Origin of the sequence: Epilithonimonas sp. JDS (assembly GCF_021261315.1) — a bacterium.
GTDB lineage: Bacteria > Bacteroidota > Bacteroidia > Flavobacteriales > Weeksellaceae > Epilithonimonas.
This window is the reverse complement of sequence record NZ_JAJSAX010000002.1, coordinates 346,028-461,370: the sequence shown is the minus strand read 5'-3', so window position 1 is coordinate 461,370 and position 115,343 is coordinate 346,028. Positions and strand designations below refer to the sequence as shown.

At 38.0% G+C, this 115,343-nt stretch carries 92 protein-coding genes and 3 tRNA genes (2 of these 95 running past the window's edge); 61 read left to right on the top strand and 34 right to left on the bottom strand.

Features of this window, described 5'->3' with window-relative positions:
- The 17 genes from LUD75_RS08790 to LUD75_RS08710 form a co-directional block, all read left to right on the top strand.
- Positions 1-571 carry the end of a glycoside hydrolase family 97 protein gene (locus tag LUD75_RS08790; RefSeq protein WP_232705301.1) on the top strand. It extends 1,586 nt beyond the left edge of the window, so only the last 571 of its 2,157 coding nucleotides appear in the window; its start codon lies beyond the left edge, outside the window; the stop codon is at positions 569-571.
- Between the two features lie 288 nt (positions 572-859).
- Positions 860-1,855, top strand: a complete 996-nt coding sequence (locus LUD75_RS08785) for a bile acid:sodium symporter (RefSeq protein WP_232705300.1) — start codon at positions 860-862, stop codon at positions 1,853-1,855.
- Positions 1,856-2,082: 227 nt separating this feature from the next.
- Positions 2,083-3,930, top strand: coding sequence for a glycoside hydrolase family 13 protein (locus LUD75_RS08780; RefSeq protein ID WP_232705299.1), 1,848 nt, complete (start codon positions 2,083-2,085; stop codon positions 3,928-3,930).
- A gap of 60 nt (positions 3,931-3,990) precedes the next feature.
- Positions 3,991-4,509: a nuclear transport factor 2 family protein gene (locus tag LUD75_RS08775; protein WP_232705298.1), complete on the top strand. Its 519-nt coding sequence runs from the start codon at positions 3,991-3,993 to the stop codon at positions 4,507-4,509.
- Between the two features lie 23 nt (positions 4,510-4,532).
- Positions 4,533-5,915, top strand: a complete 1,383-nt coding sequence (locus LUD75_RS08770; RefSeq protein WP_232705297.1) for an MFS transporter — start codon at positions 4,533-4,535, stop codon at positions 5,913-5,915.
- 497 nt (positions 5,916-6,412) lie between these two features.
- Positions 6,413-7,315, top strand: coding sequence for a branched-chain amino acid transaminase (locus LUD75_RS08765; RefSeq protein WP_232705296.1), 903 nt, complete (start codon positions 6,413-6,415; stop codon positions 7,313-7,315).
- Positions 7,308-8,993, top strand: a complete 1,686-nt coding sequence (gene ilvD, locus LUD75_RS08760; RefSeq protein WP_232705295.1) for a dihydroxy-acid dehydratase — start codon at positions 7,308-7,310, stop codon at positions 8,991-8,993. Before LUD75_RS08765 ends, ilvD begins: the two co-directional genes overlap by 8 nt.
- Positions 8,994-9,209: 216 nt before the next feature.
- Entirely contained in the window at positions 9,210-10,952 is a 1,743-nt protein-coding gene (gene ilvB, locus LUD75_RS08755; protein ID WP_232705294.1) for a biosynthetic-type acetolactate synthase large subunit, read from the top strand.
- Positions 10,953-11,042: 90 nt separating this feature from the next.
- The gene (gene ilvN / locus LUD75_RS08750; RefSeq protein WP_232705293.1) at positions 11,043-11,633 is read left to right on the top strand and encodes an acetolactate synthase small subunit; all 591 of its coding nucleotides are present in this window, start codon (positions 11,043-11,045) and stop codon (positions 11,631-11,633) included.
- Positions 11,634-11,733: 100 nt separating this feature from the next.
- Positions 11,734-13,215: a ketol-acid reductoisomerase gene (gene ilvC, locus LUD75_RS08745; RefSeq protein ID WP_232705292.1), complete on the top strand. Its 1,482-nt coding sequence runs from the start codon at positions 11,734-11,736 to the stop codon at positions 13,213-13,215.
- A 361-nt stretch (positions 13,216-13,576) separates the two neighbouring features.
- The gene (locus LUD75_RS08740) at positions 13,577-15,040 is read left to right on the top strand and encodes an ATP-binding cassette domain-containing protein (protein ID WP_232705291.1); all 1,464 of its coding nucleotides are present in this window, start codon (positions 13,577-13,579) and stop codon (positions 15,038-15,040) included.
- Positions 15,041-15,051: 11 nt separating this feature from the next.
- Positions 15,052-16,314 carry a threonine ammonia-lyase IlvA gene (ilvA, locus tag LUD75_RS08735; protein ID WP_232705290.1) on the top strand — a complete coding sequence of 421 codons (1,263 nt, stop codon included), beginning with the start codon at positions 15,052-15,054 and terminating at the stop codon, positions 16,312-16,314.
- 128 nt (positions 16,315-16,442) lie between these two features.
- Positions 16,443-17,159 carry a pirin family protein gene (locus LUD75_RS08730; protein ID WP_232705289.1) on the top strand — a complete coding sequence of 239 codons (717 nt, stop codon included), beginning with the start codon at positions 16,443-16,445 and terminating at the stop codon, positions 17,157-17,159.
- Between the two features lie 185 nt (positions 17,160-17,344).
- Positions 17,345-18,583 carry a phosphoribosylamine--glycine ligase gene (gene purD / locus LUD75_RS08725; protein ID WP_232705288.1) on the top strand — a complete coding sequence of 413 codons (1,239 nt, stop codon included), beginning with the start codon at positions 17,345-17,347 and terminating at the stop codon, positions 18,581-18,583.
- Between the two features lie 398 nt (positions 18,584-18,981).
- Positions 18,982-19,746, top strand: coding sequence for a methyltransferase domain-containing protein (locus LUD75_RS08720; protein ID WP_232705287.1), 765 nt, complete (start codon positions 18,982-18,984; stop codon positions 19,744-19,746).
- Between the two features lie 18 nt (positions 19,747-19,764).
- Complete coding sequence (gene guaA / locus LUD75_RS08715) at positions 19,765-21,294, top strand: glutamine-hydrolyzing GMP synthase (RefSeq protein ID WP_034975181.1); 1,530 nt, start codon at positions 19,765-19,767, stop codon at positions 21,292-21,294.
- Positions 21,295-21,392: 98 nt separating this feature from the next.
- On the top strand, positions 21,393-22,208 hold the full coding sequence (locus LUD75_RS08710) for a DUF2059 domain-containing protein (protein WP_232705286.1): 816 nt from the start codon (positions 21,393-21,395) through the stop codon (positions 22,206-22,208).
- A gap of 50 nt (positions 22,209-22,258) precedes the next feature.
- Here LUD75_RS08710 and LUD75_RS08705 read toward each other — a convergent pair whose 3' ends face one another.
- The 4 genes from LUD75_RS08705 to dusB all read right to left on the bottom strand — a co-directional run bounded on the left by LUD75_RS08705 (position 22,259) and on the right by dusB (position 27,305).
- Positions 22,259-23,767, bottom strand: a complete 1,509-nt coding sequence (locus LUD75_RS08705; protein WP_232705285.1) for an FMN-binding glutamate synthase family protein — start codon at positions 23,765-23,767, stop codon at positions 22,259-22,261.
- Between the two features lie 88 nt (positions 23,768-23,855).
- Positions 23,856-25,487 carry a M1 family metallopeptidase gene (locus tag LUD75_RS08700; protein ID WP_232705284.1) on the bottom strand — a complete coding sequence of 544 codons (1,632 nt, stop codon included), beginning with the start codon at positions 25,485-25,487 and terminating at the stop codon, positions 23,856-23,858.
- A 76-nt stretch (positions 25,488-25,563) separates the two neighbouring features.
- On the bottom strand, positions 25,564-26,058 hold the full coding sequence (locus LUD75_RS08695) for a hypothetical protein (RefSeq protein WP_232705283.1): 495 nt from the start codon (positions 26,056-26,058) through the stop codon (positions 25,564-25,566).
- A gap of 257 nt (positions 26,059-26,315) precedes the next feature.
- Complete coding sequence (dusB, locus tag LUD75_RS08690; protein WP_232705637.1) at positions 26,316-27,305, bottom strand: tRNA dihydrouridine synthase DusB; 990 nt, start codon at positions 27,303-27,305, stop codon at positions 26,316-26,318.
- Positions 27,306-27,392: 87 nt separating this feature from the next.
- Here dusB and LUD75_RS08685 point away from each other — a divergent pair, with 87 nt between their 5' ends.
- From LUD75_RS08685 to LUD75_RS08665, 5 genes are all read left to right on the top strand, one after another.
- On the top strand, positions 27,393-27,770 hold the full coding sequence (locus LUD75_RS08685; protein WP_232705282.1) for a c-type cytochrome: 378 nt from the start codon (positions 27,393-27,395) through the stop codon (positions 27,768-27,770).
- Positions 27,770-28,693, top strand: a complete 924-nt coding sequence (gene rlmF / locus LUD75_RS08680) for a 23S rRNA (adenine(1618)-N(6))-methyltransferase RlmF (RefSeq protein ID WP_232705281.1) — start codon at positions 27,770-27,772, stop codon at positions 28,691-28,693. The genes LUD75_RS08685 and rlmF overlap by 1 nt, the downstream gene beginning before the upstream one ends.
- Positions 28,694-29,055: 362 nt before the next feature.
- A complete protein-coding gene (gene lysS, locus LUD75_RS08675) occupies positions 29,056-30,756 on the top strand; it encodes a lysine--tRNA ligase (RefSeq protein WP_232705280.1) in 1,701 nt (566 codons plus the stop codon).
- Between the two features lie 529 nt (positions 30,757-31,285).
- The gene (gene gltB, locus LUD75_RS08670; protein WP_232705279.1) at positions 31,286-35,818 is read left to right on the top strand and encodes a glutamate synthase large subunit; all 4,533 of its coding nucleotides are present in this window, start codon (positions 31,286-31,288) and stop codon (positions 35,816-35,818) included.
- Positions 35,818-37,245 (top strand): glutamate synthase subunit beta, encoded by a 1,428-nt coding sequence (locus tag LUD75_RS08665; protein ID WP_232705278.1) that lies wholly within the window; start codon positions 35,818-35,820, stop codon positions 37,243-37,245. Before gltB ends, LUD75_RS08665 begins: the two co-directional genes overlap by 1 nt.
- Positions 37,246-37,281: 36 nt before the next feature.
- Here LUD75_RS08665 and LUD75_RS08660 read toward each other — a convergent pair whose 3' ends face one another.
- Together LUD75_RS08660 and LUD75_RS08655 are read right to left on the bottom strand one after the other, a co-directional pair.
- Positions 37,282-37,563: a Txe/YoeB family addiction module toxin gene (locus tag LUD75_RS08660; protein WP_232705277.1), complete on the bottom strand. Its 282-nt coding sequence runs from the start codon at positions 37,561-37,563 to the stop codon at positions 37,282-37,284.
- The gene (locus tag LUD75_RS08655) at positions 37,539-37,760 is read right to left on the bottom strand and encodes a DUF2683 family protein (RefSeq protein WP_232705276.1); all 222 of its coding nucleotides are present in this window, start codon (positions 37,758-37,760) and stop codon (positions 37,539-37,541) included. The genes LUD75_RS08660 and LUD75_RS08655 overlap by 25 nt, the downstream gene beginning before the upstream one ends.
- Before the next feature lie 365 nt (positions 37,761-38,125).
- Between LUD75_RS08655 and gyrB the strand changes: the two genes are divergently transcribed.
- The 4 genes from gyrB to LUD75_RS08635 all read left to right on the top strand — a co-directional run bounded on the left by gyrB (position 38,126) and on the right by LUD75_RS08635 (position 42,455).
- Positions 38,126-40,060 carry a DNA topoisomerase (ATP-hydrolyzing) subunit B gene (gene gyrB / locus LUD75_RS08650; RefSeq protein WP_232705275.1) on the top strand — a complete coding sequence of 645 codons (1,935 nt, stop codon included), beginning with the start codon at positions 38,126-38,128 and terminating at the stop codon, positions 40,058-40,060.
- 62 nt (positions 40,061-40,122) lie between these two features.
- Positions 40,123-40,908 (top strand): RsiV family protein, encoded by a 786-nt coding sequence (locus LUD75_RS08645; RefSeq protein ID WP_232705274.1) that lies wholly within the window; start codon positions 40,123-40,125, stop codon positions 40,906-40,908.
- Between the two features lies 1 nt (position 40,909).
- Positions 40,910-41,359 carry a DUF6526 family protein gene (locus LUD75_RS08640; protein ID WP_232705273.1) on the top strand — a complete coding sequence of 150 codons (450 nt, stop codon included), beginning with the start codon at positions 40,910-40,912 and terminating at the stop codon, positions 41,357-41,359.
- A 247-nt stretch (positions 41,360-41,606) separates the two neighbouring features.
- Positions 41,607-42,455 (top strand): diacylglycerol kinase family protein, encoded by an 849-nt coding sequence (locus LUD75_RS08635; protein WP_232705272.1) that lies wholly within the window; start codon positions 41,607-41,609, stop codon positions 42,453-42,455.
- On the opposite strand, the gene LUD75_RS08630 is transcribed toward LUD75_RS08635, so the two are convergent.
- The gene (locus LUD75_RS08630; RefSeq protein WP_232705271.1) at positions 42,456-43,034 is read right to left on the bottom strand and encodes a hypothetical protein; all 579 of its coding nucleotides are present in this window, start codon (positions 43,032-43,034) and stop codon (positions 42,456-42,458) included.
- 111 nt (positions 43,035-43,145) lie between these two features.
- Here LUD75_RS08630 and LUD75_RS08625 point away from each other — a divergent pair, with 111 nt between their 5' ends.
- The 8 genes from LUD75_RS08625 (at position 43,146) to LUD75_RS08590 (ending at position 51,134) form a co-directional block, all read left to right on the top strand.
- The gene (locus LUD75_RS08625) at positions 43,146-44,360 is read left to right on the top strand and encodes an HD domain-containing protein (RefSeq protein WP_232705270.1); all 1,215 of its coding nucleotides are present in this window, start codon (positions 43,146-43,148) and stop codon (positions 44,358-44,360) included.
- A 73-nt stretch (positions 44,361-44,433) separates the two neighbouring features.
- The gene (gene lpxD / locus LUD75_RS08620) at positions 44,434-45,456 is read left to right on the top strand and encodes a UDP-3-O-(3-hydroxymyristoyl)glucosamine N-acyltransferase (protein WP_232705269.1); all 1,023 of its coding nucleotides are present in this window, start codon (positions 44,434-44,436) and stop codon (positions 45,454-45,456) included.
- Between the two features lie 48 nt (positions 45,457-45,504).
- The gene (locus LUD75_RS08615; RefSeq protein ID WP_232705268.1) at positions 45,505-46,899 is read left to right on the top strand and encodes a bifunctional UDP-3-O-[3-hydroxymyristoyl] N-acetylglucosamine deacetylase/3-hydroxyacyl-ACP dehydratase; all 1,395 of its coding nucleotides are present in this window, start codon (positions 45,505-45,507) and stop codon (positions 46,897-46,899) included.
- 3 nt (positions 46,900-46,902) lie between these two features.
- Positions 46,903-47,691 carry an acyl-ACP--UDP-N-acetylglucosamine O-acyltransferase gene (gene lpxA, locus LUD75_RS08610; RefSeq protein WP_232705267.1) on the top strand — a complete coding sequence of 263 codons (789 nt, stop codon included), beginning with the start codon at positions 46,903-46,905 and terminating at the stop codon, positions 47,689-47,691.
- Positions 47,692-47,718: 27 nt separating this feature from the next.
- A complete protein-coding gene (gene efp, locus LUD75_RS08605) occupies positions 47,719-48,282 on the top strand; it encodes an elongation factor P (RefSeq protein WP_232705266.1) in 564 nt (187 codons plus the stop codon).
- 201 nt (positions 48,283-48,483) lie between these two features.
- The gene (locus LUD75_RS08600; protein WP_232705265.1) at positions 48,484-49,386 is read left to right on the top strand and encodes an LpxD N-terminal domain-containing protein; all 903 of its coding nucleotides are present in this window, start codon (positions 48,484-48,486) and stop codon (positions 49,384-49,386) included.
- A gap of 110 nt (positions 49,387-49,496) precedes the next feature.
- Positions 49,497-50,369 (top strand): succinate--CoA ligase subunit alpha, encoded by an 873-nt coding sequence (sucD, locus tag LUD75_RS08595; protein ID WP_034964951.1) that lies wholly within the window; start codon positions 49,497-49,499, stop codon positions 50,367-50,369.
- 105 nt (positions 50,370-50,474) lie between these two features.
- Complete coding sequence (locus LUD75_RS08590; RefSeq protein ID WP_232705264.1) at positions 50,475-51,134, top strand: porin family protein; 660 nt, start codon at positions 50,475-50,477, stop codon at positions 51,132-51,134.
- A gap of 52 nt (positions 51,135-51,186) precedes the next feature.
- On the opposite strand, the gene recA is transcribed toward LUD75_RS08590, so the two are convergent.
- The 4 genes from recA to pfkA form a co-directional block, all read right to left on the bottom strand.
- Positions 51,187-52,188 (bottom strand): recombinase RecA, encoded by a 1,002-nt coding sequence (gene recA, locus LUD75_RS08585; RefSeq protein ID WP_034964953.1) that lies wholly within the window; start codon positions 52,186-52,188, stop codon positions 51,187-51,189.
- 90 nt (positions 52,189-52,278) lie between these two features.
- Positions 52,279-53,475, bottom strand: coding sequence for an oxygenase MpaB family protein (locus LUD75_RS08580; protein ID WP_232705263.1), 1,197 nt, complete (start codon positions 53,473-53,475; stop codon positions 52,279-52,281).
- 116 nt (positions 53,476-53,591) lie between these two features.
- Positions 53,592-54,596 carry a type I glyceraldehyde-3-phosphate dehydrogenase gene (gene gap, locus LUD75_RS08575; RefSeq protein WP_232705262.1) on the bottom strand — a complete coding sequence of 335 codons (1,005 nt, stop codon included), beginning with the start codon at positions 54,594-54,596 and terminating at the stop codon, positions 53,592-53,594.
- A 57-nt stretch (positions 54,597-54,653) separates the two neighbouring features.
- Positions 54,654-55,640, bottom strand: coding sequence for a 6-phosphofructokinase (gene pfkA, locus LUD75_RS08570; protein WP_232705261.1), 987 nt, complete (start codon positions 55,638-55,640; stop codon positions 54,654-54,656).
- A gap of 257 nt (positions 55,641-55,897) precedes the next feature.
- On the opposite strand from pfkA, the gene LUD75_RS08565 reads away from it, so the two are divergent.
- Positions 55,898-56,824 carry a malate dehydrogenase gene (locus tag LUD75_RS08565; protein WP_232705260.1) on the top strand — a complete coding sequence of 309 codons (927 nt, stop codon included), beginning with the start codon at positions 55,898-55,900 and terminating at the stop codon, positions 56,822-56,824.
- An 83-nt stretch (positions 56,825-56,907) separates the two neighbouring features.
- Here the strand turns inward: LUD75_RS08565 and LUD75_RS08560 are convergent, their stop codons facing one another.
- Positions 56,908-57,918, bottom strand: coding sequence for a prolyl oligopeptidase family serine peptidase (locus LUD75_RS08560; RefSeq protein ID WP_232705259.1), 1,011 nt, complete (start codon positions 57,916-57,918; stop codon positions 56,908-56,910).
- 247 nt (positions 57,919-58,165) lie between these two features.
- Positions 58,166-59,068, bottom strand: coding sequence for an NAD(P)/FAD-dependent oxidoreductase (locus LUD75_RS08555; protein ID WP_232705258.1), 903 nt, complete (start codon positions 59,066-59,068; stop codon positions 58,166-58,168).
- A 125-nt stretch (positions 59,069-59,193) separates the two neighbouring features.
- Here LUD75_RS08555 and LUD75_RS08550 point away from each other — a divergent pair, with 125 nt between their 5' ends.
- Positions 59,194-59,568, top strand: a complete 375-nt coding sequence (locus LUD75_RS08550) for a transcriptional repressor (protein ID WP_232705257.1) — start codon at positions 59,194-59,196, stop codon at positions 59,566-59,568.
- Between the two features lie 4 nt (positions 59,569-59,572).
- On the opposite strand, the gene LUD75_RS08545 is transcribed toward LUD75_RS08550, so the two are convergent.
- Positions 59,573-59,950, bottom strand: coding sequence for a hypothetical protein (locus LUD75_RS08545; protein WP_232705256.1), 378 nt, complete (start codon positions 59,948-59,950; stop codon positions 59,573-59,575).
- A 9-nt stretch (positions 59,951-59,959) separates the two neighbouring features.
- A complete protein-coding gene (locus LUD75_RS08540; RefSeq protein WP_232705255.1) occupies positions 59,960-60,517 on the bottom strand; it encodes a DUF4256 domain-containing protein in 558 nt (185 codons plus the stop codon).
- A gap of 108 nt (positions 60,518-60,625) precedes the next feature.
- Here LUD75_RS08540 and LUD75_RS08535 point away from each other — a divergent pair, with 108 nt between their 5' ends.
- The 3 genes from LUD75_RS08535 to LUD75_RS08525 all read left to right on the top strand — a co-directional run bounded on the left by LUD75_RS08535 (position 60,626) and on the right by LUD75_RS08525 (position 65,621).
- Positions 60,626-62,773 carry an outer membrane beta-barrel protein gene (locus LUD75_RS08535; RefSeq protein ID WP_232705254.1) on the top strand — a complete coding sequence of 716 codons (2,148 nt, stop codon included), beginning with the start codon at positions 60,626-60,628 and terminating at the stop codon, positions 62,771-62,773.
- 283 nt (positions 62,774-63,056) lie between these two features.
- On the top strand, positions 63,057-64,703 hold the full coding sequence (gene pafA, locus LUD75_RS08530; RefSeq protein ID WP_232705253.1) for an alkaline phosphatase PafA: 1,647 nt from the start codon (positions 63,057-63,059) through the stop codon (positions 64,701-64,703).
- Between the two features lie 147 nt (positions 64,704-64,850).
- Positions 64,851-65,621: a TIGR02757 family protein gene (locus LUD75_RS08525; protein WP_232705252.1), complete on the top strand. Its 771-nt coding sequence runs from the start codon at positions 64,851-64,853 to the stop codon at positions 65,619-65,621.
- Between the two features lie 142 nt (positions 65,622-65,763).
- Here the strand turns inward: LUD75_RS08525 and LUD75_RS08520 are convergent, their stop codons facing one another.
- On the bottom strand, positions 65,764-66,645 hold the full coding sequence (locus LUD75_RS08520; protein WP_232705251.1) for a polysaccharide deacetylase family protein: 882 nt from the start codon (positions 66,643-66,645) through the stop codon (positions 65,764-65,766).
- Positions 66,646-67,016: 371 nt separating this feature from the next.
- Between LUD75_RS08520 and LUD75_RS08515 the strand changes: the two genes are divergently transcribed.
- Positions 67,017-67,685: a YceI family protein gene (locus tag LUD75_RS08515; RefSeq protein WP_034975123.1), complete on the top strand. Its 669-nt coding sequence runs from the start codon at positions 67,017-67,019 to the stop codon at positions 67,683-67,685.
- 333 nt (positions 67,686-68,018) lie between these two features.
- Here the strand turns inward: LUD75_RS08515 and uvrA are convergent, their stop codons facing one another.
- On the bottom strand, positions 68,019-70,805 hold the full coding sequence (gene uvrA / locus LUD75_RS08510) for an excinuclease ABC subunit UvrA (protein WP_232705250.1): 2,787 nt from the start codon (positions 70,803-70,805) through the stop codon (positions 68,019-68,021).
- Between the two features lie 858 nt (positions 70,806-71,663).
- On the opposite strand from uvrA, the gene LUD75_RS08505 reads away from it, so the two are divergent.
- Both LUD75_RS08505 and prmA read left to right on the top strand, forming a co-directional pair.
- Positions 71,664-73,463: a TonB-dependent receptor gene (locus LUD75_RS08505; protein WP_232705249.1), complete on the top strand. Its 1,800-nt coding sequence runs from the start codon at positions 71,664-71,666 to the stop codon at positions 73,461-73,463.
- A 130-nt stretch (positions 73,464-73,593) separates the two neighbouring features.
- On the top strand, positions 73,594-74,421 hold the full coding sequence (gene prmA / locus LUD75_RS08500; protein ID WP_232705248.1) for a 50S ribosomal protein L11 methyltransferase: 828 nt from the start codon (positions 73,594-73,596) through the stop codon (positions 74,419-74,421).
- Between the two features lie 66 nt (positions 74,422-74,487).
- Here the strand turns inward: prmA and LUD75_RS08495 are convergent, their stop codons facing one another.
- From LUD75_RS08495 to LUD75_RS08480, 4 genes are all read right to left on the bottom strand, one after another.
- The gene (locus tag LUD75_RS08495; RefSeq protein WP_232705247.1) at positions 74,488-74,853 is read right to left on the bottom strand and encodes a hypothetical protein; all 366 of its coding nucleotides are present in this window, start codon (positions 74,851-74,853) and stop codon (positions 74,488-74,490) included.
- Positions 74,854-74,961: 108 nt separating this feature from the next.
- Positions 74,962-75,507 carry a GNAT family N-acetyltransferase gene (locus tag LUD75_RS08490; RefSeq protein ID WP_232705246.1) on the bottom strand — a complete coding sequence of 182 codons (546 nt, stop codon included), beginning with the start codon at positions 75,505-75,507 and terminating at the stop codon, positions 74,962-74,964.
- Positions 75,508-75,548: 41 nt separating this feature from the next.
- The gene (locus LUD75_RS08485) at positions 75,549-76,214 is read right to left on the bottom strand and encodes a hypothetical protein (protein WP_232705245.1); all 666 of its coding nucleotides are present in this window, start codon (positions 76,212-76,214) and stop codon (positions 75,549-75,551) included.
- Positions 76,215-76,225: 11 nt separating this feature from the next.
- Positions 76,226-77,233, bottom strand: a complete 1,008-nt coding sequence (locus LUD75_RS08480) for an N-acetylmuramoyl-L-alanine amidase (protein WP_232705244.1) — start codon at positions 77,231-77,233, stop codon at positions 76,226-76,228.
- 132 nt (positions 77,234-77,365) lie between these two features.
- Between LUD75_RS08480 and LUD75_RS08475 the strand changes: the two genes are divergently transcribed.
- The 5 genes from LUD75_RS08475 to LUD75_RS08455 all read left to right on the top strand — a co-directional run bounded on the left by LUD75_RS08475 (position 77,366) and on the right by LUD75_RS08455 (position 80,978).
- A tRNA-Ser gene (locus tag LUD75_RS08475) sits at positions 77,366-77,452 on the top strand.
- Positions 77,453-77,471: 19 nt separating this feature from the next.
- Positions 77,472-77,546: transfer RNA gene (locus LUD75_RS08470), tRNA-Pro, on the top strand.
- A 114-nt stretch (positions 77,547-77,660) separates the two neighbouring features.
- Positions 77,661-77,734: transfer RNA gene (locus LUD75_RS08465), tRNA-Arg, on the top strand.
- Between the two features lie 552 nt (positions 77,735-78,286).
- Entirely contained in the window at positions 78,287-78,934 is a 648-nt protein-coding gene (mtgA, locus tag LUD75_RS08460; protein WP_232705243.1) for a monofunctional biosynthetic peptidoglycan transglycosylase, read from the top strand.
- 16 nt (positions 78,935-78,950) lie between these two features.
- Positions 78,951-80,978, top strand: coding sequence for a site-specific recombinase (locus LUD75_RS08455; protein ID WP_232705242.1), 2,028 nt, complete (start codon positions 78,951-78,953; stop codon positions 80,976-80,978).
- On the opposite strand, the gene LUD75_RS08450 is transcribed toward LUD75_RS08455, so the two are convergent.
- Positions 80,956-81,252 (bottom strand): hypothetical protein, encoded by a 297-nt coding sequence (locus LUD75_RS08450; RefSeq protein WP_034964988.1) that lies wholly within the window; start codon positions 81,250-81,252, stop codon positions 80,956-80,958. The genes LUD75_RS08455 and LUD75_RS08450 overlap by 23 nt on opposite strands.
- Before the next feature lie 203 nt (positions 81,253-81,455).
- Between LUD75_RS08450 and ychF the strand changes: the two genes are divergently transcribed.
- From ychF to LUD75_RS08410, 8 genes are all read left to right on the top strand, one after another.
- Positions 81,456-82,547: a redox-regulated ATPase YchF gene (gene ychF, locus LUD75_RS08445; protein ID WP_232705241.1), complete on the top strand. Its 1,092-nt coding sequence runs from the start codon at positions 81,456-81,458 to the stop codon at positions 82,545-82,547.
- A 148-nt stretch (positions 82,548-82,695) separates the two neighbouring features.
- Positions 82,696-83,589, top strand: a complete 894-nt coding sequence (locus tag LUD75_RS08440) for a hypothetical protein (RefSeq protein ID WP_232705240.1) — start codon at positions 82,696-82,698, stop codon at positions 83,587-83,589.
- Positions 83,590-83,673: 84 nt separating this feature from the next.
- Entirely contained in the window at positions 83,674-84,474 is an 801-nt protein-coding gene (locus tag LUD75_RS08435) for a choice-of-anchor J domain-containing protein (RefSeq protein WP_232705239.1), read from the top strand.
- A 59-nt stretch (positions 84,475-84,533) separates the two neighbouring features.
- Positions 84,534-85,625: a hypothetical protein gene (locus LUD75_RS08430; RefSeq protein ID WP_232705238.1), complete on the top strand. Its 1,092-nt coding sequence runs from the start codon at positions 84,534-84,536 to the stop codon at positions 85,623-85,625.
- Between the two features lie 187 nt (positions 85,626-85,812).
- Positions 85,813-87,690: a DNA topoisomerase IV subunit B gene (locus LUD75_RS08425; protein ID WP_232705237.1), complete on the top strand. Its 1,878-nt coding sequence runs from the start codon at positions 85,813-85,815 to the stop codon at positions 87,688-87,690.
- Positions 87,691-88,191 carry a hypothetical protein gene (locus LUD75_RS08420; protein ID WP_232705236.1) on the top strand — a complete coding sequence of 167 codons (501 nt, stop codon included), beginning with the start codon at positions 87,691-87,693 and terminating at the stop codon, positions 88,189-88,191.
- A complete protein-coding gene (locus tag LUD75_RS08415) occupies positions 88,191-90,770 on the top strand; it encodes a DNA gyrase/topoisomerase IV subunit A (protein WP_232705235.1) in 2,580 nt (859 codons plus the stop codon). The genes LUD75_RS08420 and LUD75_RS08415 overlap by 1 nt, the downstream gene beginning before the upstream one ends.
- A gap of 40 nt (positions 90,771-90,810) precedes the next feature.
- Positions 90,811-91,452, top strand: a complete 642-nt coding sequence (locus tag LUD75_RS08410; RefSeq protein ID WP_232705234.1) for a rhomboid family intramembrane serine protease — start codon at positions 90,811-90,813, stop codon at positions 91,450-91,452.
- A gap of 422 nt (positions 91,453-91,874) precedes the next feature.
- Here the strand turns inward: LUD75_RS08410 and LUD75_RS08405 are convergent, their stop codons facing one another.
- The 4 genes from LUD75_RS08405 to LUD75_RS08390 all read right to left on the bottom strand — a co-directional run bounded on the left by LUD75_RS08405 (position 91,875) and on the right by LUD75_RS08390 (position 99,953).
- Positions 91,875-94,775 (bottom strand): reprolysin-like metallopeptidase, encoded by a 2,901-nt coding sequence (locus LUD75_RS08405; protein WP_232705233.1) that lies wholly within the window; start codon positions 94,773-94,775, stop codon positions 91,875-91,877.
- Between the two features lie 98 nt (positions 94,776-94,873).
- Positions 94,874-96,868 (bottom strand): T9SS type A sorting domain-containing protein, encoded by a 1,995-nt coding sequence (locus LUD75_RS08400; RefSeq protein ID WP_232705232.1) that lies wholly within the window; start codon positions 96,866-96,868, stop codon positions 94,874-94,876.
- 101 nt (positions 96,869-96,969) lie between these two features.
- Positions 96,970-98,400, bottom strand: coding sequence for a GEVED domain-containing protein (locus tag LUD75_RS08395; protein WP_232705231.1), 1,431 nt, complete (start codon positions 98,398-98,400; stop codon positions 96,970-96,972).
- Positions 98,401-98,891: 491 nt separating this feature from the next.
- Positions 98,892-99,953 (bottom strand): NADH:flavin oxidoreductase, encoded by a 1,062-nt coding sequence (locus LUD75_RS08390; RefSeq protein ID WP_232705230.1) that lies wholly within the window; start codon positions 99,951-99,953, stop codon positions 98,892-98,894.
- A gap of 124 nt (positions 99,954-100,077) precedes the next feature.
- Between LUD75_RS08390 and LUD75_RS08385 the strand changes: the two genes are divergently transcribed.
- Entirely contained in the window at positions 100,078-100,413 is a 336-nt protein-coding gene (locus tag LUD75_RS08385) for a helix-turn-helix domain-containing protein (RefSeq protein WP_232705229.1), read from the top strand.
- Between the two features lie 12 nt (positions 100,414-100,425).
- On the opposite strand, the gene LUD75_RS08380 is transcribed toward LUD75_RS08385, so the two are convergent.
- Positions 100,426-101,178, bottom strand: coding sequence for an NUDIX domain-containing protein (locus LUD75_RS08380; protein WP_232705228.1), 753 nt, complete (start codon positions 101,176-101,178; stop codon positions 100,426-100,428).
- 302 nt (positions 101,179-101,480) lie between these two features.
- Between LUD75_RS08380 and LUD75_RS08375 the strand changes: the two genes are divergently transcribed.
- Positions 101,481-102,902 (top strand): sugar MFS transporter, encoded by a 1,422-nt coding sequence (locus LUD75_RS08375; RefSeq protein ID WP_232705227.1) that lies wholly within the window; start codon positions 101,481-101,483, stop codon positions 102,900-102,902.
- An 85-nt stretch (positions 102,903-102,987) separates the two neighbouring features.
- On the opposite strand, the gene LUD75_RS08370 is transcribed toward LUD75_RS08375, so the two are convergent.
- From LUD75_RS08370 to LUD75_RS08360, 3 genes are read right to left on the bottom strand one after another with little or no spacing between them, the layout of a single operon-like run.
- Positions 102,988-103,353 carry a hypothetical protein gene (locus LUD75_RS08370; protein WP_232705226.1) on the bottom strand — a complete coding sequence of 122 codons (366 nt, stop codon included), beginning with the start codon at positions 103,351-103,353 and terminating at the stop codon, positions 102,988-102,990.
- Positions 103,340-105,121 carry an AAA family ATPase gene (locus LUD75_RS08365; protein ID WP_232705225.1) on the bottom strand — a complete coding sequence of 594 codons (1,782 nt, stop codon included), beginning with the start codon at positions 105,119-105,121 and terminating at the stop codon, positions 103,340-103,342. Before LUD75_RS08365 ends, LUD75_RS08370 begins: the two co-directional genes overlap by 14 nt.
- Positions 105,122-105,123: 2 nt before the next feature.
- The gene (locus LUD75_RS08360; RefSeq protein WP_232705224.1) at positions 105,124-105,318 is read right to left on the bottom strand and encodes a hypothetical protein; all 195 of its coding nucleotides are present in this window, start codon (positions 105,316-105,318) and stop codon (positions 105,124-105,126) included.
- 402 nt (positions 105,319-105,720) lie between these two features.
- On the opposite strand from LUD75_RS08360, the gene LUD75_RS08355 reads away from it, so the two are divergent.
- Positions 105,721-106,431 (top strand): DUF6261 family protein, encoded by a 711-nt coding sequence (locus tag LUD75_RS08355; protein WP_232705223.1) that lies wholly within the window; start codon positions 105,721-105,723, stop codon positions 106,429-106,431.
- Positions 106,432-106,586: 155 nt separating this feature from the next.
- Positions 106,587-107,903 carry a sorbosone dehydrogenase family protein gene (locus LUD75_RS08350; protein ID WP_232705222.1) on the top strand — a complete coding sequence of 439 codons (1,317 nt, stop codon included), beginning with the start codon at positions 106,587-106,589 and terminating at the stop codon, positions 107,901-107,903.
- A gap of 109 nt (positions 107,904-108,012) precedes the next feature.
- Here LUD75_RS08350 and LUD75_RS08345 read toward each other — a convergent pair whose 3' ends face one another.
- Positions 108,013-108,783, bottom strand: a complete 771-nt coding sequence (locus LUD75_RS08345) for a dihydrodipicolinate reductase C-terminal domain-containing protein (RefSeq protein WP_232705221.1) — start codon at positions 108,781-108,783, stop codon at positions 108,013-108,015.
- 218 nt (positions 108,784-109,001) lie between these two features.
- Between LUD75_RS08345 and LUD75_RS08340 the strand changes: the two genes are divergently transcribed.
- On the top strand, positions 109,002-110,849 hold the full coding sequence (locus tag LUD75_RS08340) for a chloride channel protein (protein WP_232705220.1): 1,848 nt from the start codon (positions 109,002-109,004) through the stop codon (positions 110,847-110,849).
- A 52-nt stretch (positions 110,850-110,901) separates the two neighbouring features.
- On the opposite strand, the gene LUD75_RS08335 is transcribed toward LUD75_RS08340, so the two are convergent.
- The 3 genes from LUD75_RS08335 to LUD75_RS08325 all read right to left on the bottom strand — a co-directional run bounded on the left by LUD75_RS08335 (position 110,902) and on the right by LUD75_RS08325 (position 114,770).
- Positions 110,902-112,356 carry an LptF/LptG family permease gene (locus LUD75_RS08335; RefSeq protein WP_232705219.1) on the bottom strand — a complete coding sequence of 485 codons (1,455 nt, stop codon included), beginning with the start codon at positions 112,354-112,356 and terminating at the stop codon, positions 110,902-110,904.
- Positions 112,357-112,530: 174 nt separating this feature from the next.
- Positions 112,531-114,156 (bottom strand): NADP-dependent glyceraldehyde-3-phosphate dehydrogenase, encoded by a 1,626-nt coding sequence (locus LUD75_RS08330; RefSeq protein ID WP_232705218.1) that lies wholly within the window; start codon positions 114,154-114,156, stop codon positions 112,531-112,533.
- Positions 114,157-114,380: 224 nt separating this feature from the next.
- Complete coding sequence (locus tag LUD75_RS08325; protein WP_232705217.1) at positions 114,381-114,770, bottom strand: hypothetical protein; 390 nt, start codon at positions 114,768-114,770, stop codon at positions 114,381-114,383.
- A 314-nt stretch (positions 114,771-115,084) separates the two neighbouring features.
- On the opposite strand from LUD75_RS08325, the gene LUD75_RS08320 reads away from it, so the two are divergent.
- Positions 115,085-115,343, top strand: the 5' portion of a protein-coding gene (locus tag LUD75_RS08320; protein WP_232705216.1) for an ATP-binding protein. The gene runs 1,667 nt beyond the window's last position; the window shows 259 of its 1,926 coding nt (coding positions 1-259); it begins with the start codon at positions 115,085-115,087; its stop codon lies off the right edge, out of view.

The following is a 115,343-nucleotide window of genomic DNA, read 5'->3' as shown; positions in this document are numbered from 1 at the left end:
AAACAAGCCGGACCACCAGACGATTCTGCCTTTCACCCGTTGGATGGGCGGTTCTATGGACTACACGCCAGGGATTTTCCAGACCAAATTGGACTACTATTTCCCAGGCGACAAGCGTTTCGTTCAGACGACTTTAGCTAAACAATTGGCGCTTTACGTCGTGATGTATATGCCTCTTCAGATGGCGGCAGATTTACCGGAAAACTACGCCAAACATATGGACGCATTCCAGTTCATCAAGGACGTTGCGGCAGATTGGGACGACACCAAAATCCTTTCTGCGGAACCTGGCGACTACATCCACACAGCGCGTAAAGCCAAAGGAACTGAAAACTGGTTCGTAGGCGGTGTGACCGACGAAAATCCAAGAGACTACACCGTAGATTTCTCATTCCTGGACAAAGGTAAAAAGTACGAAGCAACAGTTTATGAGGATGGAAAAGATGCCGATTACATCAACAATCCGCAGAGTTACAAAATCTACAAAAAGAAAGTGGACAGCAAAACCAAACTTCCAATCCACTTGGTAAGAAGCGGTGGTTACGCCATTTCCCTGAAAGCGATAAAATAATAAGAAATTCCCCTTCCCTGAAGGGGAGATTTTCGAACTTGTTCGAAAATCGGGGGTAGTTTTTTTAGGAGCTATTTCCCGCTTTCCGCTACTACTCCTCGCGCCACAGCTTTTCCCAAGGCTTGCTGTGGGGTAACCGCTGCAATCGGGGCTATGGGTTTCCACTTCAATCAAAACTTTGTCAAGGTTCAACGCTTTGACAAAGTTTTTTCCATCATTCAGCAATAAATTGTTCACAGAATACTGATTAAAAACCATCAACTGTCAACCATCAGCCATCAACTAAAAATGAATTGGATTTCCAAACTTTTCAACAAACAAAACATCTTCCTTTTCCTATTGATTGGAATGGTCATCTTGGCCAAGGTCATTCCCTTCCACGAATCCTACAACCAGTATTTCAATCTGGCCGGATTCATAGATTGGGGAATTGCAGGAATTTTTCTTTTGTATGGACTCAAACTTAATCTAAAAGAAGTCGTAAAAGATGTCTCCAACTGGAAACTTCATTTGCTGATTCAATCGGGAACTTTCATTATTTTTCCATTGTTGGCATTGCTGTTTTATCCGTTTTTAAAAGACACGGCTTATTATAATATATGGCTCTCAGTTTTCTTTTTGGCAAGTTTACCTTCCACGGTTTCATCATCGGTTGTAATGGTTTCCATCGCAAAAGGAAATGTCACATCAGCGATTTTCAATGCTTCGATTTCAGGAATCATCGGCATCGTAATGACGCCGCTTTTGATGAGTTTTTTCCTGACATCAAATGGAGAAGGAGGCAATCAATCCGAAATCATCCAGCAATTATTACTCAAAGTTTTGCTCCCAATCATCTTAGGAATTTTGCTTAATCCTATCTTCAAAAAATGGGTAACCAAATATGCGAATGTCATTTCAGAATTCGACAGACTGATTATTTTACTAATTGTTTACGAAAGTTTTTCAACAGCATTTGTAGAAAATATCTTCGTTTCTGTACCTTCATTGGTGTTCGTTGCTTTGGCTTTAAGCGTTGTCTTTTTGTTTTTCGCCACTTACTACATTTTGAAATTCATTGCCGAAAAACTGAACTTCAAACCAAAAGATGTCATCACAACTACATTCTGTGGTTCGAAGAAATCCTTAGTTCACGGAAGTTTATTCCTGTTGGTTTTAGGAATTCCGGACGAGCAGAAAGTTTTGTTTTTGCTGCCAGTAATGATTTACCACAGCTTCCAATTATTCTACGTTAGTTGGCTCGCCAACAAAATCGCAAAAAGAACAGAAATTGTTGAGATTTAAATCAATATTTAAACATAATTATTCACTTTAATAATTTTTGAACAAACAATAATCTTTGATGAGTTTTACGTCCTTGCGAACCTTAAAAACAGTTAGTTAATTAAAAAAATCCTTGCGGACTTTGCGTTAAAATTTCTCATTACTATCAAAACAGAATTTCAAACAATTTAATTTTCAATAGTATCTGAATTTTTATTAAATTTAATATAGACCTTAAAAAATATTTTATGAAAAAAATAATCACATTTTCTTCAATCATCCTTTCATCCATTTTCTATTCTCAGGTTCAGAAAGTAGAACCTGCATTCTGGTGGAGCGGAATGAAGAATCCGGAACTACAACTCTTGGTGTACGGAAAAGACATCAACAACCTTCAACCCGAATTCTCCAACGGAATCAAAATCAAGGAGGTCAAAAAAGTAGAAAATCCAAACTATCTTTTTGTAACGATTGATACCAACGGCGTTCAACCAGGAAAAATAAAATTAAACTTCAAAAATGGAAATAAAACCGTAAAAACCATTGATTACGAATTCAAACAAAGACAACAGAATTCTGCCAACAGAGATTCTTACACTTCGTCAGACGTAATGTATCTGGTAATGCCGGACCGTTTCGCCAACGGAAATCCGAAAAATGACAACACACCAGACACAGCCGAGAAATCTGACAGAACAAAAACGGGCGGCCGTCACGGTGGCGATATTGCCGGAATTGTAAAAAACCTGGATTATCTAAGCGAATTGGGTGTCACCACACTTTGGAACACACCATTGTTGGAAGACAACGAGCCAAGCTATTCTTACCACGGCTACGCACAAAGCGATTATTACAAAATCGACCCGCGCTACGGAACAAATGATGACTACAAAAATCTGGCTGACGAACTTCACAAACGCAAAATGAAGCTCGTGATGGACTATGTCACCAACCATTGGGGTTCAAAAAGTTGGATTATCCAGGATTTGCCTGCGAAAGATTGGATTCATTATTGGGAAGAAGGAAAAAACGGTTTCCAGAGAAGCAATTACAGAATGACCACACAGTTTGACACCAACGCAGCAAAAGTGGACGAAGCCGCTTGTATGGACGGCTGGTTTGATACCACAATGCCGGATATGAATCAAGGTAATCCAATGGTTGTCAATTATATGGCTCAGAACGCGATTTGGTGGATAGAATTTGCTGGACTTGACGGACTTCGAGTTGACACTTATTCTTACAACGACAAAAAAGGAATAGCAGAATGGACAAAACGTATCACAGACGAGTATCCGAAATTCAATATCGTTGGTGAGGTTTGGATGCAAGACCAGGCTCAAATGGCGTATTGGCAGAAGGATTCCAAAATCGCAGCGATTGAAGGTTATAATTCCCATTTGCCTTCTGTAATGGATTTTACATTGTTTGATGCTGTTGGTCAGGCTTTCAAAGAAGAACCCGGATGGGACGCAGGAATGCAAAGAGTTTATGGCAATTTTACGAATGATTTCCTTTATCCCGACATCAATAATATCTTGGTCTTCGCAGAAAATCACGATACGAACAGATTGAATCAAACCTATCCAAATGTTGCAGATTACAAACTCGCAATGAGCTTAATCCTGACCGTTCGTGGGATTCCACAATTGTACTACGGTTCCGAAATCGGAATGGCTGGCGACAAAGGAAAAGGTGGGGACGGAGAGATTCGTCAGGATTTTCCAGGCGGTTGGGCTGGCGACAAAAACAACGCTTTCACAAAATCTGGTAGAACGGCTTCTCAAAGTGAATACTTCGATTACACCAAAAAAATCCTGAACTGGAGAAAGGGAAATGAAGCCATTCACAAAGGAAAAACCTTGCATTACATTCCGAACAACAATGTTTATGTTTACTTCCGCTACACCGATAGCAAAAGGGTAATGGTAGTTATCAATAACAACAAAGAAACTCAAAACCTGGATTTGAAGCGTTTTTCCGAAGGTCTTAATAATTTGACAAAAGGAAAAGACATCCTTTCCGACAAAGATTTCGATTTGAAAACAAATTTATCTGTCGCTGGAAAATCTTCATTAATTTTAGAACTTAAATAAAATTAAATATGGCGAATTTGCCATAATTAAAATTAAGCTTGATTCAAAAATATAATCAAAATGAAAAAAACAATTTCACTCTTTTTCCTGTCGGCGTTCTTAATGTTCTCAAATACATTATTAGCCCAGAAAAAAGGCTTTTACGAAAATGTTCAGAAGAAGAATATCAACAAATTATTAGACGATTTCAACACACTTGCAGCGAATGCAGATTTCGATAAATACTTCGATTGTTTCGCAGAAGAATCTACTTTCATCGGCACAGACGCGACTGAAGTATGGAACAAAAAGGAATTCAAAGAATGGGCAAAACCATTTTTCGATAAAAAAACAACCTGGAATTTCAAATCTTTGAAACGAAATATCTACTTCAGCAAAGACGGAAATTACGCGTGGTTCGACGAAATACTTGATACCCAAATGAAAATCTGCAGAGGCTCCGGCGTTGTCGAAAAAATCGGCGGGAAATGGAAAGTGAGACAATATGTTCTGTCGGTAACAGTTCCGAATGAAGTGGTGGACGAAGTGACAAAAATCAAAGCACCAATTGAAGATGCGTTGATTCAGAAATTAAAATAATAAAAAAACCTTAAAAATAAACAATGATAAAAAAAGTCAAACCAAATCTTTCCATCGCTCAGATTATCAATATGAGTATGGGATTTTTGGGAATCCAGATGGCATTTGGATTGCAAAACGGAAACGCGAGCCGTATTCTCGCAAACCTTGGTGCTGACGTTCACGAGCTTTCGTGGTTCTGGTTGGTGGCACCAGTGACAGGATTGATTGTGCAACCAATTATTGGTCATATGGGCGATAATACGTGGAGTCCGCTTGGTCGTAGAAAACCCTACTTTTTGATTGGAGCGGTTCTCTGTGCGATTGGATTGGTTCTCCTTCCAAATGCCGCTTCCGTAACACATATGATTGCTGCAAATGTTTTGTTGTTAGCCGTAATTTTCCTTGCAATGATGGACTTTTCTGTCAATATTGCAATGGAGCCTTTCCGTGCTTTGGTGGGTGATATGTTGCCGAAACATCAGGGAACTTTAGGTTTTTCAATCCAAACCATTTTGATTGGAGTTGGAGCCGTGATTGGTTCGGAAATGCCAAATTGGTTAACGAAATTAGGTGTTTCAAACGTAGCAGCAGAAGGTTATGTGGCAGACAACGTTATTTATGCATTTTATGTTGGCGCAACTGTTTTGATTGTTTCAATTTTGTACACGATTTTCACGACAAAAGAATATTCTCCAGCAGAGTTTGCAGAATTCGAAGGCGGAAAAGACGTGGTAGAGGAACCTTCGAAGTTTTCTGATATGTTCAGAGATTTTGCAAATATTCCGAACTTGATGAAGAAATTGGGAATCGTACAATTCTTCTCTTGGTTCGCGCTTTTCACGATGTGGGTTTTCACAACCAGTGCTTTGGCAACGCATCATTTTGGACTTTCACCAGAAGATACAAAATCGGTTGAGTTTAATAAAGCTGGAGATTTGACTGGACATTTATTCGGTCTTTATAATTTATTTGCGATTCCATTTGCATTCTTGTTGACTCCAATTGCTAAAGCGATTGGGAAAAAACAAACGCACGCATTGGCTTTGGCAAGTGGAGGTTTAGGATTGATTTCGATGTATTTCATCAAAGATACTTCGATGCTGTGGATTTCGATGGTAGGATTAGGTTTTGCTTGGGCAAGTATTTTGGCGATGCCTTACGCAATGTTGATTGACGCTATTCCACAAAGAAAAATGGGTGTTTATATGGGGATTTTCAATTTCTTCATTGTCGTTCCTCAAATTATCAATGGTGTTTTTGGAGGACCAATAGTTTCGAAGCTTTTCGGAAATATGGCCATTGATTACGTTGTCGTAGGCGGTGCTTGTATGTTGTTGGGTGCTTTGATTACTTTGATTTTCATTAAATCTCAGGAAGAATCACCGAAAGAAATTGAAGAAGAAATTCAACAGGTTCATTTTTAATGATAAAGTAAGTTGACAAACTTAGCTTGTCAAAGTGTCTGCAAATATAAAATCCACCAATCGGTGGATTTTTCGCTTTTACTGATTAAAATTTCATCAAAAATTAAAATTCAAAACCAAAATTTTGGATTCAAAGTAAAATTTTAGGCATCGTAATTTTTTCAGCTTTCAAAACTTGAAAATCAATACTTTATCTCTGATTTTGGTTTTGATGAATATCGTATAAAATCAAGTATTTTATATGTTTTCAATACTTTTAAAAAGAAATTTTTGTGAAAACATCAATGTTTATTGGAATTAGTTTATACATTTGTACCGTTGAAAACAAACAGATGAATAGCACAATCATTATTCTTGTCATTCTTGTCATTATCGGATTCCGGTGGTGAGTGATGGCTTGTACTAATTATTGAATTGAAATAATACAGACCATTCTCACTGCGAGGATGGTTTTTTATTTTCCTGAATCTAACAAACAAATATAAAATCGATACAAAATGTATTACAATGACGACAGTGTTCTCTTTTTTGATGGGGAATATGTAAAAGCAAAAGAAGCCAAGACCGACTTGTATGGTCAATCGTTACACTACGGATATGCTGTTTTCGAAGGGATTAAATCTTATAAAACCGCGAACGGAACCAAAATTTTCAAAGCGGAAGAACATTACGACAGGCTCAGAAGGTCTGCCCAAACGATGATGATGCCTTTCGATTATTCTACCGAAGAAATGGTGGAAGCAACTTACAAATTATTGGAAATTAATAATTTATCAAACGCATACATTCGTCCACTCGTCATTTGTTCTCCAAATATGGCCTTGTCAAAAGGACAAAAAAGTTATCTCGTCATCGAGGTTTGGAATTGGGACAATGGTTATATGGCCAATCAAATGAGAATTATGACATCATCATTTGAACGTCCAAATCCAAAAGCTTTCAAAGTGGAAGCAAAAGTGAGCGGTCATTATGTAAACTCGATTTTGGCTTGTCAGGAAGCAAAAGACAAAGGTTTCGATGAAGCTTTGGTTCTGGATGCTGATGGAAATGTAGCCGAAAGTTCCGGCGCTAATATCTTCTTCGAAAGAGACGGCAAACTTTTCACACCTGCAAAAGGAAGCATCCTTCCAGGAATTACAAGAGCAACAGTTTTCGAAATCTGCGACCAACTGGGAATTCCTTACGAGGAAAAATTCTTCAAACCAGAAGAAATGAAAGGTGCAGACGCCGGTTTTTTCTGTGGAACGGCAGCCGAAATAGTGGCATTGGGTTCTCTTGATGATGTTCCTTTCAAATTGAACTGGGAAGAGAGTTTAGCATCGAAAGTTCAGAAAGCTTATCGTCATTTGGTGTTAGAAGAAGATTATTCTTATTTAAAATCAGACTTGCAATATGTGTAATGTAGAACTGAACAAATATTCCAAAACGCTTACGAAAGACCCGACGCAACCTGCAACTCAGGCAATGTTTTACGGAATTGGTTTTGAAGAAGAGGATTTCGACAAAGCGCAAATTGGAATCGCAAGTATGGGCTACGACGGCAACACTTGCAATATGCACCTGAATGGTTTGGCTGAAATCGTTAAAAAAGGCGTTAAGGAACAAAACTTAGTTGGCTTAATGTTCCACACCATCGGAATCAGCGACGGAATGACCAATGGAACCGACGGAATGCGTTATTCGCTCGTAAGTCGTGATATCATTGCAGATTCCATCGAAGCGGTTTGTGCCGGTCAATATTATGACGGATTAATCACAGTTCCGGGTTGCGACAAAAATATGCCGGGTTCTTTGATGGCAATGGCTCGTCTCGACCGTCCTTCGATAATGGTTTATGGCGGAAGTATTGCGCCGGGACATTACAAAGGTCAGGATTTGAACATCGTTTCGGCTTTCGAAGCTTTGGGAAACAAAATCGCAGGTAAAATTTCTGACGAAGATTTCAAAGGTGTGATAAAAAACTCCTGCCCAAGCGCCGGTGCGTGTGGCGGAATGTACACAGCAAACACAATGGCTTCAGCAATCGAAGCACTGGGAATGAGTTTGCCGTATTCGTCATCTTATCCAGCTTTAAGCAAAGAGAAAAAAGAAGAATGCCAGTTCGCCGGACATTACGTCAAAATCCTTTTGGAAAAAGACATCAAACCATCCGATATAATGACGCCAAAAGCTTTTGAAAATGCTTTAAGGCTAATTATGATTTTGGGTGGAAGTACGAATGCGGTTCTCCATTTTATCGCCATCGCAAAGTCCATCGGCTATAATTTGACTTTAGATGATTTTCAAAAAATCAGCGATGAAACACCATTTTTGGCTGACCTCAAACCAAGCGGAAAATACCTGATGGAAGACCTTCATAACGTTGGTGGCGTTCCAGCGGTGATGAAATATCTCTTGGATTTAGGCTTGCTTCACGGCGATTGTTTGACAGTAACAGGAAAAACAATTGCTGAAAATCTGGAACACGTCACTTCGATTATCGATAGACAACAAAATATCATTCACGATATCAAAGACCCAATCAAAGCGACAGGACATATCAGAATTTTGTACGGAAATCTTGCTGAGAAAGGCTCTGTAGCAAAAATTACAGGCAAAGAAGGCGATTATTTCAAAGGTACAGCCATCGTTTTCGACGGCGAAAAAGAGTTCATCAAAGGCATCGAAGATAAAAAAATCAAAGAAGGAAATGTAGTCGTTATCAAAAACGAAGGTCCTAAAGGCGCACCCGGAATGCCGGAAATGCTCAAACCAACTTCCGCTTTAATGGGTTCCGGTCTCGGCAAAAATGTAGCCTTGATTACAGATGGCAGATTTTCCGGAGGGACGCACGGTTTCGTAGTCGGTCATATCACACCGGAAGCTTTTGCCGGAGGATTGATTGGCTTGATAAAAGATGGTGATGTGATAGAATTGGATGCCGAAAAAAACACCATCAACGCACTTCTCTCAGACGAAGAAATTAATAAAAGAAAAGCCGAATTCCAGCAACCAGATTACAAAGTGAAGCGTGGAGTGTTGTACAAATATGCCAAATCTGTAGCAGACGCATCACAAGGTTGCGTCACCGATTTGTAAAATTATAATAGATGAAATATCATTTTGGGCAGCTATTTCCGCCCTCTGTTCCCAATCTTTTTTGCCTTGGCTTTTTCCATCGCAAAAAAAGAATTTCCACTCAGGTCGGGCTGCAATCGTATGGCGTTCTAAAAATAATTTAATCTCAAAGAATTCAAAAGATTCAAGATAAGTAATTGTAGAGAAAATCTACAGTAAAAATAAAAAGACTTTAAAATGAATGATACTATTTCAAAAATAAAAAACACAGAATCAGAGTCTCAGAAAACGATAGAAATCAGTGGCTCAAAAGCTGTTTTAGAAGCGTTGTTACAGGAAAATGTACATACTATTTTCGGTTATCCTGGTGGTGCCATTATGCCAATCTATGATGCTCTGTACGACTATTCCGACAAACTGAAACACATTTTGGTTCGCCACGAGCAAGGCGCGATCCACGCAGCTCAGGGATTTGCGAGAACTTCTGGGAAAACAGGCGTTGTGTTTGCAACGAGTGGTCCGGGCGCTACGAATTTGGTGACGGGCTTGGCCGATGCAATGATAGACAGCAATCCGATTGTGTGCATCACGGGTCAGGTTTTTGCCTCACTTTTGGGAACGGATGCTTTTCAGGAAACAGATGTCATCAACATCACAACGCCAGTCACAAAATGGAATTACCAAGTCACGGATGCCACAGAAATTCCTGAAGCGATTGCCAAGGCTTTTCACATCGCAAGCACAGGTCGTCCAGGTCCGGTTTTGATTGACATTACCAAAAATGCTCAGATACAATTATTCGAATATCTGGGATATAAAAAATGCAATCATATTAGAAGTTATCGCCCCGAACCGGAAATTAGAAACGAATATATCGAGCAAGCTGCAGAACTCATTAACCAAGCCAAAAAACCATTTGTCATTTTCGGACAAGGCGTGATTTTAGGAAAAGCAGAAGAGGAATTCAAAACGTTTGTTGAGAAAACAAATCTTCCCGCAGCAGCGACTGTAATGGGATTGAGTGCGTTGGAAACCACTCATCCGTTACACGTCGGAATGTTGGGAATGCACGGCAATTATGCACCAAACCTAATGACAAACGAATGCGATGTTCTGATTGCGGTCGGAATGCGTTTCGATGACCGAGTGACTGGACGTTTGGACAAATATGCGAAACAGGCTAAAATCATTCACCTTGATATTGACCCTGCCGAAATCGATAAAAATGTGAAAACCACAGTTCCGGTTTGGGGAAATTGCAAAAAGACTTTACCGATGTTGACGGCGCTTCTCACAGAAAATGACCATTCAGCTTGGCTAAATGAATTCCGTGAATTGGAAAAAGACGAAATCAAAGAAGTTATCCAGGAAGAACTCAATCCAACATCTGAAGTTTTGACGATGGGAGAGGTCGTCAAAGTTCTGAATGATTTAACGAACGGCGACGCAATCATCGCAACAGACGTTGGTCAACATCAGATGGTCACGTGCCGATATGCAAAATTCAATCATTCAAAATCTAGCGTAACATCAGGTGGTTTGGGAACGATGGGATTTGGTTTGCCAGCTGCGATTGGCGCTTGGTATGGCGCACCGGAAAAAACAGTTGTTGCCATTATCGGAGATGGCGGATTCCAAATGACCTTGCAGGAGTTGGGAACGATTATGCAGTTCGGAGCGAAAGTCAAAATTATGATTCTCAACAACGAGTTTCTGGGAATGGTAAGGCAGTGGCAACAATTGTTCAATGATAGACGCTATTCTTTCGTGAATATCACAAGTCCGGATTTTGTCGCAGTCGCAAAAGCTTATTACATCGATGGACAAAGGATTTCTGACAGAGAGAAACTAAAACCTGCTTTAGAAACAATGCTGAATCACGACGGCGCGTATCTTCTGGAAGTAATGGTTGGAAAAGAAAATAATGTATTCCCAATGGTAACTCAGGGTTCATCGGTTTCCGAAATTCGTTTAAAATAAATTTTCAATTAGTAAGAACCCAAAGGGTTCAATATCAGTAGCCGTAGGTGAAACCTATGGAATCAAATACGGAATCAATACAAACGTAAAATGGAAAAACAAGAATTTACCATCACATTATACACCGAAAATTCTGTAGGGTTAATCGGCAGAATATCAGGGATTTTCTCTCGAAGAAAAATCAATATCGAAAGTCTGAACACGTCGCCTTCCGAGGTGGATGGCATTCACAGATTCACGATTGTCATTAATGAAAATGATGAGGTCGTAAGAAAACTTTGCCGACAACTCGAGAAGCAGATTGACATTATGAAAGCCTATTTCAACACAGATGATGAGATTGTCTGGCAGGAACAGGCACTTTACAAAGTTCCGGCAAGTGTGGTGACAGAAAAGGTTTATGTCGAAAGATTGCTTCGTCAATACGGCGCATCAACGGTTGTAATTCGACAAGATTATATCGTCTTCGAAACGGCAGGACACCGCGAAGAAATCGACCGCTTGACCGAAGAACTCAACAAATATGGACTCATCGAATTTGTACGAGGGGCAAGAATCGCAATCATCAAAAACAGCCGAGGAATCCACGACAAAGTTCTCGAGTTCGAACGAAGAGAACCTTCTGCCGAAATCGTAGAAAACGAATTCCTGGACAAACGAGGCGACGTTTTCACAATGTAATTCAAAGAAAAATTTAAAATTTTAAAAAAATATTAATCCGAAAAAGTAGTACAATTCTCATTACTTAGTACAACATACTTTTTACTTTTTACAAAAAAATATGACAAATTATTTCAATACCTTATCACTCAGAGACCAGTTGCATCAGTTAGGACAGGCAGATTTTATGGAAAGTTCAGAATTTTCTGACGGTGTTTTCGCGTTGAAAGGAAAGAAAATCGTGGTCGTAGGATGTGGCGCTCAGGGTCTGAATCAAGGCCTGAATCTTCGCGACAGCGGACTGGATGTTTCCTACACACTACGTCAGGAAGCCATCGACCAGAAGAGAGATTCCTGGAAAAATGCGACCGAAAATAACTTCAAAGTCGGCACTTATGAAGAACTGATTCCAACTGCGGATTTGGTCATCAATCTGACGCCCGACAAACAGCACACTTCAGTAATCAATGCCGTTCAGCCTTTGATGAAACAAGGCGCAACCTTGTCCTATTCCCACGGTTTCAATATCGTAGAAGAAGGGATGCAAATCCGTAAAGATATCACCGTAATTATGGTTGCTCCAAAATGCCCAGGCTCCGAAGTTCGTGCCGAATATCTGCGTGGTTTCGGCGTTCCAACCTTGATTGCCGTTCATCCCGAAAATGACCCGCAAGGCAAAGGCTGGGCAGAAGCAAAAGCTTATTGCGTAGGAACTGGCGGTCACAAAGCCGGCGTTTTGAAATCCTCTTTTGTAGCTGAGGTGAAGTCCGATTTGATGGGCGAACAAACCATTTTGTGCGGACTTTTACAAACGGGTTCTATCCTTTCGTTCGATAAAATGGTGGAGAAAGGAATCGACGCAGGTTACGCTTCCAAATTGGTTCAATACGGCGTCGAGGTCATCACAGAAGCCCTTAAACACGGCGGTGTCAGCGGAATGTTGGACAGACTTTCCAATCCTGCAAAACTGAAAGTTTTCGAATTGTCTGAGGAACTGAAAGACATTATGCGTCCGCTTTTCCAAAAACATCAGGACGATATCATCTCCGGCGAGTTCTCCAAAACAATGATGGAAGACTGGGCAAACGGCGACAAAAACCTCCTGAAATGGCGCGCAGAAACCGGCGAAACCGCTTTCGAAAAAACACCTGCAGGCGATGTAAAAATCGATGAACAGAACTATTTCGATAACTATCTTTTGATGTCAGCATTCATCAGAGCCGGCGTTGAACTGGCTTTCGAAACGATGGTTGAAGCCGGCATCAAACCGGAATCTGCTTACTACGAATCGCTTCACGAAACGCCTTTGATTGCCAACACTATCGCCAGAAAAAAACTCTTCGAGATGAACCGTGTGATTTCCGACACCGCAGAGTACGGCTGTTACCTTTTCGACCAGGCCTGCAAACCTTTGCTGGCGGATTTTATGAAATCGGTGGACACAGATTTGGTCGGAAAAGACTTCAACAAAGGGAAAAATGCGTCGGTTGACAACGCCCAATTGGTTCACGTGAACGACATCTTGAGAAATCATCCCGTTGAGGTTGTCGGTAAAAAATTACGTCAGGCAATGACGGCGATGAAGTCAATCAAAACAGTTTAAAATTAGGAGCTAATCCCGCTTTCCACTATATCTTTTGCTCTTCGTTCCTCATCACAAAAGGATGCCGTTGCAAAACGAGGAAGGAGTTTCGACGATTCAAATAAAAAAATATAAACTGTGAGTCAATCGGGGCTATGGGATTTGTCATAAAAATAAAGTGTGTTCCTAAATTCGAATTTTGTCATTCCAACGGAAACTTAGCGCAGTCGTTCGACAAAGTCAATCTAAAACTGCCGAGATTCCTACGGAATGACAAATGAATGTTTATTCTTTGATGAGCGAAGCGTCCTTGCGAATCTTAAAATATTTTCAATAAAAATAAAAAAAAAATTTGCGCCCTTTGCGTTAAAAATTAAAAATAATGTCAACCCCAGTCATCCAAATTTCAAATCTAAACTTCCAGTACGGCAACCAAGTCGTACTGAAAGATTTCGACTGGGAAATATCTTCCGGCGAATGTTGGATTCTTGGCGGTTTGAGTGGAAGCGGAAAAACAACTTTAGCCAAAATCATTTCCGGCGAAATCAAAAATTTCGAAGGAAGAGTTAAAGTCAGTTTTGATGAAACATCGAAGTTGACAAAAAAAGTTCTGTACGTTTCCAACTGGTTTCAGTTCAGCAATCTGGAAGGCGACCGAAATTTTTACTACCAACAGCGGTATAATCAACAAGTAAAAAATGATACTATAAATGTTTCCGCAGAACTCAATCATTTCGCAAAAGAAGAAAACTTGGATTTCGGAATATTAGAATCATATTTAGAATCATTTGGATTTGAGAATTTTAGAAATCAACAACTGATAGAACTTTCAAGTGGCGAACATAAAAAGTTGCAATTGCTAAAAGCACTTTGGCTCAAACCTCAAGTTCTGATTATCGACCAGCCTTACACAGGTTTGGATGTCAAATCAAGAAAGTTTTTGAATCAGGCGTTTGATGATTTAATCAAAGAAAATGTCACACTGATTTTAATTAATAATGACGACGAATATCCCGAAAACGTTCAATATTTTGTTGAGATAGAAAATGGAAAATTAGTTCACAGAAATTCTCCAAAAGACTTTTCAAAAGGTGAAGAAAGGATTCCAAAATCACTTCCATTTTTCCTTCAGAATAATCAGGAAAATAAACAGGAAAGTCTCATCAAACTTGAAAATGTCAATATTTTTTACGACGAAAAACAAGTCCTGAAAAATATCGATTGGGAAGTGAATTCCGGCGAACAATGGCTGTTACAAGGTCATAATGGTTCTGGAAAATCAACCTTGTTGAGTTTACTGAATGGCGACCATCCACAAGCTTACGCCAATGAAATTTATCTTTTCGGACAGAAGCGGGGAAGTGGCGAAAGTATTTGGGACATCAAAGAAAAAATTGGAATGATTTCGCCCGAGTTACATTGGTATTTTGATATGAATGCGAACGTTGGGCAAACGATTGCGTCTGGTTTTTTCGATTCGATGAGTTTGTATCAGAAACTGAGTTTTGACCAACAGCAACAGTTGGAACAGATTCTTTATTTTTTCGATTTGAAGGACGATAAAAATAAAAAGTTAAACACTTTACCACTCGGAAAGCAACGCTTGGCTTTACTTGCTAGAACATTGATTAAAAAACCAAAACTTCTGATTCTGGATGAGCCTTGTCAGGGAATGGACAATGAACAGACACAATATTTCAATCAGGTGATTGATGATTTGGCAAGTCAGGGACAATCGTTGATTTATGTCGGACATTTTGAATCACAGTTGCCAAAAAAACTAAGTCACAAACTCGTTCTGGAAAACGGAACCACGAAAATTAAAACTAAATCAAAGAATCTGTAATATAAATGAAGATGAACGAAACGCTCATATTTCCAACTCTGGAAGCGGTAAAAGAAGCCCGGAAAAGTATTGAAAATGTCGTGAACTACACGCCTTTGCAATACAATGCACGATTGTCAGAAAAATTTGGAGCCAATATTTTCCTTAAGAGAGAGGATTTGCAACCTGTGAGGTCGTACAAATTGCGAGGTGCTTACAACAAAATCAAAACGCTTTTCAATGAAGGCAAAGTCTCTCAAGGCATAGTCTGCGCCAGTGCGGGAAATCACGCGCAAGGTGTGGCTTTTTCCTGCAAGCAACTTCAAATCAAAGGAACGATTTTTATGCCGGTGACAACACCAAAACAAAAGTTGGAACAAGTTGAAATGTTTGGCGGCAATTACGCCGAAATCAGATTGGTCGGCGATACTTTTGATGCTTCAAAAACGGCTGCTTTTCAATTTGCAGAAACCTCAGGAGCCGCTTTCATTCATCCTTTTGATGATGTTCAGATTATCGAAGGTCAGGCGACTTTGGCCTTGGAAATTTTGGAACAACAGAAAGACAACATCGATTTCATCTTCATTCCAATTGGTGGTGGCGGTTTGGCTTCAGGAATATCAACGGTCTTCAAGGAACTTTCAAAAGAAACAAAATTGATTGGCGTAGAACCAAAAGGTGCACCTTCGATGAGATTGTCCATTGAAAATAACATTAATACAGAATTGTCAGAAGTTGATAGTTTTGTCGATGGTGCAGCTGTGAAAAGAGTAGGCGATTTGACTTTTGAGATTTGTAAAACTGCACTGGAAGATTGTATTTCTGTGGATGAAGGAAAGATTTGTGAAACGATTTTGCAATTGTATAATAAAGATGCCATTGTTTTGGAACCAGCCGGAGCACTTTCTATTTCTGCATTAGAACAATATAGAAATCAAATCAAAGGGAAAAATGTGGTTTGCATCGTCAGCGGAAGCAACAACGATATTACGAGAATGGAGGAAATCAAAGAGCGCGCTTTGCTTTACAATGGTCTGAAACATTATTTTATGGTCAAATTTCCGCAACGGCCTGGTTCTCTTAAAGATTTCGTTCTGAATGTCCTCGGCTCAAACGACGACATCACGCATTTCGAGTATACCAAGAAAAACTCGCGAGAAACTGCATTGGCAATCGTCGGAATCGAACTTTCAAATCCTCTGGACTTTGACGGCTTGAAGCAAAGGATGCAAGAACTCGGTTATTTTGAATCTTACCTCAATGATAATCCAGATGTCCTTAATATGTTGATTTAAATTAAATAAATTGAAAACTCCGGCAATGATCGGAGTTTTCCGTTCTTATCGTACATCAATGCTTAGGGATTTTGAAAACTGGAAATTTGTGTCATTAAAAAAGTCTAACAAATTAAATCATTAAAAAAATGAAAACAGTTTATCATAAATCAGACAGCAGAGGACACGCAGACCACGGGTGGTTGAAAAGCAAACACACCTTCAGCTTTGCAAGTTATCACAATCCGGAAAGAACTCATTTTGGCGTCCTTCGTGTTTTGAACGACGATTTTGTTCAGGGCGGAATGGGATTCGGAAGACATCCGCACCGCGATATGGAGATCATCTCCATTCCTTTGGAAGGCGAGTTGCGTCACGGCGACAATATGGGCAATTCCGGGATCATCAAAAATGGCGATATTCAGGTAATGTCTGCCGGAACGGGAATTATGCACAGCGAGGAAAATGCTACCGAACAACCTGTGAAGTTTCTTCAGATCTGGATTATTCCAAACAAAACCGACGTCACACCAAGATATAACCAAGTGAGCATCGAAGAAAATTCTATTAAGAATGACTTTCAGCAAATATTGTCACCCAATGCAGATGACGCTGGCGTCTGGATTCATCAGGATGCTTGGTTCAATCTGGCGAAGTTTGACAAAGGTTTTTCTAAAGAATATAAAATTAACAAACCTGGAAACGGCGTTTACGCTTTTGTCATTAAAGGTTCAGCAAAAATTGGAGATCAGATTCTTGATGAAAGAGATGGTTTCGGAATCTGGGATACAGAAAGTTTTGTCTTGGAAGCTACAAAAGATTCAGAAATATTATTAATGGAAGTTCCGATGGAATTGCCGAAATAATTTCAAACTTTATATTTTTTTTAAGAAATTAGCGCAAAAAGGGTACAGCATTTGTCCTCAAAAAATCTTAAATTTGGCACTTTAAAAAGTGAAACTGAAAACTGAATAAAATGTAAAATTTCAGGATTTCTTTATCCAAGATTCTGAACATTACATTTAATAAAAAAAGATTTAAATATTAACAAATGAGATTACTTATTGTAGGAAACGGTGGCCGTGCTTCAGCCTTAGCCTTGAAACTGAGCGAAGACAGCAGAATTACAAAGATGTATTTTGCGCCAGGAAACGCCACTACCGAAAAATTAGGAGAAAATATCAACGAAACCGATATTTTGGCACTTAGAGATTTTGCAATTCAACACAAAGTGGACCTTACAATCGTAGGTCCGGAAGCACCGCTTGTAGAAGGCATCGTGGACGAATTCAAAAAAGTAGATCTCAAAGTTTTCGGTCCTTCAAAAAAGGCAGCTTCTTTGGAAGGAAGCAAATCTTTTTCTAAGAAGTTTATGCAGAACTACGGAATCAAAACAGCCAAAGCGGTAATTTTCGATTCTTATGTAGAAGCTAAAGAATATTTGCAGACTCAGGAATTTCCTTTGGTGATCAAGGCTAGCGGACTTGCTGGCGGAAAAGGTGTTGTGATTGCAGACGATCTGGAAGAGGCAGAAGGAACAATTCACGATTTTATGATCAAAAGAATCTTCGGAGATGCCGGAATCCAGGTGGTGATAGAGGAGTTTCTTCAAGGTTTTGAAGCTTCAATTATCGGGGTTTCAAACGGCGAAAAATTATTCCCTTTCGTTGCTGCAAAAGATTACAAGAAAGCTGGAAACGGCGACAAAGGTCCGAACACCGGCGGAATGGGTTCTGTGGCACCAAGTCCGGAATTTACAGAAGCACACAATCAGGATTTCATCCAGAATATTATGAATCCAACTGTGGAAGGTCTTAAAAAAGAAGGTCTTAACTTCAAAGGATTTATCTTCTTCGGATTGATGATTACCAAAAACGGAACTTACCTTTTGGAATATAATATGAGATTGGGAGATCCGGAAACGCAGGTACTTTTACCGCTTTTGGAAAACAATTTGGTAGATGTGATCGAGGATTGTCTTCACGGCAGAGAATTGAATCTTAAATTCAAAAATCAAAAAGCAGTTTGCCTGGTAGTTTGCTCCGGCGGTTATCCAAAAAACCACGAGACAGGTTACGAGATTATTGGAGTAGAAAAAGTGAAAAACAGTAAGGTTCTTTACGCAGGTGCAGATTTCCGAGGCAGCAGAGTGGTTTCCACAGGCGGGCGAGTGTTGAACATCGTGGCTTTGGGAGACACGTACGACGAGGCGCGCAAAAAAGTTTACGAGGACGCCATCCCGGTACACTTCGACTACGCCTTTTACCGAGACGATATTGCGAAATTTTAAAATATAAAGAGATGTTGGGCAACTAGCGTCTCTTTTTTTTAGGAGCTTGATCCCGCTTTCCACTATATCTTTTTTTGTTACGGCGTTTGGTCATCAAAAAGAAATTGATCAAAAAACAAAAAAAGGATGCCGTTGCAATCGGGGCTATGGGTTTCGACATAAATTAAAGATTTGTCAATCAAAGAAATTTAAAAAAAATAAAGTTAAAAGAGAAGATAGATATTCTTATTAAAAAACGAAGTTGTAATAAATCTTTGATGAGTTTTACGTCTTTGCGAACCTTATAAAATATATTCAGTAAATCCAAGAAAATCTTTGCGGACTTTGCGTTAAAAAAATAAGAATTAAATTCACTATCAACTATCAACTATCAACTATCAACCATCAACTATAAAAAGATGCCTTGGAATCCGGAAACATACGATCAATTCAAAACAGAACGCTCAGTGCCCTTTTTTGACCTCTTGAATCTCGTAGATTCAAAACCGAATTTGTCTGTCATCGATCTAGGTTGCGGAACAGGCGAACTGACTTCGGGGATTTTTGGTTATCTGGAAAATTCCAACATTATTGGAATCGATTCTTCAGCCGAGATGTTGGAGAAGGCAGAAAAACATTCCACAGAAAATCTGCATTTCTTCCAAAGAAGCGTCGAAGAACAATTGGAGTTGGACGAGAAATTTGATCTCATCATCGCCAATGCCAGTTTGCAGTGGTGCACAGAGCATCAGGAACTTTTCCCAGACCTCATTTCAAAACTTAATGAAGATGGACAATTGGCAGTTCAGGTGCCTTCCAATCATAATTTTATCGTTCATCAATTGCTGTCGAAAGTAGCAGAGATGGAACCTTACAAAAAAGAATTCAAATCTTGGGTCAGAGAATATCCAGTTTTGAAAATCGATGAGTACGCAAAGATCTTATATTACAACAACGGAAAAGACATCAATGTGTTTGAGAAAGTCTATCCACACGTGATGGAAAACTCAGATGCCGTTTTCGAATGGGCTTCCGGAACAGCCATCATTCCTTTTTTAGAAAAATTACCGGGAGAATTGAGAGAGAACTACAAAGCGGATTACAAGGCAGAACTTAAAAAAGTGTTTCCAGGTTCGCCGGTTTTCTATCCATTCAAAAGAACATTTATTTACGCAAAATTTTAAAAATATTACAACAACTATATGCACAACGGAATTATCATTTTAGACTTCGGTTCCCAATACAATCAATTGATCGGAAGAAGGATCCGTGAGATGGAAGTCTATTCAGAAATATTACCTTTCAACACACCATTGTCAGAGATTTTGGAGAAGAAACCTAGAGGGATCATCCTTTCTGGCGGACCAAGCTCTGTGAATGCAGAGAACGCCCATTTGGTAGAAAAAGAAATCTACGAACAAGGAATTCCAGTTCTTGGAATCTGCTACGGAATGCAATTGACCGCACATCTTTTGGGTGGAAAAGTAGCGAAAGGCGAAAAAGGCGAGTATGGAAAAGCACATTTGGAAATCGTAAAAGAAAATGATCTACTGAAAGGTGTTTACCAAAATTCCATCGTTTGGATGAGCCACTTCGATGAGGTTTCCCAATTGCCAGCAGGTTTCGAACTGAATGCAAAATCTGGCGTCATCGCTTCCATTTCAAATCCAGAAAAGAAAATCTACGGTGTTCAATTCCACCCGGAAGTTTCTCATTCTGAAGAAGGTGGCAAGATGATCGAGAATTTTGTTTTCGAGATCTGTAAAGCGGACAAAAACTGGAAATTGACCAATTATATCGAAAAGACAGTTGCCGAGATCAAAGAAAAAGTGGGCGACAACAAAGTAATTCTAGGCCTTTCCGGAGGCGTTGATTCTTCCGTTGCCGCGGTTTTGATTCACAAAGCCATCGGTGACCAACTGAATTGCATCTTCGTGGACACTGGACTTTTGAGAAAAGACGAAGACAAAAAAGTAATGGAAAATTATGGAAAGCATTTTCATATGAACATCAAGTTGGTCGAAGCTTCCGAAAGATTCTTATCCAAATTGGCTGGCGTTGGCGATCCAGAACAAAAACGTAAAATCATCGGTAACGAGTTCGTTCACGTTTTCGACGAAGAATCCAAAAAAATTGAAGGTGCCAAATTCCTAGCACAAGGAACAATCTATCCCGATGTTATCGAATCTCAGTCTGTAAAAGGACCTTCAGCAGTCATCAAATCGCATCACAATGTTGGCGGATTGCCAGAAGAAATGGAATTCGAATTGTTGGAACCTTTGAGAGAATTGTTCAAAGATGAAGTGCGAAAAGTAGGAGAGGAATTAGGAATTCCACACGAGTTGGTTTACAGACATCCGTTCCCAGGACCAGGTTTGGGAATCCGAGTTTTGGGTGAAGTGGATGCAGAGAAGGTAAGAATTCTACAAGAAGCAGATGATATTTTCATCGAGGAATTATACAAAAATGACCTTTACGAAAAAGTGTCTCAAGCATTCGTGGTTTTGCTACCAGTAAAATCTGTCGGCGTAATGGGCGACGAGAGGACTTACGAATATACAGCGGTTGTTCGTTCGGCAAACACAATCGACTTTATGACTGCAACGTGGAGCAGATTGCCTTACGAGTTTTTGGATACGGTTTCCAGCAGAATCATCAACGAAGTTCGTGGAATCAATAGAGTAGCTTACGACATCAGTTCAAAACCGCCTGCGACTATTGAGTGGGAATAGAATATTAATAAAATTATAAAGATAGATCCAGCATTTAAAATTTGCTGGATTTTTTTTTAAAGCAATTAATAATTTATATTTGGTTCAAATTCTTAGTTATGAAAAATAAAATATTCCCGATTTTATTGGTTTTAATTTATGCTTTTTGTTTCAGTCAGAATACTGAGCAGAAAACAGAATATATTTTAAAATCGAATGGTACGATAGAAGCCTATAAGTTGTTATTAACTGAAATGGGAACTAACCCTTTGAAGTATCATCAAGATAAAATGGACAGTTTGAAATTGGTAAAAATCGAGAATCAACTGACTGATAGTGAAATTACAAAAAGACTTTCAAAAGCATTTTCTGAGGTCTTTACGAATGGTGAAATAAGTGAAATTTATCAATTTTATAAATCTTCGGCAGGGCAAAAGTTTTTTAATTCTTATGGTGTGTTAGAGCAAAAATTTAACGAAAGTTTTCAGGATGTCTTTAATGAGTTCAAACCAATAACTGAAGAGATGAATATGAAAAGTACCTTGGAACCTGAAAAAGTAAAAGAAGATCCAGTCCCGACGGACAGAGTCGATGGATTCTACAGTGTTGTTAATTATGAAGGTCCTAGTCAAAAGCTGAAAGATTTCCGGCTTTCCTCAAATCCGTCAATAACAACGAACGAAATTCTGGAAGTTAAAAAGCTGAAGGATGAATATGGCAGACCTGTCATTGATATTATTTTGAACAAAGAAGGCGCAAAGAAATTCAGAGTTTTGACAGAGAATAATATTGGAAAACCAATTGCTATTGTATTTAGTAAAAAGATTTTATCTGCACCGTTTATAAATGATGTCATTAATGATGGAAGAGTTCAGATAGCAGGTATTTTTACAGAGGCAGAAACGGATAAGCTAATCCAAGATATGAAAAAGTAGATGTTTTAAAAAAAATAAAGACCTATTCTTGTTTGAATAGGTCTTTTACTTTATCTCTTCCTCACATTCTCCAAAATATCCGGAAAATAAGTGTCAGAAAGATGCTCAAATTCATCACCACGCATAAACATCGAGGCATCGACTTGGTCATAAGTTTCCCGTCCTGCCGCAGCAATTAGTTCGTTGCAAGTGTGCAAAGTATTTTTATGGAATTGGTACACACGTTCTGTTTTGTCATTGGTATCAAGACCTTTGATCAGCATTTTGTCCTGTGTGGCAACGCCTGTCGGACAAGTATTGGTATTACATCTCAAAGCCTGGATGCAACCAAGTGAGAACATAAAACCTCTCGCATTATTGCAAAGATCAGCGCCCATTGCAACTGCTCTCAGAATATCAAGCGAAGTCAAAACTTTTCCACTCGCGATTATCCTTAATTTATCTCTAACTTCATAATTAATCAAAGTTCTGTTGACGAAAATCAGTGCAGGTTCCAATGGCATTCCAACGCCGTCAGAGAATTCCGGTGGAGCAGCTCCGGTTCCGCCTTCTGCGCCATCCACTGTGATGAAATCAGGATAGATGTTCAGGATGTTCATCTGTTCACAAATATCTTCGAATTCCTTGGTGTCTCCGATGCAAAGTTTGAAACCAGTTGGTTTTCCAACAGACAAATCACGCAGTTGCTGTACGAATCTCAGCAAACCTTCGGCATTCGAAAATGCGCTGTGCGATGGCGGCGAAAGAATCGTGACTCCAGGTTTTACGTGTCGGATTTTCGCAATCTCCGGAGTATTTTTCACGCCTGGCAAAACACCGCCGTGACCAGGTTTTGCTCCTTGAGATAGTTTGATTTCGATCATCTTGACGTTCTCAAGATTCGCATACTTTTGAAACAATTCCGGATCGAAATTTCCATTTTCATCTCGGCAGCCAAAATAGCCTGTTCCAATCTGCCAGCAAAGATCGCCGCCTTCCAAATGATGTGGTGAGATCCCGCCTTCGCCTGTGTTGTGATAGAAATTTCCCTTCTTCGCACCTCGGTTCAAAGCCATTTGAGCACGGTCACTCAAAGCTCCGAAACTCATTGCGGAAATATTGAACAGGGAAGCATTGTAAGGTTGTTTGCAATCTTGCCCGCCAACAGTTACTCTTGGCAATTCTTCTTTCGGATGTTTAGCGTAGATGGAATGCTTAATTCCCTCATATTTTCTATGATTAATTCCCAGCTGAGTTCCGAAAGGTACAGTATCGCCTATGTTTTTTGAACGGCGGTAAGCTGCAGATCTCTGATGTCTTGGAAAAGGTTTTCCGTCCGTTTCCCTTTCGATAAAATACTGCTGAATCTCTGGCGAAATCTCCTCAAAAATATAACGGAAATATCCTAAAACAGGAAAGTTTCTGAGGATGGCGTGTTTGGTCTGATATGTATTATAAATTCCCAAAAAGTATAAGAAAGTCAACAGAATTGGGATCCAGTAATGTGCTTTTATAAGCAAGGCGGTTGTCCACGTGACGATCAAAACGACGATTCCCCATAAGATGAATTTATTTCTCATAATATTTTTTCAATATTTTATTCGTTTTAAATACAAAACCATTCCAAAGCTTTGAAATGGTTTTAATTGACATAAATGTAGTCAAATCTTAGTAAAGTTGTTTGACTTCGATGTAATAATTTTTGTTGAATTCCACTGGTTTGTCAGATTTCAAATTGATGGTCTGCATTTCTTCCGTTGGTTTCAATTCCTGTCCGTCTGCAAGCCTGATTGGGAATTTCAGATTCGGAATCACGTTGGTCCATTTGTAAGTCAGCTGGTTTCCGGTTTGTTTGTATTGCAAAGTCGGAATTTTGATTGTTCTGAGATATTGATCAAATATTGAGGACAGATCGATTCCGGATTTATCAGAAAAATATTTTTCGATTTGCTGAGTGGTCACCGTTTGATGGTAGAAATCTTTATTCAAACCTCTCAAAATTTGTCTGAATTTCTCGTCATTATTAATAACGGTTCGGATCGTGTGAAGCATATTGGCACCTTTGAAATACATATCGCCGCTGCCTTCATTTCTCACACCATATTGCCCAATGATTGGTTTGTCGTTGGCAATTTTATCTCTTAATCCCTGCAGATACTTGTCAGCATCAGCTTTTCCCCAAAGACTTTCCACGTAAAGCGTTTCGGAATAATCTGTAAAAGCCTCGTGAACCCACATATCAGCTTGGTCTTTTGCCGTGATATTATTGGCAAACCATTCGTGGCCGGACTCGTGGATGATGATGTAGTCGAATCTCAAACCAATTCCCGTTCCCGAAATATCATTTCCAAGATAGCCATTTCCGTAATGATTTCCGTAAGCCACATTGCTCTGATGCTCCATTCCAAGATGCGGCGACTCTACCAATTTGTAAGAATCTTCATAAAATGGATATGGTCCAAACCAATGTTCAAAGGATTTCAACATCGGTTTCACTTGCTCGAATTGTTTTTTCGCTTTGTCAAGATTGTAATCCAAAACCCAATAATCGAGGTCTAATTTTCCTTTTTCACCGTCGAAAGTATCTTTGAAATTCACATATTTTCCGATGGAAGGGATGATAGAATAATCGTTGATCGGGTTTTTTACTTCCCAATTCCACGCTTTTTTGTCGCCGATATTTTCCTGTTTGATTAATCTTCCGCCAGCAACGCCTACAAGATCTTTTGGCGTAATGATTTTAAACGTGATGCCATTATCAGGCTCATCGCTCCAGATATCTTTTGTCGGAAGCCAGATGCTCGCACCGATTCCTTCGTCTGCAACCGTCATCCACGGATTTCCATTTTTGTCTTTGTTAAAAAGCCAGCCGCCGTCCCAAGGAGCGTGCTTAGCAATTACAGGATTTCCGGAAAAGTCAATATCAATCGTGAATTTTTCGCCTTTTTTGAAATTCTTTTTGGTGGCTAAGAAAATAAAATCGCCGTCCACTTTTTGATTGGTTATCGGAAAACTTGCTTTGATTTTATCAGCTTTCATCGGACTTTGAAGATCGATCTGGAAAGTCGGATTTTTCACGTCTTTTTCGATTTGCAAAGTAATCCTATTGCTTCCCTTGATGCTTTTTGCTTCGAAATTGGGTTCTAAAACAATGTCATATTTTTTAACATCCCAAAAGTTCCTGAAATTGGTATTAGAGCCTTTAAGAGAATCAGTTTTGGTAAATTTTTCAGGCGATTCGAAAAACTGAGCATTGGAAAATCCCATTGCCAATATGGAAAGAAGAAGTAGTTTTTTCATTTTTATTTTTTTTGAGATTTAATAAGTTGATGGCGAACTGTTAAAAGTTACAAACACGTAAGTAATAATTTTGCAACTATTCTAGATACTTATTAATTTCTTGTATTGTTTCTTTAGCTAATTTCAAATCTTCATCGTAACCATCTACTAAACTTTTTGTTAAACCCAAATAGATGTCCAATTTTGTCCTTAAATAAGGATCAGTAAGAGTAGTCGCTTTAAAGGAATTTCTGCCAAGTATCTCAATAACTTCTTTCTTTGCGATATTCAGATCTTTTTCTATTTCCGCAGTGGTTGACATATATTCTTGGTAATATGAGAGGATATTTGTTTTTAGTTTCCGCGATTCAATATTTCCAATTTTTCCACTTGATTTGAAACCTTCGTAATTAGCTTCAATATTTTTTCTGGTTGTGAATCTCACTTTCATTTGAATTTGATCCAAGGTTTTTTGTTGCTCTGGTGTAAGAGCCAATAAAGTAGTAATGCCTTGTTGGGACTCTATAAGCTTTGATTTTTCTTCATTGATGTTTTTGATATCAGTTTTCAAATCAATTTGTAAATCTTGCAAAAACTCTTTGGTCTCCTTTTGCTGTTTTTTATAATCATTCAGATTAGAAAGCCAAATAGAGACATAAACAGAGAATACAATAACGATGATTTCAATTAATATTTTTTTTTGACTTTAAAAGAAAATTAGATTTTTCATTTGGAGATTCAGTGTCTTTTTGCATTCTATTATCTGAATTTGTTTATGATCTTAATACTGCGGATATTTTTTTTCAATCACCATTAAGGGATGTATGTTTATTTAATAACAGAATAAAACTAAATTACATTTTCTTGATAAAAATGTTTCGTCTCTTCAATAATTTCATCAATTTGTTCAAGCGTTAATGCCTGAAGAAATTTAGTTTTGAATTCTTTGAAATGTGGAATGCCACGGAAGTAATTGCTGTAATGCTGTCTCATTTCCACAATTCCGGGACGTTCACCTTTCCATTCCACAGACCAAAGCGCGTGGTTTTTCACGGCTTCCAATCTTTCAGAAATCGTAGGTTCCGGTAAGATCTCGCCTGTCTCGAAGAAATGTTTCACCTCGTTGAAAATCCAAGGATAACCAATCGCACCACGACCGATCATAATGCCGTCGCAATTGTATTTGTTTTTATATTCCAAAGCTTTTTCCGGAGAATCGATGTCACCGTTTCCAAAGATTGGAATTTCGATATTTGGATTGTTTTTGATTCTGGAGATATGTTCCCAATCTGCTTCACCTTTGTACATCTGAGAGCGTGTTCTGGCGTGGATGGTCAATGCTTTGATGCCAACATCCTGTAATCTTTCTGCAACTTCATCAATGTTGATAGAATCTGTATCCCAACCCAATCTGGTTTTCACGGTCACAGGCAAATGGGTGGAATTCACGACGGCTTTTGTCAATCGAACCATCAGATCAATGTCTTTCAAAACGCCTGCGCCAGCACCTTTGCAGACTACTTTTTTTACAGGACAGCCATAATTGATATCAACAATATCCGGTTCCACAGTCTCCACAATTCTTGCCGACATCGCCATTGCTTCCTCATCACCACCAAAGATCTGAATCCCGACAGGTCTTTCGTAATCGAAAATATCAAGTTTCTTACGGCTTTTGATTGCGTCACGAATCAGACCTTCAGAAGAAATAAATTCTGAATACATCAAATCTGCGCCGTGCATTTTGCACAGTTTTCTGAAAGGTGGATCACTTACATCTTCCATCGGCGCCAGTAAAAGCGGAAAATCAGGAAGTTCTATGTTGCCAATTTTTACCATTCTGCAAAGATAATGATTCATTTTGGGACTAATTTAAAATCAATCTTAATTCCTTAATTAATAACTTTGTCATTATAATAGAAAACTATGAGAAAGGTAATGTTAATGATGATTTTTGCAATCTCATTGTCTTGTTCCAAAAACGAAAACTCAGGCAACAAAGACGTTCTTGTTGAGGAAGAAGTGCCAGCGCCAAAAATGGTTGCAGACCCGATCGCAGAAGGGAAATCTTTGATAGAAGGTTCAGACTGTCTTGGTTGTCACAAACTGGACGAAAAAATGATCGGTCCGTCTTACAAAGAAGTCGCCGAAAAATATGAGAACACGCCCGAAAATGTAGAGATGCTGTCGGAGAAAATCATAAAAGGAAGTTCAGGAGTTTGGGGCGACGTACCAATGCCGGCGCACGGATTTAGTAAGGAAAATGCGAAGTTTATGGCGCAATATATTTTATCCTGGAAATAATGACCGAAAAATCCAGCCTCCATCCAAGAAATATCCACCGCAATTCCTACGATTTCGAAGAATTGATTGTCTCAGTTCCAGAACTCAAGCATTACGTTTTCAAAAATGATTATGATACTTTGACGATTAATTTCAGTCTTCCACAAGCCGTGAAATTACTCAACAAAGCTTTGCTTTTGAAATATTACAATGTTAAAGATTGGGATATTCCGGAAGGCAATCTTTGTCCGCCGATTCCTGGCCGTGCGGATTACGTTCATTATTTGGCAGATTTATTAGCAGAAGAAACTGGCGAAATTCCAACTGGAAATTCAGTGAAAGGTTTGGATATTGGAACTGGCGCAAATTTAGTTTATCCGCTAATTGCCAATAGTTCCTATGGCTGGAATATTTTGGGAACCGATATTAATAATGATTCTCTCAAAAACGCTCAGAAGATTTTAGACAGCAATCCGGATTTGTCAGAAAATGTCAATTTAAAATTCCAGCAAGATTCTGATTTTATCTTCAAAAATATAATATTGCCAGAAGACAGATTTACATTCTCGATGTGTAATCCGCCTTTCCACGAATCCGCAGAAGATGCAATGCAAGGCAATCGCAGAAAAACCAAAAATCTACGAAACAACAAAGTTCAAAAACCGATTCTCAATTTCGGCGGAAATCAATCCGAACTTTGGTGCGAAGGTGGCGAGGAAGCTTTCATCAAGAAAATGATAAACGAAAGTGTTCAGTTCAAGTCTCAGGTCTTGTGGTTCACGACTTTGGTTTCCAAAAAAGACAATCTCCACCAACTCACAACTTTGCTGAAAAACCTGAATGTCCCAGAATTCAAAACCATCGATATGGCGCAAGGTCAGAAGATCAGCCGGATTTTGGCTTGGACATTTGTTCCGAAAGAAAATCGGAAAGATTGGTTTTAGAATTATTTGGGCAGCTTTTCCGCCTTCCGTTCCCGCTTTTTTTGTCATCGCGAACGGCGTTTAGTGATTTGTAGAACTATTCTATAATCGCAATGACAAAAAAGAGCTCCACTCAAGTCGGGCTGCGGTTTTCTGTACAAATCACCAGTTTGCAAAAAAAATCATTATTAAAATCTTTGCTGAGTTTTACGCCTTTGTGAACCTTAAAAATATTTTCAATAATTTCAAAAAAAACTTAGCGGACTTTGCGTTCAAAAAAATCCCAAAAGTTTTCTTTTATGCCTTTTGTGGTTCATCCAAAATTTAACTTCCATAAACATTTTAAAATCACTATTTTTGCAATTCCAAAAAATTGAATTAAAATGTCATTATCAGAACAGGAAATTATCCGTCGCGAAAAATTGCAAAAACTGACCGACCTGGGAATCGATGCATTCCCGGCCGCTGAATACAAAATCACCGATTCCACGAAGTCTATAAAACAAGATTTCCAAGAAGGGAAAAAGGTGGTGATTGCTGGAAGATTGATGTCCAGAAGAATTCAGGGAAAGGCAAGTTTTGCAGAATTGCAGGATTCCGAAGGCAAGATCCAGGTTTATTTTAACCGAGATGAGATCTGCACTGGTGAAGACAAAACTTTATACAACGAGGTTTACAAGCATCTTCTAGACATCGGCGATATTATCGGCGTGGAAGGTGAATTGTTCAACACGCAAGTTGGCGAGATGACCGTGAAGGTGACCAATTTTCAAATCTTGACCAAAACACTTCGCCCACTTCCTCAGCCAAGAACTGACGAAAATGGAGTAGTGCACGATGCGTTCAACGATGCAGAATTGCGTTACAGACAGCGTTATGTAGATCTAATCGTAAATCCTCAAGTGAAAGAGATCTTCGTAAAAAGAACAAAATTGTTCAATGCGATGAGAACTTTCTTTAACGATGCAGGCTACTTCGAGGTTGAAACGCCAATTCTTCAATCGATTCCGGGTGGTGCTGCGGCAAGACCTTTTATCACGCATCACAACGCTTTGGATATTCCATTATATCTTAGAATTGCAAACGAATTATATTTGAAAAGATTGATCGTTGGTGGATTTGACGGTGTTTATGAGTTCTCAAAAAACTTCAGAAATGAAGGAATGGACAGAACCCACAATCCTGAATTTACCGCAATGGAAATCTATGTGGCGTACAAAGATTACAACTGGATGATGGATTTCACCGAGAAATTGTTGGAATTCTGTGCAACTTCTGTGAATGGTGCTTCGGAATCCACTTTCGGAGAGCATACCATCAGCTGGAAAGCCCCTTATCCAAGGGTTTCTATGACTGAGGCTATCTTGAAATACACAGGTTTTGACATCACTGGAAAATCGGAACAGGAATTATTTGATTTCGCCAGATCTATCGGAATCGATGTGAATGAAACAATGGGTAAAGGAAAATTGATCGACGAGATCTTCGGAGAGAAATGCGAAGGCAACTTCATCCAACCGACTTTCATCACAGATTATCCTGTGGAAATGTCGCCTTTGACCAAAAAACACAGAACACAAGAAGGCTTGACCGAGCGTTTCGAATTGATGGTTTGCGGTAAAGAGATTGCGAATGCTTATTCTGAGCTTAATGACCCAATCGATCAGAGAGAACGTTTCGAAGAACAATTGAAATTAGCCGAAAAAGGTGATGACGAAGCAACAGGTTTCATCGACGAAGATTTCCTAAGAGCTTTGGAGTACGGAATGCCACCAACGTCTGGATTAGGAATCGGAATGGACAGATTGATCATGTTCCTGACCAATAATCCATCCATCCAGGAAGTTTTGTTCTTCCCCCAAATGAGACCAGAGAAAGTGGTTCCAAAAGTGGAGTTGGGAGAGGATGAAAAAGTGATCCTCGAGGTTCTTGGTTCTCAAGAAGTTCCATTTGAGCTTAACGAAGTGAAAACCCGTTCTCAATTGTCCGGAAAGAAATGGGATAAGGCTTCAAAAACTTTAACTAAAAATAATTTGGTAAAAGTTGATAAAATTGATGATGTTTTGTGGATGAAATTAGTTTAATGATTTCTTGAAAATATTAGTGACCCTGCTTTTAAAAGTGGGGTTTTTTATTGATTTAATATAAATTTTTCAATATGTGTATTGAATTATTAATTTGTGTATTTTCACGACATATTTGTATTTTATATTAATTTTTAGTTTTTTAAATTTCTACCACTTTAAAATTATAGTAATTTTATAAATAAATTAAATTTTAAAATTTATACTTCATATTTTAATAGGGTATGTTTGAATAAGAATCATTTTCAAAAATTATGGCCATTCTAAAGCGTTTCTTTCTAAAATATTCAAATTAAAATGAATGCAGTCTATTTAATATGTTAATTGTCAATTATTTAAGTATTTTCAATATTAATTTAATTTTAACAAATAATCGCCTAATGTTAATTTAATGTAAATTATTGATAAAAATTATATTATTTTATTGATTTTAATTCTGATTATGTTTTATATAATTGCTGAATTGGTAATTTAAAATCATTTTTCTTTCTTTTTTCATTAAATTTGGTAATATCCAAAAAGAATGAAGATGAAAAGAGCCAAGGAAATTTCTCAAAATTCAAATCCACAAAATCAAGGACTTTATTTAGCAAAAACAGAATTCGATTCCTGTGGCGTCGGTTTTGTCGCTAATATTAAAGGTGTCAAAAGTTTCAAGATCGTCAGCGACGCAATTACAATGCTCGAAAATATGGAGCATCGGGGCGCAACAGGTTATGAAAGCAATACTGGTGACGGCGCTGGAATTCAAATTCAAATTCCGCACGAGTTACTCTACGATGAAGCACTCAATTACGGAATCGACCTTCCAGAGCCGGGTCATTACGGACTAGGAATGCTTTTCTTTCCGCAGAACAATTTCATCAGACAGGAATGCAAAGAGATCATCGAGCAATCTGCTGAGAAATTAGGTCTTAAGATTTTAGGTTATCGTCCGGTTCCTGTAAACAATTTGGATCTAGGTGATTTGGCGAAAAGCGTCGAACCTGTGATGGAAATGCTTTTTGTAGAACGTCCTTATGATACGGAAACGGAAAAAGATTTGGAAAGAAAACTCTTTGTTTTCAAAAATTATATTTCGCATCAGATTATGAGCGTGACCAGCAATGATCCGATTGGTTTCTATGTCGCTTCATTCTCGTGCAAAAAACTAATATACAAAGGACAATTGCGTTCTGTCCAGATCCGAAATTATTTCAAAGATCTCACGGATCCGACACTTCGTTCCGCTTTTGGAATGGTACATTCCCGTTTTGCCACAAACACAAATCCAACTTGGAGTTTGGCGCAACCTTTCCGTTTTTTATCGCATAATGGCGAGATCAATACGATTGGAGGAAACCTCAATTGGCTTAGGTCATCCGAAAAAACATTCGAAAGTCCCAATTTCACGGCGCAGGAAATGGATATGATCTTGCCAATCACAAAACCTGGCCAATCCGATTCTTCTTATCTGGATAATATGGTTGAGTTGCTTTATCATTCAGGGCGATCACTTCCACATACGATGATGATGTTGATTCCGGAAGCTTGGGATGGTCACGACCAAATGGATTCTTACAAAAAAGATTTCTACGAGTTCCACGCTTGTATGATGGAGCCTTGGGATGGTCCGGCTTCCATTTCATTTACCGATGGCGAAATTATCGGTGCGACGCTTGATAGAAATGGACTTCGCCCTTCAAGGTATTGCGTGACTTCGGATGACCGCGTGATTATGGCTTCCGAATCTGGAGCTTTGCCTGTTGATCCTCAGAAGGTTATTAAAAGAGGTCGTCTACAACCTGGAAAAATGTTCTTGGTTGATATGAAAAAAGGCGAAATCATCAGTGATGAAGAACTGAAGAAAGAGATTTGTACTTCACAACCATACCGAGATTGGTTGGATAAAATGAATATCAATATCAACGAATTACCAAGTCCGAAAATCCGTTTCAACAAATTGCAGTCAGAAGATATTTTCAAATATCAAAAAGCGTTCGGATATTCCAGAGAAGATTTGGATGTCATTATCAAAGAAATGGCTGAATACGGAAAAGAACCAATTGGCTCTATGGGCTTCGATGCGCCTTTAGCTGTATTAAGTGATAAACCACAACATCTCAGTTCTTATTTCAAACAATTATTCGCTCAGGTTACAAATCCACCAATCGACCCAATCCGTGAAAAATTGGTAATGTCTCTCACGACGATTATCGGCGGAAGTGGGAATCTTTTGCAAGAGGATAAGAATTTTGCACACTCCATAAAACTCGATAATCCTATTCTTAATAATGAACAGTTAGAAAAGCTTCGAAGTGTCGATACGGGAAAATTCCAGTCGAAAACGATTTATACTTATTTCAAGTCTGACGGAAAAGATGGAAATCTTAGAAAAGCGATTGACAGGATTTGCCGTTACGCGACAGATGCGGTAGACGACGGTTTTGAAGTGATTGTACTTTCCGACCGTTCGATGGATTCTGGTCACGCGACGATTCCTTCACTTTTGGCTTGTTCGGCTGTTCATCACCATTTGATTCGCAAAGGTGTTCGCAGGAAAGTAGGTTTGGTGATGGAAGTTGGCGATGTTTGGGAGGTTCATCATTTTGCGTCTTTGCTGGGATTCGGCGCTACGGCTATCAATCCTTATCTCGCTCTGGCAAGTATCAGAGAGATGTTTCATAAGAATGAATTTGGTGAAGAAGCCGACCTTGACCAACTGAAATACAATTACAAAAAAGCGGTCGGCGATGGTTTGTTGAAGATATTTTCGAAAATGGGGATTTCTACGTTACAATCTTATCACGGCGCACAGATTTTCGAAATCATCGGGATTGATAAAACCGTCGTCAACACTTGCTTTACAGGCGCGATTTCCAGAATCAACGGCGTTGGCTTTGATGAAATAGCCAAAGAAGCTTTAGTCAAACATTTCAATGCGTTCGGAACAAAACTTCCTCAAAAAGTATTGGAACCTGGCGGAATTTACCAATGGAAACCGGAAAATGAATACCATCAATTTAATCCACAATCTGTCCATCTTTTGCAACAGGCAACGTGGAATGACCGTTATGATTTGTTTAAAAAATATTCAAGAACCGTCAATCAATTATCCGAGAAAGCTTCTCTGCTAAGAGGTTTGATGGATTTTAAAAATGACCGAGAAGCGATTTCGATTGATGAAGTTGAGTCTTTGGAAAATATTCTGAAACGTTTTGCAACTGGTGCAATGTCTTTCGGTTCGATTTCGTGGGAGGCGCATACAACACTCGCGATTGCTATGAATAGAATCGGCGCGAAAAGCAATACAGGCGAAGGTGGCGAAGATGAAAATCGTTATACCATTAATGAAAATGGGGATAATATGCGTTCGGCAATCAAGCAGGTTGCGTCTGGAAGATTTGGAGTGACGGCGAGATATTTAGCGGAAGCAGAAGAGATTCAAATCAAAATGGCGCAAGGTGCAAAACCAGGCGAAGGCGGACAATTGCCAGGATTCAAGGTGGATGAATGGATTGGGAAAACCAGACATTCGACTCCGGGAGTTGGATTAATTTCGCCACCACCACATCACGATATTTATTCGATTGAGGATTTGGCGCAATTGATTTTTGATTTGAAAAATGCCAATCGCCACGCAAGGATTTCGGTTAAATTGGTTTCAAAAGCCGGTGTCGGAACGATTGCTTCCGGCGTTGCAAAAGCAAAAGCCGACCATATTTTGATTTCGGGTTATGACGGCGGAACCGGAGCTTCTCCTTTGAGTTCAACAAGACATACAGGATTGCCTTGGGAACTGGGATTGGCGGAAACGCAACAGACTTTAATTAAAAATAAACTTCGTCAGCGCGTGACTGTACAGGTTGATGGTCAAGTGAAGACTGGTCGTGATATCGTTATCGCCACTTTGCTTGGTGCGGAAGAATGGGGAATTTCCACTTCTGCGCTGATTGTAGAAGGCTGTATTCTGATGCGAAAATGCCATCTCAATACTTGTCCGGTCGGCATCGCAACTCAGAATGAAGAACTTCGGAAAAAGTTCAAAGGAAAACCAGAACATTTGGTCAGTTATTTCACTTTTCTGGCGATGGAAGTTAGAGAAATAATGGCAAGTTTAGGATTTAGAACGATTGACGAAATGGTCGGGCAATCACAATGTTTGACCACGAAAAAAGATATTTCATTTTGGAAACATAAAAATATTGATTTGAGTCCAATTCTTTTCAAGCCTGAAACCTATTTGCCTATCATTAAAAATGAAAATCAAGACCACGGCATTGATGATTCGCTTTCGTGGAAGATGTTGGAAGATTCTAAATCGGCAATCGAAGAAAATGGAAATACCGAAGCTTATTTTCAAATTAAAAATACAGACAGAACAGTCGGGACAATTCTTTCTCACGAATTGACCAAAAAATATCATTCAGAAGGAATGTCTGAAGATTCTCTGAAATTCAATTTTAAAGGAACAGCTGGCCAAAGTTTCGGTGCATTTTGTAATAAAGGAATCACGATGATTCTGGAAGGCGATGCGAATGATTATTTTGGGAAAGGACTTTCGGGAGCTAAGCTGGCGGTTTATCATGATAAAGAAACTGTCATCAAAGCGCACGAAAATAGCATCATTGGAAATGTCGCTTTATACGGTGCGACATCAGGGAAAATCTTTGTTTCCGGAATGGCAGGCGAGCGTTTTGCTGTTCGTAATTCCGGCGCAACTGCCGTTGTAGAAGGCGTTGGTGACCATGGGTGCGAATATATGACTGGCGGAACAGTATTGATTCTTGGTGGTGTCGGAAGGAATTTCGGAGCGGGAATGAGTGGTGGAATTGCCTACGTTTGGGATATCGAGAGGTCTTTGGAAGAGAATTTCAATCCCGATATGGCAAACCTGGAAGAGATTACGGAAGATGATAAATCGATTATTAATGATTTGATTAAAGTACATTTCGAGATGACGAATAGCGAACTGGCTTCCTATCTTCTGAGTGACTTCGAAAATAATTTGAAACACATCATCAAAGTCTATCCGCGAGAGTATAAAAAAGCGATTGAAAATAAAATAAATGAATTGAGATAATGGGAAAAGCAGACGGATTTTTATTATACGATAGAGAATTGCCGAAAAAACTTCCTGTGGAAGAAAGGATTCAGCATTATAAAGAATTTTACAGACCGATTTCCGAGGATTATCTTCATAAACAGTCCTCGCGGTGTATGAGTTGTGGCGTTCCGTTTTGCCAAAGTGGTTGTCCGCTTGGAAATATGATTCCGGAATTTAATGAAGCGGTTTACAAGGAGCAATGGGAAAAGGCTTATCAATTATTGATTTCAACCAACAATTTCCCTGAATTTACGGGAAGAATTTGTCCTGCGCCTTGCGAAGGTGCTTGTGTTTTGGGAATCAACAGTTTGCCGGTTGCGATAGAAGAAGTTGAAAAGAATATCATCGAGATTGCTTTCGAAAAAGGATTTGCAAAACCTATTATTCCAAAATTCAGAACAGATAAAAAAGTTGCTATTGTGGGTTCTGGACCAGCTGGTTTGGCTTCGGCACATCAATTAAATCAAATGGGACATCAAGTCACGGTTTTCGAGCGTGACCCGGAAATCGGTGGGTTATTAAGGTTTGGAATTCCGGATTTTAAACTGGATAAAAATATCGTCGAACGTCGTGTTCAATGGATGAAAGAAGAAGGGATTGAGTTTAAAACCAATGTCAATGTCGGTGTCAATTATTCTGTAGAAGAACTTAATCGAAATTTCGATGCCGTTGTTCTCGCTTTGGGAAGTACCGTTCCAAGAGAATTGATGATTCCGAATCGTGATGCAAAAGGTGTTCATTTCGCGATGGATTATCTTTCTCAAAGCAATAAAAAAGTCAGTGGAATTTCATTTAATGAAAACGATATTGATGCAAAAGGGAAGAAAGTCGTTGTAATTGGCGGTGGCGATACAGGTTCGGATTGTATTGGAACTTCAAATCGTCAAGGTGCGGAAGTGGTTTATCAAATCTATTACAAACCGATGCAACCAACCGAGCGCGACGAAACGATGCCTTGGCCGACGATGCCGATGACTTTGCATATCACGTCATCTCACGAAGAAGGTGTTGACAGAAAATGGTCTGTCAATTCCAAAGAATTTGTGAAGGATGAAAATGGAAATCTGACCGGAATCCGATTGGTAGAAGCAGAATGGACAAAAGATGCCGACGGAAAATGGAATCTCTACACAGAAAAACCAAATTCAGAATTTGTTATTGATTGTGACCTGGCTTTCATCGCTTTGGGTTACACGCACGTCGAGCACAAGGGTTTGGTGGAAGATTTGGATATCAGCCTCGACCCGAAAGGAAATCTCATCGGAAATGATAAGGAGTTCAAAACCAATCAGACCAAGTATTTCTCTTGTGGTGATGCGAGAAAAGGGCAGAGTTTGGTGGTTTGGGCAATTGCAGAAGGAAGAAAATGTGCGCAGAAAGTGGATGAATTTTTGGGTAATTAAAAATACAAAAGTCTGACAGTTTTTTCTATCAGACTTTTATTTGTCTTCATAATGTCCAATTGCTGAGATTATAAAAACGATAACTTTATCTTCATCAACACGATAGACTATTCTGTCTTTTTGATTGATTTTTCTCGACCAATAACCTGTAAGCTGATGTTTAAGTTGCTCCGGTTGACCAGTTCCTGAATATGGAGTTTCGGAAAGTTCTAAAAGTATTTTTTCGATTTTCTTTATGTTTCCTTGATTTCCAGATTTGTAAATTTTTTTGATATGGTTTTCAGCCAATTCCTCTATTTTAAGCCTAAACTTCCCCATATATCTTTTGGATTTACTTCAACGAATTTTCCTCTTTTGTCAGCTTCTAATATTTTTGCGACAAATTCTGGGTTGTAAGGACTTTTCTCTTCCACAATTTCAACACCTTTATTCTCTTTTGAAAACAATTCAATCAAATTCTTCAAGGTTTTCCCTGCTTTTGTGCGTTCGTTTATTTTTATGGTAATGGTTGTCATTTCATATTATTATAAAACAAATATACAAAATCTTTAATCTCAAATTATTGGATGATTTTGTAAGTTATTATTTTTATTTTAAGACTTTAAAGTAGAAAATTGTGTCTTGCAATCTTGTCTAGTTTCATTATAGAATTTGTAAAAAATAATCAAGATAATACTATCCCTTATTTTAAAAACCTTATTTAATACCCAAGCTTCCCTGTTAAAAACTTCTCCTTTCTGCCTCAATTTAATACTTTCATATCTCGAAAAAAATCACGATATTTGTAAGCATTTTAACAAAATAATTTAACAAATTAAAAAGAAATATTCTCAAGCTAACTATTTGAAAGATTGAGTCTTATGTCTTTAATATAAAAAATATGAGTCAAAAAGAATATACAGCGAGTAGCATCCAGGCCCTGGAAGGAATGGAACACGTGAGGTTGAGACCATCAATGTACATCGGCGACGTTGGCGTGAGAGGTCTTCACCATTTGGTTTATGAAGTAGTGGACAACTCGATTGATGAGGCGCTGGCAGGCTATTGCGACACAATCAAAGTGACTATTCACGAAGGTGAAAGCATTTCTGTAAAAGATAACGGTCGTGGGATTCCAGTTGATTTCCACGAGAAAGAACAGAAATCTGCGCTTGAGGTGGTAATGACCAAAATCGGAGCCGGCGGTAAATTCGATAAAGATTCTTACAAAGTTTCCGGTGGTCTTCACGGCGTTGGGGTTTCTTGTGTGAATGCACTTTCAACCTTGTTAGTGGCGACAGTTAGCCGTAACGGAAAACTATATCAACAAAAATATTCTGAAGGAAAAGCTTTGGCAGATGTTGCCGAAATCGGAACTACAGCAGAAAGAGGAACGGAAGTTTTCTTCCAGCCAGACGGAACTATTTTCCAGGAATTAGTGTACAACTACGATACTTTGGCGAACAGACTTAGAGAGTTGTCTTTCCTTAACAAAGGGATTTCGATTACTTTGATTGATGAGAGACATCCAAACGAAGACGGAAGTTTCCAGTCAGAGATTTTCCATTCGGAAGGTGGACTTAGAGAATTCGTAGAATACATCGACGGAAACCGTGAGTCCATTATGGAGAATGTGATTTTTATGGAAAGCGAAAGAGAAGGGATTCCTGTGGAGGTGGCGATGCGTTACAACACATCGTTTACGGAGAATTTGCACTCTTATGTTAATAATATCAACACCCACGAAGGTGGAACGCACTTGGCAGGTTTCAGAAGAGCTTTGACAAGAACGCTTAAAAAATATGCTGATGACCTTGGGATTCCTGCAAAAGAAAAAGTGGAGATTACAGGTGACGATTTCCGTGAAGGATTGACTGCTGTGGTTTCTGTAAAAGTAATGGAACCTCAGTTCGAAGGTCAAACCAAAACGAAATTAGGTAACTCCGAAGTTTCCGGAGCGGTTGATAAAATCGTTGGCGAAATGCTGACAAACTTCCTTGAGGAAAATCCAAACGAAGCAAAAATCATCGTTCAGAAAGTTGTTTTGGCAGCGAAAGCAAGACAGGCAGCGAAGAAAGCGAGAGAAATGGTTCAGAGAAAATCGCCGATGGGTGGTTCTGGATTGCCAGGGAAATTATCCGATTGTTCTTCCAAAGACCCGGCTGAGTCAGAATTGTTCCTTGTCGAGGGAGATTCCGCAGGTGGAACGGCTAAGCAAGGTCGTGACCGTCATTTCCAGGCGATTTTGCCTTTGAGAGGTAAGATTTTGAATGTTGAGAAATCAATGCTTCACAAAGTTTATGACAACGAGGAGATTAAAAATATCTATACGGCACTTGGTGTTTCTGTAGGAACAGAGGAGGATTCCAAAGCTTTGAATATGAGCAAACTAAGATACCACAAAATCGTTATTATGACCGATGCGGATATCGATGGTTCTCACATTTCCACTTTGATTCTGACATTCTTTTTCCGTTTTATGAATGAGATGATTGAGAATGGATACATCTACATCGCACAACCGCCTTTGTATCTTTTGAAAAAAGGAAACAAAAAAATCTATGCTTACAACGAGAAAGAGCGTGAACAATTCACTTTGGAATTGGCTCCGGACGGAAAAGGTGTTGAGGTTCAGCGTTATAAAGGTCTTGGGGAGATGAATCCTGAGCAACTTTGGGAAACAACATTGAACCCAGAAAACCGAATCCTGAAACAAGTAACGATTGAAAATGCAGTAGAAGCAGATTCAACGTTCTCAATGTTGATGGGCGATGAGGTTCCACCAAGACGAGAATTTATTGAAAAGAACGCAGTCTACGCAAGAATAGACGTTTAAGTTATAATTTAAAACCTTCCAATTTTGGAAGGTTTTTTGTTATCATTCTAAAAATTAAATTTATGAAAAACTTAATCGCAATTTTATCTTTCGCAGTTCTACTTTCGTCCTGTAATAAAACAGAAAACACAAAAGTTTCCAGCACAAAATCCGATAGCATAGAAACCAAAAAAGAATTCGCCATCGATTCCTTGAGAGTTCAAGATTCTGTAAAAGTTGCAAAAACATTGACTTTATCCTTCGAAAAACAAATTTTATTATTTCCGGATATTACCAACAAAACACTTCTCGACAGCATCTACAAACCTGCAAATATCAGTTCTGAAGATTATTCTAAGAAAACACTTTCTGGGATTTTAGAGAAGTTCAAAACGGAATCTTTAAAAAAGGATGATTCGCAGGAGTATATGCCGGAGTTCAAACAAACCTGGGAAGAAATGTCAGCAATGAAACTGATTTCGAACCAAGACGATATTTTGACCTTGCAATATGCAGGAAACGGTTATTCTGGCGGTGCACACGGCTATTATTTCGAAAGTTACAAAGCTTTTGATTTGAAAAATAACAAAGTGATTTCGCAAAACGATATTTTCAAAAATCCGACAGATGTCAGTTGGAACAAGATTCTTCAAAATCATTTTGATGAGCCAGAACAAAAAGAAATGCTTTTGGTAGATAAAATTGAACTGAACAATAACTTCTTTTTTGACCAGAATAAAATCACATTCGTTTACAATCAGTACGAAATCACGGCTTACGCAGCTGGCGTGGTTTATATCACTTTAAATTTCAAAGACATCAAGGACCAACTGAAACCAGAATTCATCCAACAATATAAAATCAAATAAAATGAGCAACCAAAATCTTAAGAATTATCGCAAGTTTTATCCATTGCATCATTTTGTGGTTTATCCGGCCGGTTTAGTTTTACTCGTTTTTTCACTTTACAGATTGTGGAAAAACATCAATGTCAACGAAGAGTTTGTATGGATTTGGGCTGCGATTTCTTTCGCTTCAATTTTGATAATTCTAATATCATATATGTTGAGACAACATTACGCGGTTGGTCTTCAGGACAGAATTATCATTAATGAATTCAAACTTCGCTATTTCACTTTGACAGGCACAAGGCTTGAAAGTTTACCATATCAATTTTCCGATTCTCAGATTTTCGCACTCAGATTTTCAGAAGACGAAGATTTGGTTGAATTAATGAGCAAAGCAAGCGAAAACGATTGGTCCGCTTCCAAAATCAAAGAAAACATCAATCATTGGAAAGCTGATAATAAAAGGATTTAGTAATAATATTTTATCTAAATACAATCTCAAAGCAAAGAGTATAGGTCAAAATAACTATCAAAGTTCAGAGAAGGACCTCTCTTAGATTAACGTTAAAAAATAGAACCGCAGAGCGGAGAAACTGTTGGTAGAAAAGAACCGAATAATACATACAAAGCTCCAGAGGAGCGACCAATTTTTTAAATTAAAAATAAAATAACTCAACAAAATACTCTGAAATCCTCAGAGTATTTTTACTTTTGAACCTATGAACGTAGCCTTCATCATCAACCCATTTTCCGCAAAGAAAAACTACCAACCTTTTTTGGACGAGCTTTCAAAAAAAGTAGATAATCCTTTGTTTCTGGTTTCGAAATCTCTGGAAGATACAGATGCTTTCATTGATGAGCATTGGGGTGATGTTGACGTTTTTGTGGCTGTTGGTGGCGATGGAACAATTTCCACGGTGGCGAAAAAACTCATTAATTCAGAAAAAATTCTGGCAGTTTTCCCCGCAGGTTCAGGAAACGGATTTTCCAACGAAACGAATTTTAGCAAAAATATCTCCTTATTATTAGATAAAATTAAAAATGAGAAATTCCGTGAAATCGATACGTTTACGGTGAACGAACATTTCTCTATCAATGTTTCAGGAACTGGTTTTGACGGAAAAGTCGTGAAGGAATTTGAAAAGACCAATCGCGGTTTCAAAAACTACATCAAAGTTTCCATCGAGACATTCTTCAATTACAAACCAATCACAATTAAGTTTTCCGATTCCAAATTTCAATCCTATAACGGAACTTATTTGATGGTAAATGTCGCCAACACACGACAGTTCGGCAACAACGCCTACATCGCGCCAATGGCGAGCAAAAGTGATGGTTTGGTGGATTTGGTTTTGGTCAAAAAGTTTCCGCTTTATTATTCACCGTTTTTCGCGTATCGGATGTTTGCAAAACGTTTGAAAGACGACGATTACGTTTCCTATCTTCCCGTGTCAGAGGTGGAATTTGAAGTCAACACCAAAAATTGGCACATCGACGGCGAATTCAAAAAGATAAAATCCCCGATTTCTATCAAGGTTTTGCCGAAGAGTTTGCGGATTTTGGTGTGATTAATTATTTTGGCTTAACAATGTATTAAGTTTGTCATAATCCCCATTTTGACCAAAATTATCAGTATTAACATTGGTTCCAATAATCTGATGTTGCTTACAACTAAAACAAATCTTTGCAATCCCAACTATTTTTCCTTGATTTTTAAAAACTAAAATATCTCTATAAACTGCGATACAAGCGTAGGTGCCACTTTCGTCAATTGTTTTATCAATAAATATTTTATCAATTTCACGAAATTTATTTTTTGGAATTTCTTGTTTCGTGAAACCTATTTTATTCATTGATTCTAAGAAATTGGTTTGAGTAATATTCTCTGGAAAATTTCCTACTACAACGTCAAATTTTAATTTATCAGCTTTCGATTTGTTTTTGTTTTCTTCCAATTTTAAAACACTGTATTCATCGTAATCACTTTTGTAATAATCTATGAAGTCGTACTCGAAAAATTTTTTGCCAATCTTTGGAACAAAAACCTTTTCTTCCTTTTCGGTTTTTTGTTCAATCAGATTGTGAGATTTCTTTTCACAAGATTCAATAGATAAAACAATTATTATTAAATATAAGAGAGACTTCATTTAGTTTTATTAAAAAGGTAATCACTCAAATATACAAATCAAATCAAATAAAATCATCCAATTTCCCTATTTTTGTATCAATCATCATTTATCAACTATCATTTATAGATTGTGCAGAACAAACTCAAAATCATCAACGACCCCGTTCACGGCTTTATCAAAATTCCACACGAGATTCTTTTTGACGTCATAGAACATCCTTATTTTCAGAGACTGAGACGCATTTCCCAAACCGGCTTGCTTTCACTGATTTTTCCAGGCGCAAAACATACAAGATTTCACCACGCTCTTGGTGCGATGAACCTGATGTTCAAAGCATTGGAAACTTTGAAGCTGAAAGGAATCAAGATTTCAAAAGAGGAAGAAGAAGCGGCGATGTTGGCTATTTTGATGCACGATATTGGTCACGGTCCGTTTTCCCACGCCTTGGAAAACAGGTTGATGGACGATTGGCACCACGAGAAAATTTCGATTTTATTGATGACGCGATTGAATGAAGAGTTTGATGGGAAATTGGATTTGGCGACTGAAATGTTCCAAGGAAAATACCACAGGGTGTTTTTCAACCAATTGATTTCCTCGCAGTTAGATGTTGATAGAATGGATTATTTGAAGCGAGACAGTTTTTATACAGGCGTTTCCGAAGGCGACGTGAATGTGGAAAGAATCATCTCAATGATGAACGTGAGTAACGAAAAATTGGTCATTGATGCAAAAGGAATTTATTCCATCGAAAATTATTTGACCGCCAGAATGTTTATGTATTGGCAGGTTTATTATCACAAAACTGCGGCGTTGGCAGAACACGTTTTGGTTCAGATTCTCAACAGAGCAAAATATTTGGTCTCGCAAAATTTGGAATTGGATGCGCCATCCAACCTGAAATATTTTTTGATTAAGAATAAATTTGATGAAGCCACGGAAGAAGACATCAGAAGATTCACAATGCTCGATGATATGGATGTTTTCCAGGCGATAAAAGAGTGGACGGAGAATCCTGATTTTATTTTGGCTAAGCTTTGCAAAGTGGTAATTTATAGAGATTTTCCGAAAAGTATCATTTCATCAAAACCATTTTCTGAAGAATTTATTCAAGAAAAAATTGATAAGACCAATCATCACTTTAATATCGATAATGCAGAAGAATTGGTTGGACAAATTTCACGAACGCTTTTGCCTTATGATACAGAGAAACAGCCTATTTATCTGATGGATAAAACAGGTGAAACTTTCAAATTAGAAGAGTCTGAAAATCAGATATTATTTGGTTGTATGGAGAATGCGACGAAGAAATATATCGCCTATTTTCCAAGAGAAATTTTATAATTAAAGTAAAACTGTTTTTGATTCGTCATAATTAATTAATGGATAATTAATAAAATATTTATCTTTGCAAACTATGGAATTTACTGCGCAACAAATTGCAAATTTTATAAACGGGAAAATCATCGGAAATCCCGAAACGGTCATCACAGGCGTTTCTCCTATTGAGAATGGAGAGAAGGGACATTTGTCTTTCATTGGACAATCCAGATTTTTAGAATTTTTGGAGAATACAGAATGCGCAGTTCTAATTGTTTCAGAAAGCTTAATATTAGAAAATAAAGATTATAAACCTGTAATCATTGCGGTAGAAGATGCCTATCTTTCTTTTCAGATCCTGATGAATCTTTATCAAGAAATGCAGGGTAGAAGAACAGGTATCGAAGCTGGATCTTTCTTTCACGAGACTGCAAAAGTTGGTGAAGATGTGTATATTGGTGCCTTCACTTATGTTTCTGAGAAAGCAACGGTTGGTGATGGCACGCAGATCTTTCCGCACGTTTACATCGGTAAAGGTGTGAAGATTGGAAAAAATTGCAAAATTGACAGTGGTGCAAGAATATACGATTATTGTATCGTTGGTGATAATTGCGTTATTCATTCAAACACAGTTGTTGGTGGTGACGGATTTGGTTTCCAGCCAACGGCTGAAGGTTTTAAGAAAATTCCACAATTAGGAAATGTCATTATTGAAGATGATGTAGAAATCGGTTCCAATTGCAGTATCGACCGTGCAACTATCGGTTCAACGGTGATCGGCAAAGGAACCAAAATTGATAATTTGATTCAAATCGCACACAATGTGAAAATTGGTCAAAACAATGTGATCGCGGCTCAAGCTGGGATTGCAGGTTCTACAATTATTGGAGACTGGAATCAGATTGGAGGTCAGGTAGGAATTGTCGGTCATATCAAAATTGGAAATCAAGTCAAAATCCAGGCGCAAAGTGGGGTAAACCACGCTGCGAAAGATGGTGAGACACTTTACGGTTCGCCAGCAATTAATTATAGCGATTACAGAAGAAATTACGTACATTTCCGTAATTTTACCGACATAGTCAAGAGAATAAACGATTTAGAAAATAAAAAATCAGAGTAAAGGTATCAGGAGCCAAGACACAGTTCTTCCCGCCTCAAAACTAATACAATGAGTGATAAACAAAAAACAATCAGCGAAGAAATCAAACTTTCGGGTATTGGTCTTCACACAGGTAGAGAAGTTAATCTTACCATCAAACCGGCTAAGGAAAACACCGGATTCGTATTCGTAAGAACAGATCTAGAAGGTCATCCTCAGGTAGAGGCTGACGTCAATTACGTAACCACTACAGAAAGAGGAACTACTCTGGAAAAGTTAGGGGTCAAAATCCATACTTGCGAGCATCTTTTAGCTGCTTTGGTCGGTATGGATATTGATAATGCCTTCCTTGAAATGAATAGTGCAGAGCCACCGATTTTGGATGGTTCTTCCAAATATTTTGTAGAAGCGATTGAGAAAGCAGGCGTTAAAGAACAAGATCTTGCAAGAGAATATCTTGTGGTGAAAGAAGTGATGAACTACATCGACCCTTCCACAGGTTCCGAGATCACAGTCATTCCAGCAGACGATTACGAGATTACAACTATGGTAGATTTTGGAACCAAAGTTTTGGGAACTCAAAATGCCAGTATGAAAAATCTTTCCGAATTCAAAGAAGAGATTGCACCGGCGAGGACATTCAGTTTCTTGCACGAGTTGGAGCAGCTTTTGGATGCAAATCTTATCAAAGGTGGTGATATCAGCAATGCTATTGTTTATGTAGATAAAGAGTTGACACCGGAAACCACAGAAAAACTGAAATTAGCTTTCGGTAAAGACGAAGTTTCTATCCGTCCAAACGGAATTCTTGACAATCTTACCCTTAACTTCCCAAATGAAGCTGCCCGTCACAAACTATTGGATGTGATCGGAGATTTGGCTTTGGTTGGTGTTAGAATCAAAGGTAGAGTGATTGCCAACAAACCTGGACACTTCGTAAACACACAGTTCGCAAAAAAACTTAATAGACAATACAAATTGCAAAAGAGAAAAAATGTTCCTGATTTTGATCTGAAAGCAGAACCTGTTTTTGATATCAATGGCATCATGAAATTGTTGCCTCACAGACCACCGTTTCTTCTGGTTGATAAAATCTTACAATTGTCAGAAACCCACGTGGTTGGTTTGAAAAACGTTTCTATGAACGAGCCGTTTTTCGTTGGCCACTTCCCGAAAGAACCGGTAATGCCAGGCGTTTTGCAAATCGAAGCGATGGCACAGGTTGGTGGGATTTTGGTTTTGGCAAATGTGCCGGATCCGGAAAATTACTCCACCTATTTTGTTAAGATGGACAATGTGAAATTCAAGAAGAAAGTAGTTCCAGGAGATCAGCTGATATTCAAAATTGAATTGATAGAGCCGATCAGAAGAGGAATCGTTCATATGCAGGGTTACGGTTATGTAGGAGACAGCGTTGTTGTAGAAGCTGAACTAATGGCTCAAGTTGCAAAAACTAAAAACTAATCTATGATTCATCAGCTTACAGCAGTAGATCCCCGCGCAAAAATTGGAAAAAATGTAACCATTGAACCTTTTACAACCATTGGTGCTAATGTAACTGTTGGCTCCGACACCTGGATTGGTCCAAATGTGACCATCATGGAAAATGTAAAAATCGGGAAAAACTGCAAAATTTTTCCTGGAACTGTCATTGGTGCTGTTCCACAGGATCTTAAATTTGATGGAGAAGATACTCAGGTCATCATCGGCGACGGAACTACGCTTAGAGAATGCGTCACGATCAACCGTGGTACAAAAGCTTTGGGATACACTAAAGTCGGAAACAACTGTCTAATTATGGCGACCTCTCACATCGCTCACGATTGCATCGTAGGTGATAATGTGATCATTGCAAACGGCTGTGGAATCGCAGGTCACGTGGAAATTGGAGATTTTGTTGTAATGGGCGGACTTTCTGCGGTTCAGCAATTTGGCAAAATAGGAAAGCATGTGATGATTTCCGGAGGTTCATTGATCAGAAAAGATATTCCGCCTTACGTAAAAGTAGCAAGAGAACCAATTTCTTACGCCGGAATCAATTCTGTTGGTCTTAGAAGAAGAGGCTTTACCAACGATAAAATCTTCGAGATTCAAAAAATATACAGAGCTGTTTTTCAAATGAAGATGAACACGACTCAGGCAATAGAATACATCGAAAAAGAAATGCTTCCAACAATGGAAAGAGATGAGATTATTACATTCATCCAGAATTCTCCAAGAGGAATTGTAAAAGGATACGGATCCAACAAAGAATAAAAAATAATACAAGTTTATATATAACTAATGGCAACAAGCAACGATATTAGAAAAGGACTTTGCATCGAATTCAGCAATGATATTTTCAAAGTAATCGAGTTTCTACACGTAAAACCAGGAAAAGGTCCTGCTTTCGTAAGAACAAAATTAAAATCTGTAACCAACGGAAAAGTATTGGACAACACATTCTCCGCAGGTCACAAGATCGACGAAGTAAAAGTGATCACAAGAAAATTCCAGTATCTGTATGATGACGAGAATGGATTCCACTTTATGAACAACGACGATTTCTCTCAACTTTACCTTGATAAAGAAATGATTGAAAATTCCCAGTTCATGAAAGCGGGAGAGGAAGTAACCATCATCCTGAAAGAAGCGGACGAAACGCCACTTTCTGCGGAACTTCCACAATCAGTTTATCTGGAAGTGGTAGAAGCTGATCCAGGCGTGAAAGGAAACACAGCAACCAACGCACTGAAAAATGCAATCGTAGAAACAGGTGCAAGAGTAATGGTTCCATTATTCATCGAGCCAGGCGACAAAATCAAAATCAGTACAGAAGACGGTTCTTACTTGGAAAGAGTAAAATAAAATATAGCAGGAAGCTGGAAGCATTAAGTTTTCCAGCTTTCGTTTTTTTATGGCAGCTTTTCCGCCTTCCACTCCCGCTTTTTTGCTCGTCGTTCCTCCTCACAAAAAGAGCTTCGTTCAAGTCGGGCTGCAGATTCGTAATCATTAAGACGATTCTTATCTAAAATCTAACATCTAATGTCTAAATTCTAATATCAAACTATGACATTCAATCAGCCACAACAACTCAAGACCATTGCTGATATCATCAATGCAAAATACATCGGCCCAGAAGATTTCCCAGTCTTAGGAACCAACGAAATCCATATGGTAAAAGCCGGAGAAATTGTCTTCGTCAACCATCCAAAATATTACGACAAAGCGCTCAATTCCAACGCTACAATTATTTTAATAGATAAGGAAGTAGAATGCCCGGCAGGAAAAGCACTTTTGGTTTCCGATGATCCTTTCAGGGATTTTAATAAGATCAATATACATTTCACAAGAATATCAAACTTTAGAGAAGAACTTCACGACCTGGAAGTTGGAGACGGAACCTTCATACATCCTTCAGTCGTAATTGGAAACGAAGTGAAAATAGGAAAGAACTGCCACATTTTCCCGAATGTCGTGATTGGAGACAGAACAGTAATCGGTGATAATGTGATTATCCAGGCCAACACTGTTTTAGGTGGTGACGCATTTTATTACAGAAAACTCAACGGAAATTTCGACAGACTGATCTCAGTCGGAAACGTCATCATCGAAAATAATGTAGAGATCGGAAACGGTTGCACCATCGATAGAGGCGTGACGGATCCAACAATTATTGGCGAAGGAAGTATTCTGGACAATCAGATCCAGATTGGTCACGATACAATTGTTGGTAAAAAATGTCTCATCGCTTCTCAAACCGGAATCGCCGGCTGCTGCATCATCGAGGATGAAGTGACAATCTGGGGACAAGTCGGAATGGCTTCTGGCGTAAGAATCGAAAAAGGAACTGTTCTTCTTGCGAAATGTGGGGTCAACAGAGATTTGAAAAAAGGAACGTACTTTGGACCTATCGCGGAAGAGTTCAGAGATTACCTAAGAAAAGAAGTAAAACTCAAAAATCTGAAGTAAATCATATTTTATTAATCTAAAAAATTATTGATTACAAGAAATTTTTGGATTATTATCGTTATTTTTGCGAATAACAAAGTTTTATAAAATCAATAAATTACAATAAAAAAATGTCAGTATTAGTAAACAAAGATTCTAAAGTTATCGTACAAGGATTTACAGGTAACGAAGGTACTTTCCACGCAGGTCAAATGATCGATTACGGAACCAACGTTGTTGGTGGTGTAACTCCGGGAAAAGGAGGTTCTGAGCACCTTGGTAAGCCGGTTTTCAATTCTGTGGCAGAAGCTGTAGAGAAAGCAGGAGCTAATGTGAGTATTATTTTCGTACCGCCTGCATTTGCTGCAGATGCTGTAATGGAAGCTGCTGAGGCAGGTATCAAAGTTATTGTATGTATCACAGAAGGGATTCCTGTTGCTGATATGGTAAAAGTTAAGGATTATATCCAAGACAGAGACGTTCGTTTGATTGGTCCAAACTGTCCTGGTATCATCACTTCAGACGAAGCTAAAATTGGAATAATGCCAGGTTTCGTTTTCAAAAAAGGAAAAGTTGGTATCGTTTCAAAATCTGGAACTTTAACTTACGAAGCAGCAGATCAAGTTGTGAAAGCTGGTTTCGGAGTTTCTACAGCAATCGGAATTGGTGGAGATCCAATCATTGGAACAACTACAAAAGAGGCTTTGGAATTGTTCATCAACGATCCGGAAACTGAAGCGGTTGTAATGATCGGTGAGATCGGTGGATCTTTGGAAGCTGAGGCTGCAAGATGGTACAAAGCGAGTGGTTCTACAAAACCAGTTGTAGGTTTCATCGCAGGACAAACAGCTCCGAAAGGAAGAACAATGGGTCACGCAGGTGCGATCGTAGGTGGTGATGATGATACTGCACAGGCAAAAATGGCTATCATGGCAGAAAACGGAATTCACGTTGTAGATTCTCCAGCAGAGATTGGAGTAACAGTAGCGAAAGTTTTAGCATAATATAATTGACTAAAATCTTTCTATAAAGTATATTTTGAGAAGCTCTATCCGAGCTTCTCATTTTTTTTGTTTAATTTTGAGCCAGAAAATATTTAAAACACACACATGAAAAAGATCCTTTTTGCATCTCTGATTTTCTCGTCATTATTATCTCAGGCACAGATTGACTTCAGGTCAACTGAATTCGGTGCTGTTGTAGGAGGAACATATTCCAGAGTTAGAAATGCGCACAATCCTTCAGGAGCCAGAATTTCCGTCTTGGGAGGTTTTGTTGCCCAAGTGCCGATTGGTGCGGGCGAGCAATATTATCTTCAGGCGGAAGCTTTATATTTTGGAGCCGGAGAAGGTGGCGATAAAAAATACGAGGATGCAAAAGGTTGGGAGCACGCTGTGTATGCCAATAATTATCTGAGCGTTCCGGTTAATTTCAAAGCCTATTTCTCCGAGGCAGAATCTGAGTTTTTTGGATTGATTGGCCCAAGATTCAATTTTTTGATTGATCAGAAAGTGAAAAATCCGGCTAAAGAATCTTATAAAACAGAAACTTACGGAAAAGCAAATTCTTTCAATTTAGGATTGGGAGCAGGTGTTGGTTTCAGTTACAAACGTCAGCTGGAACTTGCTTTGAAATATGACATCGGATTATCCAACGCGTATCCGGATCTTAAAAATTCGCCGGAAGAAATTGCGACTTTGGATGCGAATGTTGCCAAGAAAAAATCAGAACAGGTCATAAGTTTAGGACTCACTTATTTTTTCAAATAAAACAAAAAGGCTGTGAAATTTTCACAGCCTTTGTTTTTATATAACCTTGATGTTATTTATTTTTGATAATCTCTCTGATTTTTCCTTCGATCTCTTCAGAAAGTTCAGGATTGTCTTTCAATACGTCTTTCACAGCATCACGGCCTTGACCTAATTTGGTGTCTTCGTAGCTGAACCAAGATCCACTTTTCTTAACTACAGCAAGATCTACTGCAGTATCCAAGATCTCTCCAGACTTAGAAATTCCTTCACCATACATAATGTCGAATTCAGCCATTTTGAAAGGTGGCGCAACTTTGTTTTTCACAACCTTCACTTTTACACGGCTTCCAACAGCTTCGTCACCATTCTTGATCGGTGCACTTGCTTTTCTGATGTCAATTCTCACAGAAGCGTAGAATTTCAATGCGTTTCCACCAGTTGTCGTTTCTGGATTTCCGAACATCACACCGATCTTCTCACGAAGCTGATTGATGAAGATCACGGTACATTTTGTTCTTGAGATCGAACCGGTCAATTTTCTCAAAGCCTGAGACATCAATCTTGCATGAAGACCCATTTTCGAATCTCCCATTTCACCTTCGATCTCTGCTTTCGGCGTCAAAGCGGCAACGGAATCGATCACCACGATGTCAATTGCACCTGATCTGATCAAATTGTCAGCAATTTCCAAAGCTTGCTCACCATTGTCTGGTTGAGAGATGATCAAGTTTTCAAGATCCACACCCAATTTTGCAGCGTAGCTTCTGTCGAATGCGTGCTCAGCATCTATGAAAGCTGCGATTCCTCCAGTTTTTTGAGCTTCCGCAATGGCGTGTAAAGTCAATGTTGTTTTACCGGAAGATTCTGGTCCGTAGATTTCGATCACTCTTCCTCTTGGATAGCCGCCAACACCTAAAGCCAGGTCAATTCCCAATGAACCCGATGGAATTACTTCTATCGTGTGGTCCACAGAATCCTCGCCTAATGTCATTACGGTACCTTTTCCGTAGGTTTTATCTAGTTTTTCCAGCACCAGTTGTAGTGCTTTTTTCTTATCGTCGTTTGTACTCATTATGTCAAAAAATTATTCTCAAAAATACGGAATTTTAAAATCAAAATCCAATATTATTTTAGTTTGCGATTTTAATTTATCAATTGAAAATTAATGAAAATTTGAATTTTTTGTTATGTTCAAATAATCCGTCAGAACTTTCATTTGGTCTTTATTTCCTTTCTTTATTCGTGCTTCTCGGCTGATTGTCTTTTCATAGATTTTATTGAAAATCTTTTTTGAAACAGGAAATAGGTTTCTGTTTTTCACTTTCGGAATTTCCAATCTTTCACAAACTTCATCGTCCAACAAAAACCAAGTGCAACAGATGTGAAGATAACGTAGGTTTCGCCTTTGAAAATCAAATTTAAGTATAGGATTCTCCAAAGATTCATTTAATAACGAATGTGCTAGCAAAACGGAATCTTTGTCCGCTGAAGGTTGCACAGAAGTCCATAGATAGAAATATTCTGTCGCTTGCTTTTTGTCATCGGGTAGAAGTTCCTCTGGAATTCCCAACAAATAGCCGACATATTTCCAAAGTTGAAAAAGACCTTTTTCTTCTTGCTCAGAAAATGTGTTTCCTAATTTTTTTAAACTGTATAAAAACACCAGACTGAAACCGATGTAAGTTGCCATCATATCCCAGGAATTGATGGGTTCTCCCCAGTTTTTCGTGTCCCAATTTTTATAATGCTTCTTGATGGAAAGTCTTGCGTAGGAATGGATAAGTCTCGTTTTGATGGCAAATTCATAACCTTTTCGGTGGGTGAGAAGTGAGTCGGTTCGGGTAACATTAACCCAAAAATCCAACGTCTCGGATAGGCGTTTGACCGCTCCTTTTTTCAAGGCCTCAGTTACAATCAATGGTTTGTTGAGATAGGCATAATCGTAGCCACCAATTAAACAATAATCTCTCAGTGAAATCAAAGAATCCACATTGCAACGCATACAGAGTTCTGCGCCACTTTTTATCAATTCAAAATCTACCCAATCTGGAACTGACTGTGTTTGCCCAAAAAGTAATTTGACACTTTCTGGAACATCATCGTTTTCAGAAACGCCATTCCGGATATAGTTTTCAATTTGTTTTGAAGCTTCAGGAAAGGATTGTGTGAAGTAAATATCTTTTACGACTTGATCTCCAATTTCATCAACGTGATAATAATATTTAGAAAATTTATCGAAATCTTTAAAACTGACTTCTGCGCCGGAAAATTCGATGAGCTGTTTGCCGTTTCCGGTTTCCCAAAAGTTTTTGAAATGTGCTGAATCCCTGAATCGAGGTTGTAGAATTGATTTGTCCATCTAGGATAAAGTTACAATTATTGCTCCAAAATAGGACGGTGAGTTTTATCATTAATCAAAATAATAAAACCTTCCAAAATGAATTGAAAGGTTTCAGTTTTATTGAATGATTCAGATTACAAAGAAGCTGAATGTACAAGCATATCTGCCAATTTGTTAGAATAGCCCCATTCGTTGTCGTACCAAGATACCAATTTCACGAAAGTTGGGTTCAACATAATTCCAGCCTCTTTATCGAAGATAGAAGTTCTAGAATCGCTTACGAAATCCTGAGAAACTACAGCATCTTCTGTATATCCAAGGATGCCTTTTAGGTCACCTTCAGATGCAGTTTTGATAGCAGCACAGATCTCTTCGTAAGAAGTTGGTTTGTCCAATTTTACAGTTAAATCTACTACAGAAACGTCAGCAGTTGGAACTCTGAAAGACATTCCAGTCAATTTTCCGTTAAGAGAAGGGATCACTTTTCCTACCGCTTTTGCAGCACCTGTAGAAGAAGGGATGATGTTGTTCAATGCAGATCTACCACCTCTCCAGTCTTTTGCAGATGGTCCATCTACAGTTTTCTGAGTTGCAGTTGTAGCGTGTACAGTTGTCATAAGACCTTCTGCAATTCCGAAGTTATCGTGGATCACTTTTGCAAGAGGAGCAAGACAGTTAGTCGTACAAGATGCGTTTGAGAAGATCGCGATGTCGTTTGTTAATTCTTTGTGGTTTACACCCATTACGAACATTGGCGTATCATCTTTTGGTGGTGCAGAAAGGATCACTTTCTTAGCTCCAGCGTTGATATGAGCTTGTGCAGTTTCTTTAGACAAGAATAAACCTGTAGATTCTACGATATATTCTGCACCTACTTCATTCCATTTTAGGTTGTTAGGATCTTTCTCAGCAGTTACACGGATTGTTTTTCCGTTTACCACAAGGTTGTTACCTTGAACTGATACTTCTCCTTTGAACGTTCCGTGAACAGAATCGTACTTTAGCATGTAAGCCATGTATTCTGCATCGATAAGGTCATTGATACCTACAACTTCGATGTTTTCTCTTTCAGTCATTGCTCTGAAAACTAAACGTCCGATTCTCCCGAATCCGTTGATTCCTACTTTAATTGTTGACATATTATTTAAAATATTAAGGTTTTATTTTGTACTATAAATTTACGAAAATTTGACGAATTACATAGCAAGAATTTCCGCTATTTTAAGCAGATCCTTGTCAATTTCGTTATGTTTTTTGATGGCTTCCTCGATCGGTGTGTAAACGATTTTGTTCGATTGCATTCCCACCATTACTTTGTTTTTTCCTTCCATCAGTCCTACTACAGCGCCGTAACCAAGATTGCTGGCAAGCACTCTGTCTGCACAACTTGGCGAGCCTCCTCGTTGGATGTGTCCAAGAATGGTTACACGGATATCATAATTAGGGAATTCTTCTTTAGTAGCTTTTGCCAGGTCATAAATACTTGCTAATTCTTCGCCTTCTGCAACAACCACAATGCTGGATGATTTACCAACTTTTTCCGCCGTTCTGAAAGTGCTGAAAAGATCTTCCAAACTGTCTTTTCTTTCAGGAATCAGAATGTCTAATGCTCCGGTTGCAATCCCGCTGTTTAAGGCGATAAATCCTGCGTCACGTCCCATTACTTCTACAAAGAAAACTCTGTTGTGGGAAGTTGCAGTATCACGGATTTTATCGATCGCATCCATGGCTGTATTAAGAGCAGTGTCGTAACCAATTGTTTTATCAGTCCCGAAAATATCATTATCGATAGTTCCCGGAACACCAATTACTTTGATTCCAAACTCTTCATTGAAGACCTTTGCACCGGTGAAACTTCCGTCTCCTCCGATACAAACCAAAGCATCAATGCCTAATTTCTGGCATTGTTCAAAAGCTTTTTTTCTGCCTTCGGGCGTCATAAATTCTTTCGATCTTGCAGATTTCAGAATCGTTCCGCCTTGGTTAATAATATTTTTTACGGAACGTGGTCCCATTTTAATAACATCACCGGCAATCAGACCATTGTAACCTTCTCGGATTCCGTAACAGTCTATATTGTAGTAATTTGCTGTTCTTACAACAGCTCTAAGTGCAGCATTCATCCCGGGAGCATCGCCTCCGGAAGTAAAAACCGCAATAGATTTTATGTTGTTTTCTGACATATTTTCAATTTTTTTCAGAGCAAATTTACGAAATAGGAATCATATTAAAGAATGACTTTAATATTATGCAGGAAATTATATCATAGATCAACTAAATCAGGCATTTGAAAATATGATAAAAGTTAGAATTAAATTTTTCTCAGGCTCTGGAAGTTTTATTATATTTACGAGCAATACAAAATAAAATTTTAAACAATAAACAAACAATTACGAAATCGCAGGATTCCGTAATCTAAAAAACAAATAAAAATTACATTATGAAAGTTACCGTAGTTGGCGCTGGCGCAGTAGGAGCTAGTTGTGCAGAGTATATTGCAATGAAAGATTTTGCAGCAGAAGTTGTTTTGGTAGACATCAAAGAAGGTTTTGCGGAAGGAAAAGCAATGGATCTTATGCAAACCGCTTCTCTTAATGGTTTTGATACCAAAATTACAGGAACAACAGGAGATTACTCCAAAACTGCAGGTTCCAAAGTAGCCGTGATCACTTCCGGAATCCCAAGAAAACCGGGAATGACAAGAGAAGAATTGATCGGCATCAACGCTGGAATCGTAAAAGAAGTGACTCAAAACTTGGTAAAACATTCGCCAGACGTGATCATCATCGTGGTGTCCAATCCAATGGATACAATGGCCTATTTGGTGCACAAAACATCTGGACTTCCAAAAGAGAGAATCATCGGAATGGGTGGTGCTCTGGACTCTGCCAGATTCAAATACAGATTGGCAGAAGCGTTGGAGTCTCCAATCTCTGATGTAGACGGAATGGTAATCGCAGCTCATTCTGACACAGGAATGTTGCCACTTTTCAGCAAAGCAACCAGAAATGGTGTTCCAGTTTCAGAATTTTTAAATGATGAGCAAAAAGCCAACGTTATCGAAGAAACTAAAGTTGGTGGTGCAACACTGACCAAATTATTAGGAACTTCTGCGTGGTATGCACCAGGCGCAGCAGTTTCTGTAATGGTTCAGTCCATCCTTTGTGACCAGAAGAAAATGATCCCATGTTCATTGATGCTTGATGGCGAATATGGCGAAAGCGACATCTGTCTTGGTGTTCCTGCAATCATCGGAAAAGATGGTGTTGAGAAGATTGTTGACATTACTTTGACAGAAGAAGAAAAAGCGAAGTTTGCAGAAGCCGCAAAAGCTGTAAGAGATGTGAATGGAGATTTGAAGTTTTAAGATTTCAAACTTTGATATAATAAGAAAGCGTCCCGATAATTTTCGGGACGCTTTCTTGTCAACTGCTTTAAGGAAATTAAATATTATTTTTCTAAAAGCTCTTTAATAACGTTTTGAAAGGCTTTTTCGCCATTTTCAGGATCATAAATAAATCCGTGGTCACCTTCATCTCTAGACCTGAATTCCCAATCTTTAGCAGTCGTTTTATTTTTCAAGTATATATTTTCTACACCTTTAAATTCGTAAACAGTGTCATCCTTAGCATTGATGGAAATTAATTTTTTCCCCTGAGATATGTTTTCAAATTTGATTTTGCTCAAGAGAACATTCGGATCCGCAGACATAGCGTAAAAGCCTTTAAATATTGTTGGTTTCTGAGATGCATAATAGAATGTTGCTGTTCCACCATTGGACATTCCGCCGAGAATAATATTCTTCTTATCTACTTTAAAATCTTTTTGTACTTGATCGACGATGGTTAAAATATTATCAAAAGCTTCCTGTTGATCTACCCAGCCAAAATCTTTCTTTCCGAAAGGATAAACTACAATTGCATTCAGGTTTTCGCCTATGGAAAAAATTGGTTCCTGCTGGATTTGATAATTTTCATAGTTGAATTTGTCTGTATTTACGACACCGCCATGCAGATATATAACGGTTTTCAAAGGTGTTTTATAATCATATTTAGTAGGGACGTAAACTAAATAAGGTACTTTCAGATCTTTGATCTTTGTAAAATACAATGCAAATGTTGGTTTAGATCCAAGAATTTTTTTGTTTTTTAAATTAGCTACATTTTCATTGATGGAAGTAATCCATTTTTTATTGAGTCGATCCTCGGAAAGCTGCTTGCTGCTAATGCTTTCCTTCATGTATGTAATGATTTCAACCCATTCAGGTAATTGATGAAGTTTTACGAATGCACTGTCGGATTCGATATATTTCAGCTCCTCGGGTTTGCTTACCAATTCATTTTTTTGCGCTTGTGAGAGCCAAGCGATTGCGCTCCGATTGTCATTGCAGTGTCCCGCAGCTACTGCGGCAGTGTAAAAAACAAATTTATTTTTTTCTGCAATTCCTTCCTGAGTACTCATTGCATTTTTAAAGTTACTTAGTGCTTCACAATATTTTTTTGCTTGAATATTGGTCTGTGCATCAGTTAACGATTGTTGATAGCTTTGGGATTTAATAGATTGATTTGTAAATAAGTACAAAACAAAAAGTAGAAAGTAACTCTTATTCATTTGAATTTTTTAATAGAAATAAATTTAGTGATTATTCCTAATAATTTATTGCATTTTTAAGAATATATTGTTCATAAGCTTAAAATATTATTCGCTTCTAAAAACTCTCCCCAACCAACTCCGCATTCATCATCGCACCTGCCAGATTGCCTGTGTAAACCGCATTGGCAACGGAACGCATCGGACTGGAATTGTCACCGCAAGCCAATAATCCTGCAACATTTGTTTTCTGGAATTGGTCAATTTTGATGTGACCCATTTCCGTCATCTCGCAACCCAAAGATTCGGCAATGTCGGAATGTTGTGTGAAAGGAGACGGACCATAGACGACGTCAAAATTCAAAACTTTGCTATCGGATAAAATCAGGCTTTCAACCATTCCGTTTTGATGTTTCAATTCTTCAATTTCTGTTTCGATGATTTTAATATTATTTTTAGTTAATTTTTCAAGTTGCTCATCGGTGAAATCGACTTTTCCTCTTGTGAAAATCGTCAAATCTTTGGTCAGATTGCTCACCAAAGAAATAATATGAAAACCACGGTCGCCATTCGCAATGATTCCCGTTTTTTTGTTCTTAAATTCATAGCCGTGACAGTATGGACAATGGATTAATGAAATTCCCCAGCATTCTTTGAAGCCTTTGATATTTGGAACTTCATCTACAATTCCAGTTGCGAAAATCAATTTTTTGGATGAGAATTTGTTACCATTTTCAGTTGTGATTTCAAAACCATTTTCTGTTTTGATGCCTGCTGTCGCCAAACCTTCGTAAAACTCGACCGTCTTATATTTCTCAACTTGTTCTTTGGCAATTGTCGAAATTTCTTTCGGTGTTTTTCCGTCTTGTGTCAAGAAGTTTTGAGAATGTGGCGTCTGTGCATTGCAAGGTTTTCCACTGTCGATGACCAAAACTTTTCTGAGTGAACGTCCCAAACACATCGCCGCAGAAAGACCAGCGTAACTGCCACCAATTATAATCACATCAAACTGATTTTCCATTTTATTTTTTTCAATTTATATATTTATTTAAATGCTATTTGCCAAAAGCTAATCGCCAAAAGCATTTAACGCTTGCCAAAGTTAAGATTAATTTCTATTATTGCAACAGAATCGCATTAATAAAAATGAAAAGAAGAAATACACCCGCAAAAGAAGCCGTCCTGAATCTTCTGAGGACTACGGGAAAGGCAATGAGCCAAGATGCCATCGAAGGAAAAATCAATCTGGAAATGGACAGAGCCACGATTTACAGAGTCTTAAATAGATTTTGCGAAGACGGAATTCTCCACAGGATTGTTGCAGAAGACGGGAAACAATACTTCGCCGTTTGCATTAAATGTGACGAGAAAAAATTAGCAGACTATCATTTTCATTTCCGATGTACCGTTTGTCAAACGATAGAATGTTTGCCGGTTCCGGTGCAGTTTTCGTTGCCAGCAAATTATAAAGTGGAAAGTGTGAATTGTGTTTTGACAGGCATTTGTAAGGATTGTGCTTAGAAATTTAATCTAAAGAATTTCCAGTCTCGAAATCCTTGATTTGTCTTTTCGTTGCTAAAGAACGCCAAGAAATTTCCAGAATTTCCGTCACCAATTTTCTGTCGTGATAGTCTTTCCACATACAGATGTACGGATAATTTTTGAAATGCTCAGGCAAATGAAAAACCTCCGGATAAGTTTCCAAATAATAATCCCGCGATTCGAAACCAATTCTGATTGGAATAAATTCGCCACTGTCGTGCAATCTGCACATCAACTTTCCGCGGACTTTCACAGACGGCGTTCCCTCGTGAGAAACACTTTCCTCGGTGTCGGGAAAAGTCAACGCAATGTTCTTTACGAAATCAAAATCGGAATAATTAAATTCAATTGGCTTTTTCATTAATCCAAATTAAACCTTCAAACTTCCACGAAAACCTCTCGCTGCATAATAAGATTCCGCACCATTGTGATAAAGAAAAACCGTGTTGTAACGCTTGTCACAAAAGATTGCGCCACCAAGTTTTCTAATGTCTTCCGGCGTTTTCACCCAGCTCGACGTTTTCAAATCAAAGTTTCCTAAAGTTTGCAAATGGCGATATTGTGCTTCGTCTAAAATCTCGATTCCAATTTCATTAGCCAAATCAACTGCACTATTTGGGGGCTTATTTTCTTTTCTGGAATCCAATGCTTTTCGGTCATAGCAAAGGCTTCGTCTGCCTTTTGGACTTTCTGCGGAACAATCGAAGAAAATGTATTCATCTGTTTTTTTATCATAATCGACAACGTCAGGTTCGCCTTCTGTTCGTTCCATTTCACTGAGTGACCATAGTTTTTCCGGATTGGATTCCAGTTTTTTCTGAACATTTTCCCACGCGATATTCTGGTGGCGCATTGGATTTTTTTCGAAACGGGTTTTCAAAGTCTGGATGAGGATTTCCTGCTGTTCTGATGATAATTTGTTTCTCATAGCTTTCTTAATGATTTAGTTTTCAAAACCTTGTTTCAAATTTAATAAAAATTCGATTCCTGATGTAACAATTCTTAGACTTCGGTTGTCTAATAAGAAAACTAGTTAATGAAATTACTCATATCCTCATTGGGATTACTCTCTGGCAGCTTATTCTTTGCCCAGACTACAGATACTGTAAAATCAAAGGAAATCGAAGCGGTAACCATAATCGCTAGAAAGCCAACCGTCGAAAGCAAAGCCGACAGGACGGTTTTCAATGTCGCAAACAGTTCGATTCTTGCAGGAAACACCACTTGGGATATTGTCCGAATGACGCCGTTGGTGAGCATCGATAATAATGATAATGTGAAGGCGGAAGGCGAATCGGTGACTGTTTACATTAATGACAGAAAATCGGTTTTTACAGGAAAAGAACTTAAGGAATATCTCAAAACAATTCCGGCTGATAACTTAATGAAAATCGAGGTCATTACAAGTCCGTCCTCACGTTATGAAGCAACCGGAGCTGTCATCAACATTGTTCTCAAAAAACGTGACGATGAAGGAATGAAAGGCAGTATTTCCCTGACGAACACTCAGAATACAAAGAACAACCAATATGGAAGTTTGAATCTTAATTACCATAAAAAGAATTTCACGCAGACTTTTACTGGAAGTTACAGTGATAATGTTTTTATTACTGAGAATTCCAGCAAGAATACTTTTTACGCAGATAATTCAATTAGTACGATTGATTCTAAAAGTGCTTACTCTGGTAAAAATCCTTCGCTTTCATCAACCTCAGAACTAGAACTGAACGACAAAAATAATATTGGCCTTGTTCTAGAATATTTCCGAGGAAATCGGACTTCGGAATCTACCTCTTTTGAAAATAATTATCTAAACGACGTTTTATTGAATTCATTTTCTCAAGATAATCTCGGACGTACAAACAGTAATACTTTGGGAACCAATCTTTTCTACAAATATTATGATAAAGAGAAAAATAGGATTTTGGATGTCAATCTTGGGGTCAATTATGATTCAGAAAAAGGAACAACGTATTTTACGAGAAACAACGCAACAAACACAATTAGCGAGCTTAGACATTTTGAAAATTATAACCAGAACCGAAATTACTTCGTAAAAGTGGATTACACATCGCCATTGGGGAAAGGCGGAAGTTTTGAAGTCGGCGGGAAAGCAAACTTCAACAATAATGTGATCCCAAATGATTATCGTGTGATTTCTAACAATAGTCTGTTGGAAAACGTCAATCAATTTCAGTACACGGAAAACCTAAATTCCCTTTACGCCAATTTTAGCAAGACATTTTTTGAAAAACTGGAAACCAGGATTGGACTTCGTTACGAATTGATAGACTACAAAATACATCAGAACGGAACCGAAACGAGAAGAGAATCTTATGGGACTTTATTGCCAAATTTATTGCTGAAATATGCCTTCACACCTAATTATGATTTGAGTTTAACCTATAATCACAATCTTTGGAGACCTTGGTATTCTGAGTTTAATGATTTTGAAATGCCTGGTAATAATGGATTTTTTTACAGAGGAAATGTTAATCTTCTTCCAAATCCTAGCGACAGGATTGGATTGAAATTTGGAATTTATAAAAAGTATTTCCTATCTGCGAGATACACTTTTACAGATCAGGATTATTGGACCAGCTACAGCCAGGAAACTCAAAATGGACTTGTAAAAACTATTTCCTTTCCTGACAACTTCAAAGGAAAAGTGGAAAAATTTTACCTTTCTGCAAACACCAATCAGAATTTTTTCAAAAATAAGCTGAATGTCAATCTAAGTTTAGGCTGGTCATACACAGATAACAGTGATTTCAACACCAGAAACAAATTGGAAGGTGCGAATAATTATCTTAATTTCTTCTCAGGCTCCACCAATTTATCTTACACGAATTTATTTAATAAAAACATCAATATTAGCGCTTGGATGAGCATTGACAATCAGAATTATGGAAACTCTGTGGCAAATCAATACAACTTTTTCCACAACATTTCTGTCACAAAGATTTTCCCTGTTTCGCAAATCGAGACCAGTTTGCAGTTGATGAATATTTTCAAAAGACCAACGATGAACACCACAACTTTTAGTCAGATCGGAACTTTCCAAAACTATAACAAATGGGATTGGTACGGATTCTCTCTGACATTCGTAAAGCGTTTCGGAAACCAAAAAGTAAAAGAGAACACCAAAACCGATGTTGAGAAAAACTCGGGAGGAAGCAAATAGCAAATGGCGATTGGCCAATAGCTTTTGGCGATTAGCTTTTAAAATTTATATAATCAATGAGAACGGGCAAATTAGCTCGTTTTTTTTTTTTGATTTTATTTAGAATCAAGATCTTTGATGAGTTTTACGTCTTTGCGAACCTTAAAAATAGTTTGAAATAAACTCAAAAAAATCTTTGTGAACTTTGCGTTTAATTTTCGCGACCTCAAAAACTTTAATACAAATTTCACATCCCAAAACTTTTGAAAGCCGTAAATTTGGGCTCAATAAAAAGTAAAATTCAATGTTCAGAAAAATTCAGATTTTCGTTTTGGCGGTGGCTACATTCGGAAATGTAAATGCTCAGAAAACAAAAATCAATTCAGGCGAAAGACCAAAACTAGTAGTAGGATTGGTCGTTGACCAGATGCGTTGGGATTACCTTTACCGCTTTGAGAAGAAGTTTGGAAAAGGCGGTTTCAAAAGGCTTTTGGGCGAAGGTTATTCTCTTAACAATGTTCATATTCCGTACATTCCTACAGTGACGGCGATTGGTCATACTTCAATTTATACAGGTTCGGTTCCATCGATTCACGGTATTGCAGGAAATGATTGGACGGACAAAGAAACTGGAAAAAATGTCTATTGTACAGCAGATGACAGCGTGAATCCAGTTGGTTCAGACAGTAAAAAAATCGGAAGTCATTCTCCGAAAAATCTTTGGTCAACTACGGTTACCGACCAATTGAGAATTGCAAGCAATTTCAAATCAAAAGTAGTCGGTGTTTCTCTGAAGGACAGAGCTTCTATTTTGCCTGCTGGTCACAATCCGACGGGCGCTTTCTGGTTTGATGATTCATCCGGGAACTTCATCACGAGTTCTTATTATATGAATGAATTGCCGAAATGGGTCAATGATTTTAATGGTCAAAAAGTTCCTGAGAAATTATTGGCTAATGGTTGGGAAACTACCTTACCAATTTCAGAATACACAGAAAGTACAGCTGACGATGTAGAATGGGAATATCCGGTTGGAACAGCAAAAGACCCGGTTTTTCCGTACAAAAATCTATTGACGGATTATGCGACAAAGAAAGGTGTCATCAGAACCACGCCTTTCGGAAATACGCTGACTTTGAAGTTTGCTGAAGCCGCATTGGATAATTATACTTTAGGAAAAGGAACCGAGACGGATTTTCTTGCAATCAACCTGGCTTCGACAGATTATGTAGGGCATTCTTACGGACCAAATTCCATCGAGGTGGAAGATACTTACATCAGATTGGACAAGGATTTGGCAGCGTTTTTCAAAATGTTGGATGAGAAAGTAGGGAAGGACAATTATCTGGTTTTCCTTTCTGCTGACCACGGCGGCGCCAATGCCGAAGGTTTCCTGAGAGCTAACAAAATCCTCGGCGGTTTCTATGACGACGGAATGGAAAAAAATCTCGGTGCAGAATTGGAAAAGAAATATGCGAATTCTAAAGTGATTTTGGGAATTGATAATTATCAGATTTATTTAAATCAAAGTTTGATTAAGGAAAAAAAACTGGACGAAGATGATATCAAAACCACCATCATCAACAGTCTGAACAAAGACCCGAGAGTTTTGTACGCCGTAGATTTGAAGAAAATCGGTTCGTCCGCAATTCCGGAGCCTATAAAAACCAGAGCTATCAATGGTTACAACTGGCAAAGAAGCGGTGATATTCAAATCGTTTCCCACGACGGAATGCTACCAACTTACGCTAAAAAAGGAACGACGCACAGCGTCTGGAATTCCTACGATTCTCACATTCCATTGATTTTTATGGGTTGGGGAATCAAGCACGGCGAAAGCAATAAGGATTATAATATGACCGATATTGCACCAACCGTTTCCGCATTACTTCACATCGAATTCCCAAGTGGAAACATCGGAAACCCAATTACAGAAGTGATTGGAAGATAAAATAGAAGTTAGAGGTTAGAATCTAGAAATTAGGTTTTAATTTTAAATAAAATATAAAACCCAATATTGTCATTCCGTAGGAATCTAAACAGCTTTGTAGAGATTCTTGCAGAATGACAATTTTTTTGCAGAAATTTGCAACTGATTATGAATTTAAAAGAAAAAGACATCTTCGATTTGCTCAATGAGAAAGCAGAACTCTACAATTCACCGGATTTTATAACTGATGATCCAATCCAGATTCCGCATCGTTTTTCTTTGAAGCAGGATATTGAGATTGCTGGTTTTCTATCCGCAAGTATCGCTTGGGGAAATCGAAAATCAATCATCAATGACGCGAATAAAATGATGGAATTGATGGGAAATTCACCGTACGATTTTGTAATGAATTTTACAAAATCTGATTTGAATAAGATTCCACAGAAAGCGATTCACAGAACTTTCAACCACGAAGATTTTATTTTTTTTCTGAGAAATTTCCGACGCGTTTATTCTCAATTTGAAAGTCTGGAAGACGCGTTTCTCATTAATGAAGATGAAACCAATTTCTATCATTCAATTGAACGTTTCCGAAACCAATTCGTTTCCGAACAACACCGTGGACAGAAACACGTGAGTTCACCTTACAAAAATTCGGCTTCAAAACGATTGATAATGTTTTTACGCTGGATGGTTCGAAAAGATAAAAAAGGTGTTGATTTTGGGATTTGGGAAAACATTGATGCAAGATTCTTGTCTGTTCCATTGGATGTTCACACCGCCAATATTTCCAGAAAATTAGGAATTTTAACCCGAAAACAAAACGACTGGAAAGCGGTTGAAGAATTGGATTTGATACTTCGAAAATATAATTCTGCTGACCCTGCTATTTACGATTTTGCTTTGTTTGGGTTGGGCATTTCTAAAGAGTTTGAATAAAGATTAACCACAAAGACACAAAGTTTTTTCACGAAGCACACAAAGTTTTTTTGTCATAGAAATATGATAAAAGCGATTTAAAACATAAAGAATAAAAATTGTGAACCTTGTGAAGACCTTTGTGTCTTTGTGGTTTAAAAAATTACTTCAAGATATCATTAATATTAGGATATTCCGAGATTTTCCGGAACTCAAAACGGTTGCTGTTCTGCAAATCTGAAATGAACAAATCCAATTCCCTTACCGAATCATCGTCTTGAAGATATTGGTCGTGCGTCAGGAAAACCAAATGGCGGGAAGTCTTTTCCAAGTCGTTGAAGAAGATGCTGTCCACACGTTTTGTCATTTCCTTGTGAGTGCCTTTCAGTTTCATCGCATTAGTTGGTTTCCATTCCAAATCCCAGCCTACCAAAACATAGCCGGCTTGTTGTAATTCGTCTGCTGCCAATTTTGAAGTTTTGATGTCGGTATTATTGATGTTCGCTGTTCTCCAGATGTTTCTTCCGGGCGTTCTGGCGTATTTATTTTTAAATTGCAGGCTGTCTCTTGCTCTGTCAAAGTCGTGAATCACATTTTCGGGATTTTTGTAGAATTCAGAATATCGGTTCAAGGCGTGCGTGTAGCTGTGATTTGCAATCTCGACGAGTTTGTTGTTTTCCAGTTCCTTCAATTCTTTTGATTGGGTTTTGCTGTCGTACGCGTGTTTTCCAACGACAAAAGCTGTGATGGGAATTTGATATTTCTCGGTGATTTTCAGAAGGTTGCTGGTTCCTCTGTTAGGTCCATCGTCGAAGGTTAGGTAAATATAACGCTTGTTCGGGTCGTCGGGAACGTCGGGTTTTGCTGAAATTACTTTTGCTGAGTTGGGGACGATTTCTTCTGAATTGATGTCTTTTGAAATTTGTGCCTGTTCTTTTTCTGATTTTTTGTTACAGGATTTCAAAAAAAATACTGCTGTAGTGATGAAGGCAGCATTCCCAAGAAAAACCAACAGATTTGATTTTTCCGCAAAAGTTTTTTTCATTGTAGATAATGGAATTTAAGTTGTTAAAAAATGTTAATTAAGTTAAAATTTAGAATCAAATTTGATGCCGATATTATTCAGTTTTAATTGTTTATAAAAATAAATATTATTTGATAATCAGTTATTTATGATTTTGATTTCATTTTTTATTAATGTTTTGAAATTATGTTAAAATTTTAGTTGTTTTAATACGTTGAATCTTTCGCAGCCCGACTTGAACGAATCCCGATGTAAAATCGGGAGGGAGTGGAAGGCGGAAAAGCTGCCCAAATAAATGTAAGTTATACCTTTCTTGATGTACATCAAGGTCTGTTCTTTATTTAAGGTCTTATTTTTGCTGCACTAAAAAAGTTTAATCAAAATAATTTTCTATGAAAAAATTAACCGTATTGGCATTTGCAGGAGCTGCATTATTGTTCACTGCTTGTAATGACAAAAAAGAAACTGTGAAAGACGCGCAAGAAGTTGCAGCGAAAACAGGAGATGCTTACAAAGTAGATTTGGCAACGTCCAACGTGAACTGGAAAGCTTTCCACAAAGGTGGTTTCGCACCAAGATGGGGAACTTTGAACCTGAAATCTGGCGAAATAACGGTTGCTGACAATGCTGTGACCTCCGGAGATTTCGTAATCGATATGACGACTTTGAAAGTAGACCCGGCATCTGTAACTGAAGCGGACAAAAAGCCGGCTGACCTGGAAGCACACTTGAAAAATGAAGATTTCTTCAACGTGACCAAAAATCCAACTGCTGATTTCAAAATCACTTCTGTAGCGGATTTGGCGGGAGAACTTCCAAAAGATGCTGTAGCAGGTTCTAACAAAACCGTGAGCGGAAACCTGACTTTGCTTGGAAAAACGCTGAACGTTTCTTTCCCTGCAAAAGTAACTGTAACGGAAGGTAAAGCGGCTGTAGAAGCTAAATTTACAGTGAACAGAACTGATTGGGGAATCAAATTCGGGACAGACGAAACTGACCCGGCAGAATGGATGATTAGCAAAGACATCGAAATTGGCATCAACGTAAATGCTGCTAAATAATAGATTTAAAAGTGAAAAGGAGAAGACTGTTTCGAAAGAGACAGTCTTTTTTATTTGATAGCACAAAAGAACCGACTCTTTAGGAGCCGGCTCAATAGATAAAGACATCTCATTTTTTTAGTTAAACAACAACAAAAAAGGATAGCCGACAGTGCTATCCTTTGATTTTTATATCAAATAAATTTGAGTGATTCTGATTGAAAATAGATAAGTTTTCATAACGATTTCCTTAATCTTATTGATGTAAATTTAGAAAGAAAAACAATACGAAATGTAAACTAAATGTTAAAGTTTCGTAGTTATCCACATTTTTTTGTGGATAAGTCTGTGGTTTTACAACTTCTCCGCAATATATTTCGCAGTAGCAGAACCTTTCACCTTCACCAAATCCTCCGGCGTTCCGGCAAAAACAACTTCGCCACCGTATTTTCCGGCATTCGGTCCGATGTCGATGATGTAATCTGCGGTTTTCATAATATCTGGCTGATGCTCAATCACGACAACCGAATGTCCGAGTTCTATCAAGGCCTGAAGGGATTTCAATAATTTTTTGATGTCGTGGAAATGCAATCCTGTCGAAGGTTCATCAAAGACGAAAAGCGTTTTATCGGTTGTCACACCTTTTACAAGGAACGATGCCAGTTTCACTCTCTGCGCTTCGCCTCCGGAAAGAGTAGAAGAGGATTGCCCGAGTTGAAGATAACCCAAACCAACGTCCTGCAAAGGTTTTATTTTGGTCGCGATTTTTTCTTCGTGGTTTTCTGAGAAGAATTCCAAAGCCTCGTCAACCGTCATATGAAGAATGTCGGAAATATTTTTCTCGTCGTATTTGATTTCAAGGATTTCTTTTTTGAAACGCGTGCCGTGGCAATGTTCACATTCCAGCTCGATGTCTGCCATAAACTGCATTGATACGGTGATAACGCCATCACCTTTACACTCGTCGCAACGTCCGCCGTCCACATTGAAGGAGAAATGTTTTGGCTTCAATCCCTGAACTTTCGCCGATTTCTGTTTTGCAAAAAGGTCACGGATGTCGTCGTAAGCTTTCAGGTAAGTGACTGGATTGGAACGGGACGATTTTCCAATTGGATTTTGGTCAATCAATTCGATGTTTTGAATCAGTTTTGAAGGAAACTCAACGGAGTCATAATCCGCTTTTTTTCCACCCATTCCGAGTTGGATTTGAATGGCGTTTGTCATCACTTCTTTCATCAAAGTCGATTTTCCACTTCCGGAAACACCTGTGATGACGGTCAAACATTCCAATGGAACATTCACGTCGATATTCTTCAAATTGTTTTGACGCGCACCTTTTATGGCGATATATTCTTTAGTTTTTCTACGCTTTTTAGGGACTTCGATTTCCATTTCGCCACTCAGATATTTTGCGGTCAGCGTATCGGATTTCATCATCTCGTCATAACTTCCGTTGAAAACCAAGTCACCACCAAGATAACCTGCTTCCGGTCCAATATCGATAATGTGGTCCGCAGATTTCATCACATCTTCATCGTGTTCTACAACGATAACGGTATTTCCTAAATCTCTGAGTTGCTTCAAAACACCAATCAGATTTTCGGTATCTCGGGAATGTAATCCAATACTCGGCTCATCCAAAATATAAATCGAACCAACCAAAGAACTTCCCAAACTGGTCGCCAAGTTGATTCGCTGACTTTCTCCACCGGAAAGTGTATTCGAAGTTCTGTTTAAAGTTAAATAACCGAGACCAACTTTAGTCAAAAACTCCAATCGGGTTTCGATTTCGTAGGTCAGTCGTTTGGCGATTTCTCTATCGTGCTCGTTAAGTTTTAAAGATTTGATTAATGGAAGAAATTCATCCAAAGGTAATTCGATGAACGACTGAATATTGTGTCCATCGATTTTCACCCAGCTGGTTTCTTCTCTCAATCTTAAGCCTTCGCAAGTCGGGCAAAGCGTTTTCCCACGGTAGCGGGAAAGCATCACGCGGTACTGGATTTTATAAAGATTTTCCTCCAGCATTTTGAAGAAATTATCAATGCTCGGGAAGGTTTTCGTTTTGTCACCTCTCCAAAGTAGCTGTTTCTGTTCTTTGGTCAATTGGTGGTAAGGCTTATGAATAGGGAAATCTTTGTTCTTTTTAATGAAATCCTTTTTCCATTCGCTCATACTTTCGCCACGCCAAGACGCGACTGCATCTTCGTGAAGCGACAGGTTTTTGTTCGGAATCACCAAATCTTCATCAATTCCAATCACTTTTCCATAACCTTCGCAAGTCGGGCAGGCGCCGTAAGGATTATTAAAACTGAAATAATGAACGGTTGGCTCATTGAAAACAATGCCGTCCAATTCAAATTTATTCGAGAAATCCCGTACTTTTTCAGTGTCTGTATTTTTCAAAGAGCAATAGCCGTGACCTTCGTAGAAAGCCATCTGGATAGAATCTGCCAATCTCTGAAGAAAGCTCTCATCTTCCTCATAGCTGAATCTGTCGATGACCAAATTAATCGTCATATCTTTCTCCGGCACAAATCCGAAACTTTCCAAATCCTCTATTCCAGCGACATTTCCGTTCACTTCTAATCTTGTAAATCCGGAAACTTTCAAGGTTTTCAGTTGCTCGGCAAAATTCTCGGCGTCAAATTTCAATGGTGCTAAAAGCAAAAACGTCGAATCTTTCTTTGAATTCTTAATGAAATCAATCACGTTCGTCACGCTGTCTTTCTTCACTTCTTCACCGGAAATCGGGGAATAAGTTCGGCCAACACGCGCAAAGAACAATTTCATATAATCATAAATCTCCGTAGAAGTTCCAACCGTAGAACGCGGATTGGAAGAAATCACCTTTTGCTGAATCGCAATTGATGGCGCCAAACCTTTGATGTCATCGATTTTTGGTTTTTCCAATTTTCCCAAAAACTGACGCGCGTAGGAACTCAAACTTTCCACATAACGCCTCTGTCCTTCGGCATAAATGGTGTCGAAAGCCAGTGAGGATTTTCCACTTCCCGAGACGCCTGTAATCACAATCAGTTTGTTCTTCGGGATGAGAACGTCTATGTGTTTCAGGTTGTTAAGGTGTGCGTTTTTAACGAAAAGAAATTTCTTGATATCGATGTCGGTTGTTGTAGCCATAGGTAGATGTTAGATATTAGACCTTAGATATTAGACTAATAATCAAATGCTTTTTTAAAAATATATGTTGAAATATTTTAAATTTCTCAAAAAAATGAGACCCACAAAATTACGGAAAATTAAATCGTTTTAGAATATGATTTTGGATTAATTAATGGTGTAGTTTTTATCGCAAACGCGCAAACTGGAATTAAATATATATGTTTTTTTAAGTCCCAAAAGGATGTGGTTTTTCTATTTATGTCACGACAAAATATTTATTCAGATTAAAATCATTAAACATTCCGAATTCATTTGTGGTAGGGCAATACAGCATATTCGTAAATCTCCAGAGGGGTGGTTCCGAAGGGGGGTAAGGGTGGTTCTGAACCTGGGTATACCTGGTTCGGAAATGGTTGCCGGCGGTTATGTAAGTGGTTGCAGCCGGTTCCGAAGCACCCAAGACCACTTGACCAACCGGTTAAAGGTGGTTCCTAACCTGTGGCTACCTGGTTCTGAAATGGTTGAGAGTGGTTATGCAAGTGGTTGCAACAGGTTCCGAAGTGCCGACGACCACTTGCATAACCGGTTTAAGCCACTTACATACGTGTGTCCAGGTATTTATGGAAGTGGTTAAAGGTAGTTCCGAAGTGTCGATTACCATTTATAGAAGTGTCGTTTGGCACTTATACAGCCTGCTGCAGATACTTGTATGACCTGTTCCGGATACTTTGGAACCGGGTAAAACCAGTATTTTCGATTTCAAAACATCGGTTCACGTAAGATGCTATTAATCATATAATTTTTCCCGATTAATTGATTTTCAAAACAAGCCTTATCTCTATATTTGCCGCCAATTATCTGAAAGGAAATTAAACTATGAAAAGAATTATAACGGCTTTGTCAATGGTTGTTTTGTCAATCAATGGATTTGCACAGAATAAGGAAAATGAAATCGATGAGGTGAATTTACAAGGTCGGTTTTCATCGATTCCTTATAATGATGTGAACGAAAATGTGACGGTCATCACCAAGCAACAAATCCAGAATAGCCCTGCGACCAGCATCGATGAATTGTTGCAATTCCACTCGGGGCTGGATATCAAAAGGCGAGGTTCGAATGGTGTTCAGAGTGATATTACGATTCGGGGAAGTTCGTTTGAGCAGGTTTTGATTTTGGTGAATGGCATCAGGATGAATGATTCGCAGACTGGTCATAATACCTTCAATCTTCCGTTTGATATTTCGGCGGTGGAAAGAGTTGAAATAATGAAAGGTTCATCGGCAAAACTCTATGGACAGAATGTCTACGCGGGTGTCATCAACATCGTCACCAAATCATCTTCCGAAGAACAAGTGACGATAAAAGCGCAAGGCGGTGATTTCAAAACTTACGATTTGTCGGCGTCTGCAACTTTTGGTTCGGAGAAATTCACGAATCTTTTTACGATTAGCAATGGCGCTTCGGACGGTTACCGCTACAATACAGATTATCAAATCAGAAACTTTTTTTATCAGAATAAATTAAAACTGAATGATGGAAGTCTGAGTTTGCAGGCTGGTTTTTCTGAGAAGAAATTTGGGGCGAATGGATTTTACGCATCGCCAACCGCCATCAATCAATATGAGGAGACGCAGGCTTCTGTGGTGAGTTTGCAGTATGAGCAAAAGTTTGATAAACTGTCGATTAACTCCAGTGTTTATTGGCGACGAGGGCAGGATGTGTATCTTTTCATCCGTCAAAATCCGTCGTATTACAGAAATATGCACATTGGAAATAATATCGGCGGAACGGTAAATGCGACTTACGAATCCTCACTTGGAACCACAGGAATTGGTGTTGATTACAGAAAAGAATTTCTTGCAAGCAGTAATTTGGGCGACAGAGAGCGTGATGTGACGCAGGTATTTTTTGACCATCAGTTCAAATTCTTTAATCAGAAATTTGAAGTCAATCCGGGAGCAAGTTGGGCGAATTATTCGGGGCGGAATTTCTTTTATCCGGGAATGGATGTTGGGTTTATCTTCAATCCTAATCACAAAGTTTTTGGAGCGGTTTCCAAAGGTTTCAGGATTCCGACTTTCACGGATTTGTATTACGTGAGTCCGGCGGAAATTGGAAATCCAAACCTGGTCCCTGAGTCTGCCATCTCATCAGAATTAGGCTATCGATTCCAAAATGAAAAAATATTGGCGAAAGTCAGCGGTTTCATCCGAAATACAAAAGAAGGAATCGATTGGCAAAAAGAAACGCCGACAAGTCCGTGGAAAGCTGAGAATGTTGCGAGAATCAACCTGAAAGGTTTTGAAGTAGAACTTAAACATCAATTATTTTCGTTTTTAAATTATCGATTTGGTTATACTTATCTTGATAATCAAGACTTGGATAAAGAAGATTCGAGATATTCTTTACAGAATCTGAGACATCAGTTTGTGGCGCAAGTGGATGTGAAATTCTTGAAGTATTTCAGCAATCAATTGATTTATAAATACTCAGAACGTGTGTATCTTGGAAGTTATAATGTCTTGGATGAGCAAATCAATTTCCGATACAAAGACCTTAATTTCTATGTCTTAATCAACAACTTGACGAATACAAAATATGTGGAAACAAATCTGGTTCCAATGCCGGGAAGATGGTTCCACATAGGATTTACTTATCAAATTAAGATGAATTAATTTTTAACCACAAAGGCACAAAGGTTCTGTACAAAGTTCACAAGTTTTCTAAGCATAAAAATTCTTTGTGTTCTTTGTGAAAAACTTCGTGACTTTGTGGTTTTAAACTAAATTTGCAAAAAAATAAACAATGGCAGTTTACCTGGAATTCAATTTTAAAATAAAACCTCTCCAACCTTGGAACGAAATATTGATGGCAGAACTGATAGAAATCGGTTTTGACAGCTTCACGGAAGAGTATGACGGCATCCTGGGTTATATTCAAAAAGACCTTTTCAAAGAAGAAGAATTAAAAAATATTTATCTCCTTCAAAATGATGAGGTCGAGATTTCTTACACCTACGAAGAAATGCCGAACATCAATTGGAACGAGGAATGGGAAAAGAATTTCTCACCCATCAATGTGGAAGATAAAGTCCTAATCCGAGCCGAATTCCACGACTCGGAGCCGAATATGCACGAGATTGTAATTCAGCCAAAAATGTCTTTCGGAACAGGTCATCATCCTACAACGCACCTGATGATTCAGCAAATGTTGGATATGGATTTGGAGAACAAAAAAGTGCTTGATATGGGTTGCGGAACTTCGGTTTTGGCCATCTTCGCAAAGCAAAAAGGAGCGGGCAGAACCGTTGCCATCGACATCGATGAATGGTCTGTAGAAAATTCCAAAGAAAACGCAGTGCGTAACAATGTAGAATTGGACATCGAGTTGGGAACAGCTGACAATCTTGGGAAAGAAAAATTTGAAATCATCCTGGCAAACATCAATAGAAATATCTTGATTTCTGATATTCCGACGTATGTTTCCGTCTTGGAAGACGGCGGAAAACTACTGCTGTCCGGACTTTGCTTCTTCGATGTGGATGATATTCTGGAAGTTTGCACAGAACAAAATCTGAAGCTGGAGAAGAAAATCCAGAGAGAAGAGTGGGTTTCTTTGTTGTTGAGTAAATAAGATTTATTAATAAAACGATAAGCCTCGGAAATTAGTTTTCGAGGCTTTATTTATAACTAAACTTAATTATTCTTGTCTGTAAATCCAAATTGGAGCGGGACAAAGCACAGGTTTTTCAGTAATATGTTTTTCTATAAATTCAATTCCTTCCCTTGTTAATTTTCCCTGAGCAATATCTCCTCTAAGCCAAAAATTCATTTTTATAAAGGAATCGCCAGTAATCAAATGTGTATTATTGAAAATTATGGAGTAGGGATTGTTTTGATTATCGTGTGATAGAAAATGTTCTTCACTCATCAGTATATTTCCATTCGTCTCTTTAGTGCTTAATATACAAGCCTTAAATCTTGAAATATCAATACGTTCCATAAAAACTATTGGATGTGGGTTGTTCTCTTTATTGCTTGCCCAAAAAATTTCACCTTTTGTCATATTATAAATTTATTTCTGTGAATATTTATGAATAGGAATTTAAAAAAAATAAATTTCAAAACTTTAGATTCAGAATAATTGAATAGAATAATTTTTAAATTTCATTAATTATTTTCTCTCATCACTGGATAACATAGCATATCCATAATTATCCGACCAACCAGATTTTAAAGGTAATAATTGTCTCGTGTGTGCTTCTCTCAACATCCCCACTTTTTCTAAAACGCTGAATGAACCAATATTATCAACTGCACAACCAGCTTCAATTCTGTGAAGCTTCAAGGTTTCGAAACCAAAGTCTATTATTTTTCTTAAGCTTTCCGTTGCATAACCTTTGTTCCAAAATCTGTAATCGAATTGAAACCAAACTTCGGCATTTTTGTAATGTTCTTTTCCCAGATGCAATCCAATTAATCCGATGAATTTTTCCTCATCAATCAATTCGATTGCAAATGTAAAATGCTTGGTGTTTTCTTTATTGTTTTCCGCAATCCATTTCTCGACATTGATTTTTGTTTCATTAATGTCACTCGGGGATTTCGAAGTATTGAATTTGGAAGTTTGTTCTAAAGATTGCAGGTCAAAAATGCTTTCAATATCGTTTTCAGAAATCGGTCTTAAATTTAATCTTTCAGTTTTTAAAGTAGTTTTCATCTCACTTGTGCAGATTTTTTTTAATTGAAATCGTGAAGTATTCAATTCTTCTTAAATTTTTCAATTTCACCAATAACTTCGTCTAGATTTCTCTTTTCAATTTCTAAGTCTTGAGGAAATCCTTTCTGGAAATATTTCCATTTATCTTCGCCGGAAATTTTTATTGATTCAATTCTGTCGCCTTTGCAAAATACTTTTTCTCCGATTAACTTTATAAAAATATCGTCGAGATAAATGTCAAATTTATCACAAGGAAAAGGATTGTTTTCAGAAATAAAATATTGCTCGTCCCAAAGATAAATTGATTCTCCATTTATATTTTCAATCAAATAAAGAGTACTTTCATCATCATTTTCCAGAAACTCAACAATTCGACTAGCATTGATTTCAATAATATCAATTGAGTTCTTAGATTTGAACTCTTGCATTTTGTTTAAATCTCTATTGCTTTGTTTTTTTATTTTGACTCTGTTTTCAATGTAAATCCACATTATGATTGGACAAAGACAGACCAAGAATTTTGAAAGTAATGACCAATTAGACTTGTCATAATAATAGATATGAATAGCAAATAAGCAAGTTGATATCAATAACGAAAAAATCACAAGCCAATTTATTTTCAAATCATTGGCTTTCTCTAATTCCTTAATGCTTAATGACAGTTTAACATTTTCATTACTGTTTAGTTTACGACTTGTGATTTGCATAAACTATCTAATTACTTCTGCGGATACTTCTGAATCAAAGCCTGCAAAATCGCCAACGTCTCCGCATCCACAATCCCACTGTAATTCATTGGTCGGAAATGAAATTGGAAAGCCTCAATGGTTTGCTTTGTAGCTTTGTCCCAAACGCCATTCACATTCAATGCATAGCCAAACTGAGCCAGCTGTTGCTGAACTCTGGAAACAAATTCAGGATTATTGTATTGTAAAGTAATTTCATTGGTAGTTAAGATTTGATTGAGGAAAGTCTGTTTCGCGGTTTCGTCATACCACATCCCGATTTGATATTCGTCGTAAAGTCTCTTCCAAGGGAAAAGTGGACCTGGGTCTTGTTTTCTGGTTGGCGCGATGTCGGAATGTGCGAGAACATTAGTTGGCTGGATGTTGTATCTAACGACAAGGTCCTTCACCAAAGCGGCGACTTTCTTGATTTGCTCCTCTGGAAACGGAGTGAAAACTCTCAGGCCTGTAGAATCGACTGTGTAACCCATATTTACGATTTCTATTCCAATAGATGTATCGTTTAGATTTTGATCTTTTCTCCAATTGCTGACGCCTGCGTGGTAAGAACGTTTGTTTTCATCTACAAATTGATAGATTTCTTTATCAGGTAATGTATTCACAAGGTAATGTGCGCTTACCGCTTGTTGTGTAAGAGTTGATATGGATTTCTCATCATCTAATACAGTATAATGTAAAATTATATAACGCTGACGGAAATTCTGCCCGACAGAAGGGAAATAGTTTTTGGTCACTTTGTATCCTGCCGGATTCGCACTTACGATAGAACCGTAGCTTACAGTATTATCATTCTTCGTAATATCCGCAATATTTACTTTGTAATATTCACCTTCGTCCTGTTTGATTTCCGGTTTTTTTACAGGAACGAGTGCGACTGGAGTAGTAGATTTTACGGGTGTTTTACTTTTTACAGTTTTTTGTTGTGAACCGCACGAAATAATCAGGATTCCTAAAGTTGTGAGATATAATGAATTACGCATTGTTGTTTGTTTTGAGTTTAAATTTCATTCAAAAATATGAAAAAAAATGAAGAAAAAGTTTTGGTAGTTATGGAAAAGTCTTCTATATTTGCACTCGCAATAACGGAATAGAATATATCTCTGAAACTGCAAGGAGAGTTGCCTGAGAGGCCGAAAGGACTTGTTTGCTAAACAAGCGAACTGGAAACGGTTCCAAGGGTTCGAATCCCTTACTCTCCGCAACTCCAAGATGACTTATCGGGGCGTAGCGTAGTCCGGTCATCGCGCCTGGTTTGGGACCAGGAGGTCGCAGGTTCGAATCCTGCCGCCCCGACAATTTTTAGTAATTTTCAGAAAAATTACAAATGAGTGCGTAGCTCAGCTGGATAGAGCATTCCGATTTCGATCGGAACGGTATTCAGGAAGCGAATCACTTTATACAACCTTCGGGTGCGTAGCTCAGCTGGATAGAGCATCTGCCTTCTAAGCAGACGGTCTCAGGTTCGAATCCTGACGCGCTCACAAGGACCTCACAATTTGATTGTGAGGTTTTTTGTTTTAGTATGTTTTAAGTTTGCATTCTTTTTTCCGAAACTATTAATAAATTTTTTGTTGATCATACATCAGAAGAATTGAATGAACGTTTATGAAATATTTATCAAATTATTCTCGATTTACGGCAAAAACGAAAGATTGGCAAATTGTTTATTCTAAAAAGGTCACTGACAAAATTTCTGCCAATAAAAGAGAACTCGGAATCAAGTTTTGGAAAAGCAAAATCAAGATTATAGATTAATGCTAAGCTTAGCTGGATAGAGCATCCCGATTTTAATCGGGACGGTCTCAGGTTCTAATCCTGACGCGCTCACAAGAACCTCACAATTTTTATTGTGAGGTTTTTTGTTTTTGAAGGTTATGGGTTTGAATCCTGTCGAGGTCACTCAAAAAATATAAGCAGTGTAATTTTTCATTTTATTAAATCCTCAAAAATTCAATTATTATAAATTTCTTCATCATAGTTTGACCTTATAAAATATTTTTTTGTTTTATTTTCGCTGAAAATTTTGTTGCAATATGTGGAAGTTTATCAAGAGACTGATTTTTATACTCATTATAGCTAATATACTTTTCGTGATTTTTGGTTTGTTTTTCAACCCGCCGATTACGTGGACGCAGTTGGGAAGTGTTTTCAAATACGGAAAAATGCACCGCGATTATATTTCTTATGATGATATGGGAAATAACATCAAAAAAGCTGTTTTAGCTTCCGAAGATCAGGCCTTTTTCAATCACAATGGTTTCGATTATAAAGCAATCGAAAAAGCGATGAAGAAAAATGATAAGAAAGGAAAAGTTGTAAGAGGCGGAAGTACAATTTCTCAGCAAACTGCAAAAAATGTTTTTCTCTGGCAGGGCAGAAGCTGGTTGAGAAAAGGACTAGAAGCTATTTATACATTTATCATCGAAAAAATCTGGGGGAAAGATATTATTCTGGAAAGATATCTTAATGTGATAGAAATGGGACAGGGTGTTTTCGGAATCGAGGCTGCCGCTCAGTATTATTACAACAAACCGGCAAAAGATCTTACGAAAAGTGAAGCCGCCTGGATCGCAGCAGTTTTGCCAAATCCTAAAAAATACGACCCGAAAAATCCGAGTGCTTACCTCAATAAAAAACACAACTGGATCATGAGACAGATGAACAATATTGTTCTGAAATGATTACTTTTGTGCTAAGATGCCAATCAGATTAATTAGAAAAGACAGTTTCAGTGTTATTTTAAAGAATTATTTCAGTGAGAGAAATGAGACTTTGTCTTTGCAGCCTTTGTCCGAAATTATCACAAGCCTGAAGCGTGAAGATTTAGGTGTTTTTACGGCTTATCTTAAAGATAATGAGCTTATTAAAGAAAATCTGATATTTTATATTCATAATATTTTCAGAGGCAAACCATTCAATCTTTCGTTGACGGAAGCAGACATTCTTTCGGAAAATGCTTTCTATCCGGAATTCAAAAAGAGAATACTAAACAAAGTTTTACCGCCCATAGAAAACGAAAATACAATTTGGTATTTGGTTGACAATGTTTTGGTTACGCCAAAAAAAGATCTTCAGTTTTTCCAGAATTCGCCGGAAGATAAAATGAATGAACTTTTTCAGTTGCTCAAAATTGATAGGTTTATCAGCAATCCTCACGTCAAAAAAGAACTTTTGTTTTCGCTTAATATTCTGGCTTGGCGCGTGATCGGGAATGCGCTGGATGTTGATGTGGTGAAAATGGCACCGGAATATCGGAATTTTGACAATCCTTTTCTGGCGTTGCAAAATGAGTTAGATATCATTAATGCTGACTTCAACCAAAATCCGGATTTCAAATTTTCCTCGAATGATGAGATCTACAAACAGACAAAAATCTATATGGAGCAATGTCTGGAGTTTGTCAACTTAGCCTTTAAAAATTCATCGAAATACGGGATTTCCAGCAAAACCAATCAGTCTTTGCTAAAGATCAGACAGCAGCTGAACAGAATGTCTGATATTATTAAACTATTTGTGATTGACGATGATCAGGACTATCTGATTAATTCAAAACAGTTGTTTTTTAATATTTTAAAGTACAAATCTCACAAGAATAATCTTCGCGATTTGGTCTCAGACAGCACAAGGCTGATGTCACATCTGATCACCAATCATACTGCAGAAACAGGAACACATTACATTACGTCGACACTCAAAGCATATATGAAAATGTTTTGGAAGGCGTCCGGCGGTGGCGTTATCGTTGGGGCGCTTTGCGTCTTGAAAATGCTGTACAGCTACATTCCTGCCAGTGATTTTGCCCACGCGTTTTTGTATTCTATGAACTATGCAATGGGATTTGTGATGATTTATCTGATGAACTTTACACTGGCGACCAAACAGCCGGCGATGACAGCCGCAACGATGGCCAAAGTACTGTCAGAAGGCAATAGCCGAAATACATATATAGAATTTGCGCACGTGGTTTCCCAGTTGTTCAGATCACAGTTTATAGCATTTGTTGGTAATGTTTTGTTATCATTTCCGGTTTCATTAATTATCATTTACGGATTGGAAATTCTCTTTAAACAGAATTTTGCTTTTGATAAATCTAATAAGTTGCTGTACGATTTGGATCCGTTTCAGTCCAAAGCCATTCTGCACGCTTGTATTGCAGGTGTTTTTCTTTTCATTTCCGGTGTGATTTCCGGCAATATCAGTAATAATTCGGTTTTCTATCAAATTCCCAAAAGAATTGCCAAAAATCCGTTCATCAATTATTTCTTTGGGCAGCGGATTGCAAAACAGCTTTCTGTATATTATTCTAAAAATTGGGCGGGAATTATTTCCAATTTTTGGTTCGGTGTTTTCCTGGGAGCCACTGCGCCAATCGGACTTTTCTTAGGTTTGGATCTTGATATTCGCCACATTACATTTGCGGCTGGTAACTTTGCGCTGGGACTTTATGGTAAAGATTTTGTGATCACACCTTACGCATTTTGGATTTCGTTTATTACAGTTTTTGTGATTGGATTTTTCAATTTTGCAGTCAGTTTTGGATTGTCAATGTTGTTGGCGTTCCGTTCCAGAAAGGTTGAAATGAATGAGGCAAGCGAAATTTTCCGGGAGATCTTCCGATACTTTGTAAGAAATCCATTCCGCTTTTTCTTTCCTTTAAAATCAAGGCTGGACGAGAGAAGCAAGCGAATGATAGACGAAATAACTACAGGATCAACAGATCATTAATCAAAGATTCATCCTTCAAAACTTCACGGAATTTCTTTAAAAAAAATGTTTTCCTCAACCGGAAATCATTCTTTAAAAGCGGCGATTTTATTCTGATGATCAAAACCTGCTCTTTCAAATTGACACTTACAATTTCGGCATAAAGATCATTGGAAAGATAATCCTCGAGAAAATCCTTGATCTCAAAAGCTTTCAATTTATCCTCAAAACCATAGATTCTCGCAAAGGAATTCACAAGTTCTGAAGATTGATATTCGCGTTTTTTTCTGGCCATTTTGGATTGGATTCCTGATCTTAATTAAGATTGTAAAAGTAGAAAATTCAAACGCAAAAATCAGTATATTTGCACACTTAAAATTCAATGTTCAAAGTTTACAATTCAAAGTTTAAACTCGGAACATTAAACCATCAACTTTGAACAGAAAATTATGAAACCGAAAGGTCGCATAATTCAAACAAATAAATAAAAATTTCGTTATGAAATGTGGAATCGTAGGTCTTCCGAATGTAGGAAAATCAACCCTTTTTAATTGTCTTAGCAACGCCAAAGCACAATCTGCAAACTATCCGTTTTGTACCATAGAACCAAATCTTGGAACTGTTTCTGTTCCGGATACAAGACTTTTTGAATTAGAAAAGATTGTCAATCCAGAGCGCGTTTTGCCTGCAGTTGTAGAGATTGTGGATATTGCCGGATTGGTAAAAGGAGCCAGTAAAGGTGAAGGATTGGGAAATCAATTTTTGGCAAACATCCGCGAGTGTGAAGCAATTATTCACGTTTTGAGATGCTTCGACAACGGAAACATCATCCACGTGGAAGGTTCAGTAGACCCGATTAGAGACAAAGAAATTATCGATATTGAACTTCAGCTAAAAGATTTGGAAACACTTGGAAAAGCGGTTGACAAAGCTAAGAAGTTTATCAAATCTGGAAAAAAGGAAGATGTCCTGACGTATGAGACTTTGCTTAATCTTCAGAAATTTGTGGAAGATGGGAAAAACGCAAGAGAATTTCCTTTCGATGACTTCACAAAAACAGTAATAGAAGATGTGCAGTTGCTGACCAAAAAACCTGTTTTGTACGTTTGTAACGTGGACGAAAATTCCATTAAAAACGGAAACGAATGGATTGCAAAAATCGAAGCAATGGCTGCATCCGAAAACTCGGAAGTTGTTGTTTTGGCGGCGCAAATCGAAGCGGATATCAATGAATTGGAAACTTTTGAAGAGAGACAAATGTTCTTGGAAGAACTTGGTTTGGAAGAGCCAGGTGTCAACAGATTGATCAGAAAAGCTTACGATCTTTTGAAATTGCAGACTTATTTCACAGCTGGTGTCAAAGAAGTTAGAGCCTGGACCATTGGGCAAGGCTGGACTGCACCTCAAGCTGCAGGTGTGATCCACACAGATTTCGAAAAAGGATTTATCCGTGCAGAAGTAATTAAATATAACGATTATATGAATTACGGTTCCGAAGCGAAAGTAAAAGAAGCTGGAAAATTATCTGTTGAAGGAAAGGAATATGTTGTTCAGGACGGTGATATTATGCACTTTAGATTTAATGTTTAAAAAATAACATTATAAATATTATACAAACGCTTTCAGAAATGGAAGCGTTTTTTTATGATTAAGAAGAAAATTATTTACATAAATTTCATAATGAGTTAGATGAAAAAATGCTATATTTATATAAAAAAATAACTTTAAAACATTAACTATGAAAAAAAATCTATTTATTTTATTATTATTCGCATTCGTTAACGGTTTTTCGCAAGTTTATACGACTCTTCTAAAAGAGGGAAATAAATGGTGGGTTTACTATCGTGAAGGATGGTGCGATATCTGTAATGCGCAATATAAAGCATCTTATATTTTTATAGACGGAGAAGCAACTGCAAATGGCGTTACTTACAAGAAAATTTATTCGAATCTTTATCATATTACTCCCTACAGTCCGTTTGGAGATGGCGTTCCAAATACCAATAACCCGGACGTCTTTGAATGTTTAATGCGCGAAGATATTAATACAAGGAAAGTTTTTGTCTTTGATAGCAGCACAAATACAGAGAAATTGCTATATGATTTCTCAGCACAAATAGGAGCTACTATTAATAGCGAATGGAAATGGGGTCCGAATAATTGGCCAGTTAACATCGACAATATTTTGTATGGTTCCGTGTTTGGAAAAAATAATATTAAAACGTTTCAAACAGACTCGGGTTTTATTTATGAAGGAATTGGTTCGCAATCCGGCTTGTTTACCAGACCTGGTAGTCAGCCTTTCGAAATAGGAGCCTACTGGTTGGATTGTTTTGAAGATGTTTCGGGAAAATCTTGCAACAGCCAATTTGTTTTAGGAACTTCGGAAAATTCACTTGAAAAAAACTTAACTTTATATTATTCCAAAGAAAATCAGGATTTCAAAATCTTAGGAAATCCATCACAAGATTACAAAGTAAGTTTTTATGAATCAACAGGCAGATTGCTGCAAGAAATTAGTGCCAAAGGAAAACAAAATTTTTTCTTGAAAAGTAAAGGTAAAAGCAAAATCCTTCTGTATACAATTACAAGTCAAGGCAAATCCTGGAAAGGAAAAATAATGATTCAGTAGCATTTTATTTTAAATTAATCTAAAACGCTTGCAGAAATGGAAGCGTTTTTGCTTGTAACTTTGGCAAAATTTAAAATAAAAATTATGATTAGAAAATTACTATTCGCATCCATTTTAACTTCAGCTTTTTACAGTCAGGCGCAGACAACGGTTTTCAAAGAAGATTTTGAAGACGAAGCATCTGTTGCCCAATGGAAACTGTATGACAGAGATGATGATGGAGAAAATTGGGAAATTCTGAATGCGGAACTGAATGAGCTACCGAACTTCTCTGGAAATCTGGCCGTTTCATTTTCTTGGTATTTAGAGGTATTTACACCGGACAATGTTTTGGAAAGTCGTGCAATCACATTGCCCGATTCTAATGTTCTAAGCTTAACTTTCAAAGCTGCTGCGGGAGACGAAGAGGTTTTTCAGGAGCATTATGCCGTTTACGTAATTCCAGCAGCTTCCACTTTTACCGCCAGCGAAACACCTGTTTTTGAAGAAACTTTTGATTCAGGATATTTGGATGTTGCAAAAGTGATTAGTATTGATATTTCAGCTTTCAAAGGGCAGGACGTAAAACTGATTTTCCGACATTACGATTGCACCAATATTTTCTATATTGGAATCGATGATATCGAAATTAAAGATAATTCAGCATTGGCGGTTTCAGAATCGGCTGCTTTGTCTCTCAAAATCTCTCCAAATCCGGCAACAGACTTGGTTAAAATATCAGGAATTAAAAATATTGATAAGGTGAGAATTTTTGATATGACTGGCAAAATTGTCAAGGAAGCAAAAACTTCTGAAGTCACAGTCAAAGATCTTGCTGCAGGGCAGTATATTATTAATGTTTATTCAGGAAACGAAGTGATTTCCAGAAAATTGATTAAAAAATAAATTTTAAACGCTTCAAATTTTGGAGCGTTTTTTATTACTTTTAACTCTATTATCATATTATGAAAAATATCTATCTATTAGTATTTTTAGTTTTTATTTCTTGTGGAAAATCAATCGAAGACAACTGCTTTCAGGATAATGCAGATGAAGCTGAAGTTTATAAAGAAGAGGTTCCGTTTACAGTACAAGAAATTCTAAGTCATAAGCCGGATTATCTCACGATTTCTAAACTCAAAAAATACAGAAGTTTCAAGGAAGATAGTATTTCGTCTCATTTTTATGATATTAATAATGAAAAAGAAGAGCTGAGAAAATATGAGGATCATAAGAAATATTATGCGAAGTTTGACTCGCTTTTCAATGGACAGTTTGCTTTTTCCTCGAAACAATTTTTGGATGGGAAAGAATATGCTTTAGCAAAAAATGAACTCGGATTTTGGCTTGTAAAAATTGAAAATGATAAACCCTACGCTTATTTTCTGGGATTGAGCTTTAGTCACTATTATATTAATGAAGTTCAGACAGATCCGATTGTAAAAAATGGAAAATTACAATTGCTGGGGAGTCTTGTACAGATCATAAAAGTTCCGGGATTGCCTGGTTACGACGATTATTCTGCAATCGATGATGGCAGACTTTTTAGTATTAAACTGTCAGATCTTGAAAAAGATTCTGACAATGACGGTTATAATGATATTTTCGAAGAATCTTTTGGCTTGAACCCAGATAGTGAAGATTCTGATTCTGACGGGGTTGATGATTTCAATGATCTGAATCCACTTTTCAAATCAGAAAAAAATAAATTCACCAGCTTATTTGAACAATTATTACCCAAGTATGCCACTTCGGTAGGACAGAATTTCAAAAAAATGAATTATTATTTTGTAGTTTATGATAATGATTGCGAATATTTTCAACACGTCAATCCGGAACTAAGAACCATAATTATCCCTGAAGAAACTAGTAAACGATCATATTATTTGCGAGTGACAGATGTTATAAATGGTGGAATTTCCAAAATGAAAAAGGATAAAAAAAATCCAGATAAATTCTATATTTTGAAATGGGGAAGCAGTTCTACAACAGATTATTGTGTAGAATTTATAAATGGAAAATGGAAGATCAATATCACCAGCTCTACTGTCGTCTGAAACTATAGTTAAAATTAATATACTATCAAACTAAATCAGAGCCGGAACAGCATCCGGCTTTTTTATTGAGAAATTTATCAATATCGATCAAAATTAATTCTCAAAACTTTCAGATTAAATTTCATTTCGTTAAATTTGTGAGTTACCGATTCTTTGACGGTTTCAACATTTTTAGAAATCTATAAATATGAGCGAAATCAATCCTGTAAATTACTCCGAAGATAATATCAGAACCCTCGATTGGCAAGAGCATATCAGGCTTCGTCCCGGGATGTATATTGGAAAATTGGGCGACGGTTCTTCTGCGGACGACGGGATTTATATTCTCCTCAAAGAGATCATCGACAACTCCATTGATGAGTTTGTGATGAAATCCGGAAAACGCATCGAAATCAAAGTGGACGAAGGCAAAGTCACAATCCGCGATTACGGTCGTGGAATTCCATTGGGAAAAGTGGTGGATGCTGTTTCCAAAATGAACACCGGTGGGAAATATGACAGCAAAGCTTTTAAGAAATCGGTCGGTCTGAATGGTGTTGGTACAAAAGCGGTAAATGCTTTATCTGGGTTCTTTAGGGTAAAATCTGTACGGGAAAACCGCGTGAAAATGGCGGAATTTTCGAAAGGAATCATTAAAATTGATTATCCTGAAGCAGACTCATCCGACAGAAACGGAACTGAAATCAGCTTCATTCCGGATGAAGAAATTTTCATCAATTTCAAATTCAGAAAAGAATACGTGGAGCGAATGCTTCGTAATTACGCTTATCTGAATCCTGGTTTGACAATTCTCTTCAACGGTGAAAAATTCTATTCCGAAAATGGATTAAAAGATCTTTTGGAAGAGGAATTGGAAAGCGACATTCTTTATCCGATCATTCATTTGAAGGAAGAAGATATCGAAGTTGCCATCACACATTCGGACAAATCCCAGACGGAGACCTATTTTTCTTTTGTTAACGGACAAAATACAACGCAGGGTGGAACGCATTTGAACGCATTCCGTGAGGCTTTCGTAAAAACAATCAGAGAATTTTACAATAAGAATTTTGAAGCGGCGGATATTCGCAAATCGATTATTGCTGCGGTTTCTATCAAAGTAATTGAACCGGTTTTTGAATCTCAAACCAAAACGAAATTGGGCTCAAACGAGATTGAACCTGGCGGAATGACGGTGCGCACGTTCATCATCGATTCACTAAAAAATAAACTGGACAACTACCTTCACAGAAATCCCGAAACAGCGGAAGCGATTCTGAGAAAAATTATGATTTCGGAACGTGAGAGAAAAGAACTTTCAGGAATTCAGAAATTGGCAAGAGAACGCGCTAAAAAAGTTTCACTCCACAACAAAAAACTGAGAGACTGCCGCCATCATTACAACGATCAGAAAGCGACAAGAAAATCTGAAACGATGATTTTCATTACGGAAGGAGATTCGGCTTCTGGTTCAATCACAAAATCCAGGGATGTGGAAACTCAGGCTGTTTTTTCTTTAAAAGGAAAGCCGCTTAACTGCTACGGATTGACGAAAAAAGTGGTTTACGAAAATGAAGAATTCAACCTTTTGCAGGCTGCGCTTAATATTGAGGAAAGTCTGGAAGATTTGAGATACAATCACGTTGTCATCGCAACAGATGCCGACGTGGATGGGATGCACATTCGTTTGCTGATGATCACATTTTTCTTACAGTTCTTTCCGGATTTGATTAAAAATGGACATCTTTATATTCTTCAAACGCCATTATTTAGAGTTAGAAATAAAAAAGAAACCAGATATTGCTACTCCGATGCAGAGCGATTGAAAGCGTTGGACGAATTGGGCAGAAATCCGGAAATCACACGATTCAAAGGACTTGGTGAAATTTCGCCAGACGAATTCAAACATTTCATTGGAAAAGATATCAGACTAGAACCTGTCGTTTTGGGTAAAGATCAAACCATTGCGCAGATTCTGGAATTTTATATGGGTAAAAATACGCCTGACAGACAATTGTTTATTCTTGATAATCTGGTGGTTGAGGAAGGCGATATTGATAAAAAAGTAAATCTGGAAACAGTATAAATGAGATTAAGTAATAGAAATAGAGTCCCAGTTTATAGTTTCATATATTCACTGTGTGGGATTGTTTTTATTTTGGGAGTTATTGCTTACATTTTGGAAATCAATAAGTTTGATATTTTTGGAGACAAATCCTGGGTTTTGTTATTATTTCCGTCACTTATTTCTGTTTTGCTTTATTTATTGGGCAGACCTATTTTTGAATATGACAGTGATGGCGAAGCGCTCAATTTCAGGAACAGTCACATCATTTATATATTTTCAAAGAAAAATGCAAAGGACGAATTTCCCAAGTACAAATTATTAAAGTTTAATATCGTCAATGCGGTAATTTTTAAAAAATTATATATTTATATTTCCAGTAAAAAAAGTCATGTTTTAATATTAAAATATGATATTTCTTTTCTCAGCAGAAAGCAAATCAAAGATCTCAAATTTTCTCTTAATAAAGTGATAAAAGCGAACAAAGAAATCAGACACGACGATAATACAGCAACAGATTAATGGAAGAAAGTACACATCACGAAGAAAGCCTGAAAAAAGTTTCAGGACTGTATAAAGACTGGTTTCTGGATTATGCGTCTTACGTTATTCTGGATCGTGCGATTCCTTCTATTTTTGATGGTTTCAAGCCGGTTCAGCGCCGAATTATGCACTCGATGCGTGAGTTGGAAGATGGTCGCTACAATAAAGTGGCGAATGTTGTAGGGAACACGATGAAATATCATCCGCACGGCGATGCATCCATTACCGATGCAATGGTGCAGATTGGCCAGAAAGAATTATTAATTGATACTCAGGGAAACTGGGGAAATATCTACACAGGCGATTCTGCAGCGGCAGCCAGATATATTGAAGCGAGATTGACTCCTTTTGCTTTGGATGTTGTTTTCAACCCGAAAACCACACATTGGACAAAATCTTATGACGGCAGAAACAACGAGCCTGTCGATCTTCCGGTAAAATTCCCATTGCTGCTGGCTTCCGGAGTTGAGGGAATTGGCGTTGGACTTTCGACGAAAATTATGCCTCATAATTTCAATGAGTTGATAACGGCTTCAATCCTTTATCTTAAAGGAAAAAGATTTGAGTTATTCCCGGATTTTCTGACTGAAGGAATGTTGGATATCACCAATTATAACGACGGAAAACGAGGTGGAAAAATCAGAGCCAGAGCCAGAATTATCCAAAAAGACAAACACACACTTTCCATCACCGAATTACCTTTTTCCAAAAACACAGGCGATTTGATCGACAGTATCATCAAAGCTAATGAAAGAGGGAAAATTAAAATAAAAAAAATTGAGGACAATACATCCGATGTTGTAGAAATCAATATCCATCTTCATCCCGATGTTTCGCCGGACAAAACGATCGATGCGCTTTACGCTTTTACAGATTGTGAAGTTCCCATTTCTCCGAATGCCTGCGTGATTGTAGGTGATAAGCCAATGTTTCTCTCGGTTTCCGATATTCTGAAACACAATACAGATCACACGGTTTCTTTGCTTAAAAAAGAATTGGAAATCGAACTTCACGAGTTGCAGGAAAACTGGCATTTTTCTTCATTGGAAAGAATTTTTATCGAGAACAGAATTTACCACGACATCGAGGAAGTGAAGTCCTGGGAAGATGTGATTTCGACCATTGACGAAGGTTTGAAACCTCACACCAAACATTTGTTGAGAGCCGTTACGGAAGAAGATATTTTGAGATTGACGGAAATCCGAATCAAAAGAATTTCACGTTTCGATCTTGATAAATTTAAAGAAAATATTCTCGCGTTAGAAGGAAAAATAGAGCAGGTAAAACATCATTTGGCAAATTTAATTGCTTATGCGATTGATTATTACACCAACATTCAGAAAAAATACGGTAAAGGAAAAGAACGTAGAACAGAGCTAAGGATTTTCGATACCATCGATGCTTCCAAAGTGGCGGTTGCAAATGAAAAATTCTATGTCAACCGTGAAGAAGGTTTCATTGGAACTTCACTCAAAAAAGACGAATTCCTTTTCGATTGTTCAGATATCGATGACATCATCACGTTCCAAAAAGACGGAACTATGAAAGTCGTAAAAGTGGAAGGGAAAACTTTCATCGGAAAAAATATTGTCCACGTTGCGATCTGGAAAAAGAATGATAAGAGAACGGTTTATAACTCCATTTACCGTGAAGGCCGTGAAGGACCTTATTATATGAAACGTTTTTCCGTGACCGGCGTTACGAGAAATACCGATTACAAATTGGCATCTGACAAGAAAGGTTCAGAAATGCTTTATTTCTCGGCCAATCCAAATGGTGAAGCAGAAGTGGTTTCTGTTTTATTAAAACCAAACGCCAGAGTCAGAAAAAACAAAATTGACATCGATTTTTCAGAAATTGCCATCAAAGGCCGTGATTCCAAAGGAAATCTGGTAACCAAATATGCAGTCAAAAAAGTAGATCTCAAAGAAGAAGGCGTTTCCACATTAGCACCAAGAAAAATCTGGTTCGATGATTCCGTAAGACGTCTGAATGCCGACGGAAGAGGAAGTCTGCTGGGAAGTTTCAAAGGTGATGATAAGATTCTGACCATCAACTCGCAAGGCGAGGCCAAATTGGTTTCGTTCGATCTCATGAACCGTTTCGATGACGAATATCTGATTCTGGAAAAATGGAAACCCGAACAGCCAATCACCTGCATCTACTTTGACGCCGAGAAAGACAAATATTTCGTCAAACGTTTCCTTCTGGAGAATACGACCAATATTCAATCTTTCTTCAGCAACGAAAATCCGAAATCATTCTTAGAATTTGTTACGACAGAAGTTGGTGCAATTGCAGAATTGATTTATCCAAAAATAAAAGACAAACAAAAAGATCCGGAAACGGTAGATTTGGACGAATTTATCACAGTCAAAGGAATCAAAGCTATTGGAAATCAATTAACTAAGGATAAAGTTAAAAACATTAATATTACAATCCCTGAACCACCGGAAATCATCGAAGAAGAACCGGAAATAGAAGAAGTTTCAGATGAAGATCTGGACGATGAAGGCGGAACCATCGGAAGTCTTTTCGACGAAGAATCAGAGGAATAATAAAGGCTTCGACAACAGCCTGACAAAAAATATATAAAAAATGAACATCGTTTTACTTATCATCATCGTAATTACCTGCGTCATCAGTTACGTTGGACTTCAGCAGCCGGAGTTTTTCCAGAAATACAAATTCGAAGTTGGTGCAATCCAAAGACGCAAAGAATATCTGAGACTGCTGTCAGCCGGATTTCTGCACGCCGATTTTATGCATTTATTTTTCAATATGTATACGCTCTACATCTTTGCACCGATTGCACTGATGGGATTCCACGTTTACGGATTTTTAATTGTCTATTTTGGCTCGATGATTTTAGGGAATTTATTTTGCCTTTATCACTACAGAAATGTGCCGTTCTATTCTGCAATTGGCGCTAGTGGAGGCGTGTCTGGGATTTTGTTTGCGGCTGTTGCGTTAGCACCCAATCAGATTCAGATTTGGTTTATCCCAGGCTTTCTTTTCGGAGCCATATATTTTGGATATTCCGTTTATATGATGCTGAATCCGAGAATGAATGACAATATTGGTCACGCGGCACATCTCGGTGGTGCATTTTTCGGATTGGTTTACGCCGTGATTGCGTATCCCGAATTGGCTATGCAGAACGCACTCTACATCGGTGTTATGGCTGTACCATTGATTTATTTGGCATTCGAAATCTTCGTCAGAAAAAGAATTGGATAAAAATTAGGAGCAAGAAGTTTGCATTTTCGTTCCAGGATTCCAACCCGCTGTCCACTATATCTTTTTTTTGTGATTGCGACCCAAGTTAAGTTACTAAAAAAGAACTTTTCTACACCGCAATCCCAAAAAAGGATGCCGTTCCCATCGGGGCTATGTTCAGGTTTTGTTATTCTATCAAGATTTTTACCGTTGAAAAATTCTTCATATTGATGTGAAGCTATCCTTTTTATAGTTTTTTTAAAGCGTAGATTATTTTTCGGTAATTTACTCATTAGTCCTGATCACTTCACCATACATACATCGGCAAAATACCGCAAATTATTTCTCTGAACAATCAACTATTTGATCACATTACAAAAAAAACGAGGCTTCTCAATTAAGATCAGCCTCGTTCCGATTAAAAACACAATTATGAATAAATTTTATTTTTTGATCACCTTGAAGGTTTTCTCTTCACTACCAATCTGGGTTTTAATGAGATAAATCCCTGCTGAAATCTGGCTCATATCAATAGAATTTTCATTCTTATTTGATTTGATCAACTGTCCCGCGACATTGTAGATGTAGATCGAATTTATTTTTTGGTCTGATGAGATATTCAAAACATCTTTTACTGGATTTGGATAGTATTTCAGTGAAACTTTAGCCACGTCCGAAACAGCGAGTTTTCCGACATTCAGGCTATAATCTTCCACCTGACCGTAATATGAATTACCGCAAGGCGTGGTATTTGGATTTGAAATCGCACCGTAAAGTCTGACTCTCATTTTCGTTCTTCCAGATTTGATGGATGATGGAATAGTAATAACACCTTTCCAAGGCGATGTATTGTAACCTGTAGTTAAAACATTCTCGCCTGCATCATCAAAATCACCGTCCTGATTGAGATCTATCCATACAATTACCTGATCGTAATCCGCAGAACCAGTCGTGGAAGTTGCTGTGAAATTATAAATCTGACCAGCCGTCACATTCCCGATCACATTAGAATAATCTTCGTAGCCAGCAGTGGAAGTTGAATTGTTATTAATATCAGCAAACGTCACATTCGCAATTTTTTCCGACATTAAATAAGTCGATCCTGCTGAGCAATAATTATATGCAGCCGTGTAAAAATTAATATTGGCAAAAGTTCCTGTTGTACCACTACAAGTAGCTGCTACATTCACATCGTATGAAGTATTAATTGATAATTGTGATAACGTAAAGTGGTTAGTATTGATATTATTTATAACCGTCCAGGCAGTTTCTGTTGATTTTTTATACCTCAAAGTGTAAGTTGCATTGGCAACCAAATCCCAGTCGATATCCGCCGTGGTCTGAGTGATGTTATTTGCCAGCAAACTGGTCGGTGCGGAACCGTTACAAGCCAAAACGCTTGAAACCGCTACCTTTCCTAAAGCATAAAAAACATTATCAATTGCCGAAACTCTGACTACGATATTCTGATTGGCAGATACGGCTGAAAAGCTTAAAGATTCCGATCCATCATTAGGCGTAGAAGCTGTTAAAACATTCCAGTTTAAGCCTTGATCTGTTGTGTAATCTATTTTCACATTTGCAACATTGTAAGGTGCAAGATTGGTATTTGCAACATCCCAGGTAATATTGCTCGAAACATTATTATAAACCTTAACTGTCGTCATTTTGAAAGGACCTTCGTTGCCAACCATTATCGTTTGAGAACCAGATACTGTCTGCTGCTGCGTGACATCTGGATTATTATCTCTCACCAAAACCCTGAAGTTCATTGTCCTTGCTACATTCGAAACGGCTTCCCAATCTGTTGCGCTGATAAGATTTCCATTAATAACATTACTCAGCTTCGGAAAATATCTGCTTGATGACGCAGTGGCGGGCAGAGATCTGAATTTTGGACCAGTCGTGTTATCCCCAGTTACAGTTGTAATCGCTGAAGTTGCCAAGTCATATTGTTCCCAGCTGTAAGTCAACGCATTGTTTTCAGGATCTCCTGCATTGGCTGTTAAAAAGAAAGCCGTTCCCTTTGGAATCGTTTTATCTGATAAAGCAGCTACAACAGGCGGATTATTGTTAATATTAACTACAGTTCCGCAACTTTGTGAATTGACATAAGTCTGAACCTGCTCAATACTTCTTGTGTGATAATAAGCATCGCGGAAACTTTGGACATCCACATTGGTTATCCCGGCATAACTCATAATAGTAGAGCCAGATCCCGGTTCCATCTGCGCAGTCTGATTGGGCGCAGTCTGAATGTCAAAAGAATAAGTATGATCTGCACCAAACTGATGACCCATCTCGTGCGCTACCAGATCGATATCAAACCTGTCTCCTTCCGGTCCGCTGCCTGCTCTCGGCGCACTGTAAGCGGCTCCTTTGGAAGTTGCATCATTACTTCCGGATGGATTTCTGCAGACGTTGCCAACATCTCCTGCATTGCCAGAACCGCCAGCTCTTGTGAACAAATGACCAACATCGTAAACATCATTGCCTATGACAGCCGTCAGGGTTTGCTGTAATTCGCGATTCCAGGCTCCTGCGATACCGGCGTTTGCAGTAGAATACGGATCGGTCGCCGGAACAGAAAAAATCAATTGCGGAAAATCCTGAACATTCAGATGAATAGCAAAATCCTTTTCGAAGACGGCATTGACCCGCGTAATTGTAGCATTAATAGCAGCAAATGCCTGAGCAACGCTGCCAAAATACTGTGTATATTCACCTGTCACGGAAATCGCTAATCTGTAAGTTCTGTATTTTTTGTCACTGGACTTAGCAAAGTCTGTTGCTGAATTTGAGAAATTAGAACCTTTTGATAATTGATCAAGTTGATTTTTGCTTTGCAAAGACTCTGAAGTAGAGCACGAAAATGCGTGTTCTCCAGCTTGTTTCTCACTTTTAGGAAATACGCCGTAGACTGTTTTTTCTTTGTTTAATGGTTCAATAAATTCGTACTGACCATCTCTGAACATCATCGACTGCAAATCGTATGGCGAAACACTGAATCTCACGTAAGTTGTGGGATCGCCAACTTTGGCTCCAACGTAAGAACCTAGTTGATAACGGTCTGCTAAGGACTTTTCTACTACCGGTAAACTGTAGACTTCAAATCTTTCAATTGATCCATCGAGTGTTGGCAAATCAATCAGAATTGGTTGGCTGGATTTACCTGTCGGCTGTGCAGTTGCAAGCTTGGCTCTAATAGCGTTCAGATCAAGGGAATAGAAACTGCTGGCTTTTGTTTCTTTTGATTTTGTCCCTTTCATTGACGTCGGCGTCCATTGGGCAAAACTTAAAATTGAAACAAGACATAATGAAAGAATTGTGAAAATCTTCTTCATACTAATTATAATAATTGTAAAAATGATCATTAATAAAAACGAGGCTTTTCAATTAGATGAGCCTCGCTTCAATTAAAAAAAACTATGATGAATTAAATTTATTTCTTGATAACTTTAGTCATTTCAACTTTACCTTCTACAACGGTTTTTACAAAATAAACACCCGAAGAAAGTTTTGCAAGATTGATAATATTAGCATTATTGACTTCCTGAATCATCTGGCCTCCAACATTGTAAACGGAAATCTGACTTACTTTTTTATCAGAAGACACGGTCAAAACGTCATTAACCGGATTAGGATAAATCTGGATTTTCGCTTTGTTGGCAACATTATCTACCGCCATTGTAGCGATTGTAAATTCGTCTGCTCCGATGTCCGGTGTTGTTCCATTTCTTCCTTCATTGTCAATATCTACAGTCACATCAGCCAAAGCAACACCTTTATTGTCTATCGTTGAATTATCTGAAGTTTGAATAATGTGAAGATCTGTATCGGAGACGAATTTTGGAAGCGCCTGTAAAGAATTTGCATTGCTGCCGTAAGTTGTCTGCAGATTACTTAGAGCTGGTAAAATTGTAGGCGTCGTAGTAACCGATAAGATTGCCAGATTGCTGCTGCTGTAATAAATATTATTGTCAAAATTAGTGAAGATAATCTTTGGATCTGTGTTTGAAAACAAAGTGCTAAAATAGATTGAAGTCGCATAAGCTGGAATCGTAGCATCTGCAATATTGGTCACAAAAATATTGTTTCGAAGATCGATTGCGCCTGCAGCAGTAACACTGGTAATGCTGAGTGCAATAGGCAGACCTTTGTTAGTTCCGTCGTTTTGAGTCTCTGTAAGGTAAACCGAATTGTTATAAACTTTATATCCGGATCCAGCATTGATCAGGATCCCGCCGGTACTTCCGGAGAATGATGCGCCAAAACTTGAAACTTTTGAGATGAAATTGTTACTCACCAATGTGTTCGAAGCTGTTCCTGTATTCAATGTGATACCTTCTGCTCCTAATCCTGCGGAAGATCCTGCTTTTGTATTCAGAAGATTATTAATGGTGTTTTGGCTGATAACCGTTCCGACCGTACTTCCACCCAGACTTATTCCGGTAACAGAACTATTGAGTCCGCTGCTGAAGAGGTTTGTAATTTTATTTCTAAGAATTTTATTTGCTGAAGGCGCACTTCCTGCTCCTGCATTTGTAAAGATTTGAATCCCTGTTGCGCTGCCTCCTGCTATGCTATTCACACCGATATTATCAATGATATTGTCTGAAACTGTAGTATTCATAGTTCCTACAGCCAGCCACATTCCTCTTTTGGACTCGTTGTTTGCGGTATCAAAATTTCCTATTTTATTATTTGAAACCGTCACGCCGTCTGTTCCTCCCAAATAGATTCCCATCAATCTGTTGGAGTTTTCGCCGCTTGTTGAAAGATCATTTTTTGTAATCACAGATCCTGAACCATTACCAACAGCCGAAGTTGCAATCATATAAATTCCCTGATAAGATTTCTGAATAGAATTATTTTCCAGTCTGATATTATTAAAATAACCTGCAGTCTGCGCTCCCGCTGCATTGCTGACAATGATGCCGCTTCCGGCTGTCTTCACACCATTGATGATTGTCGTGTTTTTTAAAGTCACGTTGGTCAGTGGATTTGCAACATCCGAAGATCCCATTGCAACAACTACAGAACCTGTAGCAAAACCATTGACGATTGATAGATTTCTGCTGTCTGTTCCATTGTTGCTTCCATCGATTGTAACATTGCTTCCCAAGATTCTGAAAACAGGACCAGCTGTTGTAGCATTTGTAATGGTAGCAGATATTCCGGCTGCCGGTTTCAATGAAACCGAAGTGAAATTGGAAGTTCCTGTACTTCTGTTGAGAGCCGCTGTTGCAGTTTCGGATGTGTTTGCAGTGATGGTAATGTTGATGACACCTTGATGCGTACCAGCATTGATGGCATCAAAAGCACCTTTCACCGTCGTGTAAGTTGCCGTTTCTGTACCGGAAGTTGCCGTTACATCGACTTGTGCAAAAGCTGCTGTACCCAAAAGGATGGATAGAATTGATAAAGATTTTTTCATATAAGTTAGTTGTATTAATAGTTAAAGTAGGGCAATAAAAAACCGGCTATCGAAAAGATAGAACTTGAATAATAGCCGGATAAACAATTATGATTAAAAAATTACTTCTTGATAATTTTAGAAGTTTCGGTTTTCCCTTCTACCTCAGCTTTTACCACGTAAACGCCGGCAGAAAGGTTATTCACATTGACAGTATTTGCATTCTGAGCAGTTTTAACAAGCTGTCCTGCTGCATTATAAACAGAGATTGAGTTTACTTTTTTGTTTGTAGAAACCGTCAATACGTCTTTCACAGGATTTGGATAAAACTGAACTTTGTCGAATGAAGTTTCACCGGTTGCTAAAGCTTCTTTTACGGCTAAAGTGTAATCTTCAATCTGTCCGTTACTGTAATTTCCACAAGCTCCCGTTGGCCAGAACATCGCAAAAGTAGATGGTGAGTTTACTTTTAGAATTCTCATTCTAGTGTTACCAACGACTGCATTCTCAGGAACTTTGATGGTTAATTCTGCAGACATAGCATCCATTCCCGTACTTCCTTTTACGAATCCGATTCTGTAGATTTCATTTTCGTTGTCTAGTGTACCGTTTTGATTCCAGTCAATGAAAGCTGTGAATGTGCTAACTTTCCATGAACCGGCTGCATTACCTTTCACGGTTATTTTGTATTCTTTTCCTCTCTCAATATTTCCAACTTTAGTAAGGAAATTTTCATAAGAGCTGGCAGAATTGGGATCAGAAACATTGGTAATATCAGCAAATGTAACAGAAGTAATAGGCTCAGAAGTAGTTGCAGAAACACCACAATAAGAAGATGTGCTTGCAATATTTGGGAGAACTCTAATTTTGGTACTTCCTTTAAGACCTTCGCCAGACCAGTCGTTATAACTCAAAGTCCAGTTACCTTCTACAGGCTGCAAAGGAACCATTCCCGCAGGCGCAAAAAGTCTGGAGTCACTGTTGAGCTCGATATCCAGCTCCCCGTTTCCATCGGCATACATTTCCTCATCTTTGTTCAATTCCCAGGCGCCGGAAGAAGGATCACCAACATTGATTTTCACCTGACCGTACGGAACCAGATTTTTAACCTTGATTGTAGATCCGGATCCAAAATCCATCATTTTAAATTGTGTCGGAGTTGCCTCACCGGTGATCACTTCTTTGGGATCTTTGAAAACAGTATAATTTCCTGTTGCCATTTTTCCGGTAGCATCTTCCACTTTCAAAGTATAATAACCTAATGGCGATTTGTTGGTCCAGCCATTAAACTGAAATGTAATATTTCCAGTCGCATCTGTTGTAGAAGATAAAGATCTCAAACCGCCTTGAGGATCCACAGATGTAAACTTAATTGTCGAGTTGGCAGCAAAACCACCTCCGGTCACTTTGATCCCATAAGCCCAATACCAATATTCCAAAATGCTATTTTCCGGAGCAGGATTGCTGGGAACTGTTGTATCTATAGTGATCGTCTGTGCGGATAGAATTCCTGACAAAAGGAGGGATGCAAAAAAAGCGTTTTTCAATTTCATATTCTTGATTTTAAATTATAATCAAATGTAGCTATGAAATTTTTAAAAAGAAAACTATTACTGTTTGGAATCAGCGAATTTACACGAATTAAAACACCGTTTTTAAGTTCTAAGATTTTGATTATTAATGTTTTGGCGTAATGATTTTCACAAAACCGAGATTTAGACAATTTGATGAATCTCATACGATTTTAAATATGAAATAGATTAATTACTGCTGAAATAAATATTAAAATCGTAACTAATGATTATTTTTTTTGATAATATGTCAACTGTCAAAAACATCCCAAATCTACATTTTAGAATAGAGAAGGCTGTTTTTTTGGAAGTCAATTTAGGGTTTATAGCTCAATATTTGAAAAATGTAAAATGAGATAATCTGGCAAACTCTGTGATTTTGCTGACCAGAATTTTTTGAGACCGAAAACTTTTGACTTGCTCTTTATAAAATGAAAATCGGTTTATTAAGATAATAAACCGATTTTATTTAATTAATAAAGTACTGCCAAACTCTCAGCCGAGAAATCCGCTATCTGGTCAAAGTTTCCTTCTTTTACTTTTTTCACCCACTCGTAGTCACTCAAAAGAGCTCTTCCGACGGCTACCAGATCAAAATCCTGACGATCCAGTCTCGTCAATAATTCAGTAAGGTCACTTTTTTCGGAGCCTTGTCCTGCAAATGCACCCATAAAATCCCCATTTAAGCCAACAGATCCCACAGTGATAGTTGGTTGTCCGGTCAATTTTTTTGCCCAGCCAGCAAAATTAAGATCAGAACCTTCGAATTCCGGTTCCCAGAATCTGCGCTGCGAACAATGGAAAATATCAACGCCTGCTTCCTTCATTGGCAAAAGCCATTCTTCCATTTCAGCCGGAGTTGTCGCCAATCTGCTTTTGTAATCCTGTTGTTTCCATTGCGAAAGTCGGATGATGATTGTGAAGTCGGGTCCTACTGCAGCTCTCATTGCTTTAATAATGTCAACAGCAAATTTGCTTCTTTCCTTCAGGGTTTTTCCACCGTATTCATCAGTTCTTGTGTTGGTCACTTCCCAGAAAAACTGATCAATCAGATAACCGTGCGCACCGTGAATTTCCAGAACATCAAACCCAAGATCTTTTGCGGATTTGGCAGAGGCTGCGAATTGTGCAATTGTATCCTGAATATCTTCCAGGGTCATTGTGGACGCCTTTTCCATCTCAATTGTTGGATAATCCGGGGAACTTCTTGTGTCACCAACGTGCCAGATCTGAGGTCCCATTTTTCCGCCATTTTGGTGGACAGCATCAATAACGTTTTTCCATCCGTTCAAAGCTTCTGTTCCGTAAAAATCCGGGATGTTCTGAATGTTCTTCGAAGCAGGTCTGTTGATGACGGTTCCTTCCGAAAGAATCAGTCCAACCTCGGAAGCCGCTCTTCTTGCGTAGTAATCTGCAATTTGCTTTGTGGGAACACCATTGTCGGATTGTGCTCTCGTCATCGGTGCCATTACGATTCTGTTTTTAAGATGAAGATTTTTGTATGTAAACGGCGTGAATAATGCGTCTAAACTCATTGTAAATTTTGTTATTTGATTAATTGTTACACAAAGTAACTAATAATAGTTTGTATTTGTATCTTTTGATATATAAAAAGTGGTAACTTGGCGGTAACTAATATTATTATGATATAACCACGATATGAGACAGCAAAAAATACTTGGATGCAGCTGCCCGCTGGGAAATGCAATGTCAGCTTTGGGAAGCAAATGGAAACCAATTATTGTGATGGTCATCAATAACAGAAAATTGCGTTTTGGCGAGATTGATGCGCGCATTCCCGTGATTTCCAGAAAGGTGCTTACGGATCAGTTGAGGGAGATGGAAACCGATCATCTTTTGACACGTCAGGAGTTTAAAGAAATTCCGCCAAGAGTAGAGTATTGTCTTACGGAAAAGGGTTTAGCACTTTTGCCAATCCTCAATTTGCTGGAAGAATGGGAGGCAGAATTTGATATTAAAACAGAAAAAGTTTAAACTTATTTTTTATTACCAGCTTATTAAACCGTTTTTCAGAGCATTGTTATAAATCTCTTCATCAAAAGAGTAAAGGTCCGGAGCTTTGTGCGCGCCGCCTTTTCTTTGCTCGTCCAGTTTTTTCAGAATGCCAAGGTTTTTTATTTTTCGGTAAAAATTTCCCCTGTTAAGTTCTTTTCCGAGAATTGCTTCATACAATTTTTGAAGTTCAGACAGCGTGAATTTTTCCGGTAATAGATTGATACCAATTGGCTTGATCGAGATCTTTTCGCGTAATGCAACCAATGCTTTTTCCACGATTTCCTTATGATCCATCGCCATCTCGATGTCAGGTAGCTGGCTCAGGTAGATCCATTCGCAGCTTTCACTATATTCATCAACAGTCAAATCGATTTTTGACGGGTTGTACAGGGCATAATAACCAATCGTGATGAATCTCTGCTTGTGGAATAAGGTTTCATCAAAATCTTCGAAGTAATCTTCGCTTCTGTTCTTCTTTCCAAAAACACCAAACTCCTCCAGATAAGAAACAGCATTCACGCCGGCTCTTTCTCTTAAAATCCTCACTACGGCGTCGTCCAGATCTTCTTCTTTTTTTACGTATCCACCAGGCAAAAACCAGAGTTTTCTGTAGTTCATTTTCAGCAGGAGAACTTTCAGTTCGTTTTGGTCAAATCCAAAAATCACCGGGTCTGCAGAAAGGTTTGGGAGAAATATTTCTTTTGCTTCGTTCGATCGTTGTAAGATTAATTCCTTGGAGTCCATTTTTATTAGTTTCTGATGTCAATGTTACAAAAATATTAATAAAAAAATATTAAAACAGAATATTTTAGTAAAGCGTATTATTTTTGAAGAATTTGTAGCAGTAAAACCTTAATAATAAAACACTTCGATTCCCTTTTTTTAGTATCGATATTACAAAAATATTTCAAAAGTGGCAGTCTGAGCGGAGTCAAAGATTTTTGAAAATTAATATTATAGCCTGTTAAATGACAAATTTAATGTCTCAAAATAAGCAATTATCAACAAAAGAGGTTATCTTTAGCCTCTTTTTAAATTAAATGTATATGACAAATAATGAAGTTCAGGCGAAGAGGAGTTACACCGTTCCGCTGATTACAATTACCCTTTTGTTTTTTATGTGGGGATTCATCACGTGTATGAATGACATCCTTATCCCTTACCTCAAACAGCTTTTCCAACTCACTTTTTTCCAATCGATGTTGGTACAGTTCTGTTTCTTTGGCGCTTATTTTATAGGTTCCCTGATCTACTTTCTGATTTCCAGCTCACAAGGTGACCCGATCGATAAAGTGGGCTACAAAAAAGGAATTCTTTTCGGGATTTTCTTAGCAGCTTTCGGTTGCGTCTTGTTTTATCCGGCGGCGAGTTTGTCTTCATATCCCTTATTCTTAGGCGCTTTGTTTATTTTAGGTCTTGGATTTACAGTTCTTCAGATCACGGCTAATGCATACGTTTCGTTGTTGGGTCCGGAAGATTCCGCGTCCAGCCGATTGAATATGACACAGGCTTTCAACGCTTTCGGGACTACCATTGCTCCGGTTTTGGGTGGTCATTTGATCTTCGAATTATTCTCCGAGGCAGACGGTTCTTTCTCTGCAGCAGCCACGAAAATTCCTTATCTTATCTTTGCCGGAATCCTGTTGCTGGTCGCTTTATTAATTTCCAGAGTGAAGCTTCCCGATTTTCAGATCAAAGGCGAAGAGATCGTAAAAGGTTACGGCGCATTGAAATACAACCACCTGAAGTTCGGCGTTTTCGCAATGTTCTGCTATGTTGGTGGGGAAGTAGCGGTAGGAAGTTTCATCATCAGTTTTCTTGAGCAGCCACAGGTTATGAACCTTTCCGAAGTTGTCAGCAAAAACTACCTGTCTCTTTATTGGGGCGGCGCGATGATCGGGCGTTTCCTGGGGGCGATCTCTCTGAACCATTCCATCAGCCAGGGCAAAAAAGCCATCTATATGTTGGGTGCAGCGATTGCTGTTTTCCTAGTGATCTTCAGTATTGTGAATCTGACATTTGCACAGATCAGTTTCTTCCTGGTTTTCATTGCACTGAATTTCGTTGCGTTCTTCATCGGGAAATCTGCTCCTGCAAGAACCCTTTCTATCTTTGCAGGAATCAACGTTTTGCTATTGATTTCAGCGATGCTGAACCACGGCGAACTGGCGATGTACAGCATTTTAGGAATTGGGATTTTCAACTCGATTATGTTCTCTAATATCTATACGTTGGCGATTTCCGGCTTAGGAAAATACACAAGCCAAGGTTCTTCTTTGGTAGTCATGGCGATCTTGGGAGGCGCAATCGTTCCGATTTTCCAGGGCTTCCTGGCAGATCAGTTTGGCGTTCAGCATTCCTTTGTGATTCCTGTGTTCTGTTACCTGTTTATCCTGATCTTCGGGGCGTACTGCACTAAATATCTTGGTCACGTGAAACAGGATGCCGAGGCTAAGTCTGGACATTAAGATTTTTGAATTTTAAAATATGAAACCTGCTGGAGAGCAGGTTTTTTTGTAGATAATCATTAATTGTAGCGATAGCTCTACTGATTTATAATTTTTGAAAATCCGATATTAGTTTATCTAAGTCTGTGAAAATTTCAGGTTCTTTTATTTGTGCGTTATCTTCAACTTCTTTATGTATTAATTGTTTTGTTTTTTTAGAGATATTAGTTGCATTCATAGGTGTTTCCTTAAGATCTTTGTAAATAAGACTAACAAATACAAATTTGCAGATTGTTTTAAAAGAATCATATTCCTCTACATCTTCTGTTAATGTTGTAACAGAGTGATTAACATACACAATGTTTGGATCCATTAAAAATTCGTTTATTGAACTTTCAATAGTCTTCGCAAGTGTAAATTTTCCATCATCAATTATATTGATTTTAAATATTTTATGTTTAGTTACTGACATATCTTTCTATTTTTAAAAAACTTGTTTTTATTTTATCAAAAAGTTTGAAAACATCTACTAAATTTTTTTGTTGAACTTTATCATCTTGCTGATCTATCAAATCAAGTAAATGTCTGATGACATCTTGCTTCGTTATATTAGAAGTGCTTTTTGCTGATATAAATTTTTTGAAATGCTCATTAGCAATATTGACTATTGGAGTCTTTAGTTTTTCGGTATAAACTAAATCTGAATATGGCTTATCAAATATATCTAGGTTTTCTAAAGATTTACAGTAATTATTCAATGCCGAAATATATATATCTTGCGGAAACAAATCTTCAAAAGTTCTTTCTTCCTTGTCATTATAAACTGAATTTATTTCTATTTCTTCCCAGTTTGCTTGTGATATATTATTTTTATAAAACTTTTTCAATTTAATATTATTTGCTTCCGTATCACTATCTAACAAAATTATACCTGATAAATTGAGATTATTTTTTCCAAGATAGTTAATGGCTTGTGGTATATTAGATACACCATCTGCGTTATAAATATTCATCCATTCTAATTCCCTGTATTTTTCAAATTGGAATATCCTATGTAAGGCTAATTTTTCCGTATTACCTTCAACAATTAAATTTATATCACCGATTAAGAAAGAATCATTGAGCATAATACCCAGTTCGTTTCTCAAAATTTGATATTTGTTCAAGTAACTTTTTTTTCTGATTTTTGTTCCTTCATCTGGTGTTTTCTCTACAAAAACTAAAGAATCTACACAATTTCTGAGTGCTAAAAATGGATTATGCGTTGTGTAAAATATTTGGGAGGTTTCTGAAATTTCTTCAAAAGACTTAAGTAAATCCTTAGACCCTTTAGGATGCAAACTTTGACCAGGTTCATCAAGAATAATTATTGTATTTTTTTTACCGCTAATTTTCTGTGAATATAATTTATTTACAAGAAATGAAAAATAGTACTGAAAACCAGGACTTCTCTCATTAATTGAATAACTTTTATTAGAATTATCTCTAATTATCAAGTTTAATCTATCTCCCAAAGCAGGTACTATCTTAATATTTATACTTTGATCTTGTTTATAATGTTTTTTAAAAATTTGGTTTAATTTAATCTCAATGTCTGATAGGTATGTTGTAACGAAATTAATGTCATTGTTTTTAAAAATATTAAAATCATTACAGCCTCCAACTATCAATAATTTTCTAAATGTTTCAAATTTTTTATCATCACCATTTAATTCTTCAACTGTAGATGGTTCAATAAGTAAATCCTCATTTTCAAAATATTCTATTGCAGGATAAATATCGTTAAAAAACAAATCATAAAATTTTGATTTATTTTTCATTTCATCCGGAATTTTTAAACCAAAGGAATCTTTTGAATATAGGCTCAGCGATATATTTGATAAGCCATTCCCCCAACGTTTTATTTGTAACAAACAATTTTCGCAATTTTTATCTAATGCAACAATATATTGAGTATCTAAATATTCAGATAATAATTCATATAGTTTTGGATATAAATTTTTGTTTATATGGAATATCCCAACAATAATTGGTAATCCATTGGGATAATCATCTGAACTCTTATTTAATAAATTAAAACTTAATTCCTTGTCTAAAATATTTAAATAACTAATTGCAGAAATAATACTTGATTTTCCACTTTCATTCTTACCAACAAAGCAAATTTGATTATTGTTTATCTCAAATTTCTCGTGTTTAATTGATTTGAAATTAAAAATTTCGACTGATTTTAATTTCATTATTAATAATATATAAGTGTTATAACCATATTTATTTCGTGTGATGGCGAAATATTCGTAACGGTAATATTTTCGTCAACAATTTTTTTTATTTCATTTGTAGATATAAAATCATTACGTTGCTTTTTTACTTCTACCAAGCACTGTTGGTATTGACCGTAAGACATTTGACTCATAAAATATTCTGTTTTTTTCATGGTATTATTATTTAAAGAATGTTAAGATTTTACGAACTTAAGAAATAATTACAATAGAACAATTAATTCATTAAAATATATGTTTAGTTACATATTATTGATCGATGATCAATTTTTTAGTGAGTTTGATATAAATATAATTTTCAATAAACCATCGTTTTCCAACCTACACAACTTCGCCGGAAGTCACAAAACCCTAGTTTTCCAACAAAACAACTTTTACTTTGGTTTCAAAACGAGGGTTTTGAAACCAAACAACTTTGGCGGAAGTCTCCCACGGTCTGCGGGAAATCAAGTGACTTTTACTTTTGTTTCCCAACGATAGTTTTGTGACGAAAGAATATTTTTTATACATTTAAAACGTGTAAAAATTAAAATATTAACAATAAAAACACTAAATGTATGAAAATTACACTATCAAAGCTTAGTACTAAAGATTTGGCTACGCTTACACAGAGAACTATCAATGTTTCAGATTCAGGAACTTATGCGGTTATCACAAATCATCCGCTTCTGGCAGAACTCAAAACCAAATACACAGATTATGATGCTGTATATGCAAAGCAAATCTACAGCGGAAAAGGTGATGAGGTCGCCAATGCTGACAAAGAAAGAGACCTATCTTTCTCCAATCTGAAAGCTTTCCTGAACGGTTACCGGAAACTGGCTTCTGTTGCAAATCAACAGTCGGCAGAAGATCTGTATCAGATTTTTAAATTGTTCGGTCTGGAGTTGTACAAAATGAGCTATTCCTCCCAAACCGCCCAGATGAAAAAACTCATCGAGGAACTGGAAAAACCGGAGAATGCCCAAAAGCTGAAAGACCTGAAAGTGGAAACAGCCTTCAATGAGATGAAAGACAAGCAGACGGCTTTCGAAACCATCTTTGCAGAGCAGGCTGGCGCCAATGCTGATCTTCGAAACCAGAAAAGTGCCTCGGGCATCCGCAAAGATCTGGAGAAAACCCTGAAATCTTTCTTCGGACTATTGACCGCAATGAGGGATGTCACAGACTGGAAACTCTTCTACAACGATGTGAACGAACTGGTGAAAGCAGCAAAGAACTCCAACCTGCAACCAATTGTGAACAAGGAGAATAATCCGCAATCTTAACCACAATCATCTTAAATATGAACCTGCCACAACGCAGGTTTTTTTGTGCCTTATACTTTTTCTTAAACTACTATTAACAGTCATTTTCCCTTTAGGGAACGGTTTTTGTAATTTTTGAGGCTTTAGAATTCTTAAATACCAAATCTCAGAATATTATGAAAAATTATCTTTTACCAGCCGTAGCTGTGCTGTTTTTCAGTTGTAAAGAAACCAAAAAGACCGACGGTTCCGGACAAACCGAAGAGGCCGTGACCCAAACCGATACTTTGAAACTGCCGCCGCCGGATGAGAAAAGTGCGAAGAACAAATTCAGCAACGTCATCGGATGGCCGAAGGATAAAGCGCCTACTGCGCCGGAAGGTTTCACGGTGACGCGTTTTGCGGAGGGTATCAAAAGCCCGAGGAATATGATTCAGGGAGAGAATGGCGATATCTTCGTGGTACTTTCCAATTCGGAACGTTCTACGGCAGACAAAATCAAAAATGACCTGAGCGGAAAAAGCGATGCTGAGGTGGGCGGCAAATCTGCTAACCGCATTATCCTGTACCGCGATGCCAACAAAGATGGCATTCCGGAAACGTCTTCCGTGTTCCTTGCAAACCTCAATCAGCCATACGGAATGCTGATCATCAAAGACAAATTCTATGTCGCCAATACCGACGGACTCTACGTTTATCCGTACAAAGCAGGCGACACCAAAATCACACAGCCCGGTAAAAAGATCGTAAATCTGCCGGCTGGCGGTTACAACAACCACTGGACAAGAAACCTGATTGCCAACAAAGACCAGTCTAAAATCTATATCTCCGTAGGATCCGGCAGCAACGTCGGCGAAAATGGGATGGAGTACGAAGTGCGAAGAGCCAACATTCTGGAAGTTAACCCGGATGGAAGCGGCGAAAAAATCTACGCAGCCGGACTTAGAAACCCAGTCGGAATGAGCTGGAATCCCACAACCGGACAACTTTGGACTGTCGTCAATGAACGTGACGAATTGGGAGATGAGCTGGTTCCGGATTATCTGACCAGTGTGAAACGTGATGCTTTCTATGGATGGCCTTACGCTTATTTCGGACAAAATGAAGACCCGAGAAGGAAAGGCGAAAAGCCGGATCTGGTAGCGAAAACCATTGTGCCGGACGTGCCTCTGGGAAGTCACACGGCTTCTCTTGGTTTGGCATTCTACACAGGATCTCAGTTTCCGGAGCAGTATAAAAACGGCGCTTTCATTGGGCAGCACGGTTCCTGGAATCGTTCATCTCTGGTAGGTTATCAGGTGGCGTTTGTGCCATTCAAAAATGGAAAAGCTTCGGGTTCTTATCAGCCATTTTTAACAGGATTTATTGCCAATGAAGCCAAAGGTGATGTGTACGGAAGACCGGTTGGTGTACTTCAGATTGCTGACGGATCTTTGCTGGTGGCGGATGATGTGAGCGGCATTGTCTGGAGAGTAGCTCTTACCAAAAAGTAATTTTAAAGATTTTCTAAATTTTAACATTAAAACCTGCTTTGAGCAGGTTTTTTTGGTTGATCTGGTGAATCTTTACTTCACAAATGAATTTAAACTGATAAAAGTCTGATCACGATAAACTGTTTTGAGATTGACTGAAAAAGTAAGGTCTTAAAATATCTTCGAAATTATAAAGTCCATTCAGTTTGTTTTTCAGATTTTCTGCTACGAACAGTGCACCGCTTCCGAAGGCTTCTCTGGAAATAGATTCGTGAACCAATCGAACAGTCTGATAAGGAAATCCAAAGATGACCTCGTGTTTACCTACAATTCCGCCAGCTCTCACCGAATTGATACTTTCTGTTTCCACATCCAAAACTTCCGCAATTTTCATCGCTGTTCCCGATACACCGGACTTGGCTTTGAAATGCTCCTCAATCACTTCTATGTCTACGCCTGGTGCAATATTTTTTAGCAACGAGGCTGCGAACAGAAGATAGTTGACGCCTAAAGTAATGTTGGGCGACCAGAAAACAACTGTATCATTTGAAAGTTCTTTGAGAAGTTTGGTTTCATTTTCTCCGTAATGCGAAATAGCAGAAATGATCTTGATTTTTTTCTGAGCCGCAGTTTTACCGTAGTAATAAATGCTTGCCTCGGTAGAAAAATCGATGATGAGGTCCACGGGATGATCTGTAAATAAGGTTTCCAGATCGGTAGTCTGCTGGGAAAAGATCGTTGCGGTATCAGGCGCATTGACTCCAAGAATATCTTTGGCAGAGACCTGTTTCAGCTTGTCATTATTCTTCAGAACCCATTCCAATGTGAAATCCTGATGCTGAAGAATAACATTTGCTACTGCCTTTCCTGCCTTCCCGAATCCTATTAATCCTATTTTCATAATTACAATTTTATATGATGATTTTAATTATTGATTTCGAATATTAACATCAGTAAGGTACGATAAAATATATTAACCGCCTTTTCGGTCACGATCTGTAATGATTTCTTAGCAGGAGCATCGTTCTTCCGATATGCTTTTGATATATTTGTGGAACATTCAATATTTTAAAATGGAAACGATAATTTCTATTTTATTGTCACAGAAATATACCAGCAGTGAAAATTCATAACAAAAAAAGATTTCTCAGTTTTCTCAAATTCAAACGGGATTTCCAGCAATATGGTTTGGAGAAAGCCCGCAGTTATGAATTGATTATTCATTGGCTTAATAACAAACTTAGCCGCAGTCAGTTTCTTTTGCTGTCAGGGATTCTGGTAGGATGTACGGCGGGACTGGCCGGCGTGATCCTGAAAACGATTGTTCATAATATTCACTTTTTCATTGTCAATAAAGTCCATTTCGAATATCAGATTTTATTCTACATTATTTTTCCTTTCCTAGGCATTGTGTTGACGACAATTATTGTGTTGACGATCTTCAAAGGTCAGGACAGAAAAGGAATTGGTGCGATCCTGTATGAAATTGCGCAAAACTCAAGTATCGTTTCCTCGGTCAAAACATATTCTCAGATTGTTCAAAGTGCGATCACTGTAGGTCTCGGAGGATCTGCAGGTCTGGAAAGTCCGATTGCAGTGACGGGTGCAGCCATTGGTTCCAACTACGCCCAGACTTACCGCTTAAATTATAAAGAGCGAACACTTCTCCTGGCAGCAGGTGCTACCGCTGGTATTGCATCTGCATTCAACGCTCCGATTGCCGGGATTATGTTTGCTTTTGAGATTCTCTTGACGGGTGTTGTGTTCACAGATTTTATTCCTTTGGTTGTGGCTGCGGTTTGCGGCAGTTTGTTGTCCAGAATTTTACTTCAGGAAGATGTCCTTTTCAGATTTTATACCAGAGAGGCATTCAATTATCGAAATGTTCCTTACTATCTGATTTTGGGAATTGTGACGGGGCTATATGCCAGATATTTCCTGATCGTTTCTCAAAAGGTAGAACATTTTCTGAAAGGACTTCAAATCTCCAGACTTCGAAAAGCGATGCTGGGAGGTGCGGTATTATCTTTTCTGTGTGTGCTATTTCCGCCTTTGTTCGGCGAAGGATATGATACGGTAAAAGCCTTTACCAATGGTCACGCCAATGTGATTGTAGAAAATAGTTTTTTCCGGTATTTTGATCTTAAAGAATGGACCATCATTGTCTTTCTGATTCTTGTTTGCCTGTTAAAAGCATTTGCGACATCATTTACTATTTTCAGTGGTGGTAATGGCGGTAATTTCGCGCCGTCGCTTTTCGCTGGTGGTTCTGTGGGATTTTTGTTTGCTGTGATTTGCCAGCAGATCGGCTTCAAGGATGTTCCGGTTACAAATCTTATTCTTGTCGGAATGGCCGGTGCAATGAGCGGTGTTTTGTATGCACCATTAACTGCTATATTCTTGATTGCCGAGTCCAGTTTTGGTTATGATTTATTTATTCCGCTAATGATCGTTTCTGTCATTTCCTACTTGATGGCCAAATGGTTTTCGCCAATATCACCGGAATTAAAATCATTGGCAGATCAGGGAAAAATATTTACAAATGAACACGATAAAAACCTTTTGTTTTCTCTTCATACCGAAGATTTTATTGATAAAAATGCCCAGACAATTAATGAAGATGCATCTATCAATGACTTGTTCGAATTGGTAAAAAATGGAAATAAAAACCTGTTTGCAGTATTAAATAACGATAACAAATTAAAGGGAATTCTGACGCTTGATGATATCCGGCCATATCTTTTTAATCAGGAAAATAATGCTGCTTTGCCAGTGACCAAAATTATGAAAGCACCGCCTGCATTAATCAAAGTAGAAGATAAACCTTTGGACATTCTTCAGATTTTTGATGATACAGGATCTTGGAATCTACCTGTGGTTGACCAGAATAATGTATTCATTGGTTTCATTTCCAAATCATCAATTCTCATGAGCTACAGGCAAGTTCTGAAAGGTTATTCTGAGTAAGGTAATATAAAAAAACATAAAGCCGAATCATTTCCGATCCGGCTTTTTATATTTATTGATACCGCTGATGTTCTTTCGGTTTGGAGAACTTATCGATAAGTGGTTTGAACAGCGCTTTGTATTTCTCAATATCAAATAACTGCGAATCTGTCAGGGCTTTGTAAGTAATCCAGACACTGAACGGGAAGAGGACAATATTCGGAATCCACGCGGCGAGGTAAGGATTCAGTTTTCCTTTCCACGAGATGTTTTCCACCGTTAGATTCAGGACGTAGAAAATGATGAAGATCACAATGGCGATGATTACCGGAAGTCCCATTCCGCCTTTTCTGATGATCGATCCAAGACTGGCACCAATCAAAAAGAAAATGATACAGGTGAAAGAGTAGGACACGATCCGCTGCTGGTACATCACGATTTTGTTGTGGCTTTTCACGATGTCCGAAATGGCAGTTTCGTTGGAATCTGTCGCAGCTTTCAGGGTTTCGATTTTGTTGTAGGCACTCCAAAGCACTTCCAGCTTTTTATCTTTTTTGAGTGTATCGATTTTGTAAGGCTCTTTGATGACCTTCTCCTGCTGCTTTGTTTTATCTATATACTGAACGTAATTGTTGGTCTGCGAAATCACAGGCGACGCCATAGAAGTGAGGGAAACCAGATTGCTTTTTCTGTTTTTCTCCAGCGTTCCATTCACCTCTCCGTAGGTTTGGAAACGGTAATCTTCCGTTATTTTTTCTTTCTCAATGGCATTGTTGATGAGCTCACTGATGTCAAAGTGATAAACCAGACTGTCAAATTTCACCGATTGATTCGGTTGCTTTTTTCTTTCTTCGTAAGGTTTTCCGGAGATGTTGTCTTCATAAACATAGCCATCGTAAAGAATTAGTTTCAGGTAATTACGGTCTTCGGCATTGGCAAATTTTCCTTTTTTCGCGATAATGGTCTGCTGATTATCATAAGGACTTGCATTCTTGTGCAGGAAAACACCTTCCAGTTTTTGGCCGCCTTCGCCATAGATTTTGTCAAACTTTACAGAATAACCTGAGATTTGGTCAATGAAAACGCCAGGCGTAAAGTTGAGCGCAGGCTTGGATGATACGATGTTGAACAACATATTCTTCGCCTTCCTTTGGAAATCCGGAATGATGTTATTGGAAAATAAAAAGAGAATTCCGGCGAGGAAAGAAACCGTTATCAGCAAAGGCATCATTACCCGCAAGAGAGAAATCCCGGCTGCCTTCATCGCTGCCAGTTCGTAGCGCTCTCCAAAATCTCCAAAAGTCATAATCGAGGAGAGGAGAATCGTCAATGGCAGTACCATACTAACAACGCTCATTCCAAGGTAGAAAAGAAGTTTTGATATTTCGCCGTAAGTCAGACCTTTTCCCGTCAGCTGCGACATTTGCGTCCAGATGATATTGACAATGAAGATGAAAAACAGCACACTGAAAATAAAAAGAAACGGCCCGAAAAAGGTTTTGACAATATATTGATCTAATTTTTTCAATTCAGAAATTTAAACCTCAAAAATACTGCAAAAAAAGCAATACTGAAATGGGTTGTAGGATTTTAGGAATATTTTAAAATTAAATCTAAAAAAATCCGCAATAATCAGTTGCGGATTCAATTTATTATAAAAGAAAAAAGTCTATTATCTTTTATCTATCATCTATAAGTCTTATTAAAAAATATAATCCGTACTCAGGAAGTTAGAATCGTGGTCTCTTACAATAGAATTCAACAGTTCTTTGTTGGCATCCGTAATTTTTGCAGCGACTAATGATCGGATGGAGAAAGATCTCAAGGCATCAAAAACAGAAAGTGTTCCTTCCGCACTGTCTTTTCTTCCTGTGAATGGGAAAACATCCGGGCCTCTCTGTGCTTGGCAATTGATGTTCACGCGGCTTACAAGATTTACAAAAGCGTCGATCAGTTTTGAGGTTTCCATTGCATCTTCACTGAAAAGACTCACCTGCATTCCGTGGTCTGCATTCACCTGATAATCGATTGGCTCATCAATATCATCAAAAGGAACAACAGGAATCACTGGTCCGAACTGCTCTTCGTGATACAATTTCATTTGGTCATTTACAGGATAAACCACAGCTGGGAAAACGAATGAAGCTTCGTTGTAACCACCGTTTTCATTAAGAACTTTTGCACCTTTTGATATGGCGTCCTCTATACATTCTTCAAGGTAAGGTGGTTTGTTGACTTCCGGAAGTGGGGTGATTTTCACATCTTTTTCCCAAGGCAAACCAGGTTTCAAAGCTGAAACTGCTGCGGTTAATTTCTGAGTAAATTCTTCCGCAACTTCTTTCTGAACAAAAATCAGTTTTAAAGCTGTACATCTTTGACCATTGAAGGAAAGTGATCCCAGAATAATTTCGCTTACCGCAATATCCAGGTTGGCATGTTTGGTAACGATGGCGGCGTTTTTTGCATCAAGACTTAGAATTGCTCTTAATCTGTTCACTTTTGGATGAAGTTTTTTCAATCCATTCGCCACTTTACTTGATCCGATGAAGGCGAGAACATTCACTTTTCCGCTTTCCATAATTGGGGTGATGATCTCTGCGCCTTTTCCGTAAAGTGTATTGACTGTTCCTGCCGGAAATGCTTCCTGGAAAGCTTTTAACAAAGGATAATGCGCCAGAACGCCGTGCTTTGGCAGCTTGAAGAGAATCGTATTTCCCATAATCAAAGCTGGAATCAAAGTCGTGAAAATCTCGTTCAACGGGTAATTGAACGGTCCCATACTCAACACTACGCCAAGTGGTGCTCTTCTCACTTGTGCAATGGTGCCTTCTGCCTGCTGGAATCTGGATGATTCTCTGTCGAGATCTTTTAAAGCGTCAATGGTTTGGTTGATGTAATCTACGGTTCTGTCAAATTCTTTGGTAGAATCAGGGAGTGTTTTTCCTATTTCCCACATCAATAGTTTGATGACCAGATCGCGTTCTTTAATCATTAGATAAACGAACTTCTGCATACATTTGATTCTGCTTTCCACGGACATTGTCGGCCATTCGCCAAGACCGTTGTTGTAAGCTTTTACAGAGGCTTCCAAGACGTTCATGGCGTCTTCCGGACTGATGTTTGGTATGCTTCCCAGCAGTTTTCTTTCCAGTCCATTTTCTGTTGGGATGCAGATTGGGGAATAGATTTCGGTCACGTCGCCGTTCCATTGTACCAGTTCGCCGTTTAGGAGATATTCTCTTTGGTGGATGACGGGAACTTTGTATTCTTTGGGGATTTCGTTTTCGCTTTTGAATATGTCTTTGAAGCTTGGATTTTCTGAACTCATAGTTTTGTTAATTGTGATTAATTACGTTTTGATTTTTGATGACAATAAATTTAGAGATAAAGATTGATTCTGAAAGGCTGTTAACATAGATTTATTCTATGCGGGAATCAAAAAAACTCAACCGGAAAGTTGAGTGTGATTTTATTTTCAAGATTCTTCGACTCCGCTCAGCACGACAATTCTAATATGAGACGTCAGTCTGAGTGGAGTCGAAGACTTTACAATTATTTATTATCCGTAGACTTGAGCGCCCAAGCGATAAGTGCTGGCTGCATAAATAACCTTGCAAATCTTTTGTTGTCTGAGTTAAGTCCAAATGCGTTTCTTCTTTCTTTGTACTGGGCATAGTTTCCGGGGAAAACTGCGGTGAACAATCCGGCAGCGAGCTGTCCTACGAGTGATTCATATTTCTTAGGTGCAGCGATGATGGCGGCTCCCATTGCGATCTCTACGATTCCGGAATAGACGACGGTATCATCTTTTTCCAATGGTACCCACTCGGGGACTTGCGCCTGGAATTCTTTTCTTGCGAACGTAAGGTGTCCGATTCCTGCTGAGATGAGCATTGCGCCCAAGCCGTATTTTGCGATGGTTTTGATTGTACTTGCTTCCATAATAGGGGATTTTCCGGGAGTAGGTTCAAGAATGATTCCAAAAATGAGGCTAGGGTGTTAAAAGGTTTAATAAATCTTGGGATTTTCATGATTGGGTTTTGTCATTTTGACATAAGATTTTGATACGCTATCGGTATACGGTCGGTATACGCATCCTATACGCAAAGTTTGTTTTTGGTAGTTTTATGTTTGGATGGTTTTTGACAGTTTGGCAGAGTGGGTTTTTTGTTGGGTTTATTTTGTCGGTTTACGGGAATCCGTAATTGTAAGTGGTTGAGGTTTTGTAGATTTGGGGGAATTAAAACTATAATACTATGAACTTAAAAAGAATCAAATTAAAAAATTTTAGAGGTTATTCTCAAGAAACAATATTTGATGTAGATGATCTTAATGTGATTATTGGAAAGAACGATATTGGAAAATCAACTATTTTGGAAGCTTTAGATATATACTTTAATGGAAAACCAGAAAAAGAAGATTTATGCATTGATCATGATGTAAGAGCAATCGAAATAAGTTGCATTTTTGATAATTTACCATCAGAAATCATCTTAGACGATACAATTACAACCA

Bases quoted from the DNA above. Each gene is read 5' to 3' on its own strand.
- LUD75_RS08785 (WP_232705300.1), top strand. From the start codon at position 860: ATGAATTGGATTTCCAAACTTTTCAACAAACAAAACATCTTCCTTTTC.
- LUD75_RS08780 (WP_232705299.1), top strand. From the start codon at position 2,083: ATGAAAAAAATAATCACATTTTCTTCAATCATCCTTTCATCCATTTTC.
- LUD75_RS08775 (WP_232705298.1), top strand. From the start codon at position 3,991: ATGAAAAAAACAATTTCACTCTTTTTCCTGTCGGCGTTCTTAATGTTC.
- LUD75_RS08770 (WP_232705297.1), top strand. From the start codon at position 4,533: ATGATAAAAAAAGTCAAACCAAATCTTTCCATCGCTCAGATTATCAAT.
- LUD75_RS08765 (WP_232705296.1), top strand. From the start codon at position 6,413: ATGTATTACAATGACGACAGTGTTCTCTTTTTTGATGGGGAATATGTA.
- ilvD (WP_232705295.1), top strand. From the start codon at position 7,308: ATGTGTAATGTAGAACTGAACAAATATTCCAAAACGCTTACGAAAGAC.
- ilvB (WP_232705294.1), top strand. From the start codon at position 9,210: ATGAATGATACTATTTCAAAAATAAAAAACACAGAATCAGAGTCTCAG.
- ilvN (WP_232705293.1), top strand. From the start codon at position 11,043: ATGGAAAAACAAGAATTTACCATCACATTATACACCGAAAATTCTGTA.
- ilvC (WP_232705292.1), top strand. From the start codon at position 11,734: ATGACAAATTATTTCAATACCTTATCACTCAGAGACCAGTTGCATCAG.
- LUD75_RS08740 (WP_232705291.1), top strand. From the start codon at position 13,577: ATGTCAACCCCAGTCATCCAAATTTCAAATCTAAACTTCCAGTACGGC.
- ilvA (WP_232705290.1), top strand. From the start codon at position 15,052: ATGAACGAAACGCTCATATTTCCAACTCTGGAAGCGGTAAAAGAAGCC.
- LUD75_RS08730 (WP_232705289.1), top strand. From the start codon at position 16,443: ATGAAAACAGTTTATCATAAATCAGACAGCAGAGGACACGCAGACCAC.
- purD (WP_232705288.1), top strand. From the start codon at position 17,345: ATGAGATTACTTATTGTAGGAAACGGTGGCCGTGCTTCAGCCTTAGCC.
- LUD75_RS08720 (WP_232705287.1), top strand. From the start codon at position 18,982: ATGCCTTGGAATCCGGAAACATACGATCAATTCAAAACAGAACGCTCA.
- guaA (WP_034975181.1), top strand. From the start codon at position 19,765: ATGCACAACGGAATTATCATTTTAGACTTCGGTTCCCAATACAATCAA.
- LUD75_RS08710 (WP_232705286.1), top strand. From the start codon at position 21,393: ATGAAAAATAAAATATTCCCGATTTTATTGGTTTTAATTTATGCTTTT.
- LUD75_RS08705 (WP_232705285.1), bottom strand. From the start codon at position 23,767: ATGAGAAATAAATTCATCTTATGGGGAATCGTCGTTTTGATCGTCACG.
- LUD75_RS08700 (WP_232705284.1), bottom strand. From the start codon at position 25,487: ATGAAAAAACTACTTCTTCTTTCCATATTGGCAATGGGATTTTCCAAT.
- dusB (WP_232705637.1), bottom strand. From the start codon at position 27,305: ATGGTAAAAATTGGCAACATAGAACTTCCTGATTTTCCGCTTTTACTG.
- LUD75_RS08685 (WP_232705282.1), top strand. From the start codon at position 27,393: ATGAGAAAGGTAATGTTAATGATGATTTTTGCAATCTCATTGTCTTGT.
- rlmF (WP_232705281.1), top strand. From the start codon at position 27,770: ATGACCGAAAAATCCAGCCTCCATCCAAGAAATATCCACCGCAATTCC.
- lysS (WP_232705280.1), top strand. From the start codon at position 29,056: ATGTCATTATCAGAACAGGAAATTATCCGTCGCGAAAAATTGCAAAAA.
- gltB (WP_232705279.1), top strand. From the start codon at position 31,286: ATGAAAAGAGCCAAGGAAATTTCTCAAAATTCAAATCCACAAAATCAA.
- LUD75_RS08665 (WP_232705278.1), top strand. From the start codon at position 35,818: ATGGGAAAAGCAGACGGATTTTTATTATACGATAGAGAATTGCCGAAA.
- LUD75_RS08660 (WP_232705277.1), bottom strand. From the start codon at position 37,563: ATGGGGAAGTTTAGGCTTAAAATAGAGGAATTGGCTGAAAACCATATC.
- LUD75_RS08655 (WP_232705276.1), bottom strand. From the start codon at position 37,760: ATGACAACCATTACCATAAAAATAAACGAACGCACAAAAGCAGGGAAA.
- gyrB (WP_232705275.1), top strand. From the start codon at position 38,126: ATGAGTCAAAAAGAATATACAGCGAGTAGCATCCAGGCCCTGGAAGGA.
- LUD75_RS08645 (WP_232705274.1), top strand. From the start codon at position 40,123: ATGAAAAACTTAATCGCAATTTTATCTTTCGCAGTTCTACTTTCGTCC.
- LUD75_RS08640 (WP_232705273.1), top strand. From the start codon at position 40,910: ATGAGCAACCAAAATCTTAAGAATTATCGCAAGTTTTATCCATTGCAT.
- LUD75_RS08635 (WP_232705272.1), top strand. From the start codon at position 41,607: ATGAACGTAGCCTTCATCATCAACCCATTTTCCGCAAAGAAAAACTAC.
- LUD75_RS08630 (WP_232705271.1), bottom strand. From the start codon at position 43,034: ATGAAGTCTCTCTTATATTTAATAATAATTGTTTTATCTATTGAATCT.
- lpxD (WP_232705269.1), top strand. From the start codon at position 44,434: ATGGAATTTACTGCGCAACAAATTGCAAATTTTATAAACGGGAAAATC.
- LUD75_RS08615 (WP_232705268.1), top strand. From the start codon at position 45,505: ATGAGTGATAAACAAAAAACAATCAGCGAAGAAATCAAACTTTCGGGT.
- lpxA (WP_232705267.1), top strand. From the start codon at position 46,903: ATGATTCATCAGCTTACAGCAGTAGATCCCCGCGCAAAAATTGGAAAA.
- efp (WP_232705266.1), top strand. From the start codon at position 47,719: ATGGCAACAAGCAACGATATTAGAAAAGGACTTTGCATCGAATTCAGC.
- LUD75_RS08600 (WP_232705265.1), top strand. From the start codon at position 48,484: ATGACATTCAATCAGCCACAACAACTCAAGACCATTGCTGATATCATC.
- sucD (WP_034964951.1), top strand. From the start codon at position 49,497: ATGTCAGTATTAGTAAACAAAGATTCTAAAGTTATCGTACAAGGATTT.
- LUD75_RS08590 (WP_232705264.1), top strand. From the start codon at position 50,475: ATGAAAAAGATCCTTTTTGCATCTCTGATTTTCTCGTCATTATTATCT.
- recA (WP_034964953.1), bottom strand. From the start codon at position 52,188: ATGAGTACAAACGACGATAAGAAAAAAGCACTACAACTGGTGCTGGAA.
- LUD75_RS08580 (WP_232705263.1), bottom strand. From the start codon at position 53,475: ATGGACAAATCAATTCTACAACCTCGATTCAGGGATTCAGCACATTTC.
- gap (WP_232705262.1), bottom strand. From the start codon at position 54,596: ATGTCAACAATTAAAGTAGGAATCAACGGATTCGGGAGAATCGGACGT.
- pfkA (WP_232705261.1), bottom strand. From the start codon at position 55,640: ATGTCAGAAAACAACATAAAATCTATTGCGGTTTTTACTTCCGGAGGC.
- LUD75_RS08565 (WP_232705260.1), top strand. From the start codon at position 55,898: ATGAAAGTTACCGTAGTTGGCGCTGGCGCAGTAGGAGCTAGTTGTGCA.
- LUD75_RS08560 (WP_232705259.1), bottom strand. From the start codon at position 57,918: ATGAGTACTCAGGAAGGAATTGCAGAAAAAAATAAATTTGTTTTTTAC.
- LUD75_RS08555 (WP_232705258.1), bottom strand. From the start codon at position 59,068: ATGGAAAATCAGTTTGATGTGATTATAATTGGTGGCAGTTACGCTGGT.
- LUD75_RS08550 (WP_232705257.1), top strand. From the start codon at position 59,194: ATGAAAAGAAGAAATACACCCGCAAAAGAAGCCGTCCTGAATCTTCTG.
- LUD75_RS08545 (WP_232705256.1), bottom strand. From the start codon at position 59,950: ATGAAAAAGCCAATTGAATTTAATTATTCCGATTTTGATTTCGTAAAG.
- LUD75_RS08540 (WP_232705255.1), bottom strand. From the start codon at position 60,517: ATGAGAAACAAATTATCATCAGAACAGCAGGAAATCCTCATCCAGACT.
- LUD75_RS08535 (WP_232705254.1), top strand. From the start codon at position 60,626: ATGAAATTACTCATATCCTCATTGGGATTACTCTCTGGCAGCTTATTC.
- pafA (WP_232705253.1), top strand. From the start codon at position 63,057: ATGTTCAGAAAAATTCAGATTTTCGTTTTGGCGGTGGCTACATTCGGA.
- LUD75_RS08525 (WP_232705252.1), top strand. From the start codon at position 64,851: ATGAATTTAAAAGAAAAAGACATCTTCGATTTGCTCAATGAGAAAGCA.
- LUD75_RS08520 (WP_232705251.1), bottom strand. From the start codon at position 66,645: ATGAAAAAAACTTTTGCGGAAAAATCAAATCTGTTGGTTTTTCTTGGG.
- LUD75_RS08515 (WP_034975123.1), top strand. From the start codon at position 67,017: ATGAAAAAATTAACCGTATTGGCATTTGCAGGAGCTGCATTATTGTTC.
- uvrA (WP_232705250.1), bottom strand. From the start codon at position 70,805: ATGGCTACAACAACCGACATCGATATCAAGAAATTTCTTTTCGTTAAA.
- LUD75_RS08505 (WP_232705249.1), top strand. From the start codon at position 71,664: ATGAAAAGAATTATAACGGCTTTGTCAATGGTTGTTTTGTCAATCAAT.
- prmA (WP_232705248.1), top strand. From the start codon at position 73,594: ATGGCAGTTTACCTGGAATTCAATTTTAAAATAAAACCTCTCCAACCT.
- LUD75_RS08495 (WP_232705247.1), bottom strand. From the start codon at position 74,853: ATGACAAAAGGTGAAATTTTTTGGGCAAGCAATAAAGAGAACAACCCA.
- LUD75_RS08490 (WP_232705246.1), bottom strand. From the start codon at position 75,507: ATGAAAACTACTTTAAAAACTGAAAGATTAAATTTAAGACCGATTTCT.
- LUD75_RS08485 (WP_232705245.1), bottom strand. From the start codon at position 76,214: ATGCAAATCACAAGTCGTAAACTAAACAGTAATGAAAATGTTAAACTG.
- LUD75_RS08480 (WP_232705244.1), bottom strand. From the start codon at position 77,233: ATGCGTAATTCATTATATCTCACAACTTTAGGAATCCTGATTATTTCG.
- mtgA (WP_232705243.1), top strand. From the start codon at position 78,287: ATGTGGAAGTTTATCAAGAGACTGATTTTTATACTCATTATAGCTAAT.
- LUD75_RS08455 (WP_232705242.1), top strand. From the start codon at position 78,951: ATGCCAATCAGATTAATTAGAAAAGACAGTTTCAGTGTTATTTTAAAG.
- LUD75_RS08450 (WP_034964988.1), bottom strand. From the start codon at position 81,252: ATGGCCAGAAAAAAACGCGAATATCAATCTTCAGAACTTGTGAATTCC.
- ychF (WP_232705241.1), top strand. From the start codon at position 81,456: ATGAAATGTGGAATCGTAGGTCTTCCGAATGTAGGAAAATCAACCCTT.
- LUD75_RS08440 (WP_232705240.1), top strand. From the start codon at position 82,696: ATGAAAAAAAATCTATTTATTTTATTATTATTCGCATTCGTTAACGGT.
- LUD75_RS08435 (WP_232705239.1), top strand. From the start codon at position 83,674: ATGATTAGAAAATTACTATTCGCATCCATTTTAACTTCAGCTTTTTAC.
- LUD75_RS08430 (WP_232705238.1), top strand. From the start codon at position 84,534: ATGAAAAATATCTATCTATTAGTATTTTTAGTTTTTATTTCTTGTGGA.
- LUD75_RS08425 (WP_232705237.1), top strand. From the start codon at position 85,813: ATGAGCGAAATCAATCCTGTAAATTACTCCGAAGATAATATCAGAACC.
- LUD75_RS08420 (WP_232705236.1), top strand. From the start codon at position 87,691: ATGAGATTAAGTAATAGAAATAGAGTCCCAGTTTATAGTTTCATATAT.
- LUD75_RS08415 (WP_232705235.1), top strand. From the start codon at position 88,191: ATGGAAGAAAGTACACATCACGAAGAAAGCCTGAAAAAAGTTTCAGGA.
- LUD75_RS08410 (WP_232705234.1), top strand. From the start codon at position 90,811: ATGAACATCGTTTTACTTATCATCATCGTAATTACCTGCGTCATCAGT.
- LUD75_RS08405 (WP_232705233.1), bottom strand. From the start codon at position 94,775: ATGAAGAAGATTTTCACAATTCTTTCATTATGTCTTGTTTCAATTTTA.
- LUD75_RS08400 (WP_232705232.1), bottom strand. From the start codon at position 96,868: ATGAAAAAATCTTTATCAATTCTATCCATCCTTTTGGGTACAGCAGCT.
- LUD75_RS08395 (WP_232705231.1), bottom strand. From the start codon at position 98,400: ATGAAATTGAAAAACGCTTTTTTTGCATCCCTCCTTTTGTCAGGAATT.
- LUD75_RS08390 (WP_232705230.1), bottom strand. From the start codon at position 99,953: ATGAGTTTAGACGCATTATTCACGCCGTTTACATACAAAAATCTTCAT.
- LUD75_RS08385 (WP_232705229.1), top strand. From the start codon at position 100,078: ATGAGACAGCAAAAAATACTTGGATGCAGCTGCCCGCTGGGAAATGCA.
- LUD75_RS08380 (WP_232705228.1), bottom strand. From the start codon at position 101,178: ATGGACTCCAAGGAATTAATCTTACAACGATCGAACGAAGCAAAAGAA.
- LUD75_RS08375 (WP_232705227.1), top strand. From the start codon at position 101,481: ATGACAAATAATGAAGTTCAGGCGAAGAGGAGTTACACCGTTCCGCTG.
- LUD75_RS08370 (WP_232705226.1), bottom strand. From the start codon at position 103,353: ATGTCAGTAACTAAACATAAAATATTTAAAATCAATATAATTGATGAT.
- LUD75_RS08365 (WP_232705225.1), bottom strand. From the start codon at position 105,121: ATGAAATTAAAATCAGTCGAAATTTTTAATTTCAAATCAATTAAACAC.
- LUD75_RS08360 (WP_232705224.1), bottom strand. From the start codon at position 105,318: ATGAAAAAAACAGAATATTTTATGAGTCAAATGTCTTACGGTCAATAC.
- LUD75_RS08355 (WP_232705223.1), top strand. From the start codon at position 105,721: ATGAAAATTACACTATCAAAGCTTAGTACTAAAGATTTGGCTACGCTT.
- LUD75_RS08350 (WP_232705222.1), top strand. From the start codon at position 106,587: ATGAAAAATTATCTTTTACCAGCCGTAGCTGTGCTGTTTTTCAGTTGT.
- LUD75_RS08345 (WP_232705221.1), bottom strand. From the start codon at position 108,783: ATGAAAATAGGATTAATAGGATTCGGGAAGGCAGGAAAGGCAGTAGCA.
- LUD75_RS08330 (WP_232705218.1), bottom strand. From the start codon at position 114,156: ATGAGTTCAGAAAATCCAAGCTTCAAAGACATATTCAAAAGCGAAAAC.
- LUD75_RS08325 (WP_232705217.1), bottom strand. From the start codon at position 114,770: ATGGAAGCAAGTACAATCAAAACCATCGCAAAATACGGCTTGGGCGCA.